General features: G+C 56.5%; 114 protein-coding genes, 1 tRNA gene and 1 pseudogene (2 of these 116 cut by a window edge). 63 read left to right on the forward strand and 53 right to left on the reverse strand.

Annotated features, from left to right (window positions below):
* On the reverse strand, positions 1-289 hold the 5' portion of the coding sequence (locus TCELL_RS04470) for a hypothetical protein (RefSeq protein ID WP_014737532.1). The gene continues 80 nt to the left of window position 1, outside the view; 289 of the gene's 369 nt are visible here — the first part of the coding sequence; the start codon lies at positions 287-289; its stop codon lies off the left edge, out of view.
* An 82-nt stretch (positions 290-371) separates the two neighbouring features.
* On the opposite strand from TCELL_RS04470, the gene TCELL_RS04475 reads away from it, so the two are divergent.
* A complete protein-coding gene (locus TCELL_RS04475) occupies positions 372-1,217 on the forward strand; it encodes a M55 family metallopeptidase (RefSeq protein ID WP_014737533.1) in 846 nt (281 codons plus the stop codon).
* Here the strand turns inward: TCELL_RS04475 and TCELL_RS04480 are convergent.
* The 3 genes from TCELL_RS04480 to TCELL_RS04490 all read right to left on the reverse strand — a co-directional run bounded on the left by TCELL_RS04480 (position 1,197) and on the right by TCELL_RS04490 (position 4,054).
* On the reverse strand, positions 1,197-2,051 hold the full coding sequence (locus TCELL_RS04480) for a hypothetical protein (RefSeq protein ID WP_014737534.1): 855 nt from the start codon (positions 2,049-2,051) through the stop codon (positions 1,197-1,199). The genes TCELL_RS04475 and TCELL_RS04480 overlap by 21 nt on opposite strands.
* 14 nt (positions 2,052-2,065) lie before the next feature.
* On the reverse strand, positions 2,066-3,700 hold the full coding sequence (locus tag TCELL_RS04485; protein WP_083830018.1) for a hypothetical protein: 1,635 nt from the start codon (positions 3,698-3,700) through the stop codon (positions 2,066-2,068).
* 72 nt (positions 3,701-3,772) lie between these two features.
* Positions 3,773-4,054, reverse strand: a complete 282-nt coding sequence (locus tag TCELL_RS04490; protein ID WP_048163138.1) for a hypothetical protein — start codon at positions 4,052-4,054, stop codon at positions 3,773-3,775.
* 135 nt (positions 4,055-4,189) lie between these two features.
* On the opposite strand from TCELL_RS04490, the gene TCELL_RS04495 reads away from it, so the two are divergent.
* The 3 genes from TCELL_RS04495 (at position 4,190) to TCELL_RS04505 (ending at position 5,727) form a co-directional block, all read left to right on the forward strand.
* Entirely contained in the window at positions 4,190-4,468 is a 279-nt protein-coding gene (locus tag TCELL_RS04495) for a hypothetical protein (protein WP_048163141.1), read from the forward strand.
* Entirely contained in the window at positions 4,465-5,235 is a 771-nt protein-coding gene (locus tag TCELL_RS04500; protein ID WP_048163143.1) for a hypothetical protein, read from the forward strand. The genes TCELL_RS04495 and TCELL_RS04500 overlap by 4 nt, the downstream gene beginning before the upstream one ends.
* A 78-nt stretch (positions 5,236-5,313) precedes the next feature.
* The gene (locus tag TCELL_RS04505; RefSeq protein ID WP_014737539.1) at positions 5,314-5,727 is read left to right on the forward strand and encodes a CopG family ribbon-helix-helix protein; all 414 of its coding nucleotides are present in this window, start codon (positions 5,314-5,316) and stop codon (positions 5,725-5,727) included.
* Between the two features lies 1 nt (position 5,728).
* On the opposite strand, the gene TCELL_RS04510 is transcribed toward TCELL_RS04505, so the two are convergent.
* Together TCELL_RS04510 and TCELL_RS04515 are read right to left on the reverse strand one after the other, a co-directional pair.
* Positions 5,729-6,127 (reverse strand): metal-dependent transcriptional regulator, encoded by a 399-nt coding sequence (locus tag TCELL_RS04510; protein WP_014737540.1) that lies wholly within the window; start codon positions 6,125-6,127, stop codon positions 5,729-5,731.
* On the reverse strand, positions 6,114-6,914 hold the full coding sequence (locus TCELL_RS04515; protein WP_014737541.1) for a thioredoxin family protein: 801 nt from the start codon (positions 6,912-6,914) through the stop codon (positions 6,114-6,116). Before TCELL_RS04515 ends, TCELL_RS04510 begins: the two co-directional genes overlap by 14 nt.
* 84 nt (positions 6,915-6,998) lie before the next feature.
* Between TCELL_RS04515 and TCELL_RS04520 the strand changes: the two genes are divergently transcribed.
* Positions 6,999-7,745 carry a MarR family transcriptional regulator gene (locus tag TCELL_RS04520; protein ID WP_014737542.1) on the forward strand — a complete coding sequence of 249 codons (747 nt, stop codon included), beginning with the start codon at positions 6,999-7,001 and terminating at the stop codon, positions 7,743-7,745.
* A 139-nt stretch (positions 7,746-7,884) separates the two neighbouring features.
* Here TCELL_RS04520 and TCELL_RS04525 read toward each other — a convergent pair whose 3' ends face one another.
* The 8 genes from TCELL_RS04525 to pstS form a co-directional block, all read right to left on the reverse strand.
* Entirely contained in the window at positions 7,885-9,420 is a 1,536-nt protein-coding gene (locus TCELL_RS04525; protein ID WP_014737544.1) for an amidohydrolase, read from the reverse strand.
* 64 nt (positions 9,421-9,484) lie between these two features.
* Complete coding sequence (gapN, locus tag TCELL_RS04530) at positions 9,485-11,008, reverse strand: NADP-dependent glyceraldehyde-3-phosphate dehydrogenase (protein ID WP_014737545.1); 1,524 nt, start codon at positions 11,006-11,008, stop codon at positions 9,485-9,487.
* Positions 11,009-11,101: 93 nt separating this feature from the next.
* Positions 11,102-12,370 (reverse strand): threonine synthase, encoded by a 1,269-nt coding sequence (locus TCELL_RS04535; protein ID WP_048163149.1) that lies wholly within the window; start codon positions 12,368-12,370, stop codon positions 11,102-11,104.
* A 193-nt stretch (positions 12,371-12,563) separates the two neighbouring features.
* Positions 12,564-13,160 (reverse strand): phosphate signaling complex PhoU family protein, encoded by a 597-nt coding sequence (locus tag TCELL_RS04540; protein WP_014737547.1) that lies wholly within the window; start codon positions 13,158-13,160, stop codon positions 12,564-12,566.
* A gap of 3 nt (positions 13,161-13,163) precedes the next feature.
* Entirely contained in the window at positions 13,164-13,916 is a 753-nt protein-coding gene (locus TCELL_RS04545; RefSeq protein ID WP_048163151.1) for a phosphate ABC transporter ATP-binding protein, read from the reverse strand.
* Positions 13,913-14,767 (reverse strand): PstA family ABC transporter permease, encoded by an 855-nt coding sequence (locus TCELL_RS04550; protein ID WP_014737549.1) that lies wholly within the window; start codon positions 14,765-14,767, stop codon positions 13,913-13,915. The genes TCELL_RS04545 and TCELL_RS04550 overlap by 4 nt, the downstream gene beginning before the upstream one ends.
* Positions 14,760-15,677 (reverse strand): PstC family ABC transporter permease, encoded by a 918-nt coding sequence (locus tag TCELL_RS04555; RefSeq protein ID WP_014737550.1) that lies wholly within the window; start codon positions 15,675-15,677, stop codon positions 14,760-14,762. Before TCELL_RS04555 ends, TCELL_RS04550 begins: the two co-directional genes overlap by 8 nt.
* Position 15,678: 1 nt before the next feature.
* A complete protein-coding gene (gene pstS, locus TCELL_RS04560; protein ID WP_162097836.1) occupies positions 15,679-16,815 on the reverse strand; it encodes a phosphate ABC transporter substrate-binding protein PstS in 1,137 nt (378 codons plus the stop codon).
* A gap of 344 nt (positions 16,816-17,159) precedes the next feature.
* Here pstS and TCELL_RS04565 point away from each other — a divergent pair, with 344 nt between their 5' ends.
* Positions 17,160-18,170 carry a phosphate signaling complex PhoU family protein gene (locus TCELL_RS04565; RefSeq protein WP_048163154.1) on the forward strand — a complete coding sequence of 337 codons (1,011 nt, stop codon included), beginning with the start codon at positions 17,160-17,162 and terminating at the stop codon, positions 18,168-18,170.
* Here TCELL_RS04565 and TCELL_RS04570 read toward each other — a convergent pair.
* On the reverse strand, positions 18,150-18,845 hold the full coding sequence (locus TCELL_RS04570) for a polyprenol monophosphomannose synthase (protein WP_014737553.1): 696 nt from the start codon (positions 18,843-18,845) through the stop codon (positions 18,150-18,152). The genes TCELL_RS04565 and TCELL_RS04570 overlap by 21 nt on opposite strands.
* Positions 18,846-18,954: 109 nt before the next feature.
* On the opposite strand from TCELL_RS04570, the gene leuS reads away from it, so the two are divergent.
* The 21 genes from leuS (at position 18,955) to TCELL_RS04675 (ending at position 44,935) form a co-directional block, all read left to right on the forward strand.
* Positions 18,955-21,843: a leucine--tRNA ligase gene (leuS, locus tag TCELL_RS04575; RefSeq protein ID WP_014737554.1), complete on the forward strand. Its 2,889-nt coding sequence runs from the start codon at positions 18,955-18,957 to the stop codon at positions 21,841-21,843.
* Positions 21,844-21,981: 138 nt separating this feature from the next.
* Positions 21,982-23,331: a dihydroorotase gene (locus TCELL_RS04580; RefSeq protein ID WP_014737555.1), complete on the forward strand. Its 1,350-nt coding sequence runs from the start codon at positions 21,982-21,984 to the stop codon at positions 23,329-23,331.
* Between the two features lie 48 nt (positions 23,332-23,379).
* Positions 23,380-24,006, forward strand: a complete 627-nt coding sequence (locus TCELL_RS04585; protein WP_014737556.1) for a MarC family protein — start codon at positions 23,380-23,382, stop codon at positions 24,004-24,006.
* Positions 24,007-24,122: 116 nt separating this feature from the next.
* Complete coding sequence (locus tag TCELL_RS04590) at positions 24,123-25,565, forward strand: BMP family ABC transporter substrate-binding protein (protein WP_014737557.1); 1,443 nt, start codon at positions 24,123-24,125, stop codon at positions 25,563-25,565.
* A 34-nt stretch (positions 25,566-25,599) separates the two neighbouring features.
* Positions 25,600-27,141, forward strand: coding sequence for an ABC transporter ATP-binding protein (locus TCELL_RS04595; protein ID WP_048163162.1), 1,542 nt, complete (start codon positions 25,600-25,602; stop codon positions 27,139-27,141).
* A 2-nt stretch (positions 27,142-27,143) separates the two neighbouring features.
* Positions 27,144-28,232, forward strand: a complete 1,089-nt coding sequence (locus TCELL_RS04600; protein WP_014737559.1) for an ABC transporter permease — start codon at positions 27,144-27,146, stop codon at positions 28,230-28,232.
* 4 nt (positions 28,233-28,236) lie between these two features.
* A complete protein-coding gene (locus TCELL_RS04605; protein ID WP_014737560.1) occupies positions 28,237-29,163 on the forward strand; it encodes an ABC transporter permease subunit in 927 nt (308 codons plus the stop codon).
* Between the two features lie 90 nt (positions 29,164-29,253).
* Positions 29,254-30,078, forward strand: coding sequence for a hypothetical protein (locus TCELL_RS04610; protein ID WP_162097837.1), 825 nt, complete (start codon positions 29,254-29,256; stop codon positions 30,076-30,078).
* Between the two features lie 179 nt (positions 30,079-30,257).
* The gene (locus TCELL_RS04615) at positions 30,258-30,503 is read left to right on the forward strand and encodes a ferredoxin (RefSeq protein WP_014737562.1); all 246 of its coding nucleotides are present in this window, start codon (positions 30,258-30,260) and stop codon (positions 30,501-30,503) included.
* Between the two features lie 69 nt (positions 30,504-30,572).
* Positions 30,573-31,796 (forward strand): M20 family metallopeptidase, encoded by a 1,224-nt coding sequence (locus TCELL_RS04620; protein ID WP_048163164.1) that lies wholly within the window; start codon positions 30,573-30,575, stop codon positions 31,794-31,796.
* A gap of 73 nt (positions 31,797-31,869) precedes the next feature.
* Positions 31,870-33,381 (forward strand): acetyl-CoA carboxylase biotin carboxylase subunit, encoded by a 1,512-nt coding sequence (locus tag TCELL_RS04625; RefSeq protein ID WP_048163166.1) that lies wholly within the window; start codon positions 31,870-31,872, stop codon positions 33,379-33,381.
* Between the two features lie 110 nt (positions 33,382-33,491).
* The gene (locus tag TCELL_RS04630; protein ID WP_014737565.1) at positions 33,492-33,947 is read left to right on the forward strand and encodes an NADH-quinone oxidoreductase subunit B family protein; all 456 of its coding nucleotides are present in this window, start codon (positions 33,492-33,494) and stop codon (positions 33,945-33,947) included.
* Positions 33,937-35,553 carry an NADH-quinone oxidoreductase subunit D gene (locus TCELL_RS04635; protein ID WP_014737566.1) on the forward strand — a complete coding sequence of 539 codons (1,617 nt, stop codon included), beginning with the start codon at positions 33,937-33,939 and terminating at the stop codon, positions 35,551-35,553. Before TCELL_RS04630 ends, TCELL_RS04635 begins: the two co-directional genes overlap by 11 nt.
* A 7-nt stretch (positions 35,554-35,560) precedes the next feature.
* Positions 35,561-36,262: a 4Fe-4S binding protein gene (locus tag TCELL_RS07320; protein ID WP_014737567.1), complete on the forward strand. Its 702-nt coding sequence runs from the start codon at positions 35,561-35,563 to the stop codon at positions 36,260-36,262.
* The gene (locus TCELL_RS04645) at positions 36,259-37,221 is read left to right on the forward strand and encodes a complex I subunit 1/NuoH family protein (RefSeq protein ID WP_014737568.1); all 963 of its coding nucleotides are present in this window, start codon (positions 36,259-36,261) and stop codon (positions 37,219-37,221) included. The genes TCELL_RS07320 and TCELL_RS04645 overlap by 4 nt, the downstream gene beginning before the upstream one ends.
* Positions 37,218-37,652, forward strand: coding sequence for a hypothetical protein (locus TCELL_RS04650; protein ID WP_014737569.1), 435 nt, complete (start codon positions 37,218-37,220; stop codon positions 37,650-37,652). Before TCELL_RS04645 ends, TCELL_RS04650 begins: the two co-directional genes overlap by 4 nt.
* 2 nt (positions 37,653-37,654) lie before the next feature.
* Positions 37,655-37,939, forward strand: a complete 285-nt coding sequence (locus TCELL_RS04655; RefSeq protein ID WP_014737570.1) for an NADH-quinone oxidoreductase subunit K — start codon at positions 37,655-37,657, stop codon at positions 37,937-37,939.
* Positions 37,940-37,942: 3 nt separating this feature from the next.
* Positions 37,943-39,616 carry an NADH-quinone oxidoreductase subunit 5 family protein gene (locus tag TCELL_RS04660; RefSeq protein ID WP_014737571.1) on the forward strand — a complete coding sequence of 558 codons (1,674 nt, stop codon included), beginning with the start codon at positions 37,943-37,945 and terminating at the stop codon, positions 39,614-39,616.
* On the forward strand, positions 39,617-40,918 hold the full coding sequence (locus tag TCELL_RS04665) for a complex I subunit 5 family protein (protein WP_014737572.1): 1,302 nt from the start codon (positions 39,617-39,619) through the stop codon (positions 40,916-40,918).
* A gap of 120 nt (positions 40,919-41,038) precedes the next feature.
* Positions 41,039-43,543 carry a phosphoenolpyruvate synthase gene (gene ppsA / locus TCELL_RS04670; protein WP_048163170.1) on the forward strand — a complete coding sequence of 835 codons (2,505 nt, stop codon included), beginning with the start codon at positions 41,039-41,041 and terminating at the stop codon, positions 43,541-43,543.
* 60 nt (positions 43,544-43,603) lie between these two features.
* Positions 43,604-44,935 carry a cyclic 2,3-diphosphoglycerate synthase gene (locus tag TCELL_RS04675; protein ID WP_048163172.1) on the forward strand — a complete coding sequence of 444 codons (1,332 nt, stop codon included), beginning with the start codon at positions 43,604-43,606 and terminating at the stop codon, positions 44,933-44,935.
* On the opposite strand, the gene TCELL_RS04680 is transcribed toward TCELL_RS04675, so the two are convergent.
* Positions 44,925-46,406 (reverse strand): metallophosphoesterase family protein, encoded by a 1,482-nt coding sequence (locus TCELL_RS04680; RefSeq protein ID WP_048163175.1) that lies wholly within the window; start codon positions 46,404-46,406, stop codon positions 44,925-44,927. The genes TCELL_RS04675 and TCELL_RS04680 overlap by 11 nt on opposite strands.
* A gap of 83 nt (positions 46,407-46,489) precedes the next feature.
* Here TCELL_RS04680 and TCELL_RS04685 point away from each other — a divergent pair, with 83 nt between their 5' ends.
* A complete protein-coding gene (locus tag TCELL_RS04685; RefSeq protein ID WP_014737576.1) occupies positions 46,490-48,049 on the forward strand; it encodes a PINc/VapC family ATPase in 1,560 nt (519 codons plus the stop codon).
* A gap of 2 nt (positions 48,050-48,051) precedes the next feature.
* Here the strand turns inward: TCELL_RS04685 and hjc are convergent, their stop codons facing one another.
* A complete protein-coding gene (gene hjc, locus TCELL_RS04690) occupies positions 48,052-48,513 on the reverse strand; it encodes a Holliday junction resolvase Hjc (RefSeq protein ID WP_014737577.1) in 462 nt (153 codons plus the stop codon).
* A gap of 60 nt (positions 48,514-48,573) precedes the next feature.
* On the opposite strand from hjc, the gene TCELL_RS04695 reads away from it, so the two are divergent.
* The 6 genes from TCELL_RS04695 to TCELL_RS04720 all read left to right on the forward strand — a co-directional run bounded on the left by TCELL_RS04695 (position 48,574) and on the right by TCELL_RS04720 (position 57,839).
* Positions 48,574-50,754 carry a metallophosphoesterase family protein gene (locus tag TCELL_RS04695; protein ID WP_052307222.1) on the forward strand — a complete coding sequence of 727 codons (2,181 nt, stop codon included), beginning with the start codon at positions 48,574-48,576 and terminating at the stop codon, positions 50,752-50,754.
* A 68-nt stretch (positions 50,755-50,822) separates the two neighbouring features.
* Positions 50,823-51,977 (forward strand): hypothetical protein, encoded by a 1,155-nt coding sequence (locus TCELL_RS04700; RefSeq protein ID WP_052307223.1) that lies wholly within the window; start codon positions 50,823-50,825, stop codon positions 51,975-51,977.
* 67 nt (positions 51,978-52,044) lie between these two features.
* Positions 52,045-53,781, forward strand: a complete 1,737-nt coding sequence (locus TCELL_RS04705; protein ID WP_014737580.1) for an ABC transporter substrate-binding protein — start codon at positions 52,045-52,047, stop codon at positions 53,779-53,781.
* A gap of 92 nt (positions 53,782-53,873) precedes the next feature.
* Positions 53,874-56,102 (forward strand): ABC transporter permease, encoded by a 2,229-nt coding sequence (locus TCELL_RS04710; protein ID WP_238528996.1) that lies wholly within the window; start codon positions 53,874-53,876, stop codon positions 56,100-56,102.
* A 2-nt stretch (positions 56,103-56,104) separates the two neighbouring features.
* Positions 56,105-57,199: an ABC transporter ATP-binding protein gene (locus tag TCELL_RS04715; protein ID WP_014737582.1), complete on the forward strand. Its 1,095-nt coding sequence runs from the start codon at positions 56,105-56,107 to the stop codon at positions 57,197-57,199.
* A gap of 49 nt (positions 57,200-57,248) precedes the next feature.
* Positions 57,249-57,839: a YfcE family phosphodiesterase gene (locus TCELL_RS04720; protein ID WP_014737583.1), complete on the forward strand. Its 591-nt coding sequence runs from the start codon at positions 57,249-57,251 to the stop codon at positions 57,837-57,839.
* On the opposite strand, the gene TCELL_RS04725 is transcribed toward TCELL_RS04720, so the two are convergent.
* A complete protein-coding gene (locus TCELL_RS04725) occupies positions 57,808-58,611 on the reverse strand; it encodes a BUD32 family EKC/KEOPS complex subunit (RefSeq protein WP_014737584.1) in 804 nt (267 codons plus the stop codon). The two genes, TCELL_RS04720 and TCELL_RS04725, sit on opposite strands and share 32 nt — an antisense overlap.
* 230 nt (positions 58,612-58,841) lie before the next feature.
* Between TCELL_RS04725 and TCELL_RS04730 the strand changes: the two genes are divergently transcribed.
* Positions 58,842-59,150 (forward strand): hypothetical protein, encoded by a 309-nt coding sequence (locus tag TCELL_RS04730; RefSeq protein WP_014737585.1) that lies wholly within the window; start codon positions 58,842-58,844, stop codon positions 59,148-59,150.
* Here the strand turns inward: TCELL_RS04730 and TCELL_RS04735 are convergent, their stop codons facing one another.
* A complete protein-coding gene (locus tag TCELL_RS04735) occupies positions 59,151-59,528 on the reverse strand; it encodes an ArsR/SmtB family transcription factor (RefSeq protein WP_048163181.1) in 378 nt (125 codons plus the stop codon). It lies immediately after the preceding gene.
* Positions 59,529-59,705: 177 nt separating this feature from the next.
* Between TCELL_RS04735 and TCELL_RS04740 the strand changes: the two genes are divergently transcribed.
* From TCELL_RS04740 to TCELL_RS04760, 5 genes are read left to right on the forward strand one after another with little or no spacing between them, the layout of a single operon-like run.
* Entirely contained in the window at positions 59,706-60,662 is a 957-nt protein-coding gene (locus TCELL_RS04740) for an isoaspartyl peptidase/L-asparaginase (protein ID WP_014737587.1), read from the forward strand.
* Positions 60,663-60,711: 49 nt separating this feature from the next.
* Positions 60,712-61,458 carry a 5-formyltetrahydrofolate cyclo-ligase gene (locus TCELL_RS04745; RefSeq protein ID WP_014737588.1) on the forward strand — a complete coding sequence of 249 codons (747 nt, stop codon included), beginning with the start codon at positions 60,712-60,714 and terminating at the stop codon, positions 61,456-61,458.
* A 37-nt stretch (positions 61,459-61,495) separates the two neighbouring features.
* On the forward strand, positions 61,496-62,020 hold the full coding sequence (locus tag TCELL_RS04750; protein WP_014737589.1) for a flavin reductase family protein: 525 nt from the start codon (positions 61,496-61,498) through the stop codon (positions 62,018-62,020).
* A gap of 12 nt (positions 62,021-62,032) precedes the next feature.
* On the forward strand, positions 62,033-62,677 hold the full coding sequence (locus TCELL_RS04755; protein ID WP_014737590.1) for an ACT domain-containing protein: 645 nt from the start codon (positions 62,033-62,035) through the stop codon (positions 62,675-62,677).
* Between the two features lie 33 nt (positions 62,678-62,710).
* Positions 62,711-63,085 (forward strand): hypothetical protein, encoded by a 375-nt coding sequence (locus TCELL_RS04760; protein ID WP_048163183.1) that lies wholly within the window; start codon positions 62,711-62,713, stop codon positions 63,083-63,085.
* Positions 63,086-63,109: 24 nt separating this feature from the next.
* On the opposite strand, the gene TCELL_RS04765 is transcribed toward TCELL_RS04760, so the two are convergent.
* The 6 genes from TCELL_RS04765 to TCELL_RS04790 all read right to left on the reverse strand — a co-directional run bounded on the left by TCELL_RS04765 (position 63,110) and on the right by TCELL_RS04790 (position 71,210).
* Complete coding sequence (locus TCELL_RS04765; protein ID WP_014737592.1) at positions 63,110-64,384, reverse strand: metal-dependent hydrolase family protein; 1,275 nt, start codon at positions 64,382-64,384, stop codon at positions 63,110-63,112.
* Between the two features lie 53 nt (positions 64,385-64,437).
* Positions 64,438-64,959, reverse strand: a complete 522-nt coding sequence (locus tag TCELL_RS04770; RefSeq protein WP_157864704.1) for a DUF2299 domain-containing protein — start codon at positions 64,957-64,959, stop codon at positions 64,438-64,440.
* A gap of 70 nt (positions 64,960-65,029) precedes the next feature.
* A complete protein-coding gene (locus TCELL_RS04775; RefSeq protein WP_014737594.1) occupies positions 65,030-66,244 on the reverse strand; it encodes an ABC transporter permease in 1,215 nt (404 codons plus the stop codon).
* Positions 66,245-69,772, reverse strand: coding sequence for a COG1361 family protein (locus tag TCELL_RS04780; RefSeq protein ID WP_048163185.1), 3,528 nt, complete (start codon positions 69,770-69,772; stop codon positions 66,245-66,247).
* A gap of 5 nt (positions 69,773-69,777) precedes the next feature.
* Positions 69,778-70,500: an ABC transporter ATP-binding protein gene (locus TCELL_RS04785; RefSeq protein WP_014737596.1), complete on the reverse strand. Its 723-nt coding sequence runs from the start codon at positions 70,498-70,500 to the stop codon at positions 69,778-69,780.
* Positions 70,497-71,210 carry an HD domain-containing protein gene (locus TCELL_RS04790; RefSeq protein WP_014737597.1) on the reverse strand — a complete coding sequence of 238 codons (714 nt, stop codon included), beginning with the start codon at positions 71,208-71,210 and terminating at the stop codon, positions 70,497-70,499. The genes TCELL_RS04785 and TCELL_RS04790 overlap by 4 nt, the downstream gene beginning before the upstream one ends.
* Before the next feature lie 104 nt (positions 71,211-71,314).
* Between TCELL_RS04790 and TCELL_RS07325 the strand changes: the two genes are divergently transcribed.
* Genes TCELL_RS07325 through TCELL_RS04805 form a run of 3 tightly spaced genes read left to right on the forward strand, consistent with a single transcriptional unit; the run spans position 71,315 to position 73,607 of the window.
* Positions 71,315-71,782 (forward strand): PadR family transcriptional regulator, encoded by a 468-nt coding sequence (locus TCELL_RS07325; protein WP_052307224.1) that lies wholly within the window; start codon positions 71,315-71,317, stop codon positions 71,780-71,782.
* Positions 71,773-72,747 (forward strand): daunorubicin resistance protein DrrA family ABC transporter ATP-binding protein, encoded by a 975-nt coding sequence (locus tag TCELL_RS04800; RefSeq protein ID WP_014737599.1) that lies wholly within the window; start codon positions 71,773-71,775, stop codon positions 72,745-72,747. Before TCELL_RS07325 ends, TCELL_RS04800 begins: the two co-directional genes overlap by 10 nt.
* Positions 72,747-73,607 carry an ABC transporter permease gene (locus tag TCELL_RS04805; RefSeq protein WP_238528997.1) on the forward strand — a complete coding sequence of 287 codons (861 nt, stop codon included), beginning with the start codon at positions 72,747-72,749 and terminating at the stop codon, positions 73,605-73,607. The genes TCELL_RS04800 and TCELL_RS04805 overlap by 1 nt, the downstream gene beginning before the upstream one ends.
* On the opposite strand, the gene TCELL_RS04810 is transcribed toward TCELL_RS04805, so the two are convergent.
* Together TCELL_RS04810 and deoC are read right to left on the reverse strand one after the other, a co-directional pair.
* Complete coding sequence (locus tag TCELL_RS04810; RefSeq protein ID WP_014737601.1) at positions 73,594-74,466, reverse strand: spermine/spermidine synthase domain-containing protein; 873 nt, start codon at positions 74,464-74,466, stop codon at positions 73,594-73,596. The genes TCELL_RS04805 and TCELL_RS04810 overlap by 14 nt on opposite strands.
* 1 nt (position 74,467) lies before the next feature.
* A complete protein-coding gene (gene deoC, locus TCELL_RS04815; RefSeq protein ID WP_048163714.1) occupies positions 74,468-75,145 on the reverse strand; it encodes a deoxyribose-phosphate aldolase in 678 nt (225 codons plus the stop codon).
* An 84-nt stretch (positions 75,146-75,229) separates the two neighbouring features.
* On the opposite strand from deoC, the gene TCELL_RS04820 reads away from it, so the two are divergent.
* The 4 genes from TCELL_RS04820 to TCELL_RS04835 all read left to right on the forward strand — a co-directional run bounded on the left by TCELL_RS04820 (position 75,230) and on the right by TCELL_RS04835 (position 78,076).
* Complete coding sequence (locus TCELL_RS04820; RefSeq protein WP_014737603.1) at positions 75,230-75,940, forward strand: DUF72 domain-containing protein; 711 nt, start codon at positions 75,230-75,232, stop codon at positions 75,938-75,940.
* The gene (locus TCELL_RS04825) at positions 75,931-76,956 is read left to right on the forward strand and encodes an RsmB/NOP family class I SAM-dependent RNA methyltransferase (RefSeq protein ID WP_014737604.1); all 1,026 of its coding nucleotides are present in this window, start codon (positions 75,931-75,933) and stop codon (positions 76,954-76,956) included. Before TCELL_RS04820 ends, TCELL_RS04825 begins: the two co-directional genes overlap by 10 nt.
* A gap of 6 nt (positions 76,957-76,962) precedes the next feature.
* A complete protein-coding gene (locus TCELL_RS04830; RefSeq protein WP_014737605.1) occupies positions 76,963-77,469 on the forward strand; it encodes a hypothetical protein in 507 nt (168 codons plus the stop codon).
* 91 nt (positions 77,470-77,560) lie between these two features.
* Positions 77,561-78,076, forward strand: coding sequence for a DUF2118 domain-containing protein (locus tag TCELL_RS04835; RefSeq protein ID WP_014737606.1), 516 nt, complete (start codon positions 77,561-77,563; stop codon positions 78,074-78,076).
* 1 nt (position 78,077) lies between these two features.
* Here TCELL_RS04835 and TCELL_RS04840 read toward each other — a convergent pair whose 3' ends face one another.
* A complete protein-coding gene (locus TCELL_RS04840; RefSeq protein ID WP_014737607.1) occupies positions 78,078-79,640 on the reverse strand; it encodes an acyl-CoA carboxylase subunit beta in 1,563 nt (520 codons plus the stop codon).
* Positions 79,640-80,815, reverse strand: a complete 1,176-nt coding sequence (locus TCELL_RS04845) for a thiolase domain-containing protein (RefSeq protein WP_014737608.1) — start codon at positions 80,813-80,815, stop codon at positions 79,640-79,642. The genes TCELL_RS04840 and TCELL_RS04845 overlap by 1 nt, the downstream gene beginning before the upstream one ends.
* A 166-nt stretch (positions 80,816-80,981) precedes the next feature.
* Here TCELL_RS04845 and TCELL_RS04850 point away from each other — a divergent pair, with 166 nt between their 5' ends.
* A complete protein-coding gene (locus tag TCELL_RS04850) occupies positions 80,982-81,245 on the forward strand; it encodes a hypothetical protein (protein ID WP_014737609.1) in 264 nt (87 codons plus the stop codon).
* Between the two features lie 73 nt (positions 81,246-81,318).
* Positions 81,319-82,563, forward strand: coding sequence for a transglutaminase-like domain-containing protein (locus TCELL_RS04855; RefSeq protein WP_014737610.1), 1,245 nt, complete (start codon positions 81,319-81,321; stop codon positions 82,561-82,563).
* Here TCELL_RS04855 and TCELL_RS04860 read toward each other — a convergent pair.
* On the reverse strand, positions 82,560-83,801 hold the full coding sequence (locus TCELL_RS04860) for an ABC transporter permease (protein ID WP_014737611.1): 1,242 nt from the start codon (positions 83,799-83,801) through the stop codon (positions 82,560-82,562). The genes TCELL_RS04855 and TCELL_RS04860 overlap by 4 nt on opposite strands.
* Entirely contained in the window at positions 83,791-84,528 is a 738-nt protein-coding gene (locus TCELL_RS04865; RefSeq protein ID WP_014737612.1) for an ABC transporter ATP-binding protein, read from the reverse strand. Before TCELL_RS04865 ends, TCELL_RS04860 begins: the two co-directional genes overlap by 11 nt.
* Before the next feature lie 84 nt (positions 84,529-84,612).
* Here TCELL_RS04865 and folP point away from each other — a divergent pair, with 84 nt between their 5' ends.
* The gene (gene folP, locus TCELL_RS04870; protein ID WP_014737613.1) at positions 84,613-85,485 is read left to right on the forward strand and encodes a dihydropteroate synthase; all 873 of its coding nucleotides are present in this window, start codon (positions 84,613-84,615) and stop codon (positions 85,483-85,485) included.
* Positions 85,486-85,543: 58 nt separating this feature from the next.
* Here the strand turns inward: folP and TCELL_RS04875 are convergent, their stop codons facing one another.
* Positions 85,544-86,434 carry a cation diffusion facilitator family transporter gene (locus tag TCELL_RS04875; protein ID WP_014737614.1) on the reverse strand — a complete coding sequence of 297 codons (891 nt, stop codon included), beginning with the start codon at positions 86,432-86,434 and terminating at the stop codon, positions 85,544-85,546.
* Positions 86,435-86,487: 53 nt separating this feature from the next.
* Entirely contained in the window at positions 86,488-87,996 is a 1,509-nt protein-coding gene (locus tag TCELL_RS04880) for a carboxypeptidase M32 (protein ID WP_014737615.1), read from the reverse strand.
* Between the two features lie 69 nt (positions 87,997-88,065).
* On the opposite strand from TCELL_RS04880, the gene TCELL_RS04885 reads away from it, so the two are divergent.
* The 6 genes and pseudogenes from TCELL_RS04885 to TCELL_RS04905 form a co-directional block, all read left to right on the forward strand.
* Positions 88,066-89,187 (forward strand): nucleotidyltransferase family protein, encoded by a 1,122-nt coding sequence (locus tag TCELL_RS04885; RefSeq protein WP_014737616.1) that lies wholly within the window; start codon positions 88,066-88,068, stop codon positions 89,185-89,187.
* Positions 89,188-90,417, forward strand: a complete 1,230-nt coding sequence (locus tag TCELL_RS04890; RefSeq protein WP_014737617.1) for a phosphohexomutase domain-containing protein — start codon at positions 89,188-89,190, stop codon at positions 90,415-90,417.
* 55 nt (positions 90,418-90,472) lie between these two features.
* Entirely contained in the window at positions 90,473-91,840 is a 1,368-nt protein-coding gene (locus TCELL_RS04895) for an ATP-binding cassette domain-containing protein (RefSeq protein ID WP_014737618.1), read from the forward strand.
* Complete coding sequence (locus TCELL_RS04900) at positions 91,833-92,471, forward strand: energy-coupling factor transporter transmembrane component T (protein ID WP_014737619.1); 639 nt, start codon at positions 91,833-91,835, stop codon at positions 92,469-92,471. Before TCELL_RS04895 ends, TCELL_RS04900 begins: the two co-directional genes overlap by 8 nt.
* 59 nt (positions 92,472-92,530) lie before the next feature.
* Positions 92,531-92,659 carry a hypothetical protein gene (locus tag TCELL_RS07610; RefSeq protein ID WP_014737620.1) on the forward strand — a complete coding sequence of 43 codons (129 nt, stop codon included), beginning with the start codon at positions 92,531-92,533 and terminating at the stop codon, positions 92,657-92,659.
* 39 nt (positions 92,660-92,698) lie between these two features.
* Positions 92,699-92,998, forward strand: a pseudogene (locus tag TCELL_RS04905) (excisionase family DNA-binding protein); the annotation flags it as partial.
* 119 nt (positions 92,999-93,117) lie between these two features.
* Here the strand turns inward: TCELL_RS04905 and TCELL_RS04910 are convergent.
* The 9 genes from TCELL_RS04910 to TCELL_RS04945 all read right to left on the reverse strand — a co-directional run bounded on the left by TCELL_RS04910 (position 93,118) and on the right by TCELL_RS04945 (position 98,510).
* Complete coding sequence (locus TCELL_RS04910) at positions 93,118-93,486, reverse strand: hypothetical protein (RefSeq protein WP_048163197.1); 369 nt, start codon at positions 93,484-93,486, stop codon at positions 93,118-93,120.
* A 187-nt stretch (positions 93,487-93,673) separates the two neighbouring features.
* Complete coding sequence (locus TCELL_RS04915) at positions 93,674-93,943, reverse strand: hypothetical protein (RefSeq protein ID WP_048163199.1); 270 nt, start codon at positions 93,941-93,943, stop codon at positions 93,674-93,676.
* A gap of 78 nt (positions 93,944-94,021) precedes the next feature.
* Positions 94,022-94,645 (reverse strand): MarR family transcriptional regulator, encoded by a 624-nt coding sequence (locus TCELL_RS04920; RefSeq protein ID WP_162097838.1) that lies wholly within the window; start codon positions 94,643-94,645, stop codon positions 94,022-94,024.
* Between the two features lie 159 nt (positions 94,646-94,804).
* A complete protein-coding gene (locus tag TCELL_RS04925) occupies positions 94,805-95,440 on the reverse strand; it encodes a p24 family protein (protein ID WP_048163203.1) in 636 nt (211 codons plus the stop codon).
* Between the two features lie 55 nt (positions 95,441-95,495).
* Positions 95,496-95,795: a hypothetical protein gene (locus TCELL_RS04930; RefSeq protein WP_048163206.1), complete on the reverse strand. Its 300-nt coding sequence runs from the start codon at positions 95,793-95,795 to the stop codon at positions 95,496-95,498.
* Between the two features lie 17 nt (positions 95,796-95,812).
* Positions 95,813-96,043, reverse strand: coding sequence for a M48 family metalloprotease (locus TCELL_RS07625; RefSeq protein WP_420834840.1), 231 nt, complete (start codon positions 96,041-96,043; stop codon positions 95,813-95,815).
* Positions 96,044-96,258: 215 nt separating this feature from the next.
* Positions 96,259-96,567, reverse strand: coding sequence for a hypothetical protein (locus TCELL_RS04935; protein ID WP_048163209.1), 309 nt, complete (start codon positions 96,565-96,567; stop codon positions 96,259-96,261).
* 274 nt (positions 96,568-96,841) lie between these two features.
* Positions 96,842-97,762 (reverse strand): dihydroorotate dehydrogenase, encoded by a 921-nt coding sequence (locus tag TCELL_RS04940; protein WP_014737623.1) that lies wholly within the window; start codon positions 97,760-97,762, stop codon positions 96,842-96,844.
* A 4-nt stretch (positions 97,763-97,766) separates the two neighbouring features.
* Positions 97,767-98,510 carry an iron-sulfur cluster-binding protein gene (locus tag TCELL_RS04945; protein ID WP_014737624.1) on the reverse strand — a complete coding sequence of 248 codons (744 nt, stop codon included), beginning with the start codon at positions 98,508-98,510 and terminating at the stop codon, positions 97,767-97,769.
* A gap of 173 nt (positions 98,511-98,683) precedes the next feature.
* Here TCELL_RS04945 and TCELL_RS04950 point away from each other — a divergent pair, with 173 nt between their 5' ends.
* Genes TCELL_RS04950 through TCELL_RS07330 form a run of 3 tightly spaced genes read left to right on the forward strand, consistent with a single transcriptional unit; the run spans position 98,684 to position 101,626 of the window.
* Positions 98,684-99,271, forward strand: coding sequence for an ECF transporter S component (locus TCELL_RS04950; RefSeq protein WP_014737625.1), 588 nt, complete (start codon positions 98,684-98,686; stop codon positions 99,269-99,271).
* A gap of 49 nt (positions 99,272-99,320) precedes the next feature.
* Complete coding sequence (locus tag TCELL_RS04955) at positions 99,321-100,292, forward strand: TIGR00269 family protein (RefSeq protein ID WP_048163212.1); 972 nt, start codon at positions 99,321-99,323, stop codon at positions 100,290-100,292.
* The gene (locus TCELL_RS07330) at positions 100,289-101,626 is read left to right on the forward strand and encodes a phosphoadenosine phosphosulfate reductase domain-containing protein (RefSeq protein WP_052307225.1); all 1,338 of its coding nucleotides are present in this window, start codon (positions 100,289-100,291) and stop codon (positions 101,624-101,626) included. The genes TCELL_RS04955 and TCELL_RS07330 overlap by 4 nt, the downstream gene beginning before the upstream one ends.
* Here TCELL_RS07330 and TCELL_RS07545 read toward each other — a convergent pair.
* The 5 genes from TCELL_RS07545 to TCELL_RS04980 all read right to left on the reverse strand — a co-directional run bounded on the left by TCELL_RS07545 (position 101,610) and on the right by TCELL_RS04980 (position 108,009).
* Positions 101,610-101,843: a prefoldin domain-containing protein gene (locus tag TCELL_RS07545; protein ID WP_238529057.1), complete on the reverse strand. Its 234-nt coding sequence runs from the start codon at positions 101,841-101,843 to the stop codon at positions 101,610-101,612. The genes TCELL_RS07330 and TCELL_RS07545 overlap by 17 nt on opposite strands.
* 76 nt (positions 101,844-101,919) lie before the next feature.
* Positions 101,920-102,267, reverse strand: a complete 348-nt coding sequence (locus TCELL_RS04965) for a DUF134 domain-containing protein (protein WP_014737629.1) — start codon at positions 102,265-102,267, stop codon at positions 101,920-101,922.
* A gap of 51 nt (positions 102,268-102,318) precedes the next feature.
* Complete coding sequence (locus TCELL_RS04970) at positions 102,319-103,632, reverse strand: acetyl ornithine aminotransferase family protein (protein ID WP_014737630.1); 1,314 nt, start codon at positions 103,630-103,632, stop codon at positions 102,319-102,321.
* A 107-nt stretch (positions 103,633-103,739) separates the two neighbouring features.
* Positions 103,740-105,980 (reverse strand): arginine--tRNA ligase domain-containing protein, encoded by a 2,241-nt coding sequence (gene argS / locus TCELL_RS04975; protein ID WP_014737631.1) that lies wholly within the window; start codon positions 105,978-105,980, stop codon positions 103,740-103,742.
* Between the two features lie 76 nt (positions 105,981-106,056).
* Entirely contained in the window at positions 106,057-108,009 is a 1,953-nt protein-coding gene (locus TCELL_RS04980; protein WP_014737632.1) for an aldehyde ferredoxin oxidoreductase N-terminal domain-containing protein, read from the reverse strand.
* A gap of 196 nt (positions 108,010-108,205) precedes the next feature.
* Between TCELL_RS04980 and TCELL_RS04985 the strand changes: the two genes are divergently transcribed.
* A complete protein-coding gene (locus TCELL_RS04985; protein WP_014737633.1) occupies positions 108,206-109,405 on the forward strand; it encodes an inorganic phosphate transporter in 1,200 nt (399 codons plus the stop codon).
* Here the strand turns inward: TCELL_RS04985 and TCELL_RS04990 are convergent.
* On the reverse strand, positions 109,384-110,064 hold the full coding sequence (locus TCELL_RS04990; protein ID WP_014737634.1) for a DUF47 domain-containing protein: 681 nt from the start codon (positions 110,062-110,064) through the stop codon (positions 109,384-109,386). The genes TCELL_RS04985 and TCELL_RS04990 overlap by 22 nt on opposite strands.
* Positions 110,065-110,117: 53 nt before the next feature.
* On the opposite strand from TCELL_RS04990, the gene TCELL_RS04995 reads away from it, so the two are divergent.
* Positions 110,118-110,729, forward strand: coding sequence for a SagB/ThcOx family dehydrogenase (locus tag TCELL_RS04995; protein WP_014737635.1), 612 nt, complete (start codon positions 110,118-110,120; stop codon positions 110,727-110,729).
* A 1-nt stretch (position 110,730) separates the two neighbouring features.
* Here the strand turns inward: TCELL_RS04995 and TCELL_RS05000 are convergent, their stop codons facing one another.
* The gene (locus TCELL_RS05000; RefSeq protein ID WP_014737636.1) at positions 110,731-111,252 is read right to left on the reverse strand and encodes a THUMP domain-containing protein; all 522 of its coding nucleotides are present in this window, start codon (positions 111,250-111,252) and stop codon (positions 110,731-110,733) included.
* A gap of 78 nt (positions 111,253-111,330) precedes the next feature.
* Between TCELL_RS05000 and thiI the strand changes: the two genes are divergently transcribed.
* Complete coding sequence (thiI, locus tag TCELL_RS05005; RefSeq protein ID WP_014737637.1) at positions 111,331-112,767, forward strand: tRNA uracil 4-sulfurtransferase ThiI; 1,437 nt, start codon at positions 111,331-111,333, stop codon at positions 112,765-112,767.
* Here thiI and TCELL_RS05010 read toward each other — a convergent pair.
* Positions 112,764-113,084: a hypothetical protein gene (locus TCELL_RS05010; RefSeq protein WP_014737638.1), complete on the reverse strand. Its 321-nt coding sequence runs from the start codon at positions 113,082-113,084 to the stop codon at positions 112,764-112,766. The genes thiI and TCELL_RS05010 overlap by 4 nt on opposite strands.
* A gap of 177 nt (positions 113,085-113,261) precedes the next feature.
* Between TCELL_RS05010 and TCELL_RS05015 the strand changes: the two genes are divergently transcribed.
* Positions 113,262-113,336: transfer RNA gene (locus TCELL_RS05015), tRNA-Arg, on the forward strand.
* Between the two features lie 76 nt (positions 113,337-113,412).
* On the opposite strand, the gene TCELL_RS05020 is transcribed toward TCELL_RS05015, so the two are convergent.
* From TCELL_RS05020 to TCELL_RS07550, 3 genes are all read right to left on the reverse strand, one after another.
* Positions 113,413-114,468 carry an encapsulin gene (locus TCELL_RS05020; protein ID WP_014737639.1) on the reverse strand — a complete coding sequence of 352 codons (1,056 nt, stop codon included), beginning with the start codon at positions 114,466-114,468 and terminating at the stop codon, positions 113,413-113,415.
* A gap of 137 nt (positions 114,469-114,605) precedes the next feature.
* Positions 114,606-114,905, reverse strand: coding sequence for a winged helix-turn-helix domain-containing protein (locus TCELL_RS05025; RefSeq protein WP_014737640.1), 300 nt, complete (start codon positions 114,903-114,905; stop codon positions 114,606-114,608).
* 2 nt (positions 114,906-114,907) lie between these two features.
* Positions 114,908-115,343 carry the 3' portion of a polymer-forming cytoskeletal protein gene (locus TCELL_RS07550; protein WP_048163215.1) on the reverse strand. Its footprint extends 218 nt past the window's final position, so 436 of the gene's 654 nt are visible here — the last part of the coding sequence; its start codon lies beyond the right edge, outside the window; it ends in the stop codon at positions 114,908-114,910.

Genomic DNA, 115,343 nt, shown 5'->3' on the forward strand with positions numbered 1-115,343 from the left:
TTACGCCAGTTATAAGCGTGCCGAGGTTCTTTAGAGCGTCCTCGCAGCTCTCGACTCTCACACTCTTAATCGATAACGTGAGGGATATGTTGCTCAAAATTATGTCGCGGTAGCGCTCGTAGAACTTGACGTGGTCAAGCTTGGTCAGGAAGACCAAGTTAAACCTCTTGTTTTTCCTGGCCACTGCGATCCTCGAGAGCGCGCTGTAGATCTCGATAGGCGAGATGTCTTCGTTGTCGACGTCTAGGACTACTACGTCTAAAGCTTCCTCAAACAAACCGCTAGACAAAGCTCATCCTCCTGAGTGAACGCGAGGTCTGTTTTTACCCTATATATTGTAGACAACTAATAAGAGTTAAAACGTGGTGTGTATGAAGGCATACGTATCGATAGACCTAGAGGGGTTGCCTGGCATCGCCTCGACCACTATGACTACGCCTGATAAGACGCAGTTCTCGATAGCTGTCAAGGTCATAACTAGGATATCCGAGTTTGTCGCAAAGAGACTACTCGACCTGGGGTTCACCGAGGTGTACTTGGCAGATAGCCACGGGCTTATGACGAACATAGACTACGCTGCGGTCCCCGACGGTGTTTACCTTGTTCAGGGCTACCCGCGACCCTACTCGATGTTGACCATGCTAGACGGGAGCTTTAGCGCGACCATGTTCATAGGCTACCACTCAGCAGCCGGGACAACGAGGGGCTTTCTAGACCACACCATGAGTGGAAGAGTCTTCTACGAGGTGTACGTTAACGGGGTCAAGGCCAGCGAGTTTTTGATAAACTCCCTCTACGCGAGGGAGAAGGGTGTCCCAGTCATCCTAGTAGCGGGCGACGCTCACTTGAGGAGCGAAGTAGAGACCTATTCCACGAACATCGTCTTCGTCGAGCTGAAGAAGGGGCTCTCCCGGTACGCGGCGGTCTACCCGTCGCTGAGTAGAGTGCTAGAGGAGCTCGACAAGGGCCTGAGGACGGCTGTTGACAGGTTGAAGAGTAAGCACGAGTTCAAATTATTCCTCCAGCCCCCCTATACTCTCGCGGTGAAGTTCAGGGACAACCTAGTGGCTGATGTAGCCGAGATGACGGGGGCCGAGAGATTGGACGCTTACACTATTAAAAAGACGTTTGGGAGCGCCTCCGAGATGCTGGGGTTCATCGAAGTACTGGCGTACCTCGGTCTCGGAGTAGAGTACTTAAAGAGCTCGATCAAGTGAGCCGAGTTCCCGGTCTAGCCCTAGTTTTTCACCCAGCTCCCCCAGCCTCTCTATCACACTAGACCTCATGGCAGAGAACTCCTCGTGACTCTTCGAATCGCTCGCAAGAGAGCGGAGCTGTGAAAGGAACGCGCTTACCCCCCTGAAGACCCTGGTAGGCGCCTCCTTGTCCGACTCCACTGTCTTAAGCGCTGTGTCTAGCACCTTGTTAAGTAGCTCGCCCACCCGGGTGAGCAGAGTCCTGTGAGCGAAGACGCTCTTCGGAGGGTAGGAGAGGACGATCGAATTCAGCATCTCGACGATGACCTCTAGACAACACACGTGGCAGCCCTCGGGCTCAACGGCCGAGATCACCTGTGCGACTCTGTCGAGTCCTAGAGTGGTCATGGGCCCGTTGGCGACAAGCCTGACCAGCTCGGCAGCCCTTGTCTCGTCGGCGTTTGACAACTCGCAAGCCTTCTTCAACAAGTCGGACGTTATGCCTGCCGCTTCCTCGCCCATCCCCAGAAACGGCATTAGCTCTAGCAACGACACATACCCGTAGACGTCGTTGAGCCTACCCTGTCTAAGGCTGTCAACGATCACCTCGCTCCTGACACTCGCCTCAACCCAGTCGAGGAGCTCTGGGTCGACAGCGTTGGAGAGTAGCTCCAGGAAGATGAATGGGTCTAGGTTGGACTTGAGAGCTCTAAGGAGCTCGAGTCCTCGGCTCGTATCATTCAGCAGGAGGTGTCTAAGGGCCCTACCAGCCTCTACTATGTCACAGCCCCCAGCCCTGCACTCAAGGGCGAGTTGCCACGGGTTCTCACGGGCCTTCTCGAGTAGGTTGCCCATCCAGGCACCTCTTTTCAAGTTTTGATTTCGAGTCTATTTATCGCTATCGAGGGTGCTGTAGCCCCCCGTAGCTTGTTAACGTTTAATACGACAGAGCCCTTCTTAGACCTGACGACTACTCTCGTGAACAAGGATGTGGTGAATACCACGTTTGCCAGCACTATGCTCGCGTAGAACTTCGAGTAGAGAGTGTTCGTGTTGAGGGGCGAGTCGTCGTGGTCGACGTACCCGCACACTATGTTGCCACGGCACACGTTGAAGGTCTGCCACGCGTTGAACGCCTTCCTGTCTGCTGTGAGGAGTAGTACGACCTTCTGTTGGAGGTTGGACGACTCGACTGCTACCGAGGCCTCGCAGGGCTGGGATATAGCTGGTAGAGTCTTCGCTTTGTAGTGGTACTTGGTCTCCTGTAGAACCCTGTTCGCCATGAGCGCCATTATGTACGAGAACCTCTCCACGAGCGTCTCGGAGGTCGAGGATGTGGCGGCTATCTTCCCGTTCACCTCCGCCTCCGCGCATATGGGGATGTACACATCTACGTTGGATATGGGGCTCCACGGGCTGCTGTTCCTAATGCTCGCCTTGAGCAAGCTCATGTGGAGGCCCTGGTAGAACATGTTGGTGTCCGGTATGACGGCCACGTTCCCGTACTCCTCCCTGAGGTGTCTGATAAACACGTGGAGTTTAGTCCTCTTGTAGCTATCTAGACCGAGCTCTTGGCTCATGATGTTAGAAACCACTAAATCAGCCGAGCCCGTCAGTCTCTGCAGCTGCTTAAGGATCCTCTCAATAGACCTTGCCTCCCCCTCCTCCCTGACTTTCGTGGACACCACGTCGTAGATGGTTCTCCAGGAGTTGTAAAGGAGTTTCGACGTCTCCTCGTCTGGTCCAACCGACGTCTCTACGCTGACCAGCCTCTTCCTCTCGTTCTCGATCTCGTCCTGTACGTAGAACTCCACGACGTCTGGGTCTCTCTGAGGGCTCTCCTTCTTGTGCCCGTCGAAGACCTCCACTATCCTCCTGTCTGAGAGTGAGTTTATCAACTTGGATATCGCGATGTATATCCCCCTAGTACCCTTCCACTCTATGATTTTCGGCGGGTCTGTGACTACCTCCACTCCACTCCAGCCCGCTCTGTTAGACCCGTAGACGTGGACCTTGTGGAGCCACCTAGGGTTCCCCGGATACGCTGGGACTCCCTGGAGCGGGATTGTAGTAACTACTGTCAGGTAAGTCGGACCGTTGTCTAGCTGGAGGTCTTTAAGAGCGTAGTAAGTAGCGGAGGCTAACTCTCCGGTCGTCATGGTCAGGTCAACTACCGCTCTCTCCTTGTTGTGCCAGCGCACGACCTCGAGGACGTTCCTGATGAGGAAGGAGTTCTCGAAGATGTCGTCCTTCAGCAACGACTTCTGGAACTTGTAGTCCCCTATGTACTTGATGTTTATCTCCTTCTGTATGTGCTGGAGGCTCTCCTCTACTATGTTCGCTACCTCCCACCTCGTCAGGAAGATAAACCCGTCTACACCTAGCTCCTCGGCGAGCCGGCCCGTGACCGTGGCCGCGTTCCAGGGTATGAAGTTAACGGGCACTATAGCGGGAAAGCTGACGTTTTTAACAAAACTGCTAATACCCTCTATGACGTTGTCCAAGGTAAAAACCACCACTATGCTGCCAAGCCGATTTCCCTTAATGGTTTAAGAGTCTTAAAAACAGCCTCTAGGTCAAACGGGCTCGGCGTAAGCCCCTAGCTTGCTCAGCAAGGACTCGTCTACGTCCAGACCCAGGCTTGAGTTGTAGTTGACCCTCAGCTCCTCGGCTACGATCCTCTTAACAACCTCTATGTAGATTAGGGTCAGCTTGTCCTCGGCTGTCAACTCGCCTTTACTGTTGATCTCCGCCTCCTTCTCGATGGCGTCCTCCAGGAGCCTGAGGTAGTAGAGATCCATGTGCCTGAGTAGCTCTCTCCACCTCTCGACGAGGTGCATCCTGGCTATGCTAATCAACGCGTAGCACCATGCTTGAATCCACGCTGGACTCTTTTAAAGCGGCTTGAAATAGGATTAACAGAATAATATCCCGATATTAATCGGGTTTCCGATATAAAGGCGGATTAACGGGACTTGATTTACGGTGTCGTGGTGAGGCACGTAACCATATCCGTGACCCTATCGCCCACGAGGGACCTAGAGCGGTTGGTGAGCACGCTCAACTCGATCGTCGAAGTGCTGGTAGCGAAAGGGTATAGCGTTGACCTGGTCTACTTCTACACTGGCAGCGAGGACGTACTCATGGTAAACGGCGTCGCTCTCAAGCCCGGCGGCGAAATCGAGGAGGAGGTTGTAGACGTCATAGCAAGCTATTTAGTCACGGAGACGGTATACTCTAGGTGGTGGCCCAGAGAAAAGGTGGCTTCATGAGTTTTGCGGGCCCTCATCCACTTCTAGGAATCCTTGTCTCACTCCTGTTTGTGTTACATCTTCTCCCGGTCGCCACAAGCAGTTCTCCTGTAACGCTGGCTTCTTGCCAGTTAAACACGTTAGGGGAGAGCTACCTGGCCTACGTCGACCTGGACATCAACTTCTTCGGAGACTACGGCGTGCTGGCCATGTTTTTCACCGAGAAGGGCGTGGAAGCCTACGGGGTCATCTTAATGAAACCCCCAGGAGAGGGCATAGGGGTTTACGCGATGGCCGGGGACCAGAACAACTGGTACTACATGAGCACACTTAGCGGCAGTAAGCTTAACGTCACACTAGTCTTGGACATAGACTACAGGCTACTCAAGGTGGTTCTCATCAACTCCTCGAGGTACTTCGAAGTCAAGACGCTCATTAGCCCTAGGAGTTTCGTAGTTTTAGCCTCGAACGCCACGGGGGCGAAGAGTCCACCACCCGTCGTAGCTCTCGAGGGCTACGTGGTCTACGCCTCCAACACCTCGCTCTTGAACGTCCTCGACCCCCTCTACCCGACGGTACGGAACTTCACTAAGCTCTGCGGGAGCCTGACGCCGGTGTTCACAAGTCCGGTGACGTCGCCCACGGAGGAGACGACAACACCAACAACATACGCCCCGCCCGGGGCACAGTTCAGGTGGACGGTTCTCCTGGTCCTCGTCTTACTCGTAGCCGTTATCGCCCTCTTCATCCGGCTAGTTACAGGTGAACGTGGATCCCCCGGTCCGTGAAGTCATCACATCTCAGGTAGGAGGGCTCCGGTCATCTCCACTCTTAAGTTGAAATACTTGATTCTATAAACATTTGGTATGCCAAGGGGTGTCGTTTCTACGGCCTTGAAAATCGGCGTCTACCTCCCTGAGGACATAGCCGAGAAGCTGATTAAGGTGAAGGATGAAAAAGGCCTAAGCCTCAGCAGGATCGTACAGCTCGCCCTCTACAACTACCTGGCCGAAGAGGAGTTCCTGAGGAGCGACAACGTCATTGCTATTATTGGGCTCGTCTACGACCACAGCTTGGACCATGTCGACGTAATCTTGACAGACATACAGCACCACTACCTAGGACTGGTAATCTCCGCCACCCACATCCACCTAGACGAGAGGAACTGCCTCCTCGCCATATTCGTCCGGGGGAAAGGCGGGGAGGTGGCCAAGCTCTTCGAGGAGTTGAGGAAGGTTAAGGGTGTTAAAAGCGCTAAGCTAATGACCCTACTCGCGTGACCTACCCCTGCTCTCGAGACAGCTTCTTCACGAACTCGGTTATCCTCTCTACCGTCTCGTCGTGTAGCAGGTGCTCGATTTTACAGGCGTCTATCTCGGCTATGTCCCGGGGTACCCCGATGAACGTCAGGAACTCTGTCAAGACTTGGTGTCTCTCGTATATCCTCTTGGCTACCTCTAGCCCCTTCTCCGTCAGCTTTATCTCGCCACCCTTCTTGTAGGTGATGTAACCCTGCTCAGCCAGCCTTCTAAGAAACTCCACAACGCTACTCGGCGATACGCAGAGCCTTCTAGCGAGCTCCCTGACCCTCGGCTTACCTTTCAGAGACAGTATGTAGATTGCCTCTAGGTAGTCCTCGGCACGAGCGGTCGGGTTACTCGCAGCCCTACTTCTTTCCACTAGTATCCCCTCTCTTGAGCTTCCTCTCCGCTCTCGCTAGCACCTTCGAGGCCTGCTCCGGGGGCACGTAGCCGGGTATTACCTCGACGGGTTCTGCACCGTATTCGTCGTAGTCCTCCATCTTGTTTATCGTGACGTAGGGTACGGCCTGGACACCGTACATGTCGGCCTCGTAGGGTAGTTCTAGAGCCTCTATTGTCTCAACCCATATCTGCTTGTTTAACAGGGCTATTTGATTGAAGTAGTCGACGACGATCGGGCAGTAGGGGCACTCGGGTGTGACGAAGATCTTGACGTGGAGTGGGGTGTCAATACTCTCCACGACCTCCTTTACTTTGGCGGAGAGCTTCACCTCTCCCGTCGCGATGTACTGGTGTACGTATATGAACGGGGCGAACTCCTGCCCGCTCGGTAGCCCGTAGTACCTGATATTAAGCCCGTTGGTCCCGTAGATAAAGGCGGGTAGGTACCTAGGCCTCAGCTCCTTCGCGTTCTGTTTCTCGACGATCTCGAAGCTGAGCGCCCCGTTGCTGATCTTGGACAGCTCTGTCGCGAGCATCCATGCCTCGCCGCAAGTCGGGCACTCCTCTACCACAGCTGGTTTCAGGCTAAAGTGGGCGTGGTGGTGATGGTGGTGGTGCTCGTGCTCATGCTCGTGCTCGTGGGTGTGCTCCATGGCCTCCTTCAACGACAGTACGACCAAGTAGTCCTTGACAGGCCTGCTGAACGTCTTGAATATCTCTTTCAGAGCCTGCTCTGTCTCCTCGTCGAATAGGTGGGAAGACATAAGCAACACCGTTCTGCCTACCTAACTAAGACGATAAAATTGCTTTATATATTTAGGTGTCAAAACAATAGAGATCACAGCGTGATGCACGATTTGAGCAAGGATGAGACCTTAACCGCCAAGATCCTCAGGTTCGTGATGGAGAACCCGGGCGTGTCGGCCAAAGACGTAGCAGAGTACCTCGCTATCTCCCCCAACCTTGCCAGGAACGTGCTCCAGAAGTTGAGAGACAAGGGCCTTGTAAGAAAGGAGGGTAGGGGCTTCTACATCACTCCGAGAGGCGAGTGGTTACTATCGAGGGCGAAAACTAGTAGAGTCGAGGAGGCGGGGAAGGAGCAAGTAGTGGAACCACCAGCTGAAGCACGGGTAAGCGAGCCGAGTGCTGCGGAGATGCCAGGCGAGGACAGGTGTAGAGCGCTCGAGGAGAGGATCAGGAACCTCGAGGAGAGGCTGAGGAGGGTCGAGGAGATCGTGGCGAAGTTTGTTAAGACCGGAGGGCAGAGCGGAGTACCCGAGCCTCCTAGAGGCGATGTTGAACGGGGTAAACAATTGCCTAGGCCGCCGAAACCGGTGATGAGCGTCCAGGAGGCCCTAGCCCAGTACCCGGGTATGCTAGAGCAGTGGAGGATCGAAGGCGTGGTGGTCCAAGTAGGAAACCTGGTCGTCGAGAGGAGGTTTCTAGCCGAGTTCGCTAAGAAGTTCCCCTTACCGGTGGACGAGGTGGAGAGACTGGACCCCGTAGAGAGAGCGCTTTTCGAGGAGCTCAGGCGCGAAGCGCTAGTAATACTCCACAGCGGGAGAGAGTACAGGCTGGTAAAGAACTTGAGCTAGAAGTCTACTTCTTATCGCTAAGCGTCTTCTTGACGTGTTCTTTCAAGTTTGGGCTAAGGTCTTTTAAACCCTCGCTCAGTACGTCCTTCTTCCCCAATTTCTTCGGCTTGTAGACGCTCATGTTCTATCAAGATTTTGTTTACTTAGACCCCTTTATCAACTTGACAACACTAGCCTTTAGACCACGGACTTTAACAGGGTCGTACTGGAGAAGAGGGTCGTCGCTCAGCTCGACTATGTCTGCGTAGCACCCTGGTAGCAGGCATCCGAGTCTCGGGTCTCCGAGGGCGAGCCCAGCGTCTACCGTGTAGTGTGCGAGCGCCTCGGCTACCGTGACCGCGTTCCTAAGAGACGCACGAGCGTAGTCCACGTCGTCGTACAGACCTCTCGTGACGGCGGCGTAGACCGTCTCGAACGGGTCTACTGGCTCCACGGGGGCGTCCGTCGAGTACGCTGTGACCGCTACGTCCGCAAGCTCCTTGAACCTGTAGACCCACCGGATCCTATCACACCCCACTCTCTGGGTCATCCACTTGTCTGAGATTACAAAGTGTGGTTGTACTACGAGTACCGGCCCGAGCTCCTTGATGTATCCGAGTTGGTCGTCTCTGACAAGGGAGACGTGCTCCAACCTCAGATAGAGGTCCCTGACTCTCCTCGCGACTCTTAGTGCGACCTCTAAAGCGGCGTCTCCGATCACGTGAACAGCGACCTGGAGATTCCTACGGCTCGCCTCGGCGAAGACCTTCTCGAGCTCCTCTTCGTTGTAGTTCAAGAAGCCTCGTCTCCCTGGTTCGTCAGAGTAGTCGCTGGACAGGTAAGCCGTTCGCGGCCCTAGCGCACCGTCTAGGATCACCTTTAAACCGTTGATCCTGAACCTGCTCGAGCGGTCTCCCCAAGTCTCGTACAATAGTTTCTCGACGTAGTCGTAGTCGAAGTCTGGCCCTCCAGTGTATATCACGTAGCCGTAAACCCTGATAGGGAGTTTACCCTCCTTGTCAAGCCGCTTAAGCGCCTCCACCTCCCTGAAGGAGAGGCCTGCGGCCCCGACCGCAGTCACACCTTTAGACTCGAACTCCCTCAGTCCGAGTAGCAGGGCTTCTTCTAGTTCTGGTTCTCGCATCGACGACCTGATGTGTGTCAGGAGCCTCCACAGGTCTTCCTCGTAGAGCCAGCCCTTTTCCAAGTCACCGAACCTGATCTGGCCTAGCACCTCTCTAGCCAGGGCTATCCCAACACTGTTGAGGGAGGCCATGTGGCCCGATATGTGCTGTATCAAAACCGGTTTGTCGCGAACGTAGGCGTCTATCTCCCAGTAGTACGGCATTCTACCCTCTCGGAGGCTGGAGGGGTCTATTCTCGGGGGTACCACCCAGCCTGCGACGACTCTGCTCTCTCCGAGCTTCTCCAGGACGTCCTTAACGCTCGAAGTCTCCATCTTTCCCCCGAGAACCAGGTTGTAGCCCAGCGAGTCCGGGTGTGCGTGGGCGTCCACGAACCCTGGGGCGAGCACGTACTCGGACTCCAACTCGGTGTAGTCTGACCCTGCTAGTGCATTCTTCATGTCCTCGTAATTACCGACGGCTACAACCGTCTCCCCGTATAGGACGAGAGACTCGGCAACTACTAGGGGCCTGTAGTTCGCTATAATCCTCCTCCTACTCCTAACGAGCACTAGAGACAAGAGTCGGGCACCTTAAATGAGAGAACGGGGGAAGGGAGAAAAATATGAGTCGGCTTTAGATGAGGTAGTTGTACACTCCCTTGCCCTTGAAGTTGAATATGACGGTCTTAGTTGTCATCACATACTCTACGCTATAGCCGATGCCCTCTCTACCAATGCCGCTACTCTTCCTACCACCAAAGGGATAGTAGCCGATGCCGTGCCTCGGCATGTCGTTAACGTAAACGGCACCCACCTCGAGGTACCTGATCACTTTCCTGATCCGGTCTACATCCTTCCCGAAGACGGCGGCGTCTAGTCCGTATTCCCTTCCGTTGGCGATCTTTATCGCCTCATCGAGGTCTCTGAACGACGTTATCAGGGCTACGGGTGCGAAGACCTCCTCCTTGTAGAGCCTCATCTCAGCTAGTTTTTCGTGGGAGGAGATCTCGACAAGCGTGGGCTCTACGTAGTTGCCGCCTAAGTGCCTTCCGCCGTAGAGTAGAACACCGCCTTTCGCTAGGGCGTCTTTAATCGCGCCCATCATGTTCTCGACGGCGTCCCGGCTAATCAGAGGTCCCATAACCGTCGAGGAGTCGCGGGGATCGCCTACTTTCACTTTCTTAAGCTCTTCGACGAGCCTCTTCTTGAACTCCTCGTACACTTTTTCTTCGACCAGTATAAGCTTGATAGCGTCGCACCTCTGGCCTGCGTAGCTGTAAATTCCTGCTGCCACGGCCTTCGCTGCCTGGTCTAGGTCAGCGTCCGCGAGGACTATAGCAGGGTCGCCTCCACCCAGCTCCATAATGTACTGCTTTACACCCCCCACGGCGAGGACGTGCCTACCCGTCGACGAGCTCCCGGTGAGGCTTACCACGGAGATCCTCTTGTCGGCGACGAGTGGGTCTGTCTCCTTGCCCGGTAGCGTTAATACAGCAAAGGAGTCTCTCGGGAAGCCAGACTCCTCTACGACCTTGGCGAACATCAAGACGGGTAGAGGGTCTGCGCTGGGCGGCTTTATGATCACCGCGTTACCGCTGATAGCGCTGTAGACGAACTTGGTAACAGAGTCGAACAGTGGGTAGTTGAAGGGAATTATAGCGAGGACTACGCCGAACGGCTCCTTCCTCACGATGGCCTCGGTTTCCAGCGTCGACTGGTCCCAGTCACCAGCTATGTACTCGCCGGGTACTTTCCTGGCGTCGAGTGTCGAGTCCCTTAACCTACTGATACTCGCGTTCAGCTCCCCCTTAGCCTGGGGATAAGTCTTGCCAGTGTTCAGGACGAGAGCCTGAACGAAGTCCTCGGAGTACTTCTCTAAGAGGTCGGCTATCCTAAACATGAGGGAGACACGCTTGTAACCCGGGGTGTTCCTGATACTCCACCTCCCCTGCTCGTAGACCCTGCCCACTACCTTGTCGACGTCCCCGTAAGTCAGTTTGGGTACATAGCCGATGACCGAGTCGTCTATTGGGGAGTAGACCGGGGTCCACTCGGCGGACTCGACCCACTCACCAGCAGCGTAGGCCTTGAAGTAGGGCCTGCCCTCTCTCGTGTGGTGAATGCTTTCGAAGAACTTCGATAGCTTGAGCTCGACCATTCAACCCCCTCCTTGGTAGTTTATACGCTTTTTTAAATTATAAAACTAGTTTAAGAGAAGGGCTAATAGAAGGATTTAAACAGGCGATTAAATTCAGAACTCCGACCCGTAGTACTTTCTTGCGGCTGCGAAGAACTCTTCTTCGGCGGGGTTGATTAAGGGTACGTCGCCTGCTGTTTTCTTGACTATGTCGGGGTCTTTCAGGCCGTGTCCGGTCACTAACACGACTACTGTCTCGTCCTTGTCGACCTGCCTGTCCTCAATCGCCTTGATCAGGCCTGCTAACCCCGCCGCTCCACTGGGCTCGGCGAAGACCCCTTCAAGGCTGGCAAGCAGCTTCATCGCCTCTACGATCTCGTCGTCTTTCACAACGACACCGTAACCGTTAGTCTTGTAAAGGGCTCTGAGGCCGGCGTCTCCATCCCACGGGAATGTGTCTTCTAACCCTGTAGCAATCGTCTCTGGCGGCTTCTCCCACGGCCTTATCTTGTTGGGGTCGGCCCTCTCCATCCACGCCCTAACGAACGGGTAGTTGCCCTCCGGCTGAACAGCCACTAGCCTCGGGTACCCGGTTATCCAGCCGACCTGGTTCCAGTCCCTGAAGCCGTTGAAGACGCCTGTGAGGAGGCTTGCGGCACCTGTGGGAACGAATACCTGGTCTGGTAGTCTCCAGCCCAACTGCTCGACGATCTCCATGGAGATGGTCTTCGGGCCTTCTATCTGGTAGGGGTTGAAGACCCCGAAGCTGGGGCTGGGATAGAAGCCGTACCTCTCGCTGAGTACTCTCATCATTTTAACGGTGGGGTCCTCTGCCTCAGTCCACTTTACCTTGAAGACCTTGGCCCCGTAGTACAGGAGCTGGGCTATCTTGCCGAAGCCGGCGAAGTCGGGCACGAATGCGTATACTTCGATGCCCGCCTTAGCGCCGTAGGCGGCCAGTGAAGCAGCGGCGTTACCGCTACTCGCAATAACCGCTCTCTTGAACCCGAAGTACTTTGCCATCGAGACCGAGACGCTCATTGCTCTGTCCTTGAAGCTACCGGTGGGGTTCCTGGTCTCGTCCTTCAAGTAGAGGTTCTTCAGGCCGAGCCTCTCGCCGAGCCTCTTAGCCTTTAGTAGCGGTGTCCCGCCCTCCCCGAGCGTGACAATGTACTCCTCGCTGGGGACCGGCAGGAACTCCTTGTACCTCCACATGTAGAAAGGCCTCTTGGCCAGCTCCTCCCTGCTTACACTTGAGGCGATCGCCTCGTAGTCGTAGTAGACATCGAGCCTCCCCAAGTCCTTGTTGACGCACGTGACAGGCTTCTCCTCTAGCTTGTACACCCTCCCACACTTACTACACTTCAAGTGTGTAACGAACATGACGCTCACCAACCCAATACACAATGTGGTCGAACATTTAATTAATTAACCTCGTAGGACTCGAGGGCAATACTAGCTCCCTCCGCGAGCTGGAGGCCGCGAAGAGACCACCAGCCGCGTCTCTTGCTCCTACCCGATCTTCCAAAAACATGCATTCAGAGGGTGAGGTTTTCTGCCCTGGAGGAAAATCCCCCTAGTGCGTGATCCTGGAGGCCAGGTACTCAACGTGGTCCAACATCCTCTCGACGTGCCTGAGTATTAGTAGCCGGGCCACCTCTTCTCTGGAAAACGATCCCTTCGATGCCGCGGCCTTAAGCGCTGCGAGGTACCTCTCATCGCTCTCCTTCTCAAGTTCTAGAAGTCTGTCCACGTTGATAGTGTCGGTCTCGCCTCTCAGTAGTTTGTTCACGAAGGCTTTCAGCTCCTTCACGGCCTCGGATAGCGACTCGTATACGTCCCTCCCAACGTCAACTGTTCCAAAGATCTTCACAACCCTAGCGATCTCCCACGAGTACCTGGAGATCCTGTACAGGTCGTAGGCGGCGTCGAGGAGCACGGTGTAGTACCAGAGCAGCCTACCCACGGGCCTATACCTCGCGATCGACTCGAACACGTACGTGTACAGCTCGCGTCTCAGCATTTGTTGTCTCAGAGTCGATTGGTACAGCTCTATGTAGTCGCCGTCGGTTATCGACCCGGTCTTAAGAGACGACATGATTATGTCGAGGGACTTAAAGGTCTCCTCGGAGATCGACTCGACGATCTTTGTTACAGTCTTACTAGCCTCCACCCGTCACCACCCCTCGCTCAAGAGCTTTATGGCGAGCTCGTTCCTGGTCTTCAAGACGATATCACCCACGGGCCCGCTCTCGATCATCTTGCCGTCGAACATGACGTTTATGTAGTCCCCGATCCTGAGGGCCTGGTTCGGGTTGTGTGTCACCATGATGATCGTCATCTCGTTCTTCAGTTCTCTGAGGGTCTCCTCGATCTTCTTCGCGTTTATAACGTCGATGTTCGCCGTGGGCTCGTCTAGAAGTAGCACCTCTGGCTTCATCGCGAGAGCCCTCGCTATACACAGCCTCTGTCTCTGGCCCCCGCTCAACACGTTGGGGTGCTTCTCGAGTTTGTCTTTCACCTCGTCCCACAACATGGCTTTCTCCAGGGCCCACTTAACCAGCTCTCTTAAAGCCCCCTTGTCCTTGGCCACGCCGTTGACCTTTGCCGGGAGTGCCACGTTTTCAAAGACGGTCAAGTGGGGGAACGGGTTGGGTGTCTGGAACACCATGGCTATACGCCTCCTCACTTCCACGGGGTCCATGTCGAAGAGGCTTACACCGTTCAGGAGTATGTCTCCCTGCCATCTCACGTTGGTATTAAGCTCGACTATCCTGTTTATGCTCTTAAGGAACGTCGACTTACCCGAGCCACTCGGCCCGACTATAACGGAGATCGAGTTCTTGGGTGCGCAGAACTCGACTCCTTTGAGGATCTCCACGTTGTTTATCCACAAGCGGAAGTCTATGGAACGTATATGGCACCTCACAGCTCCACACCCCTCACCATCCGAGACAACGCGAATAGAGCAGTGTATACGACGTAGAGGACTAATGACGCGGCCCATGCGAACTGGAACTGTGAGGGGAACGGGGAGCTCGAGAGAGTGAAAATTAGCGTCGTGATAGTGGACGACGGCTGGAGTAGGCTGTAGAGCGATGAGGGGTAGGTGTTCATAGCGTTGCCTATCGTGAAGAGGAGCGGTGCTGTCTCCCCCATCACCCTCGCCAGGGTCAGTGCCACAGTGGATGCCACCCCCGACTTCCCGATCCCTATCAGTACTCTCCTCAATACCAACCACCTCGTGAGCCCGATCGCGTAGCCGGCCTCCCGGTAAGTCTGGGGAATACTCGAAAAGACGCCCTCTAGGTACGATATCTCAACCGGGAGCGCCACTAGAGTCAGTGAAAGGGAGCCGGCCAAGAGGCTCTGTGTCCTCATTGGTATGACTAGTAGGCTGTACACTATGACAGAAATCGTGATCGTCGGCAGCCCATACAGGCTCGTGAAGACCACTCTCAAGAAGTCGACGAACTTCCTCCCCTTGTACTCGACCATAGTGAACGCGGCAATGAGGGCCACGGGGGTCGCTAACGCGACGGCGATACCCGATGACACGAGAGTCCCTACTAGGCTGGGACCCACACCCCCGACCGGGGCTTCTTGGTTGGGGAGGGGTGGAGTAGCGTAGAGCAGGCTCAGCCCGTTGAGTAGTGCTAGTGGGAGGCCGTACATGATTACTACGATATGTACTAAGAGTATGAGGGACAGGGACATGAGTGCGGAGGCCAGTATGGAGGCCTTGACGAGAGCGACCTTGAGAGACCGCCTTCTACTCACTTACCACCACCCTGAACCTCTTGTTGAGGTAGAGACCAGCTGCATTCAACAACAGGGATAAAACGAAGAGTATCAGGGAGGAGGCAAACAACACGCTGTCGAGTAGGGGGTACATGACGGAGTAGCCGAAGTTGTTCACTATGAGCGAGGGGATGGTCGACACCGGCGAGAGGGCGCAGGGGGTTATCACGTACTGGTTGCCCGCGACTAGTGAAACTATAGTAGTCTCGGTCAGGACCCTGCTGGACGATAGTAGTAGGGCTGAGACTATTGCCGGTCTTACCATTGACAGCTTCATCAGTATAACCTCCTCCTTGTAGAGCCCTATGCTGTAGGACGCCTCTACGTAGGTCTTTGGTATCATCCTAAGAGACTCTCTGACCAGGGCGGCCATGTACGGGACTGCGGAGATCGAGAGGATCACGGTGGCTGTCATGAGGTTCTGGCCTGTCAGGGGCCTACAGGCGAACAGGGGAATGAAGCCGAGTAGCTCGTGCAAGGGCTTCTCCAAGAAGTCCTTCAATACGTTGGACATGAAAGCTAGGCCTATGTACGCGTAGATCACCGTGGGGAGGCCCGCAGACAGGTCGATCACGAGGTTGACTAGTTTGCCTGCTAAACCCCTGAGGTACTCCTCTGCGAAGACCACTAAGGGTATGGAAAACACGAGAATTAGGGGTACCGAGTAAACAGTCACGAGAACAGAACCCAGGAGGGGTGCGAGGAGACCGAACCTACCCTCGTCCGTGTTCCACACGGAGCCTAACAGGCCTACCCCAAGCGAGGAGATCGACGGTGCTGACTTAACGGCTAAAACATACACGACCAAAACGAACAACACGACGAGAATTGCCAGGTTCAAACCCGCCAGGTAAACGAATTTGTCACCTGAAAAAACTCTTATCTTCATCTCAAGCACCCTGTGTGAGGCTGTTCAATAGCTCGCTAACGAGCCTCTGGGGGAGCGGGTGGAACCCCTCGATCGTTTTCTCCTGTCCCTTCGTGAGTACGAAGCGTATCCACAGGTTGACTGCCTCCTGCTTGCTCTTGTCGGAGTAGGACGTCCAGAACAACTGGTAGGTGAAGGTAACTAATGGGTAGGAGTTGTTGCCAGGCGCGTAGATCACCTCGCTAGAGGACTGGCTCCAGTCCGCTCTGACAGATGAGGGGAGCTTGTCGATTACGCTCTCCACGGCGGCTGATACGCCATTAGGGGTGGGCAGGACGAAGAAGCCCTCTCTATTCTGTAATGCGGCGTACTGTAGTCCCGAGGACAGGGCGTACTGGACCTCCACGTAGCCAATCGTGTACGGGTTGTTTTTCACCGCGAGAGTGAGGCCGTCGCTACCCTTCGCCCCGATAGCCCTGCTGGACTCGGTGACGAAGGTAGGCATAGACAAACCCACGAGGTTACTGGGCCACAGTGAGGGACAGGACCGCGAGAGATACGTGGTCAGGATATTGGTTGTCCCACTCTTGTCGCTCCTATACACGACAACGATATCCTTATCGGGGAGCTTGTCGGCTACAGCTGGGTTAAGGCTCTTGATAGCCGGGTCGTCCCACCTCGTCACGTTGCCTCCAAGGATCTCGGCTAGTAGGCACCCAGTGATGTTCAGGTGGACCTCTTTAGGTAGCTCCGGGAGGTTGTAGACCACGACGACTACACCTACTGTGATCGGGAGCTGTAGGACTCTACCCTCGTAGTTCTTGTAGACGTCGTGCGGGAGGGGTACGTCGCTTCCCGCGAAGTCGGTTGTCCCAGCCAAGAACATGCTGATCCCAGCACCACTGCCGACACCCTGGTAGTTCACCTGGACACCCGTCTCCTCCTGGAAAAGTCTAGCCCAGTACTGGACTAGCGGCGCCTGAAGCGTAGAGCCCCCACCGTTGAGTACGACGTTCAGAGGGGGAGAGGTCGGGGTCGGAGACGTGTACGTGGGCGAAGGAGATGTTTGACTGGTCTGCGGTGCTCCCGGATACGTCCTACCCGCCATGTAGTACCAGGCTACACCCAATACGATAATGGCGATAACAAGTATAGGCAAGATAACTTTTTTGTTCATAACGACCTCACTGGGATTGTATAACCAGATGCGTGTTTTTTAATGCATATACAATAACCTTTAAAGCTAGGAACAAACTTTAAAGTTTGTACAAAGAGAGTACGACGTCTTTAGTAGAGAATAAGTACTCGACGCTATTTAGTTACAACTATGAGTAAGAACAAGAGAGCCTCGAAGCCTAACAGTAGGGCAATTGTGATCGAGATCTTCTTCTTTACATTCATGGTTTGAGCATATAGTCTTTGCTGTTAATATGTTTAGCCTTGTTAACCTTTAAATGCCCTTTAAAGTATTTAACCCTCTACCGCTATACTTTATCGAGGGCGTTGTTCAAGAGAAGAATACAGGTGATGAGCGGCTCTACCTACATGGTATCGCTACCCAAGGACTGGGCTAGGCTACACAACCTCAAGCAACACGACGAGGTTGTCATTGAGATACTGCCAGACTTGAGCTTGAAGATCAGCCCAGTGCAGTCTAGGAGGAGCTTTGAAAAGTCCTACACCTTCTACTTGAGCGGCCTCCGCGCCTACGACATGATACAACTGGTATCAGCCTACCTCGCGGGTTACGACGAAGTAAAGATCAACTGCGGCAGGTGCTCAGCCGACTACGCGAGGAGTGTGGTAAGAGAGCTTATCAACAAGACGATCGGGTTAGAGATAGTCGAGACGAGCCAGTTCGAGTACGTGGTCAAGAACGTGGCGGGAGACTTCAGCATAGGCGTCGACGAGATAATCCTAAGAGTCTTCAGAATACTGAAGATGATGCTCCAAGACCTCTCCAACGCGCTCGCCAAAGAAGCGGGGAGAGACGTCTACCGGGAGATCGCCGAGAGAGACAGCTTAGTAGACAAGCTGACCCTCTACGGGCTGAGGGTGTTCAACAAGGTGTTCATGGGCGAGATCTTGCCGAAGGACGTCGGGTTCAAGTCGTTTGCGGAGGTGAACGTGTACTACAACATCCTAAGAAACCTCGAGAGGACTGTAGACCACGTCGCTATCCTTGCGAGAGACCTGGGCGACCTCGACGGCAGGCTAGACGAGAGGGTGAGGGAGGCGACACTGAACCACATCAACACGCTCGCAGACTTCTGCGACAAGGTTATGAACCTCTACGCCTCCAAGAGCGGGAAGGACTTCTCCAGCCTGTTGAACGTGGAGTACGAGAACGTGAAGAAGGCAGAGGAGACTAGCCGGCGCATGATCGCCTCTAACCCGAACTACTTCTTTATCTACGATAACCTCTACAGGGTCAGGGGCTACCTCTTGGACATAGTGGAGCTCGTGAGCGACATAAAGTACCTGACTCAACGCCTACAGTTTGAAGAAGGCTAGCTTCAAGATATGGCGGATATGCGCCAAGACCACTCTGAGGCCTAGCTTAGACTCCCCCTTCTCTCTCGAAACGAACACGTAGGGCTGGTCGCACACCCTCGCTTGCCGGGCCCTCCGCAGTAGATCCAGGAGAACCTTGTAGCCCCTCGGCTCAACCGTGTCAAAGTCCCCGATCACTCGTCTTTTAAACCCGAAGAAACCCGACATCGGGTCGCTTGTCTTGCGCGACTCGGGTAAGAGTAGCCAGGCGATAACAGCAGCGCCTCTGGACATCAACCTTCTGTACCACGGGAAGCCCGAAACGCCTCCTCCCTCCACGTACCTCGACGCTACTACGACGTCGCACCGGGAGAGCTTCTCGACGATCAGAGGTATCACCTCGGGTGGGTGCTGCAGGTCAGCGTCCATGACGACGACGAAGTCCCCGTCCGCGTGCTTCACCCCCTCGACGACCGCGGAGGCGAGCCCCAGCCTCCCGGGCCTCTCCACGACCTTGACCGGGTAGAGGCCGCTGAGCTGCCGGGCAAGCTCCGCCGTGCCGTCAGGCGAGTTGTCGTCTACAATTACGACCTCGTAATCCCACCCGTGAGGCCTCATCGCCCCGTCGATCCTTCTCAGGAGCTCCGGTATGTTGTCTCTCTCGTTGTACGTGGGGACTATGATCGAAACCTTCATACCTGACTACCGGTTTGCCAAGGCACTACAATTATATTTCCTGATAAGGCTCATATAATTACCTTAGCCAAGTACGGTGTTAGGCTTGCAGCATGGCTCTAACGAGTTCTTGGAGTGGCTAAGGGGTGTCGAGAGGAAGTGGCAGAAGCTGTGGCGTGAGAGCCACGTCTTCGAGCCTGAGCCAGACCCATCCAAGCCTAAGTTCTTCATAACCGTTCCCTACCCGTACACTAACGCCCCTCTCCACATAGGCCACGGTAGGACTTACACGATAGGCGACATCGTAGCCAGGTACAAGCGTCTCCGCGGCTTCAACGTCCTGTTCCCCATGGCCTTCCACATAACGGGCACACCTATCGTAGCTATATCCGAGATGATCTCGAGGGGGGACAAGAAGGTGATAGCTAGGTACGAGTCTTACATAAGGATGTACCTCAACGACGAAGAGAAGGTGAAGGAGACCCTCGAGTCGTTCAAAGACCCGCTTAAGCTGGCGGAGTTCTTCGCAGAGAACGTCCACGTTGACTTCGACGCTCTGGGCTACAGCATAGACTGGAGGAGGAGGTTCCACACCGGCGAGCCGCTCTACAACAAGTTCGTGGCGTGGCAGTACGTGAAGCTCTCGGAAAAGGGGCTCTTGACACGGGGGAGCCACTACGTCACCTACTGCTTACTACACAAGCAGCCGGAAGGAGAGGACGATATAGAGGACGCCGACGTGAACCCCGTGGAGATAGTGGAGTATACCGGTGTCAAGTTCAGGCTGGTGGACGGCGGGGACGTGCTCTTGGCAGCCACGCTTAGACCCGAGACCCTTTACGGCGCGACCAACTTATGGGTCAACCCGGAGGCTAAGTACGTGAGGTTCAGGATGGGCGGGGAGGTCTTCATCACCTCCGAGAAGGCGTTCGTGAAGCTAAGACACCAGCACCCCGAGCTGGAGTTCGAGGTCATCGAGGAGCTACCGGGGAGTAGGCTCCTGGGCCGGAAGGCTAGGAGTCCCCTTGGGCACGAGCTCGTGGTCTTGCCAGCGTGGTTCGTGGACCCCGACCTCGGGACAGGCGTTGTGTACTCCGAGCCGAGCGACGCCCCCTACGACTACGTCGCCTTGAACGACCTGAAGAAGGACAAGAGCCATCTGGCCAAGTACGGCCTAGACCCCTCACTGGTCGACTCGATAAACCCGATCAAGATCATAGACGTCCCAGGTGTGGACGGGCACTACGCACAAGTGGTCGTCGAGTCGATGGGGATAAAGGACCAGTATGACGAGAGGCTCGAGGAGGCGACGAGCATAGTCTACAAGGAGGAGTTCTACAAGGGCCGTATGCTTGTCAAAGACCCGCTCGTGGAGGGGAAGCCGGTCAGAGAAGCGAGGGATATTGTTAAGCAGTCGCTGATCGGGAGGGGCGACGCAATAAGGTTCCTGGAGCTTAATAGGAAGGCTAGGTGTAGGGCCGGCGGCGAGATCATTGTAGCCAAGATCGTAGACCAGTGGTTCCTGGACTACACTAGCGAGAACCTCAAGAAGACCATGCTCGACTACATCGAGAACAGGCTCGTTGTCAAGCCGGAGAAGTACAAGAAGGCGTTCGTTGACGCGATAAACTGGCTCGAGAAGAGGCCCTGTGCCAGGAAGAGGGGTATTGGCACGAGGCTGCCCTTCGACGAGGAGTGGATCATCGAGAGCCTGAGCGACTCGACGATATACATGGCCTTCTACACCATTGTCCACAAGCTGAGGCAAGCCGGGGTCAAGCCGGAGAACCTGAAACCGGCGTTCTTCGACTACGTCTTCCTGGGTCTAGGCGAGAGGGAGGAAGTAGCCGCTGAGACGGGGCTTAGACCGGAGTTCCTCGACGAGCTGAGGAGGGAGTTCGAGTACTGGTACCCCGTTGACCTGAGGCACACGTCGACGCCCCACATATCGAACCACCTCTCGTTCTACCTGATCCACCACGCCGTGATCTTCCCGGAGAAGTACTGGCCCCGCGCGATAACGCTGAACGAGCCCGTCATTAGAGAGGGCGCAAAGATGAGCAAGAGCAAGGGGAACGTGATCAACCTGAGAGACATATCGGAGAAGTACTCCTCCGACCTCTTCAGGCTCTACATCGCCTGGGCAGCCAGCCTAGACACGGTCTTGGACTGGAGGGAGAAGGACGTGTCGGCCACTGCGGACCTCCTACAGAAGTTCACCAGGCTCGCGCTCGACCTGATAGAGGGGAGGTGTGTCGACGTAGGCGAGGACGTACTGTCGAGGTGGTTTAGGAGCAGGTTCTACAGGCTCGTGAAAGCCGGCGAAGAGGCGGTCGAGGCCTACCAGGTTAGGGACTATGTCCAGAACGTGTTCTTCAACGTGGTAAACCTAATAGACAGATACAGGGATATGAGAGGGTTCCTACCCTGCGACGTGAAAGGGGTACTACAGGACTGGCTTAAGGTTCTCAACCCTGTTATCCCGCACTTGACGGAGGAGCTGTGGAGCAGGATGGGGGGTAACGGGTTCCTGTCGACTAGTAGCTGGCCCAGCGGCTACGAGGCCTATTTCGACGATACCGCTGAAGCACTAGTCAACGAGGTGGAGAGGGTCGTCGAGGACGTAAAGAACATTCTAGGAGCCGTGGGGAGGAAGCCACGCGAGGTCTATGTGATAGTCGCGTCCCAGTGGAAGAGGAGGGTCTTAGAGTTGGCAATGAAGGGCTTGGAGCTAAGGGAGGTGATAAGAGAGGTGTCGAGGACGGTCGGCGCTGGTAAGGAGAGGCTGGTGTCCGAGGTGTACAGGGTGTGGAAGTCGGGGCAGCTAGACAAAGAGGCGGTGAAGGTCGATCACAGCCTAGAACTTGATACTCTGAGGAGGCTGTCCGAGTACATAGGGAGGAAAACGGGCGCTGAGGTCAAAGTCGTGGAAGAGGAAGAGGCTCTCTCCATGGGGTTATCCAAAGCCGAGAAAGCGCTCCCCGGGAAGCCGGGCTTGTTCGTCCTGTTCGAGTCGTAGAGTTTGCCTCACGAAGCCGAGCGCGAGTAAGTGTTTTGTTCACAGGTAGTCCGCGACACTCCTGGGCTGTGAGAGAAATTTTAATTTTATTGAGATGTTTTTAATTTTATTTGACATATTGAATCCAGGGGTTCAACCATGAGTGTCGGTAGCGTTCTCATCAAGAACGCCAAGGTCCTCATCGGTAAAGAGTTCGTTGAGGGCAACATCTTGGTAGAAGATGGCAAGATAGCGGCGCTGGGTAAAAAGGACTTCCCCGCCGAGAAGGTGATCAACGCAGAGGGGCAACCAGTGGTCCCAGGCGGAATAGACATCCACGCCCACGTTTACGACCCCCAGTACACGCAGAACGAGGACTGGAAGTCGGGTAGCCTAGCCGGCGCTTTCGGCGGACTCACCACCCTGATCGACATGCCGCTCAGGGTGTACGTGGACAACCTAGACGTGCTCAGGCTGAAGGTCGAGGAGGCCAAGAAGAACTCTTACCTGAACTACGGTATTACAGCGGGCTTTATGAACGGGGAGAACAAGGACTCCATACCGGACCTCGCACGGGAGGGCGTCAAGACATTTAAGGTCTTCACCGCGAGGCCCTTCAAGGCCGAGGACTACGATATAATCGAAGTATTCGAGCAAGTAGCCAACGTCAACGGCGTAGTCGTCGTCCACGCAGAGGACGACCCCCTCATAGAGCTCGGCGAGAAGAGGTACAAGTCTTTGGACGACCCGTCCTACTACCACTTGCACAGGACAGACAACGCCGAGGCCGCCGCGATCTTGAAGGTCGGGTTCTACGCGCTTGAGACAAACGTGTCTCTCCACATAGCCCATCTCAGCAGTGCCAAGGGGCTGCAGGCGATCGAGTTCCTAAGGCGCTACTACAGCAGGGTGACAGTCGAGACGTGCCCGCACTTCCTCTACTTCACGCGAGACGACACCCTCAGGCTCGGCAACTACATCAAGGTCGCACCCACCCTGAAGACCCAGGCGGACAGGGACGCGCTCTGGAGGGGTCTGGAGTCAGGCGAAATAGACGTATACGCGAGCGACAACGCGCCTGCGCCCAGGTCCGAGAAGGAGAAGGACGCGTGGAGCGCTTGGGGAGGCGTCCCCAACCTAGAGATAATGATGCCATTCCTCTACACGTTCGGCGTAGAGGGGAGGAGGATCTCCGTGGAGACGTTCATCGACGTGACCTCGAGGAACCCGGCCCGGATACTCGGGGTCTACCCGGTAAAGGGCGAGATAGCCTTAGGCTCAGACGCGGACTTGGTTGTACTCGAGACGAGGAAGCCTCGTAGGATATCGGCATCGACACACCACCACAAAGTGGACTGGACGCCCTGGGAGGGGCTTGAGCTCAAGGGGCACCCGTTGCACTTGCTTGTCAACGGCGTGCCGATCATAGAGAAGGGCGAGCTGGTGGGGAAGCCTGGGCACGGGGTCTACGTGGGCCTCCTCGCGAGGAGACTAAGGAAGGGAGAGTGAGAAGCGCCACGTAGTCCCTTTGCTTAATACCCAGTCTTACTCGAGTTATTGACTGGGGAGTTCATGGTAGACCTACCAGTGCTGCTCACTCAGTACTACGTGCAGTTACTCGCTATTATGAACCCGTTCTCTGCCCTGCCTACCTATATCTCGCTCACCGAGAGGCTCAGTAAGGAAGAGCGGGAGAGGATTGTGAGGAGGGCATTTTGGGCGATGCTGACGATAATGCTCGTTTTCACGTTCCTCGGGAGTACCATACTCGAGGTATTCAACATATCGTTAGCCAGCCTCCGAATAGGGGGTGGGATCGTCTTAATGGTACTAGCCGTCGACATGCTCGGCGAGATGCCGAGGACGAAGAGGGTCGAGCCAACAGACATGGCAGTAGTGCCAATTGCCACACCGCTCATTGTGGGGCCCGGCACCCTCACTACCATCCTGCTGCTGACAAGCTCGGAGAGGACTCTTACGAACATGGCTCTCATCGTAGTCGCCGAACTGGTCGCTGTTGCGACCACTTACTTAATACTCAAGTTCTCCGATACGCTAGTCAGGTTCCTGAGAGTCAGTACTGTGAGAGCGCTCGGCAGGTTCATGTCGATTATAATTGCCAGCGTGGCTGTCGACATGATAGCGAAGGGGGTCTACGGCTATATCGTAAGCGTTTACAAGTAAGTATAAGTAGGCTCAAAAGAAGAACTGTGTGGTCAAACCGTTTTACGTCTATATACATACGTTAGCTTTATATATTACGCTTGTGGAAAATAACTATATCAAGACGGTGGAAGTCTATGAGTCCTAAAGTATTGACAACGATCTTCGTAATCATCATAATAATAGTCGGTGTAGCCGCGTTCTATGCTGGTACATCTATGGCACCTGCGAAGACTGTGACCCAGACTGTGGGGGCGGGTGGTGTAGCAACGACAACGGTAACCCAGACACCTACGTGGACCCCGCCCTCGACTATCAAGGCGGCCTGGGTGTACGTGGGGCCAATAGGAGACTTCGGCTGGACTTACGCGCATGACGTTGGTAGGAGGGTTGCTCAGCAGCTCTTCAAGGACTGGTTACAGACCACTTACTTGGAGAGCGTGACTGCTGACCAGATACCCTCGGTGATAGACAACCTCGTCTCCCAGGGCTACAACGTGATATTCACCACGAGCTTCGACTTCATGGAGAACACTATAAAGTCTGCTCAGAAGTACCCGAACGTCATATTCTTCCACTGCTCTGGATACATGAGGGCTCCCAACGTAGGGACCTACTTCGCTGACTTGTACCAGGCCTACTACCTCAACGGACTGTTAGCCGGTGCTCTGACCAAGACCGGCCAGATAGGCTACGTGGCAGCAGTCGAGATCCCCGAGGTGGTTAGGCACATCAACGCCTTCGCCATCGGCGCTCAAGAGGTGGCCCAGCAGCTGGGTAAGAACATAACGGTTCACGTGATCGTGATCGGCGGGTGGGTCGCCCCCGACAAGGCCAGGCAGGCAGTACAGACCCTGTTCCAGACTTACAACGTTGACACCTTTGCCTTCACGGAGGACACGCCCACCGTTATACAGACCGTCGAGCAGCTGTACAAGAGTACAGGGAAGCAACTCTACGTCTTCAGCCACTACTCACCGGGCTACACCTACGGTACTGATGTAGTCGTGTCAGGGCAGATCGTCCACTGGGAGGTCATCTACGTCGACATCCTAGCCAAGATCAAGGCCGGCGTCTACACCCCCTACAACCTACAGAACGTTGACTACTGGTACTTGATGAACACTGGCGCGGTCGACGCCGGCGCTCATATCTACTCCAACGGCTCCATCATGTACATCAACCCGAAGTTCATCGACACGCTTAAGAGCATCATGGTGACCGACAAAGTGACCGGTATGAAGATGAGCGTCTACGACCTGTTCATGGAGAGGATGAGGGAGTTCCAGGAGGCGCCTCTACTAGAGAACATACAGGAGCAGGCCAACACCCACGAGTACGAGACTGTTGTAGGACTGAAGATACCTCCCGCCAAACCAGGCGTCTCCGAGCCCGCGACCGAGTGGAGTTGGAACGTGGCCTCAGTGTTCGACCCGTTCACAGGCCCGCTGACGTTCTGGAACATCTCCAACCCCAGCCAGCTCATTAATGTGCCGGCGGGAGTAAGGCTAGGGCACGACGACCTGTGGTCGATGCAATACTACTTATACCCCATCGTGCATAGAGTAGGTGCAATATAGCGGTAACACAGTAGAGGCGGCGAGGTGGAGCTGGGTGGAGAAGACAGGTAATAAGGTTTTTTCCCCAATCCCCTCTCCTCAAACCCCTATCGTTAGAATGGAGAACATAACCAAGAGGTTCCCAGGCTCAGTAGCCCTAGAGAAGGTCACAGTGGAGTTCAGCGAGGGCGAAATACACGCAGTCCTGGGTGAGAACGGCGCCGGCAAGTCTACACTAGTCAAGATCCTAGCAGGGATATACACGCCGGATCATGGCACGATCTACTACAAGGGCGAGAGAGTCACAATAGAGAACCCGATGAAGGCGCTGAGTCTCGGAATAGCCATGGTATCCCAGAGCCCTGTACTGATAGGCAGGCTCACAGTCGCAGAGAACCTAGTTCTAGGCATGAAGCAGCTCGGCGTCTTCGAGTCGCCAAAGAAGATCAGGAAGTACTTCGAGGAGGTCGCGAACAAGATCGGGATCAAGGTAGACCCCGAAGAAGAGGTCTGGAAGCTGACCTACACTCAGAAGCAATTGGTGGAGATAGCTAGGGCGTTGATACTGAGGTCGAAGGTGATAATACTGGACGAGGCCCTCACATACCTCCCGCTGGAGGAGAGGAGGAAGTTCTACAAGTACCTCAAGGAGTTCACACAGCAAGGCGGCACAGTGGTATTGATAACCCACAAACTATTGGAGGCCTTCGAGGTGTCAAACAGGATAACGGTCCTCAGGCGCGGTAAGCTCGTTGGGACTGTGAGGACCGGCGAAGTCGACATCGAGAGGGTTAGGGAGATGATGTTTGCTGAGAGGGCTAAGGAAATCACCTACGAGAGGCTCATGGACGGTAAACCCTCAGAGCCGGTGCTGGAGGTCAAGGACTTGTGGGTTAAGAACGACTACGGGACTTACGCCCTCAAGGGGGTCTCGCTAACCGTGAACCGAGGAGAGGTACTAGGCATAGCCGGCATAGTAGGTAACGGGCAGGCGGAGCTTGTCCAGGCGATAATGGGGTTGCGCAACGTAGAGAGAGGAACAGTCGCGATCAATGTCAAGGGCAGGAAGTATGTAATGCCCGACACCAAGACGCTGAGAGAGCTGGGTGTCGGCTACATCCCCGACGAGCCGCTGTCGCACGGTGTGTCGATAGACTTCGGTCTTAGAGAGAACATCGCTGTGATGCCAGGGTACACTGGTGCTGTGATCAACTGGGGTAGGCTGACGCACCTGGCGAAGAAGTTCATTGAGGAGTTCTCGATCGTCACCCCTGGTGCTAAGACCCCGCTGAAGTTCCTCAGCGGCGGCAACTTGATGAAGAGCCTTGTGGCGAGAGAGCTGGACTTGTCGAAACACCTCCTGGTGGCCTACAACCCGACTAGGGGTCTAGACGAGGTGACCAGTATCAAGGTCAGGAGGGTCATCAAGGAAAAGGTGGTCGAGGAGAACATAGGAGTCTTGATGGTCAGCGAAGACCTAGACGAGATATTCCAGGTGAGCGACAGGATAGCCGTTATAAACGAGGGCAAGATTGTAGGTCTATTTGAGGCCAAGTCGGCCGACAGAGTTGAAGTAGAGCGCTTAATGGTGACTTAGAGTTGGTCAGCATAGTTGTAGTAAGGAGGGTCAAGCCGATACCATACTTCGTCGTGCCGATAACCGCGCTAGTGATAGGAATAGTAGTCAGCATGGCCATACTCTTCTTCCTGACAGGATACATGGTGTGGCCTACTGACGTGCTCAACTCTATATGGGACGGGCTCACACACCCTAACGTGATCGCCAATATCTTCCTATTGTTAACGATTATAGGGTTCTCGCTGGCTCTGAGCTTCAAGGGCGGCGTCTACAACATCGGCGGTGAAGGGCAGTTCTGGATCGCCGCCTGGGTCATGGTGTACCTGGTCTTCACGACGCCCTACTTGACGTCGGGGACGCCACTGGTCTCTAAAGTACTAGTTCTATTAATAGGGTTCGCCGCAGGATTCGCTTGGGCTCTAGTGGCAGGCCTATTGAGAGGCTTCATCGGCGTAGACGAAGTCCCGCTGACTCTGATGATGAACTACGTCGCCTACAACCTAATCGACTGGTTCGTCATGATACCAGGCATGCCCTGGAGAGACGTCTACGGGTACGCTAAGACGAGGTCTCTACCCCAGAGTCTCCAGTACTCCATACTGCCAGGCTCCACGGTATCGGTGGAGATGATAGTGGTCACGATCCTGGCAGGGGTTATCGTGTGGCTCCTACTCGACTACACAAAGCTCGGGCTCACCATAAAGATACACGGCAGCAACGTGAAGTTGCTGAGGAGCGCCGGTTACAGCGTGCCTCTAACAGCAGCCGTAGCCCTAGCGCTCTCGGGCGGCTTCATAGGGCTGGCCGGCGTGGTTTACCTCTGCGGCGTCACTCCGAGTATCAGGATACCGGTCGAGACCAGCACCTCCGGCTTCGGCTACCTCGGGATACTTGTTACATGGCTGTCAATGCTGGAGCTCTTCGCCGTGCCGATAGCGGCCTACGTCGTCAGCAGCTTGTACAACGCGGGCTTCACCCTCATGGCGATGAAGGGCATGCAGCAAGCGGGTATTACAGCCGGCGTGACGAACGTCTTCATAGGCAGCGTACTGCTCATGTACGCGCTGTTGATAACGATATCGGAGTACAAGATAAAGATCGTGTGGTGAGACCATGTTCGACCCCTCTATTGCCACCCTCGCAGACCTAATAATTGCCTCGGGAGGGCTCTTCATAGCGTTCTACCTGATGGCGCTCGGGCACTCAGTGGTCGAGAAGAGCGGGATACTGAACCTGGCGATAGACGGTACCTTCGCGCTAACGGCTACGCTGGCCTTCTTCATGGACGTGTACTACGACAACAACCTACTGCTATCCTTCCTTGTACCGGCTGTCGTCGCAATGCTGTTCGGGCTGTTCATGTCCTTCACACTGACGAAGTTCCCCGTTAGCCACGGCGCGGTCGGCCTATCGCTGATGTTCCTAATGTACGGCCTCGCGAGCATAATAGGGTACGGGCCGAGGATTGTCCAGGCCTCGCTACCCAACTTCTCGCCAGGTGTAGCCCTAACTGAAGAGGAGAGGGTCGCCGGTTACCTGGTGATGCTTGTATTAGGCCTGATCACGTACTGGCTAATAGAGAAGACCAAGCTCGGCGTCTCCATCAAGGCGTCGGGCGAAGACCCGGCTGCCGCCGAGTCTCTCGGTGTCAACGTGCTGGCGTCCAGGCTCATAGCGGCAGCGATCGGGTTTGCCATGATAGGGCTGGGTGGCGCAGCCTACATGAACTTCTACGTGAGGTTGTGGGACGAGAGGTCGATCATACTAAGCGGCTACGGGTGGCTGGCGTTCGCTGTGGCATTGAGCGGGGGTAGACACCCACTAGTGGTGTTGCTAACGGCCTTCGTATTCTCCATTCTAGTACACTCGAGCCTCCAGTTCGTAGCGTGGTTCAACATCTCCAGAGAGCTATCGTACTCTCTACCGTTCATCGTCGCGATAGCGGCTATGACAATATACATGGCAACACCTCTCAGGAGGATACTCGCACCACCCAAGAGCCTCGGCAGGATCTACTTCAGAGAAGAGAGGACTGTGTGAGCCGAACGTTTTTTCTTCTCTTCTCCTCCCTCACTTTCCTCCACACTCTCTAATCCTTTAAACCCCTAGTGAGAATACGTCGAGTGCGAGGTGCGGGGTGGTTTGGAGAGGGTCTACAAGTTGGCTCTGATTTTAGCGTCCGTGGCTTTCGCATTGATAGTCCTGTCTTTCAGTCTCCCCCGCGAGTTTGGCCTTAAGATGGTTTCCACGGTCGGAGTCAACGGTTCAGGGGAGGGTTGGACGATAATTTGGCTCGACACCAACGACCAAGTGACCGTGGCTTTACCCAAGCTGTCGAACGGCACCTTCAGTATCACGGGCGGGGGCTACAACTACACCGACGTATTCTGGGACACAACCTCGTTCACCGTCCTCTTCAAGGGCTCTAGCGGGCTCTATAACATATCTCTCGTGAGCGAGGTGCCGCTGGACTACTTCAACGTAAGCGTGAGCGGCGCGCGGTTCACGTGGGTCCATAACTTGCTGGCGGTAGCCGGCCTCGTTATGCTTGCGGCGAGCCCGGGCTCTATATTCTTTTACTACCTCACCAAGCAATACCCCGACACAAAGTCAGACGTGGTCGAGGGGGTAGCGGTTACCTGTAGGACAAAGGGCTACGACAGACACGAGTGCCAGCTAAGGCTACCTGCCTCCCTCGACGAGGGAGTTAAGACCAGGCTGCGCTCGGCTCTCGTCGACTTCTACACCCATCACAACTACGTTTGCACCGAGTTGACAGGCGACCTCATATACGCACGCCATCGAAGAGGGAGAAACGAGGTCTTTATAAACGTGGGCCGAGAGGTGGTGACGTTCCAATACCGCGTAAGGAAGTTCTTGGCGCACGGGAGTAGAGACCTGGAGTGGGTTTTCAAGGAGGTCAGAGACGTGGCCAGGGCTACACTAGGGTATTAAAGCCGATTAGGCGGCGTGAGGAAGGCAAGGGTTTAAACCTGCACAGTACTACGGTTTAAAGTGATGATGAGGAATCCTGGGCTGTCTCCTGGTGTAGAGGGCCCCGCATAGCTGAAGCCCTCCGATATCGTGATAACGTTTTTATTTTCAGCCTCTCTAGAATAACCATGGTGCTATGTATGGCCAAGTACAAGGTCGAGATCAACCCTAGAGAGAACTGTATATCGGACATGGTCTGTGTGTCGATATGCCCTGACGTGTTCGAGATGAGCCCTGAGGACAACAAGTCGCAGATAGTGGAGAAGTACAGAGCTGACAAGGCGAACATTGCTGTGGGCATCGTGCCCGAGGACTTGAAGAGCTGTGTTGAGGACGCTGCCGCTGCCTGCCCGGTCCAGATCATTCACGTGACGAAGGCCGAGTAAAAAACGCCGTATTTTTTAACCCTGGCCTGCTCTTAATAGACGCCCTTTTAAGGGTGTGCGGCTACGGCCATCCCCGAGTGGGTTGAAAAACTAATTGAGAAGACCCTGGTCGACAGCATACGGTTCCCCACAGTCCTCGGCGAGAGCTACGAGGCAATGGTCGACTACTACAGGGAGGTGCTTAGTAGCCACGGCGTTCACGTAACGGTTCACAGAGTCGACGACGACTACGTCAGGAAGCACCTGCCGCGAGAGTACAACCCCGACAAGCCTAGATACATACTCCTAGCCCGCGTCGGCAGCGGTGAGAGAGTCCTCCAGTTCAACGGGCACTACGACGTGGTAGCGGCCGGGGAGGGCTGGGAGACACCCCCCTTCCAGCCCGTTGTAAAGGACGGCCTTGTCTACGGTAGAGGGGCAACGGACATGAAGGGCGGCATAGCCTCCGTTGTAGGCGCGCTCGCTTACGTGGCCTCTGGAAAAGAGCCGGAGATAGTCGTCGAGGCGGCCCTCGTACCCGACGAGGAAATAGGGGGGTTGACAGGCACCGGCTACCTGGTCAACGTTCTGGGTAGTAGGCCTGACTGGGTGGTGATAGCGGAGCCCAGCGGTATCGACAACATCTATATCGGTCACAGAGGCGGTGTCTGGGCGATGGTTAAGGTCTACGGGGTTCAGGCTCACGGCTCGACTCCCTGGCTAGGTGACAACGCCTTCGAGAAGATGGTTTACCTGGCCAAGCTGTTCATAGAGGAGTACAAGCCTAGCCTGGCGCAACGTAGGAGCAGATTCGAGTACGAGATGCCGGAGGCCTCAAATCCTACCCTGACGTTGGGCGGTAAGCTGGTGGCCCCAGGGTCAATAAACATCGTGCCCGGTATTGTCGGGTTCAGTGTAGACAGGAGGTTGATCGTAGAGGAGAGAGCAGACGAAGTAGTCGAAGAACTGAGGAGGTTCCTTGAAAACGCCTCTGCGAGGCTCGGAGTGAGGGCGGAGCTCGAGGTGATGGAGAAGTCGGACCCCGCCCTGACAGACCCTGGCTCCCACCTCGTGAGAGTCCTCGAGGACTCCATCACTGGAACCCTCAACCTTAAGCCGAGGAAGACGATTTGTGTTGGCGGCTTAGACCTACGCTACTACGCGGCGAAGAACATACAGGCGGTAGCCTACGGCCCAGGAGAGGTCGGGATGGCCCACAAGGTCAACGAGTACGTCAAGCTCGCGGACATCGTCAAGGTTGCCGAGACCTACGTGGATCTGGTCTACAGGCTTTCCCCCGGGACAAGTAGATAACACTTTAAGACCGCACACGACATCTTAGACTCTGTGACACGGCTGTTCACGGCTGTTCAGTGGTCGGGTGGTAATGCCTATCAGAGTCCTCATCTCTAACAGGGGCGAGATCGCGATAAGGGTTGCGAGGAGCGTCAGCGAACTGGGCTATACTCCACTAGGTGTCTACACGTCTGTGGACAAGAACAGCCTACACAGGAGGTTTGTGATCGAGGACTCGGAGGTCTCCAGCTACTTGGACATGGACGACATCATTGAGGCAGCCATCCAGCTGGGCGCAGACGCAGTCCACCCCGGCTACGGGTTCTTGAGCGAGAACAGCGAGTTTGCCAGGAGAGTGATCGCCAAGGGGCTCGTATGGATTGGCCCCCGCCCCGAAGTCATCGACAGGGCTGGGGACAAGTTGGGGTTGAAGGAGATAGTTCTCAAACTAGGACTGCCCACTCTCCCCTACCAGAGAGTCGAAGACCCCGAGGACGTCCTGGAGTTCGCGAGGGATTATGGATACCCGGTACTGCTGAAGGCGGCAGGCGGCGGAGGAGGTATCGGCATGAGGGTGGTACGTAGCGAGAGGGAGGCTGAGTCAAAGGTCTCGGAGTCCGTCATGGAGGCCGAGAGAGCTTTCAAGGACCGCAGGATCTACGTTGAGCCTTTCATCGAGATGGGTAAGCACATAGAGGTACAGATAATAGGCGACGGCGACAACGTTGTCCACCTGTACGAGAGGGAGTGCTCGGTCCAGTTCAGGTACCAGAAGATCGTTGAAGAGGCACCCTCACCCTCTATAACACCGGAGACTAGAAGGGCGCTGACCGATGTAGCTGTAGAGCTCATGAAGAGCATGAGGTACGACAACGCGGGGACGGTGGAGTTCATATACGACGTTAAGACAGGTAAGTTCTACGTCATGGAGGTGAACGCTCGGATCCAGGTCGAGCACCCTGTTACCGAGATGATCACGGGTATAGACATTGTGAAGAGGCAGATTAAAGTAGCGTTCGAGGGCTCACTAGACCTCAGACAGAACGAAGTGGCTTACAGAGGGCACGCGATCGAGGCGAGGATAGAGGCGCAGAACCCCCTCGACCTTTCTCCTTCGACAGGCTACATTACACGCTACATAGAGCCAGCGGGCCCGGGCGTGCGGGTCGACTCGGGTGTAACGGCTGGGTCCTACGTCCCCATAGACTATAACCCGCTTATCTCGAAGGTCATCGCTTACGGCAGAGACAGAAACGAAGCAGTCTCGAGGCTCTTGAGGTCGTTGAACGAGTACGTGGTCGAGGGGATACAGACAAACATACCGTTCGTGAAGGCCATCATCAACTCCCCTAGTTTCAGGGACGCCACGTACACGACCACCTACGTTGAGCAGAGTCTCGGGGACCTCTTCAAGCAAGTGGAGAAAGAGGTAGCGACCCAAGCCCTAGCGACGGCTGTAGTGGCAGTCGTCAAACCAGAGTTCAGCAAGACGTTAAAGGGCAAGCTAGTTAAGGAGAAACTCCCCGAAAGCCGGGTGGAGTCGATCAAGAGGAGGGCCTGGACGTACTGGACCCTCACGAGGAGCAGGCTTAGGAGAAAGTAGCGAGGTATAAGTATTCGTGTTCGGTCCTGCTAATACTTACACGAAGACCACTTTAATGATAGCCAGCCTTAAGCGAGGGATATAACCGTCTCTTTTCACATATTCCGATAATGGAGTACATAACTAGTTTTTACACGGAGGCGCTTTACATGAGCTACTTCAGGAAGAAGAGTATTTGGGTATACCACTTCAACTCCGGCGGTTGCAACGGCTGCGATATCGAGTTCGTAGACGCCCTCACCCCTAAGTACGACGTGGAGAGGCTCGGGGTTCAGCTCGTGTCGAGCCCCAGGCACGCCGACGTCCTCGTAGTAACAGGCCCTATAACTACGATGGCCGCTAGAGCTCTGAGGAACATCTACGAGCAAATACCCGAGCCAAAGAAGGTAATCGCTTTAGGGACGTGCGCTTGCACAGGCGGCATCTTCGCTGGGGGCTACAACGTGATCGGGGGTGCAGACAAGGTCATACCCGTCGACGTAAAGATACCGGGTTGCCCCGCGCACCCGGGCGTGTTCCTGAAAGCTCTTGCTAGGCTCGCAGGTGTTGAGCGGGATGGGGGGTAAGCTAATCCAGGAGAAGACCAAGGTCTCGCGTGACGCCCTCCTGGACAGCATAAGGCTCTTCATGGAGCAGGGGTTCAGCAACATCGTGGCTATAACAGGTGTGGACCGGAAGGACAACATCGAGTTGATATACCACTTGGGCGACGAGCATGGGGGTATGGTACACCTATCCGTGCAACTCCCCAAGGGAGACCCCGTCGTAGACGACATATCCAGTCTCAAACCTGGTGCTAAGATTCTGGAGAGGGAGGTACACGACCTTTTCGGTGTAGAGTTTTGGGGCTTCGACGAGCTCGACAAGAAGAGGCTCCTCCTACCCGAGTGTTACCCGGAGAAAGCCTCGCCCCCGCTTTTGAAGGACGTGGACTCCGATACCTTCAAGAAGTACATAGGGGACCCGATGGCCTGCGCTTACGAGGCGCTGACCCTCAGCGCCCCGTTGTCGCCCGAGAGCGCTCTAGTCCCTATAGGCCCATACCACCCTGCGTTGAAGGAGCCCGAGTTCTTTAGTCTCGTCGTGGAGGGGGAGAGGATCAAAAAGGCTTTTGTAAGAATAGGCTTCGTCCACAGGGGCATCGAGAAGCTCGCGGAGTCCAGGACTTACATTAAGGACATATTCCTGTTTGAGAGAGTGTGTGGTATCTGCAGTACTCACCACGCCTGGACCTTTGTCGAGGCCGTGGAGAAGCTCCTGAACGTGGATCCGCCGCCAAGAGCGCAGTACTTGAGGACTCTAATAGCGGAGCTCGAGAGGATACACTCCCACTCCCTTTGGCTCGGTCTGATCGGTTACTGGATAGGCTTCGAGTCCATGTTCATGTGGGTCTGGGGGCTCAGAGAGACGGTAATGGACCTGTTCGAGGAGCTCACTGGTAACAGGGTTCACAAGTCCTTCATAACGATCGGTGGTGTTAGGATGGACATAAGCGACGAGAAAGTAAAGAAGGCCGCTGCGAAAGTCTCGGAGTTTGAGAAACAGATCGACAGCGTTATGGAGACGGTGATGTCCTCAGACCTGTTCATTGAGAGGTCTAAGGGGATAGCTAAGTACACGCTCGAGGAGGCGAGGGCGTTCTCTGCCGTCGGCCCTGTGAGAAGGGCTGCGGGCGACCCCTACGACATTAGGAGGATAGAGCCATACGGTGCTTACGGCGAGCTAGACTTCGAGGTGAGGACCACTAAGACCGGAGACGTGTACAACCTCGTCCTCCTCAGGCTCGGCGAGATAAAGGAGTCAGCCAGGATCATCAGACAGATCGCCGAGAAAATACCCTCGGGTAACCCAGTGCCGCCGAAGCCGTTCCTCGGCGTCGTCAAGGAGGGGGAGGCGTACGCTAGGACAGAGGCCCCTAGAGGGGAGCTCTTCTACTACGTGAACTCCAACAATACCGCGTACCCGTACAGGGTTAAAGTGAGAACGCCAACCCTGCTGAACATCCAGTTGGCGGCACACCTTCTCGAGGGTGCCACGCTATCCGACTTCCCGGTGATAGTCACCAGTATAGACCCGTGCTTCAGCTGCATGGACCGCGTCCTCGTCTACGACGAGAGAGCTGGTTGTGCCAAGATAATATCGGCCGAGGAGATCGGCCGGAAGCGGATGTGAGCGACTCATGGTGTCCATGAGAGACCGCCTCCGCTTGTTCGCCCTTACGCTGAGGAACGCCGTCTCGAGACCCATAACAGTCGACATTTCGAGGGCTGTCGAAAGGGAGGTCTTGCGAGGCTACCCGAAGGTTAACCCGGAGAAGTGTATTGGTTGCTCGCTTTGCGCTAGGTCGTGTCCCTCGGACGCCATAACAATGAGAGTCGTGGGCAAGCAGGTACTCGGCGGTAAGCAGGTTGACAAGAAGATCCCCTTCTTCAACTACTACAAGTGTATATACTGTGGTTTGTGCTCGAACGTCTGCCCAGTCAAGGCCATCGACATGGTCAAGGGTACGCCGCTAGACGCTCTAGAGCAAGCTCCTTCCCTAATATCTGCTTCGTTGGTATTCGGGCACGAACTGAAGATACTCGCGGCCTATGTCTCTATTTTAGTAGCACTAACAGCCATCTACCTGCTCTCGAGAGCAGTCTCGGCGCGGGGACGCCACCAGCCGGTAGCCTACGAGCCGTTCGCTGGGGGAGGCACGTACAATGGTAGGTGGGAGAAGTACTACATGCCGAGTCTACTAAGGTTTGTGCTGATCTTCCTCTTGATCGAAATAGTCGTATTCGCTGCGCTCGTATACGAGACACCGGTAGTCCTCTTCTTGTCAGTAGTCCTATTCGTGGTAGCGCTCGTAATGGAGTTGAAGGGTGGTTTCGAGTGATAGACGTGCTGTTCTATGCTCTCGTATTCCCTGGGCTCGCCTTTACGGTCCTGCTAGCCTTCTGGTTTGAGTACGTCGAGAGAAAACTCACGGCCCGTATACAGAAGAGGGTCGGGCCGCTCTACACGGGCTTTAAGGGGACACTACAACCGGTAGCCGACTTCGTGAAGCTTTTGCTGAAGGAAGAGCTGGTCCCCCGTACGACGGACAGGCTACTCTACGTCGCGTCCCCTATAGTAGCGTGCTCCATCCCTATACTCGGTATGACTATTTTGCCTATAACCGACCCGCGCTCACTACTCGGTTTCCGAGAAGACGTCTACTTCTTGTTGTTCCTGTTCATACTCGAGTCTTTTGCCGTAGTGTTGATGGGGATCGCCGTGTTGACGCCCTACACGGTCATTGGCGTCGGGAGGCACATTCTACAGTACACAATGTACGAGGGAGTGTTCATGCTCGCAGTGGCGTCGGTGGCCGTACAGACTAGGTCGGTTGGCATCGACCAGGTCATCGAATACCAGGAGCTCCACGGCCCAATACTCCTATACCAGCCCCTGGGCTTCGTAGTGGCTGTGATAGCCCTGCTAGCGAAACTTGAGAAGAGGCCTTTCGACCTACCCCACGCTAAACAGGAGATCGTGACGGGGTGGATGACAGAGTACTCGGGCGCTAGCCTCGCACTGGTCAGGCTGTACTCCTACCTTAGCATGGTCTGGAGCTCCTCGATCATCGCGGACATGTACCTCGGAGGCCCGGGCTGGCCTCTGGGGGTCGGCGGTTGGCAGGGCTTTCTCTTGTTCTTCCTAAAGTTGAACGTTGTACTCGTGCTCCTCACCGTGGTCAGCGCGTCCACTGGGAGGATTAGAGTCGTAGGATTGGCCAGGAGGTTCTGGGGCTTCCTATACCCGCTAGCTGTTGTCCAGTTCGTCTTAGCTACCGTAATGAGGTATGCCTTATGACACCCGTCCTCTTTGCTCTCGTAGGCCTGGTACTCGTCTTTTGGAGCCTGCTCGCCAGAAGGCCTCAATTCTCGATCGTTCTCATGGCAGCGGCCAGTGTCTTCGTAGGCCTGTCCGTGTCCGAGCTAGTGGGCCACGTGGGCGGACTCATCATAGCGTCGCTATACGTAAGCGTGCTCATCGTGTTACTAATGGTCTGGTTCATGGTCTCGACCCCGGAGACCCCGAAGACCGACGTATACTCGGTTCTAGCAGCTGTCTTACTGGTGTTGACTCTCGTAGCTGCTACACTCGTCGTTTGGTTCGTAGAGCCGGAGATCAGCCCGAGGCCAATCGCGAGAGGGGTCAGCTGGACAGACTACGTGCTTTTAACTGTTTTAGTCGTAGTCGCGCTGACGGGCGGACTATGGTTCGTGGAGGAGGCTGATTAACGGTGTTCGACGCTCTCACCTTGATCTCCCTCTCCATGGTTCTAGTGGGCCTGGCGGCGGTGGCCTCTACAAGGAACGTCGTCAAGGTTATACTAGGACTGCAGGCAATGTCTCTCGGAGGTCTCTTACTGCTGTCGTACGCGTTCTCAGAGTCGGGCCTCTCGGCGAGGGACATCGTACTACTCCTCAGCGTTGTAACAGCCGTGGTGGAGGTCTCCACCGTGACAGCCGTCCTCCTCTACTGGTTTAGGCTTAGGACTCTAGACACTAGGGCTGCCGGGGGCTGAGAGATGTACGCAAGCCTCACAATACTGACCCTAGCCACTGGTATAATGCTGGTCCTGCTACTCCACAAATGGAGGAGAGCTGTAGAGCTGGTGAGCGTGTCCGCAACGGGTTTAGCGCTGTTGTTCTCGCTCCTCTACTCCATTACAGGTGATGGTGGGGGCCTTCTAGGTCTGGGCTTTTTCGCGGACGGGCTGAGTAGGCTGTACACTGTTACCCTGAACTTCCTAGGCCTCCTGATCTTGACGTACAGCGTTGGATACATGTCGGACGAGGAGGAGTACACGAGGTACTACACCCTCATGTTACTCTTCATAGCTTCCATGAACCTCCTATTGCTTACGACAAACATAGTGGTCCTATACGTCTCCTGGGAACTGGTGGGTGTGTGTAGCGCCCTCTTGATCGCCTATTACTGGTGGAACCCCAGGGCGAGGAGCGCTGGTGTCAAGGCTTTTGTGGTGACCAGGATAGGCGACATGGGGCTGATAGCCTTCGTGTCCACGGTAGCCCTGAAGCTCGGTTCCTTCGCTATACCAGACATCATATCCCACTACTCGCAAAGCCCTATCGAAGCCTATTCTGCATCCCTACTCCTACTGCTCGCGGCAGTCGGCAAGTCAGCGCAGTTCCCCCTGCACATATGGCTACCCGACGCGATGGAGGGGCCTACGCCCGTGAGCGCGTTACTCCACTCGGCTACGATGGTCAAGGCCGGTGTCTACTTGGTTTCGAGGTTCTACCCTCTCTTCGCCTACAGTGGAGTGGTCCTCGAGCTAATGGTCGCGCTGTCAGTGGTCACAATAATACTGTCAGGCTTAGCCGCACTGGCCTCCGTGGACATAAAGCGAGTGCTTGCGTATAGTACAATAAACAACATCGGGCTTATGTTCCTGGCCCTGAGCGTGGGCAACTGGCTTATGGCGCAGCTGCACTTCCTATCCCACGCACTCTTCAAATCACTACTGTTCCTGTCGTCCGGGACGGTGACTAAGGGTGCGAAGACCAGGAGTATCGACGAGCTCGGCGGTATGTGGTCGGCTGGCTACGCGAGGAGCGGCTTTGGCTTCCTCGTAGGAGCCCTAAGCACGGCCGGGGTACCGCCTCTACCCGGGTTCTTCACGAAGGCGGGCATACTCTTGTCATTCCTCGAGAAGTACCACGGGTGGACGGGCCTCTTCTTCGTCTTATTGGTGTCGCTCATATCGCCCCTCTACATCTTCAGGGCTTTCTTCAGGGTGTACACTGGGAAAACCCAAAGGGTGCCCGAGGTCTACGAGCCCGCCCCAATGGCTGTGACCGTGATGGCCCTCACGGCCGCGAACCTTGCCGGCCCTATTATCATGTGGGACGTGTACCGCGTTCTAAACCGCACCGGCCCTCACTTGGTCGTGATCGACCCCTTCGACCTGTCGGCCCTAGCATTGGGCGTAATACTAGCATACTCGGTCTGGTACTCGGGCAGACTGGGCACGCTAAGGGTTGGGCTGCGGGGTCTGTCTGCTATTGCCAGAGAGGGCTTTTACCTCGACGCCCTTCTGGTCACGGCTAGTTCTTACTCGGCGAGGTTCCTGGTAGGAGCGGTAGCATACCTTAAACGGACTAAGCCGCCTGTCTTGACTCTGTGGATCATGGGGTTCCTACTGGTGGCCCTCATGGTTCTACTGGGCGTTTACTAGGTGGTCGCCTTGTACGCCGAGTACGTGTCCCTAGCAGGCGTCGTCGCCGTATCCCTCACACAAATCGCCCCGAGGAGGGTCAGGGACTGGGCGGCCCTCGTTATAGGAGCGGCTACTCTGGCGTCCCTACTGTACTTGTCTGTCCTCGAGAGGTCGCTCGCGGGGCTAGTGGGCCTAACAGTCTCAATAGTGGGGATTGCGTCCTTAGTCTCGGCCTTCGGCCTGCTGGACGCGGGTAGGAGCGTGTTCACTCTACTGGTATTGGCGGCGTGCTCGTCCTCGACGATACTCGCGTACGCGACCGACGCCGTGGTCGTCTTTACCGCGTGGGAGATCCTCAGCCTATCTGTCCTGTTCACCGCGGGCTACACGAAGTCGGAGGAGAGTGCGAGTGCGGTAATCAAGTACTTGGTCACGTGCTCAGCCGGCTCGCTACTGCTCCTGACAGGCTTTGCGCTCGCGTTTGCCGAGACAGGCACCACAAGCCTGGCCGGCCTAGCGGGGGCTTCGCCTCTAGCCAAACTACTCGTGCTCGTCGGTGTCGGTGTAGAGGCCTCTCTGTTCCCTCTCGGATTCTGGCTACCGGACGTCTACGCGGCCGCCCCCGAGCCTGGGGTAGCAGTGATATCGAGTGCTGCCACTGGTGTCGCCAGTATACTGCTCTATAGGACGGTCCTCGCCGACCCCTTAGTAGGCAGGGTCGTAGCGATACTGGCGTCCCTCGGTGTGGTAGTCAGCGTAGCACACATGTACAAGGAGAGCGACCTTAGGAGAGTCTTGGCCTACTCTAGCATGTTCTCCTCAAACGCCATGCTCCTCGCGTTCTCGTCGAGTAACAGCCTCGCTATCTCTATGGCCCTCGTTTACTACCTGGCACACTCGCTATCCAAGACGTCCGCCTTCATACTGGCGGGGGGTCTACGTAGAGACTACGGTTACTCCAGCGTGCAGGACTTGGTGGGTGTGGCCTCTGGTTGGGGGGTGATGAAGCTTAACCTAGCGCTCTCGTTGTTGGGAATACTCGGGGTGCCCCCATTCGTGTCCTTCTGGGGGGACTTCTACATAGCAGTCGGTCTGTTGGAGGCCGTCCCCGAACTAGGCGTAGTGTTTATGCTGGCGTTGATAGCGTTGATACCAGTAATACTGAACGTGTTGTTTACGCTGGTATCAGGGACTGGTAGGTCCCAACGCGTCTCCTCCACCCCCGTCTACCTAGCGGTCTCCACGGCGTTGAACGTACTGGCCATAGCCCTATTCCCATGGTACTCCTTGCTCCTGGCTTACGCGGTGACCGGTCGGTAGCTCTGCGGGGTCTACGAGGGTCGAGTATAGACGCGTACATGTTTTTAACTCCGATAAGGTAAACTATTAAAACCCTACTTTGCGTATCACAGAGTAGAGCCGCTCTGAATGGTGGAGTCTATGAGTCAGCCGAAAGAACAGAGGTTCGTTGTCTGGTTAGATGAGGTAAGGAAGGAGGACACACTGTTAGTGGGAGGCAAGAATGCGAACCTGGGCGAGATGATCGCAGCAGGTATACCAGTGCCGCCCGGCTTCGCCGTCACGTCGTACGCCTTCAAGTACTTCCTCGACAAGACGGGGCTAGCCGAGAAGATCTACTCGATGTTGAACAAGCTCGATGTCAACAACACGAAGGAGTTGGAGGAGACCACCGCCAAGATAAGGCAGATGATCCTAGAGCAGCCCATGCCGCCGGAGGTGGAGACAGAGATCAAGAAGTACTACAGGGAGCTAGCCAAGAGGCTCAACATGGAGCCCTCCAGGCTCAGGGTAGCTGTGAGGAGTAGCGCTACAGCAGAGGACATGCCCGAGGCTAGCTTCGCGGGCCAGCAGGACACCTACCTGAACGTGTACGGCGAGGACAACGTGGTCTACTACGTGAAGAGGTGCTGGGCCAGCCTATTCACGGCTAGGGCCACCTTCTACCGTGTAGCCCAGGGGATACCTCACGAGAAGGCGCTGATGAGCGTCACTGTCCAGAAGATGGTCAACAGCAGGTCTGCTGGAGTCATGTTCACTCTACACCCCGTGACAGGCGACGAGAACGTCATCGTGATCGAGGGGAGCTGGGGCCTAGGCGAGTCGGTGGTAGGAGGCAAAGTCACACCCGATGAGTTCGTCGTAGACAAGGGTTCGCTCAAGGTCGTAGAGTCCAAGATCAACAACAAGAACTTTGCTATCACCTTCGACCCTAGCAAGGGCAAGAACATCGACATTAGGTGGGACGAGAACAAGAAGGCCTGGGTACACGAGGGTAGCGTTGTCGACGTCCCGCTAGCCAAAGTGGCCCAGCCAGACAAGACCGCTCTCACAGAGGAGGAGGTCAAGAGGCTGGCAGAGCTAGGACTGCTCATACAGAAGCACTACGGCAGGCACATGGACATAGAGTGGGCAGTCGACATGGACCTGAAGTTCCCCGAGAGCGTGTTCATAGTCCAGGCAAGACCCGAGACGGTGTGGAGCGTCAAGAAGGCCAAGGAGGCCGAGAAGAAGGTGGGCGCCGTGGAGGCCAAGAAGACCGTGAAGCTGGCAGAGGCCAAGATCCTCGCGAAGGGGTTGCCGGCGAGCCCCGGCGTCGGCGCAGGCGTGGCGAAGGTGATATTCGACCCGAAGAGCAAGGAGGCCATGGAGTTCAAGCAGGGCGAGATCCTCGTCACTAGGATGACCGACCCCGACTGGGTACCACTCATGAAGAAGGCTGCCGCTATTGTGACCGACGAGGGTGGTATGACAAGCCACGCCGCTATCGTGAGCAGGGAGCTCGGTATTCCGGCAGTGGTTGGCACTGGTAACGCCACCAAGGCGATCCAGTCCGGACAGGAGGTAACTGTCGACGGCGCTAGAGGCGTCATATACGAGGGTATAGTTGAAGAGCTGGTCAAGCCCAAGGCAGCCGCCCCAGAGCAGCCCGTAGCCGGAGCCGTTGTCGCGGCTGTGGGCATCAGCCCGGAGCAGCTCTTGCCACTCTACCCGGTAACAGCCACGAAGATATACATGAACTTGGGAGAACCCGACGCGATCGACAAGTACAAGGACCTCCCGTTCGACGGCATAGGGTTGATGAGGATAGAGTTCATCTTCACGGACTGGATAGGCTACCACCCAATGTACCTGATAGAGACGAAGCAGGAGGACTTCTTCATCAACAAGCTGGCTGCCGGTGTTGCCAAGGTAGCCCAGGCGATATACCCGAGGCCGGTGGTCGTTAGGTTCAGCGACTTCAGGACGAACGAGTTCAGGGGCTTGAAGGGCGGTGAGAAGTTCGAGCCGGACGAGAGGAACCCGATGATTGGCTGGAGAGGCGTCAGCAGGTACATCCACCCGAAGTACGAGGCGGGCTTCAGGCTGGAGGTCAGGGCTATCAGGAAAGTCAGAGAAGAGATGGGTCTCACAAACGTCTGGGTCATGTTCCCGTTCGTAAGGACGCTGTGGGAGGTACAGAGGGTCGTTAAGATACTCGAAGAGGAGGGCCTCAAGAGGAGCAAGGACTTCAAGGTCTGGGCTATGGCGGAGGTTCCCAGCGTGGCGATACTCGCGGACAAGTTCGCCGAGTACGTGGACGGCTTCAGTATCGGTAGCAACGACCTGACACAGCTAGTCCTGGGCGCCGACAGGGACAGCCAGATACTCGCCGAGATGGGCTACTTCGACGAGAGAGACCCGGCGGTTCTCGAGGCCATAAGAATGCTGATCGAGAAGGCTCACAGCAAGGGCGCCACTGTCAGCATCTGCGGGCAGGCCCCCAGCGTCTACCCGGAGATCACGGAGTACCTAGTGAGGCTGGGTATCGACAGCATCAGCGTTAACCCCGACGCGGTCGTATCGACCAGGAGGCTCGTCGCCAGCATCGAGAGAAAGATCATGCTCGAGAAGCTCGACGCCATCCTGAAGAAGATGAACCTCTAACCCCTTTAGGCAAACCAAAGTTTTTTATTCATGCCCTTTATTCTTCTACATGGTGTATATATGCCTAAGAGAGTCGTGATTGTAGGCGCTTCCGGTAGGGACTTCCACAACTTCAACGTGTACTTCAGGGACAACCCCGAGTACCGTGTAGTGGCATTCCTCCAGACACAGATAAAGGGGCTGAAGACGAGGGTCTACCCTCCAGAGCTCGCTGGCAGGCTATACCCGAACGGGATACCCGTCCTCGGGATTGGGTACTTAGAGGAGCTCGCCGAGAACCCCGGGTTCGAAGAGGCGGTCTTATCCTACAGCGACCTTACGTTCCAAGAGCTAGGCGAGGTAGTCTCCAGAGTCCTCAAGACGGGGGCCAGCTTCAGGATCCTCGGCTTCAAAGACACGATGCTGGAGAGCATTAAGCCCGTTGTAGCAGTGACGGGCGTGAAGACGGGTGTAGGGAAGAGCAGCGTCTCACGCGAGGTCGCGTTAGAGCTTAAGTCTAGGGGTTTAAGGGTGGGTGTTGTAAGGCACCCTATGCCGTACAGCGAGGTCTTCTACCCGGTTCAGAAGTTCGAGACGTTCGACGACCTAAGTAAGTACCAGATAACAGTAGAGGAGAGGGAGGAGTACGAGCACTACCTGAAACTGGGGTTCACGGTCTACGCCGGCGTAGACTACGGGATGATCCTGAGAGAGGTCGAGAAGAGCAGCGACGTGATCCTATGGGACGGGGGCAACAACGACTTCCCGTTCTACAAGCCAGACCTTTACATCACAGTGGCAGATGCTATGAGGCCGGGTATTGAGACGTCAGCTTTCCCGGGCATGGTGAACCTCCTTGCCTGCGACAACGTGATCATAAACAAGGCAGACCAGGCGACCAGGCAAGTGCTGGACAGCCTCGTGGAGAGGGTCAAGGCCCTGAACCCGAGAGCCGAGGTGAGCATAGCCGTAAGCGACGTGTTTATAGAGGAGGGCGAGCCGAAGGGTGTTAGGAGAGTCGTCGTTGTCGAGGACGCCCCCACTGTAACACACGGCGGTGCCGGTTACGGAGCCGGCTACGTGGCGGCCAAGAAGTACGGGCTCGAGGTAGTCGACCCGCGCCCCTACGCGAGGGGCTCCCTGAAGGCGGTGTACGAGGAGTTCAGGAGTATAGGGCCCGTAGTACCCAGTATGGGGTACAACCCTGATCAGTTGAGGGACTTAGAGGAGACCCTGAACGCGGTGCCGGCTGACGCCGTTTTACTCGCTACGCCCAGCGACCTCACCAAGCTTATTAAGCTGAACAAGCCGGCTCTACACGTGTCCTTCAGGGTGCGCGTGGTAGAGGGCCCCACTTTCAAGGACATTGTAGACAAGTTCCTGGAGAGGGCCGGTAAAAAATTCATTTTCTAGCCCTAGCCCTCCTGAGGTACAGGTAGGCCAGGGCGAGCACGAACAGTAGGACTACAACTACCGTCACGACATCCCGAGCCACAGTCGCCTCGGGAGCCCCTGTTGTTACCTGCGCCGTCGTTGTCGTGGTTGTCGTAGTAGAGGTAGCGGCTGGAGATGGTGCCATCGTGGTAGTCGTCGTGGTTGTAGTAGTTGTAAGAGTAGTCGTAGTCGTCGTGGTCCTCGTAGTGGTGGTCGTCCTCGTAGTGGTCGTGGTCTGCGTGGGCTGTACAACCATAGGTGGCGAGACCGCGGTGACGCCAGACAAGTTTAAGGCGGAGAGGTCTGCTAACCCTGCTCTGACCTCGACCACAGTCGCCTCGTAGGGCCTGTCGAGGCTCTGCACGTAGACGTAGGCGTTGGTCAGGTTTGTCCTTATCGCCTTACTCGACTCGTCGTACGTGGCGTAGGACACCGAGTTGGCTGGAGCGAAGCCGACGAGGTAGACGACTGTGCTACCGGCCGTCCAGACCAGCCTGACAGGCACGTCACTGTAGTTCCCGTACACATCCAGCTTGGTGTTGTTCACAACGAAGCTGACCGAGTCGACTACTCTCACTGTCACGTTGCCCGAGCCCGGCCCCGCCTTCAACGGTATGTAGCTGTACTCCCCGGTCGGGTAGAGTACTAGGACGACGTAGTTGTGGGTCGACGAGCAGAATGTAGCGTTGGACGAGGAGCAGCCGTAGAGAGGCGCACCTCCACCGCCCGTCACGAGCCAGAGTGTGCTGGGCGTCGCGTTCTCGGCGTAGCCGTGCCAGTGGCTCTGCAGGACTATTCTCGGCGGGGCAGGGAGAGAGGATGAGAAGTTCAGTATCGCGCTGGCCTTGTCTGGCTCCTCGTCCTGCATGTTGTGACCGACGTAGGGGTAGATAGGCCTGTGGTAGGCCAAAATTAGCGACCTGTTGCCAAGACCGCTCAGCGTCGCGTTGAGCCCGTAATAGAGGTCGCTGAGAGACCCCTCAGCGTTGAGCGAGGCGATCCTCCACCCGGGTATGTCGTCGAAGACGACGGTCGTGTTCCCCACGTACGCCGCGTAGTAGCTCCAGGAGTCGGGGCCGTAGGCCACGTCGTGGTTGCCAATGACCGGTATGAAGTTGTCGATTCTAGCCTGCGACAACAGGTTGTAGAACGCCTTGTACTGGTCGAGAGTGCCAAAGGACACGAAGTCGCCTCCACCGATCACCGCCTGGGGGTATATCCAGCTGATTTCGTTCAGTATGTCCACGAAGACATTTGGGTACACCAGCGAGGAGGGGCCCGAGGTAGACGAGGGTCTGTTGTCGCCCCACACGACCAGCACGTAGTAGGGTAGGTTCTGCGGGAGAGGTCTAGAAGTGGCCTGCTGGAGGGGCTGCGCTCCCTCGGCGTGTACACCCATGGCGGTGGTCAACGTCAGGAGCAGCAATAACGCGGCTATCTCATGCCTCAACTACACGTCACCGATACTAGCTTGACTAGGCGAGCTTTAAAACCTGTTTTCCAATTAGCAAGCAGTGTAATGGTGGATAGGTAGTGGGTATAAGGCTTGCCGGCGAGACTGTCGCTGTGCCGGACCTGACGGCGATCGTCCAGGGGATAGTCTCTAAGCTGGTGGAGGAGGGGCGGCTCAGGGGTAGAGTTGTGGTCAGGAAGGAGATAATCGCCTACCTCGAGCAGGCCGCTCTGAGGGACCAGGCAGTAGGGTACGCGGGGCTGGAGGAGCTGAAGAGGTTAAGAGAGCTCAGCGCGAGGGGGCTCATTAGGCTGGAGTACGCGGGCGACGAGTCGGCGTACAGGGCGAGGGAGCTCGACGAGAGCGCCCTTAACATGGTTGTGAGAGACTACGCCATGCAGGTCGGGGGCTTAGTCGTGACCGGGAGCAGGGTCGCGAAAATGGTCTCCGAGGCGATGGGCGTCGACGCCCTCTTATACGAGCCCGAGAACCGGGTCCGCCTATCCTTCGAGAGGTTCTTCGACGAGAACACGATGAGCGTCCACATAAAGGAGAACACTCAGCCCGTGGCCAAGAAGGGCAGGCCGGGCGACTGGAGCTACGTCAGGCTCTCCGACGGCGCCTTGACGAGGAGCGAGATAGAGCAAATGGTCAACGAGATCGTCGAAGAGGCGAGGAGGAGGGAGGACAGCTTCATAGAGATCGACAGGCCGGGGTCCTCCATAATACAGCTCGGCCTGTACAGGATTGTCGTGACGAGGCCGCCGATGAGCGATGGCTGGGAGCTGACCATAGTGCGCCCACTCAAGAAGCTCAGGCTCGAGGACTACAACCTACCGCCCAAGCTGGTAAACAGGCTTAACGAGAGGGCTGAGGGCATACTGATCGCCGGGGCACCGGGTATGGGGAAGACGACCTTCGCACAGGCACTCGCCGAGTACTACTACAGGAGGGGCAAGATCGTGAAGACTATCGAGAGCCCTAGAGACATGGTACTTCCGGAGGAGGTCACCCAGTACAGCAAGACGTACGCCGACGCGAGGGAGCTGCACGACATACTCCTCCTCTCCAGGCCGGACTACACAGTCTTCGACGAGATGAGGACCGACGAGGACTTCAAGCTATACGCAGACCTGCGGCTGGCGGGCATCGGGATGATAGGCGTCGTCCACGCGACCAGCCCAATAGACGCTATCCAGAGGTTCATCGGGAGGGTCGAGCTTGGTATGATACCCTCCCTGGTCGACACTGTGATCTTCATAAGGAACGGGTTCGTCGAGAAGGTCTACGACGTCAGGATGACGGTCAAGCTGCCGACAGGGTTAAAGGAGGCGGAGCTCTCAAGGCCCGTAGTAGAGGTCAGGGACTTCATGACCGACGAGCTGGAGTACGAGATATACACTTTCGGCGAGCAGACGGTGGTCGTCCCCGTCAAGAAGCTGAAGTTTGGTAAGCAGGCAAATAACAGGCTGTACGCCCAGCTCGAGAGGCTGTTCCCCGGGGCCAGGCTCGAAGAGGTAGAGGACGGGGTTGTCATATCGATACCCAGAGACTCGGCCAACAAGTATGTAAAGTCCATGAGAAAGCTCAGGAAGCTCATGGAAAAGTACAAGGTAAACATAAGAGTCAAGCTCGAGTAGCCCTAGCTCTTCAGGAACTCGCGTAGAGGCCTAACCCCTAGTGCAATGGCCACTAGGTTGTCTATCCTCAAAAAGCTGCCCTCCCGCATGTCGCCGAGTGAGAGCTTGTAATTGCCTCCAGGCGTCTCCACAAGCTCCTTCACGGGTACGAACATCCACCCCCCTTTCCCTACGATCTTGACCGCTATGAATGCGGTCCCTCCCGACCTCCTGACAAACTCTACGAGTTTTTGGACTTGGTCTCTGTGAATGTACAGAGTCTTTTCCCCCGTTCTAGTGGTTTTGACCTCGAAAGCGAAGACATGGCCGTTCATGATAGCGACCACGTCGGGGTATACCACCCTCTTGGCTTTCGAGCCGCTCGCCGGGGCTCTCATGACAGCGAAGCCCTTCTCCCAAAGCCTCCTAGCAAGGTCTCTCTCGTGCGCGAAGCCCCTCTTCCTGTTAGACAAACTCTTACTCACGCTCGTTAAGTTTATTTGACTAGGGTATGAGAGTATAAAAATGCCGTTCCGGTGGACCTCATGGTCAAAAAAGTCATTATCGCAACCATTGTCCTCACACTAGTGTTAACATTAATAGTTATACCTATGCAAGCGGTATCTGCAGGTGAGGCCCCGGTACTACCCGGCGTGGTCTACAAGCCTTGGGTCTCGCCTGCGACAAACGTGTCGATGAATAAACCGGCTGTAGCGTTCCCCGGAGACACGGTCTACATCAAGCTGAAGGACGAGTACGCGGGAGTCAGCATTACGGGCGGCTACATCTGGACTGTGAAGCTCGTGGGCAACGCCCTAAAGCTGTTCAACTACACTATAGCAGCTACATCAAGTGGCGGCGTCGTGTCTGTAAAAGTGCCTAACGAGGCCGAGGGCGGCGTCTACGACATCGTTTTGACGGGTGGGCAGACGCTCTACCTGCCAAGAAGCCTGTGGGTCATCAAGACTCTGGGCGACGTCCTCAGGATAGTCCACATCTCGGACCAGCACTACGGGGCCGGGCAGCCCAACATAATAACAGGCGACATGAACAGGTTCTCAAGCTACCTCGTCACGGGCCTGTTCTCCCCCGACCTAGTCATAGACACGGGAGACGTAGCCGACACCGCCTCGGCCCCACAGTACGAGCAGGCCGTGGGCTTCGAGTACGCCTTCCTATACAGCTTCCCGATATTCGGCAACCCGGGCAACCACGACATGCCGAACGACCAGTACTACAAGTACCTCGGCGACACCCAGTGGTATAGGGTCATCGGCGGGAAAGTGCTCATCGTAGCGGTTAACACGAGGGAAGCGGGCTACCTGGACTGGGACCAGCTGGTCTTCTTAGAGAGCACCTTAAAGCAGTTCTCGAACGTGCCCATCAAGATACTCTTGATGCACCACCCGATGTTCTACTACCAGGGGGAGCTGATAACGAGCAGCGACGACCAACAGACGTTGAGGCCCTACGTGTCCGGAGGGCCGTGGACGCCCGTCAGTAGCTACTGGAGCGGAAACATGACGAGCTTCTTCTACACGCTCAGGCTCATAGAGGACTATAACATAACCTACGTCCTCGCCGGCCACGTCCACAGGGACTTGTTCGTCAAGTACGTCAGTACCCGGACTAACACCACGACGTACTTCTTGACAATAACCACCAGCGGTATGGGCTCAGCCATATACGACGGCATAGACTACTACGGGCTGGACACGAAGACGGGAGACCTCCAGTTCTTGGCTAAGCCGCCAACGTTCATCGGTTTCAGTAATATAACGGGCGACCTGGCAAAGAAGTACAAGCCCAACCTCGCCATGAACTCGCTACCCATCGGAATATACCCGCCTAGGAACAACTACGGAGTCGAGAACCAGTCCTTCGTGCCAGCTGTACTCCTGCAGACACCCCGCGCCTACATTGTGAAGGCCTACAACAACCTCAGCTACCTCAACTTGTCCGGGGTGGTGGTCTGGTCCCTCCCGTGGGCTGGGGACTTTGTCTTCAAGCTACTGAACGCGACGGGCGGCGCGAGCGTCCAGGTTGTCGACAAGTTGCTAGTGGGAGACAGGCTGTTCGTGGCCCTGAACATAAGCCTCCCGTACGGCTCGGGCCTCGAGTTCGCTCTGGCTAACATGGTTGACGAGGAGCCTCCCCAGGTCAGTATAAAGCTCACAGTCCCGAAGGTGCCAACGCTGGGCAGGCAGCTAATAGTCTACCTCGACCTGACAGACAAGGGCTGGGGCCCGAAGAACATAACGGTGACCTACACGTACGACGGCAACACTGTCACCATACAGCCCACCCTCAGTAGCCCCGGCACCCTGGCTAACAGCTTCGACACCTACACGTACCTGCTCACACTCCCATCACCCAGCGGCGAGCAGCCAACCAGCGCCTACTTGAACGTTACCGGCTACGACAACGCTGGTAACAGGGTCGACGCCGCGTTCGTGATATACTTCTACCCACAGGGCCAGACACCCACCACTACGCCCATCGTGCCCATAACCACTACTACGACGACCACGACTACTACGACTACTACAACAACCACAACTACTACGACCACGACGACAACCACCACGACCACCACTACTACTCCCCCACCAACTCAGGCGACGGGCCCAGGGGCACCCTCGTCAGTAATTGTGCTGACTCTTGTCGCGGTCGCCGCGATCGTAGTAGTAGTGGTAGCGCTCCTTCTACTGCGTGGTAAAAAATAGAAGGCAGAATACACGAAAACATTTTTTACCTAGACCCCCTCTATTAGTCTAAGAAGGGGTGTAAACGGTTGAACAAAGGACCACTCCTACTAATGGCTATCGTGTTCTCCCTCTTCATCGCCCTAACTGTACTAGCCCCAGCCCTCTCTAGCGCGCAGACCACGAGGACCGTCACTGTAATGGCCGACCTGGCCCACGGCGAGAGCGACAAGTACCTGAACTACATCATGGGTAACATCACCTTCGTGAAGTGGATAGTGAACAATGACATGTTAACCCCCGACAAGTTGGCCGACGTCGACATCCTCCTGATAGGGCAGCCCACGGTCGCCTTCAGCGCCGACGAGATCAACGCGATCATAGACTGGCTTAGCAAGGGCAACAAGGCCCTATGGGTAGGCGGCGACAGCGACTACGGCAACGGCTACCAGACGATCCAGATAGTCAACAACCTAATGGAGGCCATCGGGTCTAAGCTCAGGCTGGAGCAGGGCGCTGTCTACAGCAACTACAACGGGACCTACACCTACGGCGGTAGCGACTGGCCTGTAATCGCGAAGGCCTACTACAGGATGCTGGCCTTCGTGGAGCCGGACAACAGGCCGGACCTGTACACGCAGATACTGTCCGCCGGTATATCCAAGCCGATACTGATGCACGGGCCCACCTGCGTCATATGGGTTGATTCCAGCGGGAATTACCACGACCCGGTCACAGACATCACCTCCGACCTGATAAGGCTGGTCTACTTCCACTACGCTCACATAGGCGTAAACTACGCTAACTGGGCGCCACTGGTCTACGACCCGGTGAAGTACTCTAAAGACGAGAACACGTTCGTGGGCTACATGGCGGAGTACTGGGGCGACAAGAACGTCATTATAGTGTTGTCCGGCGAGTCGATATACGGCGACTACGAGCCTGCATGGGCCTCCAGCTACTACGGCATACCACTGGACGGCCCCAGGTGGGTGACGAACTTCATCACCTGGCTGGCCACGATAGTCACGTCTAGGGTGACCACGACCGTGACCTCTACCGAGACTTTCACAACCACGGCTACTACGACCGTCACGTCGACCACGACTTTCACGACCACCTACACTACCACGTCGACAACTACCACAGTAGACTGGACTACCACGGGAGTTGTAGCCGGAGTCCTTGTACTGATCATAATAATCGAGGGAGTGCTGCTAGCTAGGAGACCCGGGAAGAAGTAGGCTTCGAACCCTTTTTTAAGCTTTTTAGCCTCGTCCACACCATTATTAACCTGGCCGGGTGACCTAATTGCGTAGTATAAAGATCGCCGGTCTCCTACTGTTCTTGACAGTAGTGCTAATGGTTTACGCGCCTCCGGCGAAGGCCGAGTGGCCGTGGGGCTCCGCCAGCGAGCCCTTCCCGTGGCTCAACTACTTGAAGAGCCTCCCCCACAGTGAAGGTGTTACGCTCTACGTTTTAACGAGGCACGAGCAGACTATTCAGAGCGCTGCTAGGGTGGCGTTCCTCAACAGCCCTGTCGCCAAGGCCCTCGGCATAAGCGACGTGGTGTTCGTGTACCCTGGTAGCGCTCAGTGGCCGACCTACATACAGAGGGGCGAGATCGACGTGGCATGGGGCGGCGGCCCCACACTATTCAACTGGCTAGACCAGCAGGGTCTCCTCCAGCCGCTGGACAACAAGTCGCACCCGGAGTTCAACGCCGTCCTCTACGAGCTCTCTAAGATACCCCCCACCTACGCCGGCGTCCAGTCCTACTTAGTCGGTAGCGACGGGTTTGTTCACTGGATAGGGGCAAGCCTGAGCTCGTTCGGTTTCACGATCAACAGGAGGGTCCTCGCCCAGTACAACGTCCCCGCTCCACAGGTATGGTCTGACCTCGGCGACCCCGTTTATGCCAAGTACCTACCCGCGAAGCCCCTCGTAGGCATTGCCGACCCTACAACTAGCACCAGCAATACTAGGATGTTCGAGATCATACTGCAAGTATACGGGTGGGAGAAGGGCTGGAGGGCGCTGACAACCATGGCGGCTAACGCCATAATCTACGGCGGCTCCAGCGACGTGAGGGACGAAGTCATTAGGGGGACCATCGCTGCGGGCACGACCATCGACTTCTACGGTTACACGGCGATGCAGCAGAACCCGGACTGCCAGTACATAATACCGCCTAACCAGAGCATTGTGAACTACGACCCGATAGCGATAGTGAAGAACGCACCGCACAAGGTCCAGGCTGCCGCATTCGTTGCTTGGGTTCTGAGCGAGTACGGCGGGCAGCAGGTGTGGCTTGACCCGAACATAAACAGGCTCCCAGCCAACCCACGCGTGTTCGACACTCCCCAGGGCGCCCAGAGGCCCGACTTGAAGAAGGCCTACGTGGCTGCCGCTCAAGCCGGCCCTATAGAGTTCAACGAGACTCTCAGCTCGATGTGGGTCTACTCGGTGATATACTACTTCAAGGCCACGCTAGTGAACACGCACGACCAACTACAGTCGACGTGGGCGGCACTAGCCCAGGCCTACCTCAACGGGAGGATAACCAAGGACCAGTTCAACAAGCTGGTCGACGACCTAGTATCCTTCTTCCCGTTCAAAGACCCGTTGACAGGTCAGTACACGACATTCACACTCGACTACGCGCTGAAGATCAACGGCTACTTGGTCAACAACACGAGGGTCTACCAAGCGCTCATGAGCGAGTGGACTAGCGGCGCGACTACCAAATACCAGTGGGTGTACCAGGAGCTACAAGCCATACTAGCAGGGCAGACACCACCTCCACCGCCGTGGTCGGGCATCACTACCCAGACTACAACGACAGCCACAACCACTACGACCACGACGACAGCCTATACGACGACCACGCAGATGGCCACTACGACCACTACTACGACAACTACCACAGCACCGCCAGCGACCACGCCAGCCCAGGCCCCGCAGTCCAACGTGGCTACGGTAGTGAGTATAGCCGTTGTCGCCCTACTGGTAATACTACTGGTCGTCTACTTTATGCGCAGGAAGTGATCTCGAACACCCAATTAACCTTTTTAATCCCTCCTCCCTATTCTAAATAGACCTTACAAGACAGAGGTGTATATATAGTAAGGGGGATTAAGTTGCCGACGGTTACTACGCGTGACTTGCTCGTAGTAGGCGTAGTCCTCGCCGCCATATACTACACAGTGTTCACTCTCGTAGGGGTCAGCACCGTCGTCACCGAGATATTGTGGCTGGTAGGCATAGCAGTGGGGTTGGCGTCTCTGAGGTTGGGCTTCGACTACGATAGAGTCAGGTTCAGCTCCACGCTCAGCTTCGCAGCGATCGTGGCGTTCATCTACGTCTTTGTAATCGCGCTCACAGACCTGGAAGGCCCCTCAATGGCGGTAGCGCTGGTCTTCCTGCCGTTCCTGTCTGCTACGGCGGCCTCGGCCGTTATAGGCTTCGTCAAAAGAGAGGCGCCCCCGTCAGCTGAGGTCGCTAAACCTGGCTTCGAGAGGAGGCTCAGGGCCCTCCTCTTCGAGTTAGACCCGATCATCTGGGTTTTCCTAGTGGTCAGCGTGGCCTACCTCACCGTGTTCCTGATACTGCCGCTGGCATACATGCTCAGGTACTCCTTCGTGTCAGAGGCCGGCTGGCTGGGGAACTTCGTCTCGATATTCAGGGACCCCAGCCAGGGCTTCGTGAGGTCCTACCTGCTCCCGGGCGATACCCAGCCCTACCAGCTCATCCCCATGGGGGACACGACGCTGATCAACTTCTACTTCATGAACTACGGGTACGGGACGGTCTTGAACAGCCTCATAATCGCCACGATAGTCACCGTTTTCGCGACGGTTCTAGGCGTACTAGTCGCCTTCGTGATAGCGAGGTTCAACTTCCCTGGCAAAGACCTGCTGAGGATCATCGCGATCATACCGCTGTTCGTGACGCCCTTCGTGAACGCCTACGCGATCAAGCTGCTCTTCAGCGACTCGGGCCCGATCTCCCAGTTGGTCTACCTCCTCACGGGGGGTAAGTTCAAGCTGATGATCTCGGGCATGGCGGGTGTCATCATAACGCAGGTTATAACGTTCTACCCCATCGTCTACCTGAACACTTACGCTAGCCTGATAAACATAGACCCCTCTATGGAGGAGCAGGCCGAGAACCTCGGCTCCAAGGGGCTGAGGCTCTTCCTGGACGTCACGATGCCGCTGGCTCTCCCGGGCATTGCTGCTGGCGCCATACTAGTGTACATATTCAGCCTAGAGGACCTGGGCGCTCCGATAATATGGAGGTTCGACAAAGTGATGAGCTATTACATTTTCAGCAACTTCCTCACCGAGCAGGCGATCATATCGCCGACCGCGGCCGCGGTGGGGGTTGTCATGCTGTTCTTCGCGATAATGGGCTTCCTCGCCATCAGGAACTACGTGAGTATGAGGTCGTATGCTATGATCAGCAGGGGCGGTAGGCTCGTCTCGAGGGCTAGGAAGCCGGGTCTCCTGGCGAGTCTCGCCATCTACCTGGGAGTGTTCCCCCTAATCATATTCACTTCGCTACCGCAGATCTCCGTAATATTGCTCGCGATGAAGGTGCTCCAGCCCTTCGGCTGGACGTTTGTCCTCTACTCTAACCCGGCCACTTACCTAGAGTCGTTCAGGATGATCGCGGCAGACCCCCAGGTGTTCAACGGGATACTCAACACGCTGAAGTACGCTGCTACGTCCGTGGCGATAGGCGTTATACTCGCTGTAATGGTCGGCTACAGCGTGAGCAGGGTCAACATAAGGTGGTTGACGAACCTCCTCGACTCCGTGGCTACGATGCCCATCGCTATACCAGGCCTCGTGATAGCACTAGGGTACTGGTTCTTCTTCAGAGACCTAGCCGAGGTCACCAGACTGTCGATACTCAACCCCCTAGACATACGGGCCTTCCAGCTATGGCTCGTCCTAATAATATCCTTCAGCGTGAGGAGGCTCCCCTACGTTGTGAGGTCGGTTTATGCGGGGTTCCAGCAGGTGCACAAGAACTTAGAAGAGGCCGCGTTGAACCTGGGGGCTAGCAGGACGAGAGTGATATTCGGTGTCGTCTTCCCGTTTATACTCTCGTACGTCTTGAGCGGCGCGCTCCTCGGGTTTGTCTACATGGCGACAGAGGTCACAACCAGTATAACACTGGGCGGCTTGAAACAGGACCAGGCGCCAGTGACCTTCTGGCTGTACATGTACACGTTGAAGGCCACGGCAACCGGGATACAGGAGGCGGCTGCTATCGGTAGCCTCCTCATTCTCATCCAGTTGATAGCGGTTATGATTATAATCTTGGTGTTCAAACAAAGATATGCATTCATAGGGGTGTAAGGATGAGCCTGGAGCTCCACCCTGTAAGCGTCACGCTCGACGACGTGAGCAAGTACTTCGGGAACGTCGTCGCGGTGGACCACGTCTCCCTAAAGATCGACAAGGGCGAGTTCTTCACGATACTCGGCCCCAGCGGCTGTGGTAAGTCTACGACCCTTAGGATAATCGCTGGCTTCGAAGTGCCCGACAGCGGGAGGGTCTTCTTCGACGACGAGGACGTCACGTTCAAGAAGCCCTACGAGAGGGAGACGGCTATGGTCTTCCAGAACTACGCGTTGTGGCCCCACATGACCGTCTTCGACAACGTCGCCTACGGCCTGAGAGTCAAGAAGAAGAGGTATAACCTGAGTGAAGACGAGATAAAGAAGCTGGTTAAACAGGCGCTGGAGCTTGTAAGGCTCGAGGGGATGGAGAAGAGGTACCCCCTACAATTGAGCGGAGGGCAGCAGCAGAGGGTAGCCCTAGCCAGGGCACTAGTTGTGAGTCCGAGGATCCTCCTCCTCGACGAGCCCCTCAGTAACCTGGACGCCAAGCTCAGGATCGAGATGAGGGAGGAGCTGAAGAGGATACAGAGGAGCTTGAAGATAACCACCGTCTACGTGACTCACGACCAGGTGGAGGCGTTGAGTATGAGCGACAGGATCGCAGTCATGAACAGCGGCAGGATAATGCAGGTGGGCCGTCCCGACGAGGTCTACTTCAGGCCTAAAAACCTGTTCGTAGCCGAGTTCCTGGGGAGGAGCAACATCTTCGAGGGCGAGATTGTAGGGGAGAAAGGGGACTACGTCCTGGTGAAAGTAGTAGAGCTCGACAAGGACATCCCGGCAACACCAGTCGAGAAAGGCCTGAAAGGAAAGGTCGCAGTAGTGATAAGGCCAGAGGTAATCGTCGTCGGGTCCCCTAAGAGCGACACGGACGTTATCTTCAAGGGTGTAGTGGACTTCAAGATGTTCGTTGGCGATAAGCTCGAGGCGAGAGTGAAGGTGGGCAAGGTCACGCTCTTAGCGTACTTGCCAAACTACATCGACGTCTCGGTAGGGTCTACTATCGAGCTCGGGGTCTCCGCCAGGAACATAATCGCGTTACCATACAAGTAGTATACTGTCGACCCGCAACGGCCGAAATACTAGGGGGGAGGCTTTTTACTTGAGGATACTAGCCATAGGAGACACTCATATACCCGATAGGGCAAGCCGAGTGCCACCCCTGCTACTCGACCTCATAAACCGGGGTTCTTGGGACATAGTAGTCTTCACAGGCGACTTGACAGGAAGGGAGGTACTCGAGTGGGTTAAAAGGCTCGCCGGGAGCGTCTACGTTGTGAGAGGTAATATGGACTACCTTCCCCTCCCGAAGACGGCCGTCTTCGACGCCGGCTTGTTTAAGTTGGGCGTACACCACGGTGACCGGGTGTACCCGAGAGGCGATATCAGGCAGTTGACCGAGATAGCGGTGCGGCTCGGGGTGTCGGTGCTCTTCTCCGGCCACACCCACTCGCCTTTCGTGGAAGTCGACAGCACTGGTAGGTACCTACACATAAACCCCGGCTCTCTTACGGGCGTGTGGGGAGGAGGGGACGCTTCCATGATCCCCAGCATGGCCGATGTCGAAGTCTCGGGCCAGGTCATATGCGTCAGGCTCTACGAGCTGAGGAACGGGGGCGTCCGCGAGACGTCGAAGTGCTTCTCCTACGAGGGCGGGGTTTTCAGGTACTGCCAGACCTCAAAGCCTCTATAAAGGTCCTGCTCAAGGGGTAGGGGAGCATTAGCGAAGACACGAGTTTGACGAGGTAGGTCCCGGCCGACCTCGCGATTTCAGCCCGGTTCTCCGACCTCTCTAGATAGGAGCGGAGGAACACCGACATTTGCTCCCTGAAGCCGGCCAGGGCGAAGACGTTCTTCTCCAACGTCGCGAAAAGGTAGGAGGTAATGAATACTAACAGGTCCCATATCATCGCTTGGGGTCTCGCTGGGCTGACCGCTTGCTCGCAGTCTATGACGTACCACTTGTCCCCTCTCTCGCTGTAGACGATGTTGTCCAGCTTCGTGTCCCCTAGAGAGTAGCCGTAGTTATGCGTCTCACTGAACACTTCTCCAAGCCTGTCCAGCTGTTTTCTAACCACCTCTACGTCGTTCGTTCCCTCGACGAACTCCCTGGCGATCAGGGCGTCTCTGTAGTCGACAAGGATTACTCTAGGTGTGGAGAAGCCTCTCAGCTTCCTGAATGCTCTCACCTCCCGCTCCAGCCTGTTCAGGGGCTTGACCTCGAAGGGGTATACCTGGAGGGGGATTGTCGACGCCTTTATGAAAGCCCACTTCAAAATCCCTGGCTCCCTCCCGTACTCTTTCACCACGACTTTCACGTCGCCGAGTTCGACTACCCTTACCTGGAGGTGTACCTCTCGTAAAGAGTCGACTATGTTCCTCAAACCGCGACTCCTGTAGTAGACTACTCTTACAGCAACATATATAAGGAGGGTCGGGTGCCCAGGGGAGTCACCCTTGCTCATCCCGCCCCGTGCCTACGGGGGTGTGGCAAGGGCCGGTCCGATAATAAAATATCGGTGGACAGCTTCTTAAACGTTCCCGTGAAAACAATTTGTAATGGAAAACCCGATCTCACTTAAAGTCTCTGTCTGTTCTATTTAAATTCATGTCCTAGACACCCTCATGGCTCCCGGCTAAATTCTTAATTACTATGGCGACTCATCAAGGCGATTGCAACTACTGAGGGGACAAGATGGCAGTAACTGTCGTCGAGTCACAGAAGCCTATTGTCGAGCACAACATTATAACCCTTGACATAAAGCAGAGGAAGAAGGTGATATCGCTCAGAGTAGACGAGAGTGCTATAACGACTATTGACAGGTACCTGATGGCCAACGGCCTACCTTCGCGGACAGCTGTCCTGAGTAGGCTCGTCGAGGCTTTCGCTAACGGTGTTAGCGGGGAGAGGGGGAGGCTCAGGGAGATAAAACTCGTCCTCCTTTTCAACTCGGTAAGCGACAAAGAAAAAAGCGAGAGGCAGGTTATAATAAGGCTCGCGTAGCTAGAGCTTCCCGGTCTTGACTTTTTCGACAATAAACCTCACAATGTCGGCGGGCATGCTTATCTGGTGAGCAAGCTGCTCCACGTTGACGTCCGGCCCATACCTCGCTATAGCCTCTTTAACCGCGGTAACCGCCTCGATGTAGACGACTTTACGCCCCTCCCTGACCTTAGCTACGATACCCATCCTGTTTAGCTCCGAAAGGTACTTGGACTCGATGGTCCTAGGCCTGTTGGTTTTCTGCGAGACTGTGTCGGCTGTAACCTTCTTCAGGTCGAGAACGGTCTTCAGGGTCTTCATTAGTGTTGGCCTTATCGCTATCTTCCTGTTCATTAGAAACCTTATGTCGTAAATAGAGCAATACTCTTCACTTGACAACCTAACACCCCATTGTGAAAACTCAATCCTCTATGATGATCTTTAAATTAAGACCTTAATAAATATTTTGAATCAAGCCATGCTAGGTATACCAACTTTTCGTAAACATGCTTTTGATGACGTATAGTGTTTTTAACGCCTAGACCCGAATAAGATAGCTACGCTCGGGGTGGTTACATGGGCTTCGTAATCCTTCACGGAGGGGCGGGCACGTGGCGCGAGAGTAAAGTGAAGTCGAAGGCGGTGGAGGCGATCGGTCGTTGCGCGAAACTGGGGCGGGAAGTCCTCGAGAGTACCGACAACGCCCTGGCGACCGTAGTCGAGGCCGTCAAGTGCATGGAGGACTCGGGCTACTTGAACGCAGGAGTAGGGAGCGTCCTAGACCTGGTGGGCGAGAGAAGTCTAGACGCCGGGTTAATGACCAGCACGGGCCTCGTGGGCGCAGTGGCTGCCGTCAGACGTGTCAAGAACCCGATACTCCTAGCCAGGTTTATAGCCGAGAACACCCCCCACGTCCTCCTCGCAGGCGAGAGGGCTGACGAACTGGGCCTCCTCCTCGGGCTGGAGCCGCTACCACCCCCTCCTCCACACGTATTCGAGAGGTACAGGGAGTCGCTGGCGAGGCTCCTCGGCAAGTCTGTCGGGGACGCCTACTACCTCAAGATCTACGCCTTGCTCGACGCCTTGAAGAATCTGAAAAAGTCGCTGTCGGAGTCTTTGCTTCTCGGGGACACTGTAGGGGCAGTCGCGGTGGACGGCAAGGGCGTCCTAGCCGCGGCCACCAGCACCGGCGGTGTGTCCCTGAAACTCCCCGGGAGGGTGGGGGACTCCCCTATTCCAGGAGCTGGCTTCTACAGTGGAAAGTACACTGCGTGCAGCGCCACCGGGTACGGGGAGGTGATCATAAGAGAGATCCCCTGCCGCAGGCTGGAAGAGCTTGTGGGGAGCGGGCTGGGCTTGAACGAGGCGGCCGAGGTAGTAATAAGAGAGGCGACAAGCAGGCACGGAGCCGGGAACATGGGGTTTATAGCGGTAGACAGGGAGGGTAGGTTCGTTGTCAAGTACAACACTGAGGCGATCCTGGTCGCCTACGTAGGCGCCGACGGGAGACTTGTCGTGGTGGACAAGCCGTAGCGCCTTTTTCAACCTGAGTTTTAATAGAAAGCTTTTAGGAAGATGCGTATTGCGTAACACCTTCGAGAGCTCAGAGGAGGCGCTTGCATATAGGTCCGCGCTGAGGAGGAGGGTCTGGAGCGCGCTGGAAGAAGCGGGTGTAGCCGCTTTCCCCAGGCCTGTCTACGGCAGGATACCGAACTTCGTCGGCGCAGAGCAGGCGGCGTCGAGACTTATACGAGTACTACTCGATACGGGTGTTAGCGCTGTCTTTGTCAACCCCGACTCCCCCCAGGCACCCGTGAGGAGGATGTTGCTCGAGGAGGGCGTTAAGGTCTACGTGTCGACCCCCAGGATATCAAGGGGTTTCGTCCTCCTCGACCCAGCCGCAACACCCAAGGGAAAGGCTCGCGAGGCCTCCACAATCAGCGGGCTCTTCAAGTACGGGAGGCCCGCAAACCCGAGAGACATGCCCAGAATAGACGCCTTTGTCGCGGGCTCGGTGGTCGTGGACCACGGTGGCGGCCGGCTAGGTAAGGGGGAAGGGTACAGCGAGCTGGAGTACGCTATACTCGCCCACTTTAAGCTGGTCGACGAAAACACAATAGTTGCGACGACTGTTCACGACCTCCAAGTAGTCGAGAGCCCGATCCCCTTAATGCCCTGGGACCTTACGGTCGACCTCATATCGACGCCTACGCGCCTCATAAGGGTCGGCGGGTTGAGACAGAGGCCCACGAGAGTCGACTGCGGACTGATACCGAGGGAGAAAGTCCTGGAGATACCCATACTGAGAGAGCTGTGTGAGCAGGCTTAAATAGCTACTCTGCCGATAGTCCCTGGCGTGGTCTGGGATGCCTGCTAGACCGTACAGGCTACTCTACCCGCTCAGAACCTACCTCATTACCTCTGGCTCCTACCCGGAGGAGTATAACGTCATGACGGCCGACTGGGTGACGGTTGTGTCGTCCCAGCCCTTCTACGTAGCGGTGTCGATCGCCCCGGAAAGGTACACCTACAGGCTGGTGAAAAAACACGGGGAGTTCGTAGTCGCGGTTCCGAGCTGGGAGTTGTTGAGAGAGGTATGGCTCGCTGGAAGCCTAAGTGGTCCCGCCAAGCTCCGCGAGTTGAGGCTGACCTTCGAGAGGGGGAGGCGCGTGAAGGCCCCGGTGATCCGCGAGGCGGTAGCAAACCTTGAGTGCAGGGTGCTGGAGTCTAAGCTCTACGGCGACCACGAGCTGTTTATCGGGGAGGTCGTCTACACTCACCACACCCCTCGGGCGTACGACGACCTCACACCCCGCCCCGACCTCAAGGTCATCCTACACTTGTCGGGTAACATGTTCCTCTCGAACGAGACGGTCGTCACGTCAGTCTAGGGGAAGAACGAGTTGAGCGAGGAGGGCAAACCCCGAGGGGTAGAGAGGAAGGTTCTCTTAAACCCCTTCGTAGCCTACGGCTTGATCAAGGGGTTCTTCTCGGCGAGGAAGCTCTGTAAGGTGCTAGCGGAGCAGGGTCTAGAGTTCGAGAGCACTGGTGAATGCGTCAAGCAGCTGAGGAGGCTCTCCAATAGGCTTGGGGAGCTCAGGGGCTTTGACGAGAGGCTAGTCGCCCGCATCCTTGAGGAGTCCAGCCTCGAGCTCAAGACGGACCTAGCCGTCTTGAGCGTCGACCTGGGGGCTTACCCTGAAGTCCTGAAGCTTGTCTCTGAGATAAGGGGTAGGGCGAGGTTCCTCTCCGTCATTCAGAGCGTGTCGTCTATCACGATCGTGATCGACAGGGAGCACGCGGGGCACTTTATAGAGAGACTGGGAGCGCATGTCCTCTACACGGCGAACAACGTGTCGGCCGTGATAATGGTGAGCCCAGACGAGGTCATTAACACCCCCGGCTTCATATCAGTGGTCACGTCCCTCCTCTCTCTCCACGGGATTAACATCCTCCAGTTGTTGTCCTGCCATAGGGACACGATAATGATCATGAGCGAGGAGGACAGTAGGAAGGCTTTTCAACTACTATCGGAGCTATCAAGATAGGAGGTGATAGCGAAGCCGTGCTGGGGTGGTCGGTTGGTCAATAGAGTACTGGTATCGGCACTGACGATCGTTTCCGGGGTATTTTACGGTGCCGAGGCCTTTTCGTTATACGTCGGCCTATCCTACGTACTAGACTTACTCGCGTTCATGAAACCGCTGATGTCCTACTTCGAGGGTCTCAGGCTCGTGTTCACCAGCTTCAACCTCCTGTTGTCGTTGCTGTCTTTGATCGTAGGAGTGCTGGTGTTGAAAATACGCGAGGAAAGGCTCGTCTCCCTATCGCCAGTTCTGATGTTTGTCACAGTAGCGTCTATTCCTGTCGGAGGCGGGTTCCTCGTAGGTTCCGGGCTATCCGCTCTGGCCACAAGCCTACTGCTCGGCGAGGGTGTAGAAGTAAGACTGGCCTAAAACGCGTTTGCTCAGAGCTTAGGGTTAGAGTCCAGTGATCCTGTTCTTCAGGATCGACCCGGCCTTCATGACTAACAGGATCCTATTTTTGTCCAGCAGTATCTTGGGGTCGTCGAGGGGGTTGCCGTCGACTATTATCAGGTCTGCTAGCTTCCCCTTCTCGAGGCTGCCTGTCTGGTCTCGTAGACCAGCTACCTCGGCGGCGTTGATCGTCGCGGCCCTCAAGGCCTCCGCTGGGGGCATTCCGATCTTCTCGACGAACAGAACGAGCTCGAGCGCGTTGTCGCCGTGCTTGAACGCCCTCGCGCCGCCCCAGAAGTCCGTCCCCGTAGCGAGCTTGACGCCGGCCCTCCACGCTGCCCTAGCCCTTTCGACATGGTACTTGATGAGGAAGCCCTCTTTTTCAAGAGCCCAGTCTGGGAGACCCAACTCCCTGCCGTACGTGAGGATGTGCTCGGAGACGGCGAGCGTCGGCACCACTACGGCGTCCTTTTCCAGCGCGAGCTGGATCCCCGTCTCGTCGATCATGTCTGCGTGTGCGATGACCTTCACACCACCGAGTAGCGCGTTGACTATCCCCTTGTCCCCCTCGGCGTGAGCGTGGACGAACCTCCCAGCAGCCTTCGCCTCCTCGACGATCGCCTTTATCTCCTCCAGGGTGAACTGCGTGTACTCGGGCCTGTCCCTCTGCGACATCACGCCACCCGTTGTGAAGATCTTTATGAAGTCCGAGCCCATCCTTAGCGCGTACCTAGCGGCCTTCCTACACTCGTCTACGCCGTCACAAATGAGGGAAGCAAAGGATCCTATCCTGTGGGGCGACCTTGCGTCGCTAATCTCTAGTGGGAGGTAGTGTGTGTCTCCGTGGCCGAACGTCTGCGAGAGTGGTGCGCCGGCCGCCACTATCCTGGGCCCCACGACAGTCCCCTCCTCTACGGCCTGCTTCAGGCCGAGGGCGATCAATCCGCCGGCGTCGACGACAGTCGTGAACCCTGCTTCGGCTAGCGCCTCAAGGTCCCTGACAGCCCTAGCCACGAGTGTCTCATAGCTCGTGAAGAGGGGCTCTTTCACCACGTCGCCCGTCCTTAGGCCTGATAGGTGCATGTGGGCGTCTATGAGCCCCGGCATAACGACCCTTCCGCCGGCGTCAATGACCTTGTCCGCCCTGGAGGCGTCGACTTCGCCGCTAGTGCCCACGTCGGCTATGTACTTGCCCTCGACTAGCAACCTAGCGTTCTCGACGATGCGACCCTTTTTCACGTCTAGGACACGTGCGTTGTCGATCAGTATCGTCTCCATCACCCTGATACACTAGAATGGGACATACTTTAAAAACGTATACATATATGTAGTCAGGCGTACATCTGCGTGTGCTTCTGCTCTCTCTGCTGTGGTAGTATCGGGTATGCCTCGTTGAAGAGCGAGACTATTATGGAGTACGCGTTGAGAACCCTCATTACCGTCTTCAGAAAAACCTGTTTACCCTGAGCTCTTACCTCGTCGTCAAACAAGACTAGCGCCACTGTCAGGGTCTGCGGGTCTAGTATACTGGGCTGGATCGTGAGCTGGCAGTCCACACAGGCGGTCAGCAAGATCCTGGTCAACCTGCTCATGAACCTCAGGACCTCCTCTTGCCTCATCGACGTCAAGTACTTCCTGTGCTCCGGTGAGACTACCACGCCTATCAGGACAACGAGCCTGTCCGGCTTGTCCAGCGTCTTGAAGACCTTGAAGTTCACCTGGAACGGTGGTGGCGTGTTGACGTCGAGCCCCCACGTGATCCTAGCCTCAGGCGGCGCCTCCAGCTTCCTAACAATAAAGCCCTCCTGTATAAGCCACTCGTTAACTCTCTCCTCTACGCTGTCCTTGCTCAAAAACCCATACACCTACCCATGAAACTATCTATGACGGAAAGTAAAAAACGTTTACAAGCCCGAGCACGCGTCACTCGTACCTAAGGGCCTCGGCTGGCGGGATCTTGGCGGCCCTGTAAGCCGGGAGTATTGACCCGAGGACGCCCACGAGGATTGTCAGGCCGATCACCCCTCCGATCAAACCGGGAGTGAACTTGGGGGCCGTCCTGATCGTCACCTTGAAGAACTCGCCGCTGGATATCGTTAGACCTCTAGACGCTAGCTGGAACGCGCCAACAACTCCGCCCGCGATCCCGATGGCTCCTCCAATAAGGCTCATCAGTACACCCTCGAACAACGTCAACACGACCACCTGGGTGTCCGTGAAGCCGATGGCCTTCATGACGCCTATCTCCCGCGTCCTCTCCATGACGCTCGTGATCATCGTGGACGCTATCCCAGCCACTGCGACGGCGAATGCCGAGAGGCTGGCCGCGAAAGTCATGAAGTTGACAGCGCTGGTGATAGACGACGCGATCCTGGCGATGCCGACAAACGAGATAACGTTGGCGTTGTTCCCGAGTAAGTCGCTGATCTTCCTCGCCACCCCGTCAACGTTGGTCGGCGAGTCGACTAACACGAGTATCCCGCTCCAGTCGCTGGCACCCATGAGTAGCCTAGCCGAGTTGAACGGGACGAAAATCGACTTGTCGGGGTTTAGGAATAACGCTCCACCGTACTTCGCGAGGACGGCGGAGACCATGATGTTCAACCTCCTGGCGGAGACGCCGTTTGAGTTGGACACGTAGACAGTTACGGACACGACGTCTCCAGGCGAGTAGACCCGGTGACCATTGTCGTCGTAGGCGATGTCGTACCCTATCATGCCCTTCCCGACGTCCGCCTGTGTCGGGGGCGTGCCCTCCAAGACCTCGAGCGACGTGATCGCCTTCAGTAGGAAGTCGGGGTCTACGGCGTAGACGAATACCGTGTCGGTCGGCCTGCCGCCCAAGTACCCCTGTGTAGTGTAGAAGGGGGCTGCGGTGACGACGTGGTCGAGGCCCTTGATCCTGTCGAGGTCTCTCTCGCTCAGCTTGTACCCCTGACTCGGCGTGACGATCACGAGGTTCTGGCCGAGGCCCTGGATCTGGTTTACGATGTAGTCGCTGTAGGACGAGGTGACCCCGTATATCATGGTGATAGCGAGCGGGCCTATTGCCACCCCGATGATCGTGAGGAGAGCCCTAGCCCTCTTCTCGGTGAGCCCCTTGTAGCTCAGCATGATTATGTCGGAGAGCCTGATCATCTACTGCGCGCTCCTCCTCGCGAAGAACTTGCGGTGGAACAGGTAAAAGAAGCCTGCGAGGAACAAGGCCACCGCGCCCACCGTCAACGCGTAGTACAGCTGGACGCCCTGCTCCGATGCGGGGGCGGGCGTGGTGAGGGTGGCGTTAGTCACTGTGAGCGGGACAGTGAAGTCCTTCTCGTAGACGTTGTTGTACTCGTCTTTAAACGTGACCCTCAACGTGATCTTGTCCAAGGTTATCTGCCCCACGCTCATTTCGACTCTGAACCCCGTTTGAGACGCCGCGTCTAGATCGCCCAGGAACTCGTAAGAGGAGGTGTTGCCGTATACGCAGTACACCGTCACACTCCTCGCTCTAGAAACGCCGGTGTTGATGATCATCCCGTTGACCACTAGAGTCCCTCCCACGACCTTCGCGTTCGTGTCCGGGGTCAATACCAAGTCCACGAACGGTTTAACCGTGAAAGCCACGGTCTCGTTGAGGGTCTCCACGAAGCCGCTCGCGTCCTTGTAGATGACCGTCACAAGGAAGACGGCGGTAGGCGACGAGGCCGTCACCCCGGGTGCCACGGACACGCTCACAGGGTTGTACACCAACCTGAAGGCCAGGGTCGCGTTGCTCTTTGGTGGCAGTACCTCGATATACCTCACGTTGTCGAGGGGTACCGCCGTCATGCTCTGCGGTATTAGCAACACGTAAACGTCGTAGACCGGGTAGTCGTACGCGTTGGACAGGTATAATCTCGCCAACCCCGTGCTGTTGGCGAACTCCACGGCTACCCTGTCTGTGTACACGCCGAGCAGAGGTGGCCTAGGAGAGACCACGAGGGGGAGGGCGATATTCAACTCGTACCTCTCACCCCAGTGGTCGGTGAAGCTGGCCCGTGCGACTAATGTGGCGTTCTCTAGGGGCTCGCTCGCTATGTCTAGGACGAACAAGACGTCTACGAAAGCACCTTTCGCCACGCCCCCTGTCTGCGCGCTCGTTAACCGACTTATCAGTTCGGCCAGGCTAATCCCTCTCTGGGCTATCTGAGCGTATTGGGCGATCAGTTGGGGAAGACTGCCTGTAAACCCTGTGGCCTTCTGGGTGAGCGTAAAGGCGTCGACCAGTCCCGAGGGGAGGTCTGCCTCAACTAAGACGCCGTTCATTGCGGGGAACTCCGCGTTCAGGATCCTAGCGTAGTAGACGGCGCCCCTCTCCCCAGGGTACGGCTGGCCAGTCAGCCAGCCGTAGGACACGACGCTTATCGCCTTCGACGGGTCGCTTATGGTGAGGGGTACTTTGAAGAACTGTCTGCTCACCTGTGCTAAACCTCCAGCTGTAGTAGCATAAGACACTTCGAGGGTACCGCTGTAGACACCCGGGGTAACGTCCCCGATGTCGAGGGTGAACGACGCGGTGAAGACCTGGAAGGGCGGTACCGGCCCCTGGACGTAGTAAGTGAGGCTGTAGTTGTCGTGGCTCCTGAGCCCCTCGGGGACGACGAGCTTCAGCCACACCCCGCTGACCTGGTAAGGCAGGCTGTTGGCGAGGGTCACGGTGTAAACAGCGCCAGTGGAGTTCGGGTAGGCCGGGTAGCCGTTGAGCCAGTTTGCGGAGACCAGTGAAACACCGGCACCAGGCTCCCAACCTGGTAGCAGGACCTCCAACTCTCTACTGGTCGTGAACAACTCGTATGTGCCTACTCCGGCAGCCGCGTACATGAGCGTCAGGTTGAACCTCTTTAGTCCAGGCGAAGCCTTTGAGAGGTCCAGGTAGAAGACCAGGCTCGCGGTGGTGCCGGGCTGGACTGGCACCTGGTTGGTGACGTTGTTGTTGAGCACTCTGAGGTCTGACACGAGAGGTGTGAGAGAAGCTATGAGTGTACCTAGCGGCACTGGACCTGGATTGTACACGATAATGGTCAGTGGGGCCATAGCGTTGCCAGGGTAGACGTACTGCGGGGTGTTGTAACCCCAGAAGTAGCTCGAGACCACGGGCTCGCCTACACTAGACGCGAGTCGGTCTGGGGGGCTCACTACTACGCCGGTGCTCAAGGCGATCTCGACTAGCTTAGTCGAGCCGTCGTTGTTTGTCAGGAAGCCCCTCACGTAAAGCTTGAGCGGGTAGTAGCCGGGTCTGGCGCCGGGCTTCACCAGTATGTCTGCGAACTCGACTCTCGTAGTCGCCAGCGGCTGGATGTTTATTCCGTGGACTACTAGTGTCGCTGGGTAAAAGGCCTCTGGCAGGTGTAGTTCGATGGTCGAGTCCCTAATGTAGGCGCTCATTGAGTTGTACAACTCGAAGACGAGGGTGTTCCCGGCACTATTCGGGTACGCCGCGCCTCTAGCCCAGTGGACCCCCTCCACGTAGAGACCGATCGGTGGGCTGACGACAGGTAGTAGTAGGTTGATCGTAGCTGTGGCGGGGAAGCTCGAGCCGCTGTAGACCACCACCGCATCGAGTACAAGGGTCAAGCGGACGAAGGTCACGTTCTCGAACAGGTTAACCCCTCTCAGTACCAACGTGAAGACGTCGCCGTAGTTGACCGGCCCGTCTACCACCACTACCTCGACGCTCGAGAGGTTGCTGAAGTACCCGTTCTCAACCATGGCGTAGACTACGATGTTCTTGATCGTGTAAGTCGTGAAGCTGCGGATCGTCACCGAGACCCCCGTGTTGTTCATCCCCGGTAACACGACGTCCCCTGTGAAGCGGTAGTCCACGACCTGTAGTGTTAGATTAGGCGCCCTATCAACATCGAACTCGAAGGACAGCTGGGCGGAGGCATTGTACTCCACGCCGTCGCTAGTCATCAGGGTGGCGTTTAGCAGGAGTAGCCCCTTGTACACGCCGGGGGCTGCGTAGGGGCTTATCGCCAGCCCGTTGTAGACCAGTGTTCCGACCCCGTTAGGTGGTAGCGTAGATATGCTCGTCCTATTGCTCTCTGCCTTAATGAAGTCCGGGAGGCCCACCTCCGCGTCAAGCCTCGTTATCGTAGTGTTACCGTTGTTTTCGACCTCTATGACCAGGCTCGTGGGGTAGGCTCCGGGATAGCCCGCGGGCGTCCAGTACACGTCTCGCACCCTCACGTCGAGTGGGGGTAGAGGGCTTACAGTGAGGTTACCGTAGAGGACTTGGTAGGTTAAGACGCCCTCCTTGAAGTACGAGACATTGAGCTGGAACACGTAGACACCTGGGCTGACATACTTGCTCACGTCTACTACGTAGCGGTAGTCCAGCAGATACCCAGACGAAACGGCGTACCCCAGCGTGTAGTTGGAGGGCGCCACGCAACCCGGCGACCTAAGAGTGAAGCCAGGAGGGAGGTTGATACACGCGACCGGGTTGTACGCCGACTGGTTAGAGCTGTACAGGATGCTCACGGTAAGCAACGCACCGGCGCTCCCGGGGTAGACGTCCCCGCCGGTCCTAGAGACGAACGTCACGCTCTGGAGCGTCCAGTCACCCGCCGGCGAGGACGCGTTGGGTAGGGGCGCGAGCAGAGCCAGGACCAGCCCTAGTATCGCTATGGCTGCGCGCACGGGCCTCACCCTGTCCCAGTGTTCGCTATACACTTCTCCTTCACGGGGGGCTTCACGTCTACTATCCTGCCGTCCCTGATCACGTATATCACGTGGCTACAGTTGGCTACCTCGGGGTCGTGAGTGACCGTTATAACCGTCAGGCCCTTCTCGTTCAATGTCTTGAACGTCTCCATGACCACTCTTGCGGAGGCCCTGTCGAGGTTACCTGTCGGCTCGTCGGCTAGGAGTATGGCGGGCTTGCCGACTATCGCCCTAGCGATCGCGACCCTCTGTTGCTGCCCCCCGCTCAGTTGCGTCGGCTTCTTCCTCAGCCACTCCTCCTCCCCACCAACCATTTTGAGAGCCTCCACGACCATTCTCTCCCTCTCGCCTCTCGGTACGCCCCTCGCCACTAGGGGTAGCTCTACATTCTCCATTACGCTGAGCCTCCCTATCAGGTTAAACCTCTGGAAGACGAACCCTATCAGGTAGTTCCTGTAGAAGGCCATCTCCCTACTAGACAGCCTCGAGACGTCCTTCCCTGCGAGTACGACGTCTCCTCTAGTGGGCTTGTCTAGTAGGCCGATCATGTTCAAGAGCGTGGACTTACCCGAGCCGCTGGGCCCCATTATGGCAACGAACTCCCCTCTCGCGACTCTTAGATCCACACCTCTAAGAGCCGGGGTCTCGATATCACCGGTCTTATAAATCTTCCAGACGTCCCTAAGCTCGACTATATAGCTCAAGAACCACCACCGCAGTACTGTTTGAAAGACTCGATGAGCTTCCCCCTATCCTCGAATAGGCTTTCGAATACACGGTTAGCTCCTACTCTCCTGGCCTTCTCGTCAATAACCTTAATAGGGTTACACCCCTCTTTATCCAGAGTCTTCAAGTTGTTTACGAGGACCTGCTGTAGTATGTCAACCAACCTCGCGTCTGCGGAGTCCGCGATGTGCACTATCAGGCCCTCTAGCGTAGTGAAGGGCTGGAGGCCGTGTGCTTCTACCACAGCCCTGATAAGCCTGTCGGGCGCGCCGCGCTTAGCGAGCTCGGCTACGAGAGAGTAGTCGTGGGAGACATACCAGTCGCCTCGGGGCTTGTAGCCGCCCTCGGCCTCGTCCTTCTCGTACTGGTAGTACTTGAACAGGTCGTGGAGTATAGCGGCGGCTATCACGAGGTCTCTGTCCGCCTTTAGTCCGTAAACGGTCTCGACGTAGTCCCTGATCCTGACGGCTAGCTCGACGACGCCAAGCGTGTGGAGTAGGAGGCCTCCCGTGAAGAAGTGGTGTTTGCGCGGCGCAGCTGGGGATTCGTGGAGGGTTACTTGCGGCCTCGCGTCAGTGAACGTCAGCACCGGGTCCTTGAGCATGTCCTGTACTACTTGCCTGATGCGGGGGTCACCTATACTTCCGGCGTACTCTAGTAGCCTATCGAGCAGCTGGCTCACGGCCATCACACCCGATATATCAGCAGATATACTGTTTAGGTTATAAATATATTCGATCAGAAACGCTTATAAAGACGCATGTATCTGGTGATATACTTAGCGGTGGCAGGGTGGTGGATAGACTCATATACAGAGGGATGCTAAGGGTGATCGTACTGAAAAGCCTCTCAGAGCAGCCCTTGCACGGCTACGCGTTGATGAACAGGATCGAGGAGTCCTACGGTTTTAAGCCGAGCCCAGGCGCCATATACCCGCTCTTGCGGAGGATGATCTTGGAGGGCCTCGTCACAGTCGAGGAGAGGCGTGTAGGCGATAAGGTCGTGAAAGTATACAGTGTCACGGATATGGGGGTCTCGTACTTGAGAGAGCACGCAAGCCTCGTGACGTTACTAGACCAGTTGTCGGCGAAGCTGAAGATCGCCAGCGATATAGGGCTGTTGGCGCTCGCCAAGAACCTTTTCTGGCTGTTCAGGCACATCAACGAGATACCGAGCGACAAGCTCAACGAGTTCAAGCCGAAGTTCTCCGAGTTGAACGAGATGATATCGAGGCTCAAGAGGGTGGAAACGTGGAGGTAATCGTTGTAGAGAACCTGGTCAAGAAGTACAAGGACGTCACAGCGGTGAACGGGGTCAGCTTCACGGTTAAGAGGGGTGAGGTGTTCGCTCTGCTGGGGCCGAACGGTGCTGGCAAGACTACTACGATACACGTGATCGCCACCTTGCTCAAGCCGACATCCGGAAAAGTGCTCGTAGAAGGGTTCGACGTGTCGAGGGAGCCTGGCAAGGTGAGGAGGCTTATCGGGATTGTGTTCCAAGAGCCGAGCCTGGACAACCAGCTCACTGCTTACGACAACATGTACATCCACGGCAGGCTCTACGGGCTCAGGGGTAGGGAGCTCCACGAGAGGATAATGGAGATGCTCGACTTCGTAGAGCTTAAAGAGTTCGCGTATAAGCAGGTCAAGTACTTCAGTGGGGGTATGAAGAGGAGGCTCGAGATCGCTAGGGGTCTCCTCAGCAACCCCGACGTCCTGATCCTCGACGAGCCCACGATAGGGCTCGACCCGCAGTCGAGAGCCAGGGTATGGGAGTACATTAGGAGGCTTAGGAGCGAGCTCGGCATTACAATACTCATGACCACACACTACCTAGACGAGGCAGACGAGCTCGCGGACAGGATCGCGATCATGGACCATGGGAAGATCGTCGCGATGGGCACGAGCCTCGAGCTGAAGAACATGCTCGGCAGCGATGTGATCTACCTCAGGTTCGCGCAGCCGGTAACGGAGAGCGTCTGCCGAGAGTTCAGCGGTGTCAAGGACTGCAGACTGCTGAAGGACAGTATGGTCGAGTTGGTGGTGGAGAACGCAAACAAGCTACTACCAGAGGTCATGAAGGTCGTCGTGGAGAGAGGGCTCAGCCTCCAAGAGGTGAGCTACAGGAAGCCGAGCCTCAACGAGGTCTTCCTCCACCTGACGGGTAGAGAGCTGAGGGACAGTCTCGAATTCCCGCAACCAGTCGCGAGGAGGTGGCACAGGTAGTGTACAGGGACCTCTCCCCTCTAGTAGCAATGGTGTACAGGCAGGTCAAGAGGTGGATGGGGGCCAGGTCGAGGCTCGTCTCCACTGTGCTGAACCCGCTGGTGTGGATCATATTTTTGGGCCTCGGCTGGGGGTCGGTGTTCTCGGGGACGAGTTTCAGCAGGTTGCCGACCGGGATACCCGTACCACCCGGCCTCTCGATCTCCGACATGATCCAGAGGTATTTCAACACCATCTTCGGCGGCGTAGACTACCTCACATTCATGGTCAGCGGCATGGCTTCGATGACTGTGTTCATGGGCAGCTTCATCGGTGGGTTAAGCGTCATATGGGACAAGCAGTTCGGCTACTTGAAGGAGACGCTCGTAGCCCCCGCCTCTAGGAAGCTCGTGATAGCTGGTAGGATACTGGGCGACGCTATCATAACTACGCTACAGGGGCTGATCGTGGTGCTACTCGGCCTTGCGTTGGCGGGGGGCTTGAGACTAACCGGCATACCCATAGCGATAGTCTACCTGTTCATCTCGGCTCTAGCCTTCTCGTCCCTCGGGGTAATAATAGCCCTCAAGCTGACAAGTGTGGAGGGCTTCCAGATGTTGATCAACCTACTGACGATGCCGCTGATGTTCATGAGCGGCGTGTTCTACCCGTTCACCACGATGCCCGACTGGATGAAGGTGTTTGCCCAGTTCAACCCGCTGAGCTATACTGTCCACAGCGTGAGGTACTGGCTCACCGGTGCCGACGTCGGCCTCTACCCGATGAGCCCTGTAAACGACCTCATAGTGCTCGCGTTAGTAGGGTCTGCGATGTTGTGGTTAGCGGGGGTCATGTTCGAAAAAACTTCTATTGAGGAGTAAACCCCCTCGGGTAGATAACGCCTACTAGGATGAGCCCCTTGAACCTCCTCCCGTCAATGTAGACGTTTTTCACACCCCTCTCCCTCATCCTCTTGTCGAACTCGTCTGGTTCTAGTTCTAGCGGGTTGTAGGCGTCTGAGGCTATAATGAAGTTCACATTAACGGCGAAACTAGGTATCCAAGTCCAGTACTCGCCGATGTACTTGAAAGCCCTAGACAGGTTCTCTTTCACGTACAAGTACTCCTGCGTGTAGAAGTAGCTAGAGCCGGCTTGCGTGACGAGAACACCGTCCCTCTTCATTATGTTCTTCAGTTTACTGTAGAACTCGTAACTATAGAGGGGCTTCGCGGCGGGGCCCGCGTACGGGTCTGTCAGGTCTAGTATAACAACGTCGAAGTCTCTTTCACTGGCTTTCTCGACGTACACTAGTCCGTCCATGATCACGACCTCTGCTCTAGGGTCGTGGAAGCTACCCTTGTGCATCACCTCTAGGTACTTCTTCGAGAACTCCACGACGTCTCTGTCGATGTCTACCATGACCGCCCTCTTCACCGTGCTGTGCTTCAGCACCTCCCTCAGGGTCGCCCCTTCACCGCCACCGATTATCAGGACTTTCTCGGGCTTGGGGTGTAGTGCCATAGCGGGCTGGACGAGTAGCTCGTGGTATATGTGCTCATCTGCCTCCGTGCTCTGGATGAAGTTGTCGATGACAAGGGCTTTCCCGAACCCCTCTATCTCGACGAACGCGATCTCCTGGTACGGGGTCTTCTCGACCGCGTAGACTTTGTTGACCTTCAGCACGTGCCTGGTGTACTTGCCTGCGGGTTCTAGTATGATTAACCCCTCGAACTCCACCACGTCACCCCACCTTCATTTTGAGGAACTCCTCGATTATCTTGTCGCCCGTGCTCGTACCGATCCTAGTAGCCCCCGCGTCTATCATGGCCAACGCGTCGAGGGCGTGCCTGATACCGCCCGAGGCCTTGACACCTATCCTCCCCTCGGCGGCCCTGTACAGCAAGCTCACGTCGTGTACTGTGGCCCCCTCGCCGAGGAAGCCGGTGCTCGTCTTAACGTAGTCGGCACCCGACTCCAGTACCAGCCTCGCTGCTTTTACTTTTTCTTCGTCGGTGAGTAGACCGGTCTCTATTATGACTTTGACGACCTCCACCCCCCTGTCCCTCGCCTCTCCCACGACCCTCTTCAGCTCGTTGAGGACGTAGTTGTAGTCGCCCGACTTAAAGGCGTTCAAGTTCATCACCACGTCTACTTCTCTGGCACCGAGCTCGGCAGCCTCAACTACCTCGGCAACCTTGACTCTCGTCGACGTGTTGCCCAAGGGGAAGCCTATTACAGTGGCTACCCTAATACCTGTGCCTCCGAGTTCAACGGCCTTCGGGACTAGGCTCAGCGGCACCACCAGCGCCTTGAAGCCGTACTTCTTGTAGTCGTTCACGTACTTCTCTAGTTGCTTGTAGTCCGACTGGGGCTTTAGTAACGTGTGGTCGATCATCGAGGCTAGCTCTCTATCACTCATTTTCCCGAGTAGCTCCAAGATCCTGCCCAAGGAACCACCCACTAATAAATGGCGTGAGGGCCCATATTATACTTAGGGATTACCTTGGAGATATACGTTGGGACGAGTGGGTGGCTTTACATTTGGAACGAGGAAGGCACTTTAGACTGGTACATCGAGGAGAGCGGTTTAAACACGGTGGAGTTGAACGCGAGCTTCTATAGGTTCCCTTTCAGGAACCAGGTGTTGTCTTGGGCTAGGAAGGGCGCTGGGATCAAGTGGGCTATCAAAGTCCACAAGAGTATAACGCACGCGAGGAGGATGAGTGAGAGGGCCTTCGAGGTGTGGCTGAAGTTCAGAGACCTCTTCCAGCCCATGGACAGGATAGTCGAGTTCTACCTCTTCCAACTACCCCCGAACTTCACCTGTAAAGAGGAGAACCTAGACCGGCTGAGGAACTTCTACGACAAGACGGGGCTCGGGCAGAGGTTTGCGCTCGAGTTCAGGCACGAGTCGTGCTTCAACGAGGAAGTGGTCGAGTGGGCCAGAAGCCTCGGCCTAACACTCGTCTCGATAGACGCACCTATAGCGACATGGGTTGTGAACTCGAACGGAACTGTCTACCTCAGGTTGCACGGGCACACGGAGTGGTACGGCTACGAGTACTCCGAGAGCGAGCTCCGAGAGCTGGCCGAGAGAGTCGTGTCACAGAGACCCTCGAGAGTCTTCGTCTACTTCAACAACGACCACTACATGCTGGAGAACGCCCGTTTGATGAAGAGGATCATGGAGTCCATGGCTGGAGTATGCCAATGACCGACGTGTCCACGATATACAGCGAGATCTACATCGAGGCGGGTGAGAAGGCCAAGCTACTAGCGGAGAGGTACGGCTACCTCCCCTACATGGTCCAGCGCTACCTGCTAATACTGGGCCACGAGGACACGTTGAAGCTACTGGAGGCGTTTGAGAGGCCGCTGAAACCCGTTGTGAGGGCCAACACTTTCCTAGTAGAGCCCGACAAGTTGAGGAGGAGACTCGAGGAGATGGGCTTTGGGCTGGAGAAGGTTCCGTGGTACCACGGGGCTTTCAGGGTGGTGTCTTCTCCCGGACACCCCACGATTGGGGCGACCCACGAGTACCTCAAGGGGCTCTACTACGTGCACAGGGACGCCTCGGCGCTAGCCCCAGTACTTCTACTGCTACACGAGTACAGGGGCGACGTACTCGACGCCTGCGCGGCGCCGGGCGGGAAGGCAACGTTCGCAGCCCAGCTACTGGTTGGGCATGGTGTGGTCTACGCCAACGACATTCACCTACCCCGCCTAAGGGCCCTCGTAAGCCACTTCATGAGGATGAAGCTCCCCAACAACGTCGTCACCTGGGCTGACGCACGGCGGCTACCAAAGTCCTGGAGCAAGAGGTTCAGTAGAGTCGTAATGGACGTCCCCTGTAGCTCCGAGGGGACTATAATGAACGACCCTTCGAGGAAGACCAAGACTACACTAAAGGACCTCGCCCTGCTCGCCAAGAGGGAGATAGAGTTACTCCAAGCTGGTATCGAGATGCTCGAGCCAGAGGGTGTTCTGGCCTACATCACGTGTAGCATCGCGCCGGAAGAGAACGAGTACGTCGTGACAAAGGTCCTGGAGTCCAGGAACGACGTAGACGTCGTAGAGCCGCCGGTGAAGCTCTTCGAGTGGGACAGGGGGCTAAGCTCGTTCCACAAGCTGGTTTTCGACGACAGGGTGAGGAGGTGTGTCAGGATATGGCCGCACAGGCACCAGATGTTCGGTTTCACCTTCTGCCTCATCACGAAGGTAAGGTGGTAGAGTCGTTTGAGGGAGAAGCGCAAGATCAAGTTCTACAACGGCCCAGCTCCTAGAGACTACGTCGCGGAGCTGCTTAGGTACTTCTCGGAAGCCTTTGGCGTAGAGGCTAGCGAGTTCTTCAACCCCAACAGGCTCGAGGAGACCTGCTTCGGGGTCGTCTGCGTCCTATACGAGGGCAGGGCTCCATCACCCCGCGCCGTGTTCTCGGGTAACGCTGTGGCCGTGGTGGTGAAAGGACACGTGGTGCTAACTCCAGTGCTCTACGAGAAGGTCTTCGGCAGGCTGGGACTGGTAGCCGCGGTCAAGGCTTCAGAGCAAGGAGTGAAGGCGTTCCTGTACGGGAAAGACCTCCTCCTCGAGAGCGTCCTGGAGATCTACCCGCCAGTCGACAGCTACGTGGCGGTCGTGGACAGCGTAGACGGACTCGTGGTCGGTGTAGCGAGGTGGGACAGCGGGTCAAGGGTTTTCAGGAACATCTTCGACATAGGCCTATACTTGAGGGGGTTTGGATAGCTGGTTTAGGTAACGTTTTTTAAGTTTTAGTCGTTATAAGTTGAGTTCGGAGCCTGGTTCAAGTATTTGAAAGATAGCCGCGAGGTTCGTTATGCCAAGAAAGATAAAGGTGAAAACGGTCTACGGGCTGACGATCGACCTAGTAATCGACAAGACGGAGAAGGACAAGGTCCTGGTGGTCTTACCGGACGGTAAACAAGTTGAGATGAAGGTCATTAAACACGGCCCTGACAGGGTCATCCTGGACTACGACGGGGTGTACTTCTCTATCCTACTGGCGGGCGAGCACGCGTACATCAACACCCAGCCCCTGCTCGTGAGCAGTATCTCGGAGATCTACGAGACGCCGGTAAAGAAGAAAGTATCCGAGGAGGCGAGACCCGTAGAGACGGGCAGTAGGGTTATCAAGGCCCCTATTTCCGGGAGGATAGTGGAGGTCAAGGTGAAGAAGGGGGACAAGGTCAAGCAAGGCGATGTCGTCGCGATAATGGAGTCCATGAAAATGGTGATCGAGATAAAGTCCCACTTGGAGGGCGAGGTTCTAGAGGTGCACGTGCAGAGAGGGCAGGCTGTAGGGAAAGACGCGCCTCTAGTCACGTTGAAGTAGTCTACAACGGTATATTGGAGTGCTTCTTCGGCACTATCCCGACGTACTCTTCCCTCTTCCTCTTCACGAAGTCTAGAGCAGTCGCGATCTTGAGCCTCGTCTCTGCCGGGTCTATGACGTCGTCGACGTATCCGAGCTCCGCTGACAAGTACGGGTTGGCGAAAATTTTCCTGTACTCCTGGGTCTTCTCCTCGTAGAACTTGGCTGGGTCGGGCCTCGTCTCGGCCTCCTTCCTGTAGAGGATCCTCACCGCGCTCTCCGGGCCCATCACGGCGATCTCCGCCGTGGGCCAAGCATAGGTGATGTCGGCGCCCAGCGACTTACTGCCCATAGCAATGTAGGCCCCGCCGTACGCCTTCCTCATAATCACGGTAATCTTAGGGACAGTCGCGTCGGCGTATGCGTGGAGGATCTTGGCCCCGTGCCTTATGATCCCGCCGTGTTCCTGGTCTACACCTGGCATGAAGCCGGGGGTGTCCACGAATGTTATAATAGGCAAGTTGAACGCGTCGCAGAACCTCACGAACCTAGCTATCTTGTTGGAGGCGTCGATGTCTATGACCCCTCCTTTCTCGGCCGGCTGGTTGGCGACGACACACACGCTGTGCCCTCCTACCCTGGCAAACCCCACGACAGCGGACTTGGCGAAGTCGGGCTGTATCTCTAGGAACTCGCCGTTGTCCGCTACGCTTACCACGACCTCCTTTACGTCGAAGGGCTTGACCGGGTCTGTAGGGACGACGGAGTACAGGTTGTCCAGCCTCCTCTCAATGGGGTCCTCTGTCGGGATGTACGGGGGCTCCTCGTTAGAGTTGCTCGGGAGGTAGGAGAGTAGCTTCCTCGTCAGCGCGAAGGCTGTCTGCTCGTCGTCCGCGACGAGGTGGGCTACACCGCTCTTAGTAGCGTGGACGTGGGCCCCTCCCAGCTCCTCGAAGGTCACCTCGACACCTGTCGCCGCCTTGACCACCTCGGGGCCTGTGATGAACATGTACGCCTGTTTGACCATGATTACAAAGTCCATGAGGGCAGGGCTGTACGAGGCGGCGCCGGCGCACGGCCCCAGCATGACCGCGATCTGGGGTACCACACCGCTCGCCTTGACGTTGGCCGCGAACAGCAAGCCGGAGCTGTGTAGGCTCGCCACCCCTTCTTGGATCCGGGCTCCACCCGAGTCGTATAGGCCTATCACCGGGGCGCCGTACCTCACCGCCATCTCGATCAGGTGGGCTATCTTCTCTCCGTGGACTTCGCCTATGCTACCCCCGAAGACCGTGAAGTCCTGGGCGTACACGAAGACAGGCCTACCGTCGATCCTCCCGTAGCCTATTATTACACCATCCCCGTAGACCTTCACTTTGTCCATACCGAAGAACGTGCTGCGGTGCGTCCTGAGCCACTGTATCTCCTGGAAACCGTCTTTGTCTAGTAGCAGGCTCAGCCTGTCCCTGACCCAGAGCTTCCCCTTCTTGCGTTGCGCCTCTATCTTGTCCAGGCCACCGCCGATAATCCCCTTCTCTCTAATACCTCTCAGCTCGCTCAACAGGTCTTCGTGGCTCCTCGACATCACTTAGCCCTCCTCAGTACGCTGACCGCCGTGATAGTCCCAACACCACCTATGTTGTGGGTGAGCGCGGTCTCGGGCGAAGAAGCCTTGTAGCCTGGGAAGTCCCCTCTTAACTGGAGGTAGGCCTCAGCAACCTGGTACACACCCGTTGCCCCAACAGGGTGCCCCCTCGCCTTGAGCCCACCGCTGAAGTTCACCTCGGGCTTATCACCCTTGGCGAACCTGCCCTCTCTCCAGAGCTTCGGGGCCTCCCCCTTAGGTGCAAAGCCGATGTCCTCTAAAGCGAGGAAGCCCGTTATGCTGAAAGCGTCGTGTACCTCTGCGTAGTCTACGTCTTTAAGGGAGATGCCGGCGCGTTTGACGGCCTCCCTCGTCGCCGTGACCGTCGACTCCATTGTCAGGAGGTCTCTCCTCGAGGCTAGGTCGACGCTATCAGTGGCCATAGCCACAGAGGCGAGCTCTACCAGGACGTCCCTCCCCGTCTTCTTCGCGACCTCCCTCGCCCGCTCCTCGCCCCTGACAAGGATCACTACCGCTGCGCCGTCTCCAATAGGGGAAGCGTCGAACAAGCGGATCGGGTCGGCTATTAGTGGGCTGTTGAGAATGGCCTCGAGAGTAGTCTTTCTCGGGAGCTGCGCGTAAGGGTTGTAAGACGCGTACTCGTGCATCCTGAGCGGCCAGTAAGCGAAGTCCTCCCTGGTGTACCCGAACTTCTCCATGTAGTACCTCATCACCATGGCGTTAAGGCCTGTGAAGGTGACCCCGTAGATCAGCTCGTACTGAGCGTCCGAGGCCTGGGCAAGAGCCTTCGTGGCCTCGCTCGTGACACCCTCCGTCAGCTTCTCCACGCCTCCAACAGCGACGACGTCTGCTAAACCCGACTTCACGAGCGCGTAGCCTGTGTACACGGCCGCCCCGCCGCTACCGCAGGCTGCTTCTACTTTGAAAGCGGGTAAGCCTCTGAGACCAGCGAAGTCCACTAGGAGGGGTCCTAGGTCGTCCTGCTCCATCAGCACACTGGACGTCATGTTCCCGATCACGACTGCGTCCGGCCTCAAACCCCCGGCGTCCTCGATCGCCTTCCACAGGGCCTCGGAAAACAGGCTTCTAGCGCTCTTGTCGAAGAACCTGCCGATCTTGGTCATCCCGGCGCCCACAAGGTAAACTTTCTCCAAGATCCCACCTGTGCCTGAATACCTGGATAGAGGATTTCCCTCTTGGTATATAAGTATAAATTGACTCGCTTGAAAAAAAGCCTACCTACTAGTTGCCATGTCCTTTAAAAACGCAAACTAACCAATTTTCCAACGGGGTTGGGATACGAGTGCTCTGGAGTACGACGTGGTAAGGTATACAGTGAGAGTTGCGCTGAGACTCAGCGTCGACGACTCGACGGTGAGCGTGAGAGACGCCGCAAGGATACAGAGGTTCCTCAGAGATAACCCCGACTACCTCGTCAAGGTTAAGAAGGGGATACTGTACTGCGGGCTATGTGGAAGGGGGCCGTTCACGAAGAGGGGCCTCTACCTCCACTTGACCAGGGTGCACGCCGAAGAGATCGCGCGGACCATTAGGCAAACCCCCGAAAGCCCGCGTAAGCCCTGAGAATCATAAGCTTTAAGGACATGAAAGGCCCACCCTAGTATAGCGCGGGACGTCTTTCTGTGTGGTGTCCCAGATGGTTAAGTTGGCTACAGTACTTGTCATACTTGTCCTACTAGCTTCTCTCCTCTACACTGCGCTCGCCTTGTACAGCGAGAAGAGCGAAATCGACAGACTCGCGCGAGAGAACGAGTCCTACTCTAACCTCTTGAACAGCCTTAACAAGACGCTCGCGGAGATCTCGGTGGAGTACTCCAGTCTACGGCAACGCTACCGTGAGCTGGAAGGCAGGTACAACGCGACCTACGCGGGGTACCAACAGGTGGTCGCATGGCTCCAGGGGAACACCTCTTACTACAAGCAGTTGTTGGCGGGGTATGAGCGGGAGATCGAGCTACTCAACAGAAGCCTGGTTAACAACATAACCTACTACGAGAGCCTTGTTAGCGCGCTGAGGAGCAATCTGAGCTACTACGTCGAGCTGGCTGGAAACCTGGGCGCTGAGCTAGAGACCGTGAGGTCGTGGCTAGCGGGGAACCAGTCCTTCTTCCTCAACCGGCTCCTGCTCGTAAGCGACGAGCTCCACTCTCTCAGGGCCGTGGTCTCGCAACCCCTTGGCGTACCGACACTGATTAGCAGTAACACGAGCTACGTAAACTCGTTCATCACTCTCAACGTGAGGCTGGCCAGAGGGCTCGACCTAGCCCTCCCGCGGGACAATCTAATTGACGCCTTGGTCAATTACACGCTCGTGAACTTCTACTACCAGTACGACCCGGTAGCGCTAAGGGACTACTGGAAACCCGTCAACGAGACCCTGATCGACAGGGGCGGGGACTGCGAAGACCTGGCGTTGTTCGTCTTCTCCTATCTCTACTCTAGGGGCTTCAACTACACATACCTAGTAGCGTTCGAGAGCAAAAGTTACGGTCACGTAGCCGTGGTTACCTACGCTGACGGCGCATGGTACTTGATAGACCTCGCCGGCAACTGGTTCAACGGGTACAGCTGGTTCTTGAAGATCGAGCTAGCCCGCGGGGCCTCCACTTACACAGTGAGAATACCGCCACTCTCGGTCCACCCAGAAGTCAAGGCCTGGCTACTCTCCAATGGGTTCGCGAGCCTAGTGAAAGTGAGGAGCGGCTACGCCCCATCTTCTAGCGACATCACCTCGATCATGAAATCCTGGAGCAGTTACTGGGCTTCACTAGGCTACCCCCAGTACAGGTACTACCTGGTAGGCTACAACGTCTACTACACGTCGAGCGACACGGGCGACTTAGCTGGCTATCTCAACAACCTGGTTTCAGGCGGGGGCTAGGTCTTCCCCCTCAGTTGTAGACCCGTTATAACGACCTCGCTGTTGTAGACCTTGAAGGCGAGCGCGTACACCGCGACTACTTCAGCTAAGTTCGAGGCGAGAGCCACGTAGAAGTACGTGTAGTCCCCAATGGTACTCGACACACTCAGCAACAGTGGCATCGGGGCGACCGTGAGACCCGAGACCACGGAGGTAGGCGTGTTGAGGCTCAGTCCTGTGAACTGGACTATTATGGCGAGCCCGAACATGACCATCATAAGCGGGGTTACGACTATGCCGGCAGTCCTCTCGTCGCTGACTAAGCCCCCCACGATCACCCCCAGCCCGCCCGACAGTAGAGTCCCCAGTACTACTGTGACCAGCATGTACAACACCGTGTTCAAGTCGATCGCCTGGGAGGCGACGGGGTAGTTCACACTCGTGGCTTGAACAGTTGACTGGCTCGGAGGAGACATACTGAGGACGGACACGAAGAGGCTGCCGAACAACACCGCCCCCATTATAACGGCTGCTATGATAGAGGCCAGGATCTTGGCCAGCGCTATGTAGACCCTCTTGACAGGCTGTGACAAGAGCAGTTCGAAGGCCTTCTCGGCCTTCTCCACTGCGCTCGCTTGTGTGGCGAAGCCCATGGTGAAGGACATTAGTATCGCGACGACAAAGGTGGAGACGAGGCCGAAGCCTATGTCGGTGTTCACCTTTCCGTAGTCGAGGATTCTCCCCTCGTATACGATCTTCGGGTTGAGGCAGACCGTCGCGTTGCCGTAGAAGCTTATACTAGTGTTCGACTTTACCGCCGCTAGGGCGTACCTGAGCGCCTCATTGAAAGAGCCCTGTAGTAGCAGGGGTGGTAGAGAGCCTATGCTGGTGAGCGACAGGGAGCCGAGAGGCGTGTACGTGACAAGCCTGGGAGTCGAGTTGAGAGCCTCACTGCTGAAGCCTCTCGGTATAACAACTAATGTGCTGAAATCCTGGGTCTCCGAGAGACTAGTGGCTAGCCTCACTCTACCGTTAAGCGTGTCGTTCAGGTAGGCAGTGAAGGCTCTAGATAAGGCCGTGTTGTCCTCGTCTACGACCCCGATCACGCCTGAATACTGGTTGACCGTAGTCCTGATACCTGTGTTCATGAAGGTGCCTAGGGACACGTAGAAGAGAGGTATTACCATGAGCGTCACGAGGAAGCCGGGGTTCTTTATGATAGCCTTTACTTCCCTCTTGAGGAGGGACTTAAACACCATGTTGCTTCACCGCCCTCAAGAACACCTCTTCGAGGTTAGAGGCCGAGTAAGCCGATTTGAGCCTGTGTACCTCCCCCTCCGCTATCAGTTTTCCCTTATATATGACGCCCACCCTGTCGCAGAGGTTCTCGACCTCGAGCATGTTGTGGCTGCTCAAGATCACAGTGACGCCCTCTCGCTCCCTGTACCTCTTGATCAGCTCCCTAACAAACATGCTCTTCTCCACGTCCAGGCCCGAGGTGGGCTCGTCTAGGACGAGCACCCTGGGGTGAATAGCCAGCGCGACGCTCAAGGCTAGAATCCTTTTCATGCCCTTACTGTACTTCTTCACGGGCTTCTCGATGAACTCGCCTAAGTCGCTTATCGATATCGCTTCGTCGACTCTCTCTTCTAGTTCTCTCCCCTTGAACCTTATCGAGAGCATGAACTCGATGAAGTCGTAGCCGGTGAGGTCTCTGTAAGCCCCCGCCTCCTCCGGGAGGTAGCTGATCACCCCCCTCACAGCCATCGGCTGGCGTACCACGCTGTACCCCTCCACGAAAACGTCGCCGCTCGTCGGCTTCAGTAGGGTGGAGATTATCCTCAGCGTAGTCGTCTTTCCGCTCCCGTTCGGCCCGACAAGCCCGTAGATCTCCCCCCTCTTAACGGTGAAGGTCAACCCGTCGACCGCGACTACTCCTCCACGGTAGACCTTTCTAAGGTTGTTAACGACGACGCTCTCGCTCATTATACCAGCCGATTGCTCCGTTAATCTCTATCACGTAACGCATTTAAAATTGAGTGACTAGACACGACTCACGGGGCGGTAGTTGTGCCGCAGATCGACGCTGTGATAGCCGGTGTGAGGGTCGGCGACAACAGCCCTGTCAGGCTCATGGGCGTCGTCAACGTGTCCCCGGAGTCCTTCTACAAGGGTAGCGTGAAAGCGGATGCGGGGGAGCTCATTAGAACCGTCGAGGCGTTCTTGAGGAGCAACACCGACTTCCTGGACATCGGTGGGAGGTCTACGGCGCCCTACCTCAAGACAGACGTGCCACTCGAGGTAGAGCTGGAGAGAGTCGTCTGGGCTGTGAAACTAGTCAGAGACGTGTTCGGCGACAAGGTCCCGATATCGATCGACACCACCAGGTCTAGGGTCGCAGAGGAGGCTCTTCGGGCCGGGGCAAACATAGTAAACGACGTCTCGGGATTACGCGAGGACCCTAGAATGGCCGTAGTGGCGAGGGAGTACGGTGCCCCGTTGATCCTCGTTGCCAGGGTGTCCTCGTATAGGAGCGGCGTCAGCCCGATCGACCAGGTCATCGGGGCGGTTAAAGAGTCCCTATCGAGGGCCGTGGAGAGCGGTGTCGACGAGAAGCTCATCGTAGTAGACCCCGGTATAGGGTTCAACAGGTTCCAGGATCTACCGTGGTACGTGTGGGACTCCATGGTCCTAGCCGAGCTAGAGAAGCTGAGGGGGCTAGGGCGGCCCATCCTGGTCGGCGTGTCTAGGAAGTCGTTCATAGGAGAGATCACGGGCCGTAAAGACCCTGCTGAGAGGCTGTACGGCAGCCTTGGCGCGACCGCGATCGCCGTCTACAACGGGGCACACATAGTGAGGACCCACGACCCGGCGGAGACACTTGACGTTGTCAAGGTAGCGTCCTTCATCAGGCTCTACAAGACCCGGCAGATGTCCTGGTAGACATGGACTACCATAGGTGTCGCCCTGTACGCTCCGGCGAGCTAACGGGTTGAGGAGGCTACTCGTCCAGGGAAGTTATTTCGCTTATTATCTCCTTGTACGATGGCGGCTCTCTCCTCGCGGGGACGATCTCGACGTAGACGTACTTGAACCTAGGGTCGACCTCCTTGACCTTGCTCTCAATGGAGTTGGCCAGCTCCTCTGCTCTCCTCACGTCCATGTTCTCGTCCACCTCTACCTCCAACACGAGAAGGTACTCGTCCTCGGTCAACATGGCCGCCTTGAAGACGTTCACGTCTTTGACTTCACGGAGGGAGAGGACGCTGTTGAGCACTTTAACCAGTACGCCTTTCGGTGGCGCGTGACCGGTCAACACCCTGTAGAACCTGTAACCGATGGAGAAGGATATCGCGACTACGACTCCTGTTATTATTACGCTACCTACCACGTCCACAAGGCTCGATCCCGTGTACAGTGCTATAAAGGAGATAATCCCCACGAGAGTATCGGCCAACGAGTCCACCATCGTGCCCTTGGCCACCGGGTCTGTGTTCTCCCTCGTCAAGTAGTAGGCACTGTAGAATAGGGGCACGGTGTTTAGGACTGTCGAGACTAGGACTGCGTGTAGCGAGATGGGTGTAGAGTACACATCAGGCATCCTGCCGAGAGCCGAGACAACCCTGTTCACCGCAAACCCGAGGATCGAGCCCGAGAATATCATCAAAGCAATGAGGCTAGTCGCGTAAGACCTCCTCTCGACCCCGAACGGGTACTCGAGGCTTCTACGCACCCTCCTCAGCCCGACCATCATTGCTATGAGCCCAATAGTGTCCGTCAACTCGTTCAGCGCGCCTATTTGCACGCTGATTGAGCTCGAGAAGAACAGGCTTACTACGAACAGTACGGTCGAGACCGAGTTGAGGACGATACTCAGCTCGACCGGATTCAAACTAGGATATCCACCTGAATTAATATATGGGGTGAGATTTGTCCCTTATAAAACTAGTGGCTAAGGTACTTCTCTCTCAAGTACTTGAGGAGGTACTCTACGTTGTACTCGCCGCCAAGCGCTCTCTTTAGGAGCTCCTTCGGCGGGTAGGTGCTCCCGAACCTGTGTACCCTGTTCTTCTGCCACTCCTTGATAGCGCTGAAATCGCCCTTCGCCACCTTCTCTCTCAGGCCGACTTCTCTCTCCATGGCGTACATCATCTGCGCGGCTACGATGTTCCCGAGAGTATATGTTGGGAAGTACCCTATAGAGCCCATGCTCCAGTGGATGTCCTGGAGAACACCCTCGCTGTGCCTACCCGGCCTGACGCCGAGTAGCTCTTCCATGTAGTTGTTCCAGAGCTCTGGGAGGTCTCCCACCTTTACCTCACCCGTCAACATGAGTTTCTCGAGCCTCGCTCTCAACGCTATGTGTAGGTTGTACGTGACCTCGTCGGCCTCTGTCCTGATGAGGCTCGGCCTCACGACGTTGAAGTACAAGTAGACGTCCTCGGGGGTGTACTTCTCTATGAACGGGAGGTGCTTCTTCAGCACGGGGTAGACGAGCTGGACGAACTCCCGGCTACGCCCCACGATGTTCTCCCAGAACCTGCTCTGCCCTTCGTGTACGCCTAGGCTAACCCCCGTGGCGATCGGGGTGTACTTGAGGGCGGGGTCTATCTGTAGCTCGTAGGTCGCGTGCCCGAACTCGTGGACTGTGGATAGCAGCGACCTCTTGAAGTCGAACCCCTCGTACCTAGTGGTTATCCTGACGTCGTCCAGCCCTATCTCGATCGTAAACGGGTGGGCCGACACGTCGAGCCGGGCCCTCTCGCCTAGAGGGTAACCCAGTAGCTTCAACACCTCGCTGTTCACAGCCTCCATCCACGCCCTCTCGTACTTCACGTCCTCCAACGGGTGCTTCCTGGGGTACCTGCCCTCCGCCTCGACCTTTTCGAGTATGCTCTTGAGCTCCGAGGTAAGGGGTGTCAAGATGTTGTCGACGTCCCTTGTTGTCAACCCCTCCTCGTACAAGTCTAGTAGCGCGTCGTAGGGGTGGTCTTTCCATCCTAGGCAGTCTGCCTTCTCCCTGGTCAGCTTCACGATCTTCTCCAGGTACGGCTTGAACTTGTTGAAGTCGTCGGTCTCCTTGGCCGCCCTCCAGGCGTGCATGGCCTCCTGCGTCGTCTTCTCCAGTTCGGCCAACAGCCGCGGGGGTATGGCCCTCATGATCCTTATCTCCCTCGACAGAACCCTCACGACGCCCCTCTCGTAGTCGTTGAGGTTCTCGACCTTCTCGGCTTTCTCGACTAGTTGCGTGAACTCGGGGCTGAGAATGAGTTTCTGGGCTAGGAGGCTCAACTCGGCTCTAGCGACAGCCCTCTCCTCCACCCCTCCCCTAGGCATGTAGGTCTCGCTGTCCCACGAGAGGAGGGCCTGGGCGTGCCCTATTGCCCATATCGCCCTGTACTTCTCGAGGATCTCCTTCACGACCTCGTTTTCGAAAACCAAAGAGTCCACCATTCATTTTGTAACTTGGGCGACAATTTAAAATTCACCGTTGGCCAAATAATAGAGTAGGTCGCGCACTCGATGAGACCACCGGTTGTCATCCTCGCGGGAGGTCTGGGCACACGGCTAAGGCCCTTAACAGAGGTCCTCCCCAAACCCATGGTACCGCTTGGCGGGAAACCGCTTATAGCCCACCTCGTTGAGAGGTTTCGGGAGACCGGGTTTCACAGGGTCTACATCGCCGCGAACTACAAGGGAGCCCTGATTAAGGAGTACGTCGAGACGACGGGGATGCCCGCCGAGGTCAGGATACTCGACTCAAAGGACACTATAGACGGGGTGAGGCTCATAGCCGAGGAGCTGGGAGACGAGGTCGTCGTCTCCATGGGAGACTTGGTGACGAGCATCGACGTAGGCGACCAGTACAAACTCCACCGCGAGACCGGCGCGGACGCGACCATATCCCTGACCAGCGTTGACAACCCGCTGCAGTACGGGCTCGTGATGGTGGACGAGAGTAAGAGGATACTCCTATTCACCGAGAAGCCTGTAAGCCTCGAGGTCTACCTACTCAGCCTCGCCTTCTACAAGACGAAAGGTGTGAGCACCTACAGCAACCTTGTAAACGCGGGTATCTACGTGCTAGGCGAGAATGCTATGAAGCTGATAACGGCCAACAAGTCCCTACTAGACTTCGGGAGACACTTGTTCCCACTCATGGTCGAGGAGGGCTACAGGTGCTATGGGTACGTGGTTCCTACAGGGGTCTACTGGGAGGACATAGGGACGATAGAGAAGTACAAGAGGGCGATGTGGGACATGATCAGCGGGAACGTCCCCGGCTTCAAGCTGAACGGCGAGACGGTGTCCAGCGGAGTGCACATACACAAGACCGCCGACGTCAGGGGCGAAATACTACCGCCGGTTTACATAGGCGAAGGTGTAGTCGTAGAGGAGGGGGCAGTGGTAGGCCCATACGTGAGCTTGGAGGGGGGTAACTTCGTCGGGCGGGGTAGCCGCGTGGAGAACTCCATTCTATGGCAGAGAGTCGCCGTCGGCCGCAACACGTACGTCAGAGAGTCTATATTGTTGAACGACTCAGTTTTAAGTGATGGTGTGAAGGTTGTCGATTCTGTCATCGGCTCGGGTAACAAGGTCGTCGAGGACGTTTTCTCGAAAGTCCTACCCAACAAGGTGGTCTAGGTGCCCCAGTTCTACGACAACAGGATTATAGGCGTCCCGAACAGGGACTTCACCCCGGACGAGGCTGCGAGGCTGGGGGAGCAGTTCGGCTCCGCACTGGGCAAGGGATCCGTGGTCGTTAGTGGAAGAGACTACAACCCGGCCTCCAGGATGTTGAAGAGGGCCTTCACCTCCGGGCTCATGAGCGTGGGAGTAGAGGTAATGGACTTCCACGAGTCGCTCAGCGGGGAGATCTCTTTCAGCATAAAGAGGTTCGGGGCTAAGGGTGGCTTCCTGTTCACGACATCGCACTCCGTGAAAGACTCCATCATGTTAAAGCTGTTCAGGTCCCCCGGCTACGAAATACTCGCGAGTAGGCTGAGCATTGGGGAGTCGGAGGTCAAGAGGGTTGGGCTAGGCGAGATAGGCTGGGTCATGTACTCGGAGTACATTCACAAGCTCTACGTGTCGGCCCTCCTCAGCTTCGTTAAGGTCGATGAGATCATTACGAGAGGGTTCAGGGTCGTAGTCCACACCGCGTACTCACCCGCCGACACTATAGTGCCCGATGTGTTGAAGGCGCTGGAAGTTGACTACGTCCTCCTACACAACGTCAAGGCCAAGGCTTACGAGTCGATGTACCCGTTCACTAAAGAGCTCGAGAGGGTTGCTGACATTGTCAGAGCCACGGAGGCCGAGATAGGCGTTGTAGTGAACAACGACGCCTCCTCGCTCGTAGTCCTGGACGAGAAGGGTAGGATACTGCTTCCAGAGGAGCTGATGTTACTGATAACGCTCAACGCTCCCAGGGGCTCGCAAATCGTAGCAGAGGCTAGAGTGCCGGGCGTCTTCAAAGAGCTCCTCGCCTCGAGAGAAGTGCTGGTGGCGGAGGTCGGTAGTGAGGAGAATTTGATAGACGCGATGTACAAGACGAGGCCTTTTATAGCGCTCAGGCACACGGGTCACTTCGCCGTCCCCCTCTTTAGCCTGGGCTACGACGCCCTCATAACACTCGTTAAACTCCTCGAGTCTCTCGCCTTCGCGAAAATGAGGCCATCGGCTCTAGTAGACAAGTACAGGTCGAGGGCCTATGTAGAGGTAGGCAGGGTGAAGGCGGAGGAGGTCGGGGCAGCGAAAAAGGGGCTTATGCCTACGATATACGGTTTCTCGGAGTACACGCGGGAGGGCCTACGTTACCTGGTTTTCAACCCAGACGACCAGACGTACTCGCTCCTGGAGCCCAGACTATAGGGTCACATATAAACCGGGTTTTCATCATACCGATAACTTGGTTCTAGGCGGTCTTATGCTGAGAGTAGAGGGCCTCACAGCAAGTTACGGTATCGATGGTAACCCGGTGATCAAGAGCGCGGGAATAGAGCTGGGAGACGGGGAGGTCGCCCTGGTCACCGGCCCCTCTGGCTCGGGCAAGACGACGCTAGTACTCGCGATCACCGGCGTGTTAAAGCACCTCCTCAACGGCCACGTTTCGGGCAGGGTCTCGCTAGACGGAGTTAACCCGCTGGACCCGCACGGCTTCCGGAGAGTCCCCTTGGTGACCGGCGTGGTGTTGCAGGACCCCGACAGGCAGATCGCGATGCCCACACCGCTCGACGAGCTCGTCTTCACACTCGAGAACGTGGGTTACGAGACCACGGTGGCGGTCGAGAAGAGTAGGAAGGTGCTGGAGTTCTTCGGCCTCGGCGCGAAGGCAAACGAGCACGTCGAAAACCTCTCACTCGGCGAGAAGAGGAGGCTAACGATCGCCTCGGCGGTTGTGCACGACCCGGGCCTCTTGATACTCGACGAGCCCACCGCCAGCCTAGACCCGTGGGGGGTCAAGAGCGTGGTGGACTTCGTCGAAAAGGCTAGGAGGATGGGGCTCTCAGTCCTTCTAGTCGAGCACAAACCCCTGTTTTTCCGGGACTTGACCGACAAGGTCTACAGAATTGAGAAGGGCGTGTTGGTGGACTCCCAACCGCCTTCAACAGGCCTACCTGAACAGCGGCCAGCGGGAAGCAGGGAGGGCGGTGAACTAGTCCTCGAGGCTGAAGACCTGGTCGTCGGATACGGTGAGCCCGTACTGAGAACGGACAGTATCAGTGTGGGCAGGGGAGAGGTGGTCGTGGTCGCTGGCCCGAACGGGTCGGGTAAAACCACGTTGCTGAAGACCATAGCCGGGTTCCTCAAGCCTATCTCCTACAAGAAGATAAAGGTTAAGAGGGCCTTCTACGTTCCCCAGCACCCCGACTTCACGTTCATACACAGGACTGTCGAGGGCGAGCTGAGGGACGCGGCGAGGTCCGTGGCATTCGGTGAGCTCGCCTCCATGTACCCGTGGTTCGACCAGGTCAGACGCAGGAACCCGTTCACCCTGAGCCACGGTCAGCGGAGGTGGCTCGCCAACCTCGTCGCCTACGGGTACTCCAGGGACTTGATTCTCCTGGACGAGCCCAGTACAGGCCTAGACGACGTGATGTTCGGCGAGCTTGCGAGGGCTGTGAGGGCGCTGGCCGAGAGGGGTGCTGGGCTACTGGTCTCGACTCACGACCCGAGGCTACTCCTGGAGCTGGCCGACAGGGCGTACTTCGTGGATGGGGGGCGTTTGAGAGAGGTCGACCCGGTCTGGCTCGGGCTGGAAATGCTGAGGGCGGCGGGTGTGAGGCTTGGCTAGGCCTTCTGCATCCCTCGGCTTCCTGATAGCCCTCGGGCTGTCTCTTGCGGCCTTCGTTCTCGAGAACGAGGCCGTCCTGCTCGCCCTGTCACTGGCCTGTTTAGCCGCCTCGTTTAAGAGGCTGAGGAGGGTCTACTGGGTTTACGCCCTGTACGCTGTCGGGTTGACCGGCGTGTTCGTGAACGCGGTCTTGTTCAACAACACGGGGAGCACTGTATTCCACCTCCTCGGCTACCCGGTGAGGAGCGGCGCAGTAGAGGGCTTCGTGAGGGTGTCGCTCAGGCTCCTCCTCATAGCAGCCGCCGGCTCCTGGTTCATCACTAGCTACACGCCGGTCGAGGTGGCGAGGGGGCTCGAGAGGGAGCTGGGAGTCCCCAAAGGGGTCGCATACGCGGTAGCCTACGCTTTCAGGCTCATGCCCCTCGTTGCGAGGGACTACAGAGAGGTCGAGTTCGTGAGGAAGGAGAGGGGGAAGAGGGCCGTCCCGGTCACCCCCGGTGACCTGGCAAGCATAATAACCCCACTCCTGCGAATAGGCTACGAGAGGGCGTTGTGGACGGGTATCTCAATGGAGTTACGGGGCTTCAGTCTGAGGAGGGTCAAGCGGGAGTTCAGGCTCCTATACCGCTGAGAGCGTCGAGACCGAGTGGAGATCTTCAGTGGGTTCTTCTCACCGGTTTAAGACCTAACATGAGCCGCGTGGAGTCTATGGAGGTGATCAAGGCGGTGAGTAAGCTAGGGGAGCCCGTTCTAGCGACCCTGATAATCGAGGAGAAGATAAAACGCGCTAGAGGTCTCTTACAGGGTCTATATCCTTAACGAGGGCTGCTTCGTAATTAGTGGTGAGACGTAGAGTTTATGAGCTCTGGTTTATTTGTTTTTATCGACGCCCTCGTGTCTGAGAGGTTGCTGAGGCCTAAGGAGGCTTGTCAGAGTTTAGGTATAAGCCACTCTACTCTCTCAAGGTGGGTTAGAGAGGTTAAGATCAAGGATGTTAGGACTGCTGGTGACAGGTACAGGATTCCGGAGAGCGAGGTTCGGTAGATCGTCGAAGGTATTCCAGCAGGAGAAGTCAGGGCCGCTGTCTATGCCCGGGTGAACTCCAGCGACCAGAAGAGCGACCTTGAGAGGCAGGTACAGCACATACACAAGCACGCTTGTGGTGAAATGTCCTAAGGGGTTGGGAACTGTTCTAGGTGATGATAGAAGTGAAGGTTATGAGTTGTTGCAAAACACTCGAGAAGCATGATTCGACCAGCAACAGTTTTAGTGGGGGGCTATAGGAGATATAGCTCCACCTTCTCCAGCCTTCCAGTTTTTGGATCCACTCTAAACCCCAGCCTCTCGAGAGCTGTTACACCTAGTAAAGCATCTATGTTTGTAGGTAGTTTGAGATCTGGCCACACCTCAATATCCCCGTGAGTCACAGAGTCTTCCACCCTTATCTCCCCACCACCATACTTAACCTTGATTATTCCACCATTTGGAAGCTTCCTAAACCTTTCATACTTATACTCTATACCCAGCCCCTGAACCTTCTCCGGAGTGGTAATGATATCCCCATAGAAACCTGTGTCAACTAAAGCCCTTAGCCTAGCTCCACCCCTAGGCCCATACACTTCAACATCAACAACAACCGAACCCATGCCGCATATAACCCAATTCTACTTTGCTTTAAGAGGTTAAAATAATTCATCCAATTGGTCGCAAAAGTTTTTTAAACAAGGATTTTGTTTCGGAATGGCTTGAAAAATGCTATTGCAAACAAATATCCGTGAGGGCTGTTTCCAAAAATACTTTACTGGAGATTTACCTTTTTCGACCTATTGGGGGTTAAGGGGCTCCCTGCCCGAACTTCCTCAACCCCACGCTGTGTATCCTGATCTTGCCGTACGCCTCCGGGTGTTGGTCGTGGAGTTGCTTAAGCTTGCTAAAGCATTCCTCACTCACCCACACGTGGACCTCAGCGAAGTCCTTAACAGACTCCTTAAACCAGTTCCTCACTACTTGCTCTGGGTGTGTGGTGACTTCGTTACAGGATTCTACCTCAACCGCTACTGCCTTGCTGTAGAGGGGTCTCCAGGCAACCTTATCAACCGGCACGGCCACTAAGTCTGGCCTAGCCTTAAGTTAGGGGTCCTGCCTGACGGGCGCAACTACGTAGCCTCTCGCATAATACCGTCACACAGTGGTTCTAGCGACCTCATAGCTCTTGTCAGATGGTGCGGTAGTACTGACTCCTATGGGGAAGCCCCTAACATACTTTACCACCTTCTTACTGCCCTCACGCTCGACCTCAACGTGGCCTGAAGCCGCTAGCCTGCTCACAGCTTTCTCAACTTCTCCCCTGCGGGCGCCAAGCCTTGCTGCAAGATCCACCACAGAAGTCGCGCCATGCCTGCACACGTAGTATAGGGAAAGCGTATCCAAGGGCCTCAAGGAATCCTCGTACTTCGGGACAGTGTTTATTACGGACTTGAGGTCTGCCTTAACAGCCTCACATGGATCTAAAGCCTTCGTGCATATCTCCTCCCTAACGACCTCATGCGGGACGTAGTCTAGCTGGACAATGACTAGGAGAGAATGCTTCTTGTCCAGTCTGGCGGTAACCTTCACGACTACTCTCCCCGCAGACAAGCCTCCTTTATCACTCGAGGCTCTGCAGGCTAGTGGCCGCATCATGGAGACCGTGAGCAGGGGAGTCTGCGAGTAGGAGAGAGCATTAACCCAAGGGGGCTCTCCGCGGTCTTCGACTGCTGCGGCGTGAAAGCCGTTGACGAGGTTGAGAAGAGAATTGGAGAGCACACACAGATATCCTCATGAAGGCTAGCGATAGAGCAGCTGTCGTGGAGTGCAAGCAGAGTCCTTCAAAAACATGGCTTGCCAAGGCGCGCAAGCAAGCAGTCCTCCAAAGCTTCTCTGGCAGCTAACAAAAATGTTGAGACAAATCACTATTTTATCTTGTTAGGTTTTACCCTCTCTTCTATAAACTGCGAAGTGGGAAATGATTAATGCGATTCCTAGCAGTGTTAAGACAAATCCTGGCATCATCAGCTCATTGAATGTTGTGTACTCTGTTGATGGTTGGTAGGTAGTTGTTGTGGTAGTTACCGTTTTATATCCTATTCTTTCATACTCTATGGTTGCCTTAACAGTTTTCGAAGCAATTATGGAGAAGGTGTTGCTAAATACAAAGCATATTTCCTTATTTGAAGGGGGTTCCCATACAATGTTAAAGGATGTGATTCTTGTACGAGATGGCTCAACATAGTAATAGAATGTGCCCCCAGCTTTGAATACACGCCACTCCGACTCGTCCATAACGTAGAAGTCTATATCCCTGTTACCACCGCTCAAAACATTCACATTAATATAAAGCTTTGCACCACCGGGGAAAGAGCCGCAGTAAGCCGTTGCTTTTCCAGGATCCACAACAAAAGTTTCATCGAGCCAAGTTTCGCGAATAGTTGTGTATATTGTTGTAGTTGTTGGAACCTCCACAGGTCTCATAACAGTTTTTGGTATAGGAACATATGTTGCAATGATTAGCCCCGCACCTACAACAGCAAATACAATGCCCATTGCAAGTAAAATACGCAAAATAGGTCACCACAAATTCATAGAACTTCTCCTAAGTTTATAAAAATTTAGCTTTTCATCCAGGCTGGCATTTTTCGTAAATGAATCTTATTCTCTCGTCTATGGTTAGTGCCGGGAACCCGAGTATAGATTCGTGGCTAATAGTATACCCCTCACGTTCAAATTGCTTCAGCATTCTTGCAAAGATAAATACACCTTTACACCCAGCCAGTCTAATGGCTATTTCATCGGCCTCTAATTCCTCACGCTTAACGAGCTGCCGATCCACTTCAATAATTTGCAAGGTAATATAAAACCAAAGTGATGTTGCTGCCAATCCAGCAAGCCAATCAACTATATCTCTCGCCTTCTCCAAAGACCTTATATCCTCGCTTAGAGCTTCGATCGATAATTTGCAAGTAGATGTGTAATTAGCCTTGAAAGAACATGATTGCGTGTAATGTGAGCTGCTTCATGAGCTAGCATAAAGTCTTTGAATTCCTCGGGGATTTCTCGACTAGCCAAAATTGCCTTATCTACGAAGATTATGCCATATCCCCCAAGTCCTATTGAACATGCAATGCCACAGGGAAGAACGTCTCTGTCGCAGCCTGAAACTATTATATTTTATATTACTAGCATTTACTAGTTTGCTGACCCTCTGTGTATATAACGGGTTATAGTTTGCGAGAGCATATAGGATAATGTACAGCAGCTTTTGTAATTGGTTCGTAAGCAATGCCCCCTCTCTCATCGGTTTCATCAACCTGCATTTTGTTTCAACATTGTGATACTCAAAAACTCTCTTAACAATATTCTGAGCACATTATTACCCTCTTTCACTTCCCTCGCTCTTTTATAGAATAGATGTAATCAAGTATCCGCTCAACAGCTTGTTGTGGCTTATCCCAGTAGGCAGCAAGGATGTATCCAACAATGCTGCGAATAGAGTTAAAGTCTACGCCTTTCTCACATAAGTTATAATAAACATATTTGTACACATCGATGCAACTCTTCTCAAGTTGAACCAGCTGATTCCTACACTTATTGGGATTTCTATAGCCTATGACCCACGAGCCGTTGCATTCTTCAAGCGCTCTACAACAACTAGAAACTAGCTCATAGAGCTTCTCATCGATCTTTAGCATTGTTTGCTACCACATAACCCTTACTATGATGCTTGTTAAATAAACTCATGCTATTGAACTAATAAACATTTAAACACTCTTGCTCTCGATGATGAAGTAGCAAGTGTTGCTCTTGCTTAGGCCATCATATTACTTGGTAACAGTCATGTAGCTCATAGTCATTTCTTACTTCTTGTTCTTCTACCGTCGCTCTAATGTGCCACGTTGCGCTTTTCCTGGCAACAAATGCAACTGAGGGGGCTAACCTTGAGAGCTTCCTGGGCCTGTAACGCCCTTACTGTGTGACAAGGCTGTTAATGAACTTGTTCACGTCGTCGATACCGTTCTCATCTAGGAACTTTTCGATACCTCTAACGACCTCTAGCATCGCCCTCGGGTCTACGAAGTTAGTGGTACCGACCTGTACAGCCTTGGCACCCACGAGCAGGTACTCGAGGGCGTCCTCAGCGGTCATCACCCCGCCGCTCGCTATAACTGGTACGTCTACAGCCCTAACCGTCTCGTAAACGGCCCTCAGGGTCAGGGGCTTGATCGCGGGGCCCGAGTAGCCCGCCACGACGTTGGCGAAGACAGGCCTCCTCGTCCTCAGGTCCACGGCCATAGCTCGGTAGGTGTTGCCTACCGTCAGGGCGTCGGCGCCGCTCTCAACAGCGGCTTTACCCATGGCCGCGATGTCCGTCACGTCGGGCGCTAGTTTGACTATGACCGGCTTGTTGGTCTTAGAAGCCGCGAGGCGCGTAGCCTCCCTTATACAGTCATCGCTGAGCGCGCAGCTCCTACCCCCCTTCTCGAGGTTGGGGCACGAGAGGTTGACCTCGTACGCCCTTATCAAGTCGCCAGCGGTTTCGAGGACCTCTATGACCGTAGCGTACTCGCTCGGCGTGAAGCCCGCTACGCTCGCGATGAAGACGGCGTCTCTGTACTTCTTCAGAGCCGGGACCTTCTCCTCGACGAACGCTTTAGCTCCTACGCTCGGTATCCCTATCGAGTTGAGGAGCCCGCAGGGGACCTCGTGTATCCTGGGGGGCGGGTTGCCCTCTCGCGGCTCTAGAGTGACGCTCTTCAACACCACCGCTCCCAGCTGACCCGGGTCGACGAAGGGCTCGTAGGCCACCGGGTCGTAGGTGCCCGAGGCGTTCATGACCGGGTTCTTGAGCGTCAAACCGGCTATCCTGACACTCAGCTTAACGCCCACTCCACTACACCTCCAACTCCCTCACGTCGAACACAGGGCCGTCTCTGCACGCAAGCTTGTAGCCGTGGACCGTCCTCACCACGCAGGATAGGCACGCACCCAGCCCGCAGCCCATCCTCTCCTCTACGGAGGCGTACGCTTTAAAGGGGGTTTGCTTCAGTAGCCTGATCAACCCCTTCGACCCGCACGTGTAGACTGTCGAGGGGTTCTCCTCGAACAGGATCCTCCCGACGTTGTCCAGGCTACTGGTGCCGTCCTCGTCGTACAGCACGTAGACCCTGGACGAGAATCCCTCGACGAGCTTGTTCCCAGTGGCGAGGTCCTCTCCACGCCCTCTGAAACTGCCCACGGTGACCACGCTGCACCCCGCTTCTCTCAGCTTTCTACCGAGGTACGTGAGCGACGCGAGCCCTACACCCCTCGCGAGGAGCAGCGCTTTACCGGGGCAGTCAAGGGGGAACCCCCTCCCAAGCGGGCCGAGTACGCTGACAACGTCGCTCTCCCGTAGCTCGGCCATCGCTCTAGTCCCCCTACCGGTCACCTTGTAGAGGATCTCCAGGACCCCCCTCTCCTCGTCGTAGTCGTAGACCGTGAAGGGTCTCCTCAGCAACACCTCGTGGCCGTCGACCTTCACCATGACGAACTGGCCGGGGTTCACCCGGCCTAGACTGCAACCGCCCAGCACGAGGTGCTTATACCCCCTCGCCACGCCAGTGTTCGACACCACAAGGCACTCGGCTACTCTCACGAGCCGAGACCTCAGGCGCGCTTAACTATCCTTACAATTTGGACACCCATATAACGCTACCGACAACTGCCGTAGTGTCTCAGCGACTAGGTGCTTAGTCAGAGCGTTTATTAAAACCTGGTGATAGAAATCTTAATAACCAGGTTTTAAGATCAGACCCACACGGTGGTTCCATGTTACTGGAGTTGGTCTCCCTGCTAATAGTCGTGCTCACGGCGTTGGCGCTGTACTTCGCGGCTAAGAAGACGAGGTACACGGCGATCGACTACACAGTGCTGGGGCTCGTCGGCGTTGTTTTCGGCGTGGTGTTCGTACCGTGGTGGACAGCCTACTACGTGGTCAAAGCTGTGGGCGGGCCCGTGGTGGCTAGGCTACTGACCTACGGCTTGTGGTTTATGGCGGCCCCGATGGCGGCCGTCCTCATAAGGAAGCCCCTGTCCGCCTTCCTCGGGGAGACGATAGCCGCTCTCATCGAGAGCCTCATACCGACAGCGGGCGGCTTGACAAACCTGGTCTACGGCTTTGCTCAGGGGCTAGCCAGCGAAGTGGCCTACGCCGCCGGGGCCTACAGGAGCTACGGGCTCGTGGCCTCGTCACTGGCCGGAGGCCTAGCGGCCTTCCCCGCCGTGGCCCTCGACGCAGTGCTGTTCGGGGACATCTACCCGTGGCACTACATGGTGTGGATAGTACTGGGGGCCTTCGTTAGCGGCCTGATGTACGGGGCTATAGCCTACCTCGTTGGGAGAGTCGTGAGGCCGTAGTCTCTTTAAACCCCTTTTTCCGAATCCCTCTTTTATTAGGGCTCTGGTAGTGGCCAAGTGTAGCCTTTGCGGCAGGCCAGCGGTGTACGTCAACAGGGTCAACAAGACCGCTTACTGCAGGCAGCACTTCATCGAGTACTTTGAGAGGAAAGTGAAGAAGACGATACGTAAGTACAGGATGCTGGGCAAGACCGAGCACATAGTCGTCGCGGTCAGCGGCGGCAAGGACTCGATGGCCCTACTCTACTTCCTATGGAAGATGTCCAAGAAGAACCCCGGGTGGAGGGTGTCGGCCCTCATCGTAGACGAGGGGATAAGGGGGTACAGGGAGTACACCATAGCGAACTTCCTCAGAGTAAACGAGAGACTGGGCGTCCCCTACAAGATAGCCTCCTTCAAAGAGTACTTCGGGATGACGCTCGACGAGATAGTGGAGGAGGGTAGGAGGAGGGGCCTCCCCTACCTCCCGTGCGCTTACTGCGGGGTTTTCAGGAGGTACCTCTTGAACAAGGTGGCGAGGGAGATGGGCGGTACAGTACTGGCTACGGCGCACAACATGGACGACGTCGTCCAGACCTTCATAATGAACCTAGCGAAGGACACGCTAGACAAACTGGCCAGGCTCGCGCCCGTCACGGGCATCGCGTCGCACGAGAAGTTCGTGAGGAGAATAAAGCCGTTCATAGAGGTGACGGAGAAGGAGACCAGCATATACGCGCTGTTGAACGGGCTGATAGAGCCCGAGTACCACAAGTGCCCGTACGCCGAGTTCAACGTCAGGTTCAAGATAAGGAAGATGATCAACGAGCTCGAGGAGGCCCAGCCCGGCACTAAGAACAGCCTGCTGAACAGCTACCTGAGTATAGTCCGCCTGCTAGGCGAGAAGAGGCAGGTCGGGGAGGTGAAGACCTGTAAGATATGCGGGGAGCCGTCTTCGCACGATGTCTGTAGGGCGTGCCAGTTCAGGATCGGGCTGGGCATACTGGAGAAGGGAGTCTACGAGTTGAAGAGAGGCCTATGAGCAAGCCTATGTACGTTATTGCCACCAGAGCCTCCAGCGACAAGGACGCGCTAGAGCACGTGGTGGAGAGGTTCTACCCGGGTTGGGGTATACAGGTCGTCTCGCTGGGCGGGGTCAGGTCCAGCGAAGCGCTCGCCGAGGGCCTCCAGGGGCTCGACGGTAGGGCTCTCTACAAGCTCTACATCGCCAACAAGGAGGACGCGGAGTCCGGTGTCCTCCCCTCCCGGTACTCGCCTACGACCGTAGTCCACGTCGTCGGGAAGGCCAGGGTGAGGAACATGAGGCTGGAGGAGATACGCCACGAAGTCGAGAAGGCCCGCGCCAAGCTCCGGCTACGCTTGTACTTCGAAAACGGCTCCTACAAGTTCGCCCCTACCCTACCGATCGCTAGACCGGTCTTGGAGGAGCCGGAGGTGTACCACGACATAATGGCTTTCAGGGTCCCCGAGTTCGCCAAGAGCGTAGTAGGGCTGGAGCCCGGTTGGTACATTGCTCTAAGGGACGTTGGTGGGCGCCACGTAGTATTCAGCAGGGGAGAGCCGGCGGGGTTCTTCAAGATAAGAGACAACCTTGGGGTCGAGCCTTACAATGGGCGTAAGCCCGAGAGCGTGAACATCGTAGACTTGGCTGAGGCCAATAGAGAGTTCGTTCTGAAGCTAGTGGAGGCGACCCTGGACTGGGTGAAGAGCCTCGGCGACTACGACCACGTCCTAGTCCCGTGGAGCGGTGGCAAGGACAGTACTATGGCGCTCTACCTCGCGCTAAAGTTGTTCGGGAGAAGCAGGGTGAGCCCGGTCTTCGTCGACATCGACGTCGACTTCCCGGAGAACAAGCTCTTCGTCGAGGAGGTCTCCAGCCAGCTCGGTATAGACTTGGTCGTGAAGAGGCTCGAGCTCAAGCCTCACCTACTCGTCAACGGGCTACCAGAGCACTCCAACAGGTGGTGTTCGAGGCTCAAGGTCTCCAAGTTAGAGGAGGCCTATGGGGAGGTCTGCTCAGGCGGCGCGAGGTGTCTCGTGTTAGTTGGGGACAGAGACGTCGAGTCGGAGTCCAGGAGCTCCAAGCCCCCGTTCTTCACCAAGGGCAACCTCACTTACGCCTACCCGCTCAAGCAGTGGAGTACTCTTCTCCTACAGGTCGCCACCGTAGTACTGGGAGTACCCTTGAACCCGCTCTACGAGCAGGGGTTCTACAGGCTGGGCTGCTACATCTGCCCCTCGTTGAGGGGTTGGGAGGTGGAGCTGATAAAAAACTCGCCTAGGCTAAACTGGCTTCTAGGAGAGGAGTCTTTCCGGGAGTTCCTGAAGAAAAGGGAGTTCACTTCGAACTCTTGAGTTCGTTTATCCTCTCCTCAACTCTCCTAAGCGTCTCCTGGAGGTAGCTCTTGAGGCTCTCAAGGTACTGTAGCTCGGCTTCCCTACTCCAAGTAGCCGCAGGAGGTGGTGTTTGCGGTGTTGCCCACCACAGGTACCAACCGGGCCTCATCCACGGGGGTAGGTGGCTCCAAGGTCCATGACCCGGCCACGGCCCGTAAGGTCCTCTCCACCACATTCGCCTCACCGAATTTAGAAACATATTTCATTATCTTATAAACCTTTCGGTCGCAAGTGTGCGGCGCGAGGCCACTTCACTCTACAGGTCTCTCGACTATCTTGAAAGGCCTCCTGTAGAAGATGGCCTCCGCGAGCTTCCTCCTCCCCGAGTTCAGGATCCTCCAGAATGTGGCCTCTGAGACCCCCATTTTCGCGGAGGCATCGCGTACACTCAGGCCTTCAAGGTATGCGAGGCGGAAGGCCTCTACCTCGTCCTCGTATAAGACCACGACCTCCTGGGGGAGTGAGGCGTCTTCACGCTCTACGGGGACGTACACGACACCGTAGTACCTGTACTCGACGAACCGGGGGATGAGAGGCCTCCCTGGCCCCGGCCAGAACCTCCCGTGGCGAGCGCCGTGGCGTCTCCCGTGTCTAGGCAAGGGGACACCTTCGAAGCGGGTTTCTGTAAGGTGATGTTAGTCAAAAATACGTTATGCGAGGGATTTAATTGTTTCGCGCAGGATTCTCAGTCCCTCCTTGGCCTCCTCCTCGCTAATGACGAGCGGGGGTATGAGCCTTATAGAGCTCTTCCCACACCCCAGCAGGACTAGGCCTCTCCTCAGCGCCTCCCTTACGACCCTGTTCCTGAAGTCCACGTCGGGCTTCCTGCTCCTCTTGTCGGTGACGAGCTCCAGACCCCACGCTAGCCCCAGGCCCCTGACGTCGCCGACCTTCTCGAATTCCTCCTTCAGCTTAACCAGCTCGTCCCTGAACAGCCCTTCAAGGTTCCTGACGTTCGGTAGGAGTGTCTTGACTACCTCTACGACTTTAAGTGCGACTACCGAGGCGAGAGCGTTACCGCCGAAAGTGTTGCTGTGCATCCCGGGCTGCTTGAAGTCTAGATCGGACCTGAATATGGCTGCGCCGATGGGTACGAGGCCGCCGCTTAGGGACTTCGCTGTGGTGATGATGTCGGGGACGACACCGAAGTGCTCGATGGCCCACATCGCACCCGTCCTCCCCAGCCCCATCTGGACCTCGTCGTCTATTAGGAGGATCCCGTAGTTCCTCGCAAGCTTCGAGAGCTCGGTGAAGAAGTTCTTGGGGGGTACAACGTAGCCGCCCTCGCCCTGGATCGGCTCGAAGAAGATGCCCGCGAACTCGTCCCATGGTGCGAGCTTGTCGAACACGTACTCCTCGATAAACTCGATCACCCTGTTGACCAGCTCGTCCGGGTGCTCGTACCCGTCGATCCCCCAAGGGTTCCTGTACGGGTTGGGGTACGGCACGTAGAACACGCCGGGCATCCACGGGAACTGCCTCTTCTTCTGCACACTCTTACTGGCCGTTAATGCCAGCGCACCATGGGTCCTCCCGTGGAACCCGCCGATGAAACTTATGAAGAGAGGCCTCCCAGTCGATGTCTTGGCGATCTTGAGGGCGGCCTCGTTCGCCTCCGTCCCGCTGTTGCCGAAGAAGACCTTCTTCGGGAACTCGCCTGGCGTCTCCTCGGCGAGCTTCATGGCTAGCCTGACCTGGTATGGGTTGTAGAAGTCCGTGCCGGCCGCGTGTGCAAGGACGCTAGCTTGTTCTACAAGGGCCTTTACCACCTCGGGGTGGCTGGGGTAGCCGAGGTTGTTCACCCCGATACTGCTAGAGAAGTCTAGGTACTTGTTGCCGTCGACGTCGTATAACCACACGCCCTCTCCTCTCTCGATCACCAGTGGGAGGTTCTCCGGGTCGTGAGTCGTCGTCGCGACGTACTTGTGGTGCAGGTAGATCCACTCCCTCGACTTTCCACTCATTCTACTCAACCCTTCGGCATTGTATGATTTATACGCCTACGGTTTATATAGTAGAGCTTTGCCTAGCCTATACGCGAATAACGAAGCGTAGCAGAGGTGGTTCAGGACTATATCCTCCTGACGTGGGGGAACCCGAGGACGTCGACGAGCTCCTTCATAACGGCCAGCGTGGCGACCACGAGAGCCTCCCTGAATGCCCTCGCCTCCGGGTCCGGCTCGCCCATCACCCTGTGGGACTCGTAGAACTTGTTCACCAGGTTGCTGAGGCTCATCGCGTACTCTAAGACCCTATTGGGCTTCAACTCCCTATACGCGGACAAGACGACTCTCTCGAACTCGGCTAGTGCGTCCAGGATCTGCTCCTCGACCTCGCTGGGCTTGTAGCCGCCCCACTCGAGCGAGGAGGCCTCGGACTTAAGCCTCTCCATGTTCTCCAGAGGCTCCAGCCCCTTCAGCTTCCTTAGGATGCTCTGTAGCCTCACGTAGGAGTAGAGCACCGTCGAGCCGTATAGGGCCTCCTCCAGTCTAGACGGGTCGAAGGACAGCACCTTGAAGGGCTCTACGGAGAGTAGGAGGCCTCTGGCGTTGGCGACCGCCAACTCTCTCAGGGTCTTCTCGACGTCCTCCCGAGCCGCCGGCTCTAGCGCCTTGGACTTCCCGGTCTCGTAGTAGACCTTCGAGACGACCGCGTAGTAGTCCTCAACCAGCTCGTCGAGCGTGTAGTAGACCCCCCGCCTACCGCTCATCCTCATACCCTTCAGCTTCACGAGCTCGTAGACGAAGTGCACCAGGTTCCTGGCCTCCCTCTCGTATCCGAGCAGGTATAGGAGGGCCTTCACCTGCTTCTGCTCCCTCGACTGCTCGCTGGCTATGACGTTATAGACAATGTCGGCGCCCGTCTCCCTGAACTTGAACACGCTGTAGGATACGTCCCTCGTCACGTACAGGGTAGTCCCGTCGCTCCGCTCGATGATGAACTTGCCCGGCCTGTCGGGGCTGAAGAGCTCCCTGACAAAGCCGCAGTCCTCGGCAGCCTGGTCTAGGTCTACAAGTAGTGCGCCTGCCTCCCTCCTCGCGAATGGCTTCGACTCCACTACCTTCACGACCTCGTGCGCCCCCTTCAGGACCTCCTTGGAGCTCTCCCAGTCGAAGGCGTCGAAGTGGATGTTGAGTCTGTCGAGGGTCTCCTTGAACCCCTTGACCACGCTCTCCGAGACCTCGTGGAACAGGCTCAGGGTAGCCGGGTCCTCCTCCTCGCACCTCTTCATGAGCTTCTTGACATCGTCCAGAGCCTTCCTGTCGTCGAGGATCCTGGAGGACAGGGCTAGGTAGACTTCGGGTGCCCGCACAGCGAGCCTCCTGACCAGGAAGGACACCTTCGCGTGCTCCCTCGACAACTCGGTGTACCGATCCAAGCTGTCCTTCAAGGCCTTCAACTCAGCCGCGTTCGCGAGGGCCTTCTCGAGACCCGACAGGACCGTTGTTAGTCTCCTCGCGACCTTGGCCGCGCTCTTGTTGAGAGACCTCATAGCTAGCAGAGACCTGAGTTCGTCTAGGGCGCTCCTAGGCACAGCCCCCTCTCTCTCCGCCCACTCAACGAACCTAGCCAGCGCCTCCCAATACGCCTTCTCCGCCTCCTTGACCTCTCTCAGCAGTCTCCTCTCCTCGATTAGCAGGTTCGTCAGCGCGTAGACTATGCCGTACCAGTGGTCTGTCTTGAACTCCCCGCCGGGCTGGACGCCGGCCTCTTTGAGGATTGAGACGCCGTACACTAGGAACGCGACCTGCCTGCCCATGTCGTTCACGTAGAACCTCCTGCTCACTCTGAACCCTAGTTTAGACAGCAGCCTCGCGAAAGTGTCGCCGATGACGCTGTTCCTCCCGCTACCCACGTGTAGGGGGTGGACGGGGTTCGCGCTCGTGTGCTCCACGACCACGACCCTCCCTCCGCCCACGCTCCTCAGCCTCTCCTCAACCCCTCCGCGGAGTACGTCGTCTAGGACTACCCTGGCGAGCCTGTTGAAGTCGATCGTCAGGTTCAAGTAGCCGTTGACAAACTCGGCTCTTGCCACGTAGCACTCGTCCTTGTACTTGCTGGAGGTGAGCGCCTCTATCAGCCTCCCGGCCGCGTGCGGCCAGTCCTTCTGGTCTACGCCGCCTAGCTTAAACAAGTAGTGGAGGGCGATGGAGTAGTCCCCGATGCTCTGGGAGGGGGGCCTCGACACCTTTAGCCTGCCCGTCTCGAAGGCCTCCTCGACCGCCCGCCTGTCTACACCGATCGTTGCGGGCGCGAGATCGGCAACGGCCTCGCTCAAGCACCTCGCTATGTAGCCCTGCGGTTTACTCATCCACCACTCCCAGCGTAGCCTTACCTAAACTTAGTATTGAAGATATTAAAACTGTTCACTAAGAAAAAGGCAAGGCCTAGGCCGAGGATACGAGCTCGGCTAGCTTCTTCTTGAACCTGGCCCACCACTCCACGACCGACTTCTCTCCCTCGACAGAGAACTTCTCCGTCCACGTCTTGTTAGCGTACTCGGCGGCTGCCTTGGTCATGTAGTCGAACACCTTCCTGCTCTCCCACAAGGTGGGCTCGGCGGTGTGTGACTGGTACTCGGCGAGCCTCTTGTATAGCCTCTTGTAGAACTGGAGGGTGTCTTTCAGACCGTAGTAGTCGGCATACAGCGAGGGTAGTAGCTTCTCTGCCCAGCCCCTGTGGAACCTGCAGACCCCGGAGTCGTCTATCATCAGCTCCATTACAGCCCTCTCGTAGCTCTTGGCCGCGAACTCCTCCGGGTCTAGGAAGACGCCTGTGTAGAGCGTCCAGTACCTCCCAAGGACTGGTAGAGGGGCCACCATGCCGGGCGTCCAGTAGAAGTTCGGGGTTATGTGCCCTTCCTCGCCGAACGAGGCGTAGACCGCGAGGTCTACGAATCTAGTCTTTCTCTCCTTAGTCCTTTCCTCGTAGAGGAGGTCCAGCACTTTGGCGGCCGACCTGAGACCTCTATCGGCGATGAGCCTCAGTATGGGGTTTGTGCCCCAGGCCATCGACTCGATGACATCCTCTGCGAGGTCGGCGTTGGTCTTGCTGTGTTCCACCGTGTAGTTGAGCGGGTTGAAGGACGGCTTTCTGCTTAGCGAGACCTCCTCGGGTCTGAGCAACCCGTTCTCCAAGGCTTCGAACACGAACGCGATCAGGTTGCCGAGCTCTATTGCGTCGAAGCCGTAGGCGTCGGCTAGCTCGACGAGTCTCTCGGCCTCGTGGAGGTCGAAAACGCCTATCATGGGCCCGAGGCCGTTGTAGGGCTCGTAGTCGGTCTTGTACTTCCCCTTCCTCACCTTCTTGCACGCGACGGGGCACGGCTCGCCGCACGTCTTCCAGCTCTTCGACTCGATAGCCTCCTTGTTAAAGGGCTCCCAGTAGTACTTCATTATGTAGTTGAAGAGCTTCTCGCGCACATCGTTGGGGAGGTAGATCATGTTCCAGTTGAACATCGGCGTCTGCGTCCTTAGGTGGGGGTAGTTGGAGCCGAAGGTGCCCCCGGTGTTCAGTTTGGGGTCGAACCTGTACTTGGTCCCCGCCTCGATCACCGCATTTATGTACGGCTTCCCCAGCTTCTTAACAGTGTAGTCGCTGATCGCCCTGAGCTCGGTCATCTCTCTGGGCAGGTCTGCCGACCTGTCGTAGCTACCGCTGTACGCAATAGCGGCTACGTTGTGCGCCCTCAACAAGACGCTACCTGGCCCGCCTCTCGCTGCGAGGTCCTCGCTCCCGTAGTCTATCTCGCCATTGAAGAGCGTCGCCGAGAAGAGCGCGCCCAGGCTCGTGTACTTGGACGCGGGGCCGACGGCCACAACCCTACTGAGGCCCCCCTTGAAGAAGTCGGGGTGCTTGTCGACCACGTACTTCGTCAGGGCGTAGGTGCCCTTGAGCCCCCTGTAGCCCCTCCACACGCTCTCCAGCTCGCTATCCTCCAATTCGCTGAAGGAGACCTCTACAGCACCATCCTTGTGGCCCCTCAGGAGTACTATTGTGGGCCTGCCGGCCGCCCCATCTACCACTATGCTGTGGAGTCTTGCGGCTAGTTGGTAGGCCGCCCCGCCCATCGCGGCCACGTGGAGTCCGCGGGTCAGCGGGCTCCTGAATACAGCGACCAGCCTGTGGACTCCGTAGAGCTTGCTCCCCGCAACTAGTCCAGTGCCGATCACGAGGGCGTTGTCGGGGTGGTAGACCGGCTTCTTCCACGACTCGTAGACTTCGCTGTGTAGCTTTACGCCGAGGCTTACCGGCCCCCTGACCTCGCTCAGGTCGTACTCTGCCAGCCTAGACGTCTTTTCGCCTGGGTTGACGAAAACAACCCTGTACTTCAGGCTCACCCGTAAACACCCCTGTTAACGCTATTTCCAATTCTCTATTCAAGCGGTTTTAAACAATAGCCCTCCAATGCGTTTTGTCTTTTTCAACATGTGTTTAAACGCGTGGACTATACGGGGGGCGGCCGCCTTAACACTTAAAAATCCTGGTCGTTGAATAATAGAAGAGCCAATCGTGAGATGAAGCGCGGTAGTGGCCATGGAAATTCTGTGGATCCTAGTAGCCGGGTTAGGGGCGTTCCTCGTCGCGTGGATCGACGGGGCGAACAACGCAGCTAACAGTATAGGCGCCCCCATCGGCTCGGGGGCCCTCAGCCTGAGGAGGGCGCTCGTCTTCGCCTCGATATTCGAGTTTGTTGGAGGCGTGATCTACGGGCGCTTCGTATCGGTGACCTTGCTCAAGGGTATCGTAGACGTAAACGCCGTGAGGCCGGCGGACCTGATCATCGGCATGAGCGTGGCGCTCGTCGTGACAGGAGTGCTGGTGACCCTAATAACGAGGATGAGGATCCCGATGAGCATAAGCCAGTCCATAGTAGGGGGGATAATAGGCTTCGGCCTAGCGGCAGGGGGGGTCAACGCCGTCCTCTGGCCCGAGGTCTCGTTCATCGTCGCCGCGTGGGTGCTGGTACCCTTCCTCGGTATAGCCGTGGGGTTCGCCGAGTACAAGTTGTTCAGCCAGGTGAGGAGGTTCGTGACCGGTAAAAGGGCGCTACTGTCTGGCAGCGTCCTCTTCTACCTCACCGTCTTCATGGCGATATTCCTATACCTGCTCGAGTCGGCGAGCCTTGAGAACCTTGTATACTCCCTAACCCTTGGCCTACTAGGAGCGGCGCTACTGACCGGGGTGTACTACCGCTACGTCTCGAGGAGGATGCCCGAGGACGACATCGAGGCCAGGGACTTCGTGTACAAGACCCTCCTCATCTCCAGCTCTGCTACGATGGCCTTCAGCCACGGGGCGCACGACGTGTCCAACCCGAGCGGCCCACTGACAGGCGTACTGCTCACGGTGTTCACGGGCCAGGTGCCGAGCGGGAAAGTCGACATCCCATACCCCGTCACAGTCTTCTCAGCGCTCGGCATTGCTACGGGGATACTGACGTGGGGCTACAGCGTAGTGGAGACGATAGGCGAGAGGATAACCCCGCTGAGCGTCGAGTCGGCTTTTGTCGCCCAGTTCTCTGCGTCCCAGCTGGTGCTAGTCGTCACGAGGCTCGGGATCCCGACCTCTACGACGGGGGCGATAGTAGGGGCGATAGCTGGCGTGGGGCTGGCCCGTGGAGTCTCCTTCGTTAACATGAGGCTCGTGGCCAAGATAATAGGCTTCTGGTTCCTCGGGGTCGCCTTAACAGCTCTCGCGACGTTCGGGCTGGTCTACACGATCATCTCTATCTGAAGCCAGGTCGTTATGAGGATGTGGAGGTAGTCGGCCGCCTCGGCACAGGAGTCAACAGCGTTCTCGAGGTCCTTGTTGAAGTCGTGTATCAGTATGGCGAGGGTACTCGGCTTGATCACGTCCGCGTAAACGATGAGCTTCCCCCTGTTGTCGACGTCCACTCTGTCCGCCTCCTCTTCGATCTCCAGGACCTTGTTTACCAGCTCTAGGGCGCGCTTGTGCTCCCCGGTGATCAGCCTCTCGGTCGCCTCGGCCACGTGACTGGCTGCCTGCAGCACCATGTCTGCCAGCCTGTTTAGCCCGTCCCTTATAGGGGAGGGTACCTCGAGGTAGGGCATGATCGTGAGCTCCCTGGCGGCCTCCTTGACGTTGTCGCTTATCGCGTCGAGTCTCTTGATGAAGTGGAGTATGTCCTCCTTGACGCTCGGCTCTAGCCTCGAGTTCTCGATGACCTCTATAAGCCTGAGCCTGCTCTTGTTGGCCTCGCTCCTAGCCTTCACGACCTCGGCCAGGAGGCTCCTAGCCTCGCCGACTCTGACCTCGTTGAGGAGCTTCAGAGACTTCCTGAAGAGGTCTATGGACTTGATGAGGTTCTTGAGGTAGTCCCTAAGAGACTCCAGCGCCTCCTCCGGCATTATGTCGCTGAGAGATATCGGCACTATACCACCATACAGGTCTATATTAACCCACCCTCTTATAATAACCCCCGTGTATGGAGATGAGCGGGAAGGGGGCTATCGGCCTACCCGAGCCCGACAAAGAGACCTGCTTGTCCAGGCTGCTCTCGGCGAGGAGGAGTGTTAGGAGGTTCAGGGACAGGCCTCTAGATTTGAGAACCGTCTCGCAGCTTCTCTGGGTGTCGTACGGCTACGTCACCTCCAGGAGGAGGGTGGTCCCGTCCGCCGGCGCGTTGTACCCCATGGAGGTCTACCTGGCGGTGAAGACGAACGGTGTAGAGGGGCTCGACCCGGGTGTGTACCTCTACGAGCCGGAGTCGCACGGGCTGCGCCTAGTCAGGTCTGGGGACCCGGCCGGCGACCTCTACGAGGCGTGCCTGAGGCAGATGTCGGTCAAGGAGGCCCCAATAAACATCGTGGTAGTGGGGGTACCTGAGAGGATCGTTGCGTGGTACGGCGACCGGGGCTACCAGTACATGGTGTTGGAGGCGGGGCACATCGGGCAGAACATATACTTGGCCGCTACGGAGATGAGCCTCGGCACCGTGGCTATAGGGGCCTTCGACGACGACCACGTGAGGAGGGTCCTCGGCCTCCGCGAGAGCTACGTCCCCCTTTACATCTTCCCCGTCGGCTACCCGAGGTGAGTCACGGCTTCCCAGACTTGAGCGATAGGAACTTCTCCACTGGGGCCACCGTCAGGGTGGCGAGCCTCCTCCTGTGGTACAGCTTGACGCACCTAACGTACACCACGTAGTCCGGGTGGGTTAGCGAGACCTGCCTCTTGACCCTCTCCGCTATGACTCTTATTGCGTCGCTCGTGTGTGCCGGGAGCCTCGTCTCCCTCCAGTACAGTCTGCCGTGGAGCGTCACCCTGTAAGTCTTGTCGACGGGTATCTTCTCCTCCGCCAGCCTGCCGGCCTCCTCGGCCACCACCTCCACGAAGGGGTCTAGGACCACGTCCACGGGTACTACCCTGTAGATGAGCGGCGACAAGGTGGCGCCCCTCAGCGTGTCCACGGCCTTGTAGGGGTCGGGGACTTTCGCGAGTATTACGGAGGGCCCCGTGTCCACGACCGTTAGGTCTCCTAACAGCCTCCTGAGCTCGCTTAGTACAGCCCTGTAGTTCTCGCCGCCCTGCTCGTGGGTTATAATCAGGTTGAAAGACAAGCCCTCAACCCTTCCAGACCTAAGCGTTAAATTGATGATAGCGTTTGATAAGCTTATAAAATTGGGCTGGACCCAGCTATGCCGGTATACGTTGTGACGGTCAGCGGGGAGATACCCTTAAGGTCTTCGAGGACCAGGCCGAGGTTCTACAGGAGGCTGGTCGAGAACCTGAGGGACGCTGTGGAGAGAGCCGGCGGCAGGGTCCTGGGGCACGAGGTGGTCGAGGCTAAGGTGGTCTTGAGGACGGACGTCGACGTCACGGAGGCGTTGTCAAAGGTCTTCGGCGTCCACAGAGTGGGGGTTGTCGCGGAGTACCAGTTCAAGGACTTGAAGGACCTGGTCGCGTGGGCGAGCAGCGAGGCCAGGGACCTCGTGGCTAACAAGAGGTTTGCTGTGAGAGTCAAGAGGAGCGGCTCCCACGACTTCACCTCCCTGGACGTGGCGAGGGAGGTGGGGGCGGCCCTAAAGGAGTACTCGGCCGGCGTGGACCTTGAGAACCCGGAAGTCACGGTGGAGATAGAGGTCAGGGGGAGTAGGGCCTTCATCTACAAGAGGGCCGCCGAGGGGCCCGGCGGCCTGCCGGTGGGTGTCGAGGGGAGGGCCCTAGCCCTGTTCAGCGGCGGCTTCGACTCCCCGGTAGCGGCCTGGCTGGTAGCCAAGAGGGGTGTTCAAGTAGACTTCCTACACTTCACCCTGGGGTCTACGAGGGCCACTTACCTAGCCTTCAAGGTGGCCAGGGAGCTATCGAGCAAGTGGCTGCACGGCTACAGGCCCAGGTTCGTGGTAGTGGACTTCAGGAAGGTCGTGGCAGAGGTCGCCTCGAAGGTCAGCTGGCCCATGAGGCAGGTGGTCCTGAGGGCGCTGATGTACACCGCGGCGAGTAGGCTGGCGGTGGCGGGCGGCTACAACGCCATAGTTACGGGGGAGTCCATAGGGCAGGCTTCGAGCCAGACCCTCAGGAACCTCCAAGCCGTGGAGGAGTATGCTAAGCCCTCTAGACCAGTCCTCAGGCCGCTTCTGGGCTTCGACAAGGAGGAGATAGTGGCGCTCTCGAGGAGGATAGGGTTCTACGAGCTGTCATCCAAGGTCCCCGAGGCCTGCGCAATAGCGCCGAGCAGGGTCGAGACCCACGCTACAGCTGGGATGGTGGAAGAGGAGGTGAGGAAAGTAGACATGTCCCTGGTCGAGAAGGCGGTTGAGGGGGCCAGGTCCTTCGATACGTTGTCCTCGAGACCAGATGACGTGATACCGAGCGACGACGTCGAGATCGACTTCATACCAGAGGACGCCCTGTTAGTAGACGCCAGGGAGTGGAGGGGGGTAGACGACGGGTCTCTACCGGGCGCGATACCTCTCTCCAGGTTAGACCCGGACAATGTGCCCCGCGACAAGGTGGTGGTCGTTTTCTGCGACACGGGCGCGATTAGCACTATTGTAGCAGAGATGTTGAGGAAAAAAGGGTTGAGGGCTTACAGCCTCAGGGGCGGGCTGAAGAGGTGCGGTGAAGGAGGCTAGTTGTGGTTCTCGTAGTCCAAGGTCAAGAACTCGCTTAAGGAAAAGACCGCCTTGAAGCGGGAGATTATCTCAGCCCTCCAAGCGACCTCGTCGTAGTCCTCGTTGATCTGCCTATACGCCTCCACTACGTGGTCCAAGACGGGCATTATGGGCGTCTCGCGCTCGTAGACAACCCTGTCCTCCACTTCGTCGTATATGACCGTGAGGTCACGGTCGCTGAACCTGTAGACGTTGATCAAAAGCCACCTCCTATCCTTCCCTCTGTAAAAGACCTCGGTGTGAACCAGCTTGGGCTCGACATCCACGAACCCCGACATCTTCTCCCCACTTTATTCCTCATTAGAGAGGGCTCCTTACTATAGTGGGGGTGTTTTAAACCTTGCGGAGAGACTTCCGCGGTGTTATAATACAGTATACGCCCTGAACACGGTATGCATCCCCTCAAGTCCACAGGATACTATTTAAAGCCCCACCTAGAATATAGTGTCTGTGAAGGGCCCGTCGCCTAGCCAGGATAGGGCGCCGGCCTCCTAAGCCGGAGGCCCGGGGTTCGAATCCCCGCGGGCCCGCGTACGCTTATTAAAGTACTTGATAACCGAGGCCCGGGTCGACTAGCGTTAAAAAGGGTTTCGTTGACGCGGGTTTCTAAGCCGCCTTCCTCTCTAGGACGACTACTCCCTCAGGGTTCTTCAACCTTAGAGCCAGGCTTGACCAGACCCTGAAGACGTGGTAGCCGTCCTCGGGCCCTATGTAGTCTACTTCGGCGTTGCCTCCGTAGACCACGTCTACCACGCCCTGTGTCGCCGAGACCAGTATCCCCTTCCCCTCGGGCAGGCTAGGGGTCGCCGCGACATCGTCCACCAGCGCCTTAACCCTCTCCAGGTCTGTCACCCCTGTCTTCTCGCTCACGGAGAGTAGCCTGGCGTAGTCGGCGGGGTTTAGGAAGAGCACGTACGGCCTAGGCAGTCCTTTGCCGGCGAGGTACGCGACCGCCCTCGCCACGTCCGCGGGTGCCTGCCCAGGCGTCTCCCAGCCGCCCATCTCTAGCCTGACCCCACCCTTCTCTAGCAGCGTGGAGGCGACCAGCCGGTCCTCCTCTTGTGCTAGCGTGTAGGCGGCCTTGAGCCCCTCGGGCACCTCGAGCAGGCTGTTAGTGGCTACGGCGTAGTCTACAGCCCTCTGCGAGACGCGGAACCTGAAACTCAGCTCCTTGAGCGGCAGTACACTCCTACCCTCCGCCACCGACTCCACCGGCACCGCCTCCACACCTCTCCCGGCGGTCACCGAGGGTAGCCTCCTAGCGACCGCCCTCGCGCTGGCCACCGCCTCCTTCACTCTGGAGGCCACGGCTTCCTCGAGCCTTAGCTCGGCCTTAGCGGGACCGCCAGCCACCTGGCCGCCGTCGGGGGCTCTAAGCCCTGTCAACTCCTCGACCTCCCTCGCCCCCTTCTCCAGCTCTGCGACCTGCTCCGGGTCCATGGACTTCAGTAGGGCCAGGAACTCGCCTACGTGAGTCTTCTCCTCCCTCGCTATGTCCTCGAAGACCCTCCTGACCTTCTCGTCGTCGATGCTCCTAGCCAGCTGGAGGTAGAGGCTTATTGCGTCGAGCTCGGCTATTATGGCCAGGCGGAGGGCGTCGGCGACCTCCTCCTTGCTTAGCCTCCTCCCAGGAGGGAGTTCTAGGGGGTGTTTGGACAACACTTGTGCAACTCACCTAAGTAGAGTATTACCGCGAAAAATAAAAAATATTGCTCACGCTCGGACGTTGCGTTCTACCGGGGGTGCGCTAGTGGACCCCGTGCCCCTGCTCCCGCGCGTATAGGCGCGCTTCCAGCGTTCTACGAGACTTTCCTCCTGCGCCTCTTGTAGGATCCGGCGGGCATTACCTCCATTATCTTCTCGTACAGGCCTATGTACACGTAACCCTGCTCTGTGACGTAGTAACCCGACCCTCTTCCCGCGCCCTCTCTGTAGACAAGGCCGAGGCCCTCCATGAGGGCGAGGACTTTACTGCACCTGTCGAGTGGGAGGCCGCTGGCTGTGCACACCCTCGTCTTGAGGGCTGGCTGTTCGTCTCTTATGGCTGTCAACAACTCGTACACGATGTCGTGGTGGCAGCGCTTCGCCCTCGCCAGCATAGCTACGCACACTTTAACTCGAGGTTCACGCTCTCTACTCTACTGACCTTTTTCACATCGGCCTCCTCGTCGACCTCGGCTGACTCTACGTAGACGAGCTCCCTGACCTCGGCGTCCTCCTCCACAAAGACCTTGTAGGCCTCAACCCTGTTTGCCTCGGAGCCCTTCCTCAATACGACCTCGTACCCTACCACCTTGTCGACCTCGGCGTCCTTCTCCACTGTGACTTTACAGGCGTTTATCTCGCCCCTAACCCTGGACTTCTTCCCGACCACGACCTCCCTCGCCACGATCTTCTCCGCCTCGGCTTCGCCGCCCACCTTGAACACGTCGACCTTAATGGCCTTCGCCTTGATGGACCCCCCGACAACGACCTCGCCGCCGACGAGGCCGCCCTCAACCCTCGCAGAGCCTCCGACCTTGAGTAGCTTTTTCACA

The organism is Thermogladius calderae 1633 (assembly GCF_000264495.1).
GTDB lineage: Archaea > Thermoproteota > Thermoprotei_A > Sulfolobales > Desulfurococcaceae > Thermogladius > Thermogladius calderae.

Bases quoted from the DNA above. Each gene is read 5' to 3' on its own strand.
- TCELL_RS04475 (WP_014737533.1), top strand. From the start codon at position 372: ATGAAGGCATACGTATCGATAGACCTAGAGGGGTTGCCTGGCATCGCC.
- TCELL_RS04480 (WP_014737534.1), bottom strand. From the start codon at position 2,051: ATGGGCAACCTACTCGAGAAGGCCCGTGAGAACCCGTGGCAACTCGCC.
- TCELL_RS04500 (WP_048163143.1), top strand. From the start codon at position 4,465: ATGAGTTTTGCGGGCCCTCATCCACTTCTAGGAATCCTTGTCTCACTC.
- TCELL_RS04505 (WP_014737539.1), top strand. From the start codon at position 5,314: ATGCCAAGGGGTGTCGTTTCTACGGCCTTGAAAATCGGCGTCTACCTC.
- TCELL_RS04515 (WP_014737541.1), bottom strand. From the start codon at position 6,914: ATGTCTTCCCACCTATTCGACGAGGAGACAGAGCAGGCTCTGAAAGAG.
- TCELL_RS04520 (WP_014737542.1), top strand. From the start codon at position 6,999: ATGCACGATTTGAGCAAGGATGAGACCTTAACCGCCAAGATCCTCAGG.
- gapN (WP_014737545.1), bottom strand. From the start codon at position 11,008: ATGGTCGAGCTCAAGCTATCGAAGTTCTTCGAAAGCATTCACCACACG.
- TCELL_RS04535 (WP_048163149.1), bottom strand. From the start codon at position 12,370: ATGTTCGTTACACACTTGAAGTGTAGTAAGTGTGGGAGGGTGTACAAG.
- TCELL_RS04555 (WP_014737550.1), bottom strand. From the start codon at position 15,677: ATGAAGATAAGAGTTTTTTCAGGTGACAAATTCGTTTACCTGGCGGGT.
- TCELL_RS04570 (WP_014737553.1), bottom strand. From the start codon at position 18,845: ATGAAGGTTTCGATCATAGTCCCCACGTACAACGAGAGAGACAACATA.
- TCELL_RS04580 (WP_014737555.1), top strand. From the start codon at position 21,982: ATGAGTGTCGGTAGCGTTCTCATCAAGAACGCCAAGGTCCTCATCGGT.
- TCELL_RS04590 (WP_014737557.1), top strand. From the start codon at position 24,123: ATGAGTCCTAAAGTATTGACAACGATCTTCGTAATCATCATAATAATA.
- TCELL_RS04605 (WP_014737560.1), top strand. From the start codon at position 28,237: ATGTTCGACCCCTCTATTGCCACCCTCGCAGACCTAATAATTGCCTCG.
- TCELL_RS04615 (WP_014737562.1), top strand. From the start codon at position 30,258: ATGGCCAAGTACAAGGTCGAGATCAACCCTAGAGAGAACTGTATATCG.
- TCELL_RS04625 (WP_048163166.1), top strand. From the start codon at position 31,870: ATGCCTATCAGAGTCCTCATCTCTAACAGGGGCGAGATCGCGATAAGG.
- TCELL_RS04630 (WP_014737565.1), top strand. From the start codon at position 33,492: ATGGAGTACATAACTAGTTTTTACACGGAGGCGCTTTACATGAGCTAC.
- TCELL_RS04635 (WP_014737566.1), top strand. From the start codon at position 33,937: ATGGGGGGTAAGCTAATCCAGGAGAAGACCAAGGTCTCGCGTGACGCC.
- TCELL_RS07320 (WP_014737567.1), top strand. From the start codon at position 35,561: ATGGTGTCCATGAGAGACCGCCTCCGCTTGTTCGCCCTTACGCTGAGG.
- TCELL_RS04650 (WP_014737569.1), top strand. From the start codon at position 37,218: ATGACACCCGTCCTCTTTGCTCTCGTAGGCCTGGTACTCGTCTTTTGG.
- TCELL_RS04660 (WP_014737571.1), top strand. From the start codon at position 37,943: ATGTACGCAAGCCTCACAATACTGACCCTAGCCACTGGTATAATGCTG.
- ppsA (WP_048163170.1), top strand. From the start codon at position 41,039: ATGAGTCAGCCGAAAGAACAGAGGTTCGTTGTCTGGTTAGATGAGGTA.
- TCELL_RS04675 (WP_048163172.1), top strand. From the start codon at position 43,604: ATGCCTAAGAGAGTCGTGATTGTAGGCGCTTCCGGTAGGGACTTCCAC.
- TCELL_RS04695 (WP_052307222.1), top strand. From the start codon at position 48,574: ATGGTCAAAAAAGTCATTATCGCAACCATTGTCCTCACACTAGTGTTA.
- TCELL_RS04715 (WP_014737582.1), top strand. From the start codon at position 56,105: ATGAGCCTGGAGCTCCACCCTGTAAGCGTCACGCTCGACGACGTGAGC.
- TCELL_RS04725 (WP_014737584.1), bottom strand. From the start codon at position 58,611: ATGAGCAAGGGTGACTCCCCTGGGCACCCGACCCTCCTTATATATGTT.
- TCELL_RS04730 (WP_014737585.1), top strand. From the start codon at position 58,842: ATGGCAGTAACTGTCGTCGAGTCACAGAAGCCTATTGTCGAGCACAAC.
- TCELL_RS04740 (WP_014737587.1), top strand. From the start codon at position 59,706: ATGGGCTTCGTAATCCTTCACGGAGGGGCGGGCACGTGGCGCGAGAGT.
- TCELL_RS04750 (WP_014737589.1), top strand. From the start codon at position 61,496: ATGCCTGCTAGACCGTACAGGCTACTCTACCCGCTCAGAACCTACCTC.
- TCELL_RS04765 (WP_014737592.1), bottom strand. From the start codon at position 64,384: ATGGAGACGATACTGATCGACAACGCACGTGTCCTAGACGTGAAAAAG.
- TCELL_RS04775 (WP_014737594.1), bottom strand. From the start codon at position 66,244: ATGATCAGGCTCTCCGACATAATCATGCTGAGCTACAAGGGGCTCACC.
- TCELL_RS04790 (WP_014737597.1), bottom strand. From the start codon at position 71,210: ATGGCCGTGAGCCAGCTGCTCGATAGGCTACTAGAGTACGCCGGAAGT.
- deoC (WP_048163714.1), bottom strand. From the start codon at position 75,145: ATGAGTGATAGAGAGCTAGCCTCGATGATCGACCACACGTTACTAAAG.
- TCELL_RS04825 (WP_014737604.1), top strand. From the start codon at position 75,931: ATGCCAATGACCGACGTGTCCACGATATACAGCGAGATCTACATCGAG.
- TCELL_RS04835 (WP_014737606.1), top strand. From the start codon at position 77,561: ATGCCAAGAAAGATAAAGGTGAAAACGGTCTACGGGCTGACGATCGAC.
- TCELL_RS04840 (WP_014737607.1), bottom strand. From the start codon at position 79,640: ATGTCGAGGAGCCACGAAGACCTGTTGAGCGAGCTGAGAGGTATTAGA.
- TCELL_RS04855 (WP_014737610.1), top strand. From the start codon at position 81,319: ATGGTTAAGTTGGCTACAGTACTTGTCATACTTGTCCTACTAGCTTCT.
- TCELL_RS04860 (WP_014737611.1), bottom strand. From the start codon at position 83,801: ATGGTGTTTAAGTCCCTCCTCAAGAGGGAAGTAAAGGCTATCATAAAG.
- TCELL_RS04865 (WP_014737612.1), bottom strand. From the start codon at position 84,528: ATGAGCGAGAGCGTCGTCGTTAACAACCTTAGAAAGGTCTACCGTGGA.
- TCELL_RS04880 (WP_014737615.1), bottom strand. From the start codon at position 87,996: ATGGTGGACTCTTTGGTTTTCGAAAACGAGGTCGTGAAGGAGATCCTC.
- TCELL_RS04885 (WP_014737616.1), top strand. From the start codon at position 88,066: ATGAGACCACCGGTTGTCATCCTCGCGGGAGGTCTGGGCACACGGCTA.
- TCELL_RS04895 (WP_014737618.1), top strand. From the start codon at position 90,473: ATGCTGAGAGTAGAGGGCCTCACAGCAAGTTACGGTATCGATGGTAAC.
- TCELL_RS07610 (WP_014737620.1), top strand. From the start codon at position 92,531: ATGAGCCGCGTGGAGTCTATGGAGGTGATCAAGGCGGTGAGTAAGCTA.
- TCELL_RS04910 (WP_048163197.1), bottom strand. From the start codon at position 93,486: ATGGGTTCGGTTGTTGTTGATGTTGAAGTGTATGGGCCTAGGGGTGGA.
- TCELL_RS04935 (WP_048163209.1), bottom strand. From the start codon at position 96,567: ATGCTAAAGATCGATGAGAAGCTCTATGAGCTAGTTTCTAGTTGTTGT.
- TCELL_RS04950 (WP_014737625.1), top strand. From the start codon at position 98,684: ATGTTACTGGAGTTGGTCTCCCTGCTAATAGTCGTGCTCACGGCGTTG.
- TCELL_RS07330 (WP_052307225.1), top strand. From the start codon at position 100,289: ATGAGCAAGCCTATGTACGTTATTGCCACCAGAGCCTCCAGCGACAAG.
- TCELL_RS07545 (WP_238529057.1), bottom strand. From the start codon at position 101,843: ATGTGGTGGAGAGGACCTTACGGGCCGTGGCCGGGTCATGGACCTTGG.
- TCELL_RS04970 (WP_014737630.1), bottom strand. From the start codon at position 103,632: ATGAGTGGAAAGTCGAGGGAGTGGATCTACCTGCACCACAAGTACGTC.
- argS (WP_014737631.1), bottom strand. From the start codon at position 105,980: ATGAGTAAACCGCAGGGCTACATAGCGAGGTGCTTGAGCGAGGCCGTT.
- TCELL_RS04985 (WP_014737633.1), top strand. From the start codon at position 108,206: ATGGAAATTCTGTGGATCCTAGTAGCCGGGTTAGGGGCGTTCCTCGTC.
- TCELL_RS04995 (WP_014737635.1), top strand. From the start codon at position 110,118: ATGGAGATGAGCGGGAAGGGGGCTATCGGCCTACCCGAGCCCGACAAA.
- thiI (WP_014737637.1), top strand. From the start codon at position 111,331: ATGCCGGTATACGTTGTGACGGTCAGCGGGGAGATACCCTTAAGGTCT.
- TCELL_RS05010 (WP_014737638.1), bottom strand. From the start codon at position 113,084: ATGTCGGGGTTCGTGGATGTCGAGCCCAAGCTGGTTCACACCGAGGTC.
- TCELL_RS05025 (WP_014737640.1), bottom strand. From the start codon at position 114,905: ATGCTGGCGAGGGCGAAGCGCTGCCACCACGACATCGTGTACGAGTTG.